This window comes from Petrocella sp., assembly GCF_059865615.1.
In genome coordinates this window covers 1-114,383 of sequence record NZ_JCBCDA010000005.1, presented here as the reverse complement: position 1 = coordinate 114,383, position 114,383 = coordinate 1, and the positions used below count along the sequence as shown (strand labels likewise).

Here is a 114,383-nt window from a genome sequence, read left to right as displayed (position 1 = left end):
TGGCCGACAGAAGATGAACAATATAAAACATATGAAGGTATAGCAAAAAATGTCAATGGCGAGGTCATTATTCGAACATTAGACATTGGTGGGGATAAAACTTTGCCCTATTTCACATTTCCGAAAGAAGAAAACCCATTTTTGGGGCTTAGGGCCATTCGGTTCTGTCTTAAAAATAAGGAAATCTTCAAAACACAACTAAGAGCAATTTTAAAACTCAGTGCTGCCTATCCGGTAAAAATTATGTTTCCTATGATTGGTTCCTTAGAAGAACTATTAGAAGCAAGAAAATGTCTTGATGAAGCAAAGGAATCCTTGAAGGCGGAAAACCAAGCTTATAATGAAGATATCCCAGTAGGAATTATGATAGAAATACCATCAGCGGTATTTGCCATCGACTTATTATCCGACCATGTAGATTTTGTATCGATTGGTACCAACGATTTATGTCAATATACATTAGCGGTCGATCGCTTGAATCCGGAAGTGGCTTATCTATACGATGCTTTTAATATCAGCATCATACGTATGATTGATCATGTGGTACAAGGATGTAAGCCAAAAAGGGTCAAAGTAGGGATTTGTGGGGAAATGGCCAGTGATGTAGAAGCAGCCAAAATTCTTGTAGGACTGGGTGTAGATGAACTATCTGTAAGTCCATCTATGATTCCCTATGTAAAAGAAGTCATAATAAACTCAAACTATGAAGATCTTAAGGTGGATGCACAACGCATCATAAAACGATAGGAGGAAAATTATGTTAATAAATGAAGAACTGATTGTTATACCTGTGCAACAAAAAACAAAAGAAGGTGTTATAGAGGAATTGGCAGAAGTTGCGTTTTCTGTAGGAAGAATTGCTGACAAAGCCAAGTATGTAGCTGCCGTTTTGAAGCGAGAAGAAGAGTATTCAACTGCTGTTGGTTTTCATGTAGCTATACCCCATGGAAAAACAGACGCTGTAACGGAACCTTTCTTAATGTATGGCCGTGTAGATAAAGTAGATTGGAAGGCACTTGATGGAGAACCTGTTGATCATGTGTTCATGATTGGTGTACCGGAAAAAGAAGCAGGTAGTACCCATTTACAGATATTGGCTAAGCTATCTAGAAGGCTTATGAAAGAAGAATTTCGAAGTGAACTGACACAAGCAACAGACGCTCAAGCGATTATTGATGTGTTGAAGAAAAATGAACTGCTATAGGTGAGCTTATGATGCCAGAAGAAAGAAGACAGAAGATTATTGAGATTCTATACGCCAATAAAAGTGCAACTGTTAAAAATCTATGTGATCAACTTATGGCTTCGGAAGCAACGATTCGTAGGGATTTGACGGTACTTGAGGATGAAGAAAAACTTGAAAGGGTACATGGTGGTGCCATTATTCAGTCCAATGTGCCCATTGAAAAAGAAGACACTTATAATGAAAAAGAAGGTGTCTATCTATATGAAAAAAAACAAATCGCAAAAGTAGCTTTTTCTTATTTGCGGGAGAATGACAGCATTTTCTTAGATGGGGGAACAACAACCATTGAGTTGGCCAAATTAATTGGTAGAAGCAGAATAAAAATCAATGTCTTTACCAATGCACCTCATTTTACTCAGTTTATAGCCGGAAACCCTAAGGCAGAGCAATTTATTCTTGGGGGCAGAATTAGAAACAACACACTTGCAGTTGTAGGACAGTTGGCTATTGATACCATACGAAGATTCCGCATAAACAAGGTGTTTATAGGCGTTAATGCCATAAGCCTTGAGTATGGATTAACAACACCTGATTTTGAAGAAGCGGAAATGAAGCGGGCAATATTAGAAAAAGGAAGAGAAAGGTATATTCTTGCAGATGCCAGTAAGTTCAATAAAGTAGCATTGTGTGAAATATTACCAATCAGCGCAGTTGACACCATCATCACTTCATCTCTTGAAGAGGATGAAATCAAAGAGAAGTTTAAGCTTGAAGGTGTCTTATTGGTTGAAGCAACAAAAAAGGAGGCGGGCATGTATGATTACGACGGTGACGCTTAACCCGGCAATTGATAAGATTATCGAAATCAGGGGATTAACAGTGGGTCAAGTGCATAGAGCTCAAAGGCAAGTCGTAACCCTTGGGGGTAAAAGTATTAATGTTGCACGAATTATATCGAGTCTTAGTGAGGCAACAAAAGCCATATGTTTTGCCGGACGGGATAATTTTGAAGGTATTAAGAATCATGCCCAGGCAGATGGCATCCCGATTGATGCAATACTGGTCAGTGGTAGTACTCGAACCAATGTTAAGATTGTTGAACCTGACCAGAATTATAGAACGACGGATATCAACGAAATTGGTTTTAAGGTTACAGACGGTGAACGGGAAGCCATGACTGCAAAAATCTTAGAGGCAGGAAAAAACAGCGAATATGTGGTACTCAGTGGCAGTCTTCCGGAAGGCATATCTAATAGGTATTATAGGGAAATTGCAGAGAAACTAAAAGGCGTTACAAAGGTAATCATTGATGCGGATGACAGAATTTTATTAGAAAGCCTTAAAGGATCACCGTATCTGATTAAGCCGAATATCCATGAACTGGAAGCGGCGCTTGATATGAAGCTTGAGAGTAAGGAGCGTATTGTCCATGCATGCAAAAAAGTAATTGATGATTATGGCGTCAATTATGTACTGGTGTCCATGGGCGAAGAGGGTAGTATTCTGGTCAGTGAAAGGTATGCACTATCGGCAGGCATTTTGCCACTTAAGGTGGTAAGTACAGTCGGCGCAGGTGATGCAATGCTGGCAGGATTCATCTACGGATTGAAAACACATCAAGATTGTGATGAGCTTGATTGTTTGATAAAGGCACTGTCATATGGAGTGGCATCAAGTTCTATCGCCATCAGCACTCAAAGTCATATGCCCATTGAAGCATTAACTTTGACGGTGAGAGCGAAGGAAGTCGCCATTTCAAGGCTATAGCTTTAACAAAAATTGTATAGGAGGAATGAAAATGAGGATTTTAGCAGTAACAGCATGTCCAACGGGTATCGCACACACGTATATGGCAGCAGAGGCCATTGAAGAAGCAGCAAAGAAAAAAGGTTATGAAATCAAAGTAGAAACAAGGGGTTCTGTAGGTGTCGAAAACGAACTAACCAGTGAAGACATTGCAGCAGCCGACGCCATAATCTTAGCCTGTGACACATCTGTGCCTATGGAACGGTTTTCTGGGAAAAAACTGGTATCTGTGGCAGTAAGTGATGCACTTAAGGACGCAAACAAATTAATTGAGGACGCACTAAAAGCACCTGTTTATAAAGCATCAGGTAGCAACCTTGTAGATGACGTTGCTGGTATCAAAGCAAAAAGAAAAGATGAAAGCAAGGGTGCTTATAAACATTTGATGAATGGTGTATCCTTTATGATACCCTTCGTTGTAGCTGGTGGTATTGCCATTGCACTTAGTTTTATGTTTGGTTATGACGCCTTTCAACAAGAAGGTACTTTGGCAGCTTATTTAATGAACATCGGTGGTGGTGCAGGTTTTGCACTTATGATTCCTGTACTAGCCGGTTATATTGCCTATTCTATAGCGGATCGACCCGGTTTGGCTGTAGGTATGATCGGTGGTTCAGTAGCGGTTCAATTGAACGCAGGTTTCCTTGGCGCCATCGTTGCCGGATTTATGGCCGGTTATGTGGTCAACCTGATTAAGAAGTATATTAAATTACCTAAAACACTTCAAGGTATTATGCCGGTATTAATTATACCTGTATTTGGTTCATTGATTGTCGGTTTATCATTTTTCTATATTATAGGCGCACCAGTTGCGGCCATTAACACAGCAATGAATAACTTCCTAACAGGTATGTCGGGTACGAATGCAATTCTTCTAGGATTAATTATCGGATTAATGATGGCCTTTGATATGGGTGGTCCTGTCAACAAAGCGGCCTATGCTTTTGGAACCGGTACGTTGGTTGCAGGAACTGGCTCAGCGATTATGGCGGCTGTTATGGCAGCGGGCATGGTGCCACCACTTGGACTTGCAGTCGCAACATTTATATTTAAGGATAAATTCACCTTAGCAGAAAAAGAAGCCGGAAAAGCGGCTGCAGTGCTTGGCGCTAGTTTTATAACAGAAGGTGCGATTCCTTTTGCAGCAGCAGATCCACTTCGTGTTATTCCTTCCATCATGGCAGGTGCTGCAGTGACTGGTGCCTTATCAATGGCATTTAACGCGACTTTATCGGTGCCTCACGGTGGACTGTTCGTATTTTTTGCAGTTGAAAACGTAGCAATGTATATTGTAGCAATCCTTGCAGGTACAGCTGTAACAGCAATCCTTATAGGTATGCTAAAGAAAAAAACAGAGGTGTAAAACATGATAGAATTCACAACAACAGTAGGCTTTGAAGAAGGCTTACACGCAAGACCGGCGGCCGAACTGGTTAAAGTATGTCAGAAGGCGTTGGCAGATATTAAGATTATAAAAGATGACCTAGAAGTAAACCCCAAAAGCATTCTAGGCATATTGACCCTTGGCGCAGCCCATGGAGATAAGATTAGAATTCTTGTCAATGGATCAGATGAAAATGATGTAGCCAAGAATCTTAAAGCATTCTTCAACAAATAAAACCCAAGATAAAAATAGAACCGATTGGATTGACATCCGAGTCGGTTCTTTTTTATTCTCTAGTAAATGCTTACGATTGCTTTAGCGTTAAGGAAATTATATCGTTAACAATTAAGAGGCAAAACAAGAGTAGACGCTTTGTTTGGAAAAAATCATTATTCTCTTGCCTCTGCTTTTCTCAGTAGTAAATAGAAGCATCCAGCCAGAAATAAACTTAGGATGAAGAAAGTTAATACAGCCATATAGGGGTTCCGTGTTTGCCAACCAAAAATAGTGTCGATGAATGCACCAAAACTAAGTAGCCAGGTTTTTGGTAGAAAGCCGACTAAATTCCTAAGCAATACAAGTAATACTATAGGGGCCACGGAGACAATGATCTTCACAAGATTATTACTTCTGAAATAAACCATCGTAATGACAACACCCAATACAAAGAAAAGCACATATGCGGCAAATTGCCAAATGACTGTAGAAGAAAGTGTGAAAAAAGAATTGCTTTGCTTCCATACATATTCCATCGTATTCCAATCAAACATACCTGTATCACGAAAAGTACCATAAATCATGTCATAATTCGTTGGTGAAGGAACGAAAATATTATAGATACGATTTAGAACGAGGTCAATAATTGACATTAAGAAAGCTATTGGTAAAATGGCAAGTAATAACCCACCAAAAAAAGCTTTTCTTGATAGATTATTGGCTTGAGAGAAGTTGAAGTTTTCTTTGAAGGCATTTAGACCCATAACAAAAAGAAATACAACGGTTGAAAACTCAAGCCCGGAAGAAGAAAAATTCTGACCACTATTTGAATTACTGACAGCCAGGAAAGAAATAACCATAATGAAAATCATGTAGTATATCATAGTGGAAGGTAGCATCATTCTTATATGGAATTTAGCCAACTTTAGAGATTTCATGTTGAACACCTCCTACATTCGTTAGTTTTATGAAGAGTTCTTGTAAACCGACTTTTGCTTGTTCAAGTCCCATTTGCTTCATGAGTTTATGTGAGTCCTCTGTCAGTTCTTCAAGAAGAATGGCTTTACAATAGTTGCCCAAATACTCGAGACCTAGAGCTTTCCTATTCTGTAAAAAGGCTTCAACATCTGATGATTTACCGGTAATAGCATAGACCCGATTCATTAAGGAGGCTACACTTTCATTGATAAGTACTTTTTGGTTGTCAAGAATGACAACCCATTCAAGCAAATCAGCTATTTCTTCTATTATATGTGTGGATAGAATAATGGTTTTTGGTGTTTTGATATAGTGGGCAAGAAGTTCTTTGTAAAAAAGCGTCCTATGATGGGCATCAAGACCTAATATTGGCTCGTCAAAAATCAGCATTTTGGCATTTGAGGCTAAAGCAATAATTAGTTTGGCAATGGTATTGTATCCGGTGGAAAGCGCTTTGAATTTTTTATTAGGATTCAAGTCGAATTTCTCACACAACTCATTGGCATAGGTTAAGTCGAAATTCGAATAAAAAGTCTGAGTCCAACAAAAAATCTCATGAACTTTCATACTGTCAGGATAAAGATTGCTTTCAGTCATGTAGAAGATGCGCTCAAGAAGAGCATCATTTTCTCTAATGGGGAGGTCAGATAGAGTTATGTAGCCCTTAGTCGGAAAAATACGATTTGTTATTAAATTAAGAAGGGTGGTCTTTCCAGCGCCATTACGTCCTAATAAACCATAGATTCTTTTTTCTTCAAAAATTAGAGATACTTCTTGAAGTGCACAATTGGCATTATAGTATTTTGTGATACTTTTAAGTTCAATATTATTCATAATCGGGACCTCCTGTTAACATTTTTATGAGATCTTCCAGCTTGATGCCAAGTTTATCAGCTTCATTTAAGAGGCTTATCACATACTTCTCATAAAAATGTTCTTTTTGCTTTTTAATAAGCGTTTTTTTTGCATCTTTTGCTACAAACATACCAACACCTCTTTTTTTATAAAGTATGCCTTCATCGACGAGAAGGTTAAAGCCCTTAGCAATGGTTGCAGGATTAATGTTATAGTTTATAGAAACTTCTGTTGTTGATGGTATCTGTGTCTCTTCTTCAAAAATATCACGTATGATATCATCTTCAATGGATTGAGATATTTGAAGGTAAATAGGAACTTGACTGCCAAAATCAATTTTCATCAGGCACACACCCCTTCTTATTTGGTTAACTACTTATGTAATTAACTATATAACAAATTTAAAGCCTTGTCAATACTTTTCGTTAGAAGGTGAATAAAGCTTGTGAAATACTATGGCTTACATTATTATATAAGAAGTCACTTTAATACCTATTGTTGACGTGTTTTAAAAAGGAGAATAATTATTATGAGACATGAAGTGAAGAAAATAAGCCGTATGGTCGATGAGCTGACGACCTTATTTCTAAAAGAATATACCAACGAATAAGATTTTAAGATTGTCATTACGAAGGAAAAATGTATCATAAAGATTGTAGAGAAAAAAGATGGTAACATGATGTTAGAACTGACAAGATTGTATACGATATAAAAGTCTAGGAAAGATAATAAGTTGGGTGATGGTATGAATAAGTTTTACGTTAAAACAAGGAAATACTTTTTATTAACCATAGGCACTATAGCGGTTTTTTTGGGTGTGTTAGGTATTTTCTTACCTTTATTACCGACAACCCCTTTTTTACTTTTGGCATCGTATTGTTATTTAAGAAGTTCAAAGAAAATGTATCATTGGATTATGAACCATAAGACATTTGGTAGTTATATCCATAATTATATAGAATACAAGGCGATAAAAAAAAGAACCAGAATAAGTGCCTTACTTTTCCTATGGGGATCATTAGGGTTTTCAATATATCTAGCACCAATTTTTTACGTCAAGATTTTGTTGGTTGCCATAGGTACAGGAGTCACAATTCATCTTATAACACTGAAAACATTGCCAAAGGATGATGAAATCAATCCGGATAGATTCGAATAATAATACGGCTTACGGACATGCTTCAAATGGTGGTGAATTGTTCAGATGAGGTAGAAACGTGTTATAATAGTGTTATGGTTAAGGCGTCAAAACCATATGCAAACAGATGATTATACGTGTCAACAGATTTAAAGGAGGAATGTACAATGGAACAAGTTTATGTGGATTGGGAAACCATTACCGGGTTTGTTAAAGAAGCTTTTATAGGTTATGGCGTACCAGAAGAAGATGCAACTATTTGCACAGATGTTCTTATAGCTTCAGATCGTAAAGGTATTGACTCTCATGGTGTCAATCGCTTCAAACCGATATACTTAGATCGAATAAAAGCCCGGATTCAAAAACCGATCACGGATTTTGAAGTCTTAAGAGAAACGGCTACAACAGCCGTAATAGATGGTCATGATGGTATGGGCCAAGTCATAGGCTATAAAGCCATGTCCATGGCTATAGAAAAAGCAAAAAAATATGGGATGGGTATGGTTGCTGTTAGGAACTCAACACATTACGGTATTGCGGGCTACTATGCAGAAATGGCCACAAAAGCCGGATGTATAGGCATTACAGGAACCAATGCAAGACCTTCTATAGCGCCCACCTTTGGTGTAGAAAATATGTTAGGGACAAACCCATTGACCTTTGGTCTGCCTACTGATGAGCCTTTTCCTTTTATATTAGATTGTGCGACATCTATTACACAAAGAGGCAAAATCGAGTATTTTGCACGTGTTGGAAAAGACACACCGGAAGGCATGGTTATTGGACGAGACGGTAAAGCAATGACGGATTCCGAACAGATTCTTGAAGATTTGGTAAGTGGCAATGCGGCTTTGGCACCTCTTGGCGGTATAGGTGAAACATTGGCAGGGTACAAAGGCTATGGTTATGCGACTGTGGTGGAAGTCTTGTCTGCGGCACTACAACAAGGCAACTTTCTAAGAATGTTAACAGGCATTGGTGAGAAGGGTGAAAAAGTGCCATATCATCTAGGCCATTTTTTTATCGCCATTGATACAGAAGCCTTTATGGGCCTTGAGAGTTTTAAGAAAACAACCGGGGATATACTAAGAGAACTGAGAGCTTCTACTAAAGCGCCTGGTGAAGAGGCAATATTCACAGCGGGAGAAAAAGAATATAATCATGGATTGTTCAGAAAAGATAGAGGTGTACCTGTTAATGAAGCGGTACAAAAAGAATTGCTTGAGATTAGAGATGAGCTGAAATTGGACCATTATAAATTTGAGTTTGAAGGTAATCCTTTTAAGAAAACCTAAGAAAGTCTTAACGGTTATTTAATAAAAGTTTGTTATACTAATTCGGACAGGACTAAACTTAGAGAGTTAAAGATAACGTATTAGCGTTGGTTGAGGTGGTTAAATGAACATTGGTATTTTTACAGATTGCTATTACCCCCAGATTAATGGTGTTGTAACTTCAGTTATGATGCTACAAGAGGAACTTGAAAAAAGAGGGCATAAAGTAACCATAATTACCGTCAAGGTACCCCATCATATTGAAGAAAGTATAAATGTTATTCGAATCAAGTCCATACCAATTATTAGGATGAATGAATTTAGATTAGGTATTCCTTTTAATGTACCTTTAATTAGAATGATTAAGGCTCTAGAACTAGATTTGGTACATACGCATACGGAATTTTCCGTGGGCTTGTTTGGTAAATATATGGCTAAGGTATTGGATATTCCCTTGGTCCATACCTATCATACCATGTATGAAGATTATACCCATTATATCTACAACTTAAAGTACGGTCAAAAAGTGGTAAAAAAAATGGTAACTAAAAGCTGTAAAGTCTATGCGAAGAAATACAGCTGCATTATCGCACCCACAGATAAAACATTGCTATCTCTTAGAAGGTATGGCATCAAGAATGACATTCATATCCTTCCGACGGGTATTGACATAGACAAATTTGCTAAGATTGAAGCGGATAAGTTAGCTATAGCAGCACTTAGGCAAAAACATCATATTAATGAAAGCGACTTTGTGTTGCTATCATTAGGGCGTATAAGCAAAGAAAAAAATATTGAATTTTTACTAGGACAAATGCCTGAACTTACAAAATTGCATAAACAACTTAAGTTAGTAATCGTTGGAGATGGACCGTATTTGAAGCCATTGTTAAAACTATGTGCTGCGCTAAATATTGATAAATATGTTATATTTGTTGGAAGCGTTCCTTATGAAGAAATTGGTCAGTATTATAAAATGGCAGACGTATTTGTGAGTGCGTCATATACAGAAACACAAGGGTTAACCATTATTGAAGCCATGGCATCTGAGCTTGGCGTTGTTGTTTATGACGATACGAATGTCAAAGGGATTGTGATGGAAGGTGAATCGGGACGCTTATTTAAAACAGAATCAGAACTGAAGCATCAAATAACAGATGCTATAAATCATCCGACTAAAACGATGGCAATGCGTGAACGCGGTCTAGAGATTGTAAAATCACTTTCCAAAGAAAGTTATGCTGAAAACGCAGAAAAGATTTACAAATTATTAGTAGAAAAACATACGTAATAGACACATTATAATTAAGATGGTTTACCCTTGAACCATTAGGAAAAAATAAATCAACAAGAAAGGACGAAAGAATGAAATTAAAAAACAAAAAAGTGTTAGCATTTGTTCATACAGATTTTGAGGACCTTGAGTTATGGTATCCTATTTACCGTCTAAGAGAAGAAGGTGCAGAGGTGGTCTTAGCTGGTGAAAAGAAGGGCGAAACCTATATTGGCAAATATGGCGTGCCGGCCACATCGGATATGGATTTTGCAGAGGCTGTAGGTATGGAATTTGATGCATTGTTGGTACCGGGTGGATGGGCACCGGATAAATTGCGTCGTTTTGATGAGGTTTTGACCATAACCAAACGTATGGATCAAGAAAAGAAAGTTATTGGAGAAATTTGCCATGCAGGGTGGGTACTCATATCGGCAGATATATTAAAAGGTAAAAAGGTAACGAGCACACCGGGCATAAAACATGATATGATGAATGCAGGTGCAACGTGGCTGGATGAACCATGTGTGGTGGATGGTCATCTGATTTCTGCTAGAAGACCACCGGATTTACCGGATTATATGCGTGATTATATAAAAGTATTGTCAGAACAATAAAGAAGTAGGCCCATGGGCCTACTTCTTTATTGCATATTCTTGAAAACGGATAAAGAACATGTTATTTGTCCTTTGTGTAGGTGACTTTTACCCTTTAACCAAATTTACTAAATTAAACTAAAAAACCAGCCACACATAAATACGTTGAATAGTTATAAAAAAAAATATATAATGCAAGAAATTGAGCCCGGCATTGATAATTAAATAACGAATAAGTAGATGGAAATCGTTTATTGTATACAATATTGATTGAAAAAATACACGCTATTAAGGCTAGGTATGACCGGTATTGCTTGACTTTTGTGTATATTTATAGTACATTTAGCAACGGTAAGTTCAATAAACACTTGGAGGAAAAAGAATGTCTAAATCGCAAATGAATGATATCTTAATCGACAATCCGATTATTGCAGCGGTCAGTTCAAGAGAACATATGGAAAAAGCCATTAAATCACCATGTAATGTGATTTTTATGCTTTATGGTGATATATTGACATTGAAAGATGATGTGAATTATGCCAAAGCCAACGACAGAAAAGTCTTTATCCACATAGATCTCATTCATGGCTTTTCTCATGATAATTATGCACTTCGTTATATCCAATCCGAGATTAATCCAACAGGTATTGTAACCACCAAATCCAGCCTAACCAAAAAAGCAAAAGAGATGGACATGTTGGTTATTCAACGCTTATTTATGTTGGACTCGAAGTCAATAAATGCCGGTATTGCGACGATTAAAGGTATGAAGCCAGATGCAGTAGAAATCATGCCTGGTATTATTCCTAAGATTACAGCGGTAATGAGCAAAGAGCTATCTGTGCCTATTATTGTTGGCGGGTTGATTGAATATAAACAGGAAGTACTTGAAGCGCTTAAAGCAGGTGCAACTTCGATTTCAACAAGTTGTGAAAAAATATGGTATAGTTAAGGAAAAAACCTAAAATAACAGCAATATTAAGTTAAATATTTAACAAATATGTCGACAGTCATTCTCTTTTCGTCAATGTGCATCAAGAAAAAATGAACTTGACAAATGGTTTGTTGATAATGTATAGTTGTCTTATAAGTTAATAACGATTAGGTCGAGAGTTTGAGAGCCGTGTAGATCAAGAAGTTGGAAATTAGTATTGATTTTCACATTCTTAATGTATCAACTGTGCTTTCTTTTTTTGTGCATCATTACCGGTCAAGTTAAAATGATGTATGATACAAAGGCCTGATCAACACAAAACTTAATTTTATCTTGGGAGGTAAAAACATGAAACATTTAGGTACAATTTTAGGAGCAGCAATTGCCGGTATGTTTGTAATGAGCGTTTGGGGCGCTTTTGCGGGTGCGTACGGAATTGGTGGCGGCTGGTTTGCTGGATTTATTATCATTTCAACAATGTGGTTTATGAATCACTTTATCGGCGTTCATAACAATGACGGCGCTTGGGTTGACATGGCAGTTGGTATTGGCGTAGCTGGTACAGCACGTGGCGCATTTGAAGCAGGAACATTTCAAGTGGTTGTTGATTCGCTACCAACAATGATCATCGTCATTCTAGGTGGTATCACTGGAGCAACAGTTGGCGGTTTACTTCAAAATTCAGCACTCAAGAAAGATTAGGAGGGAAGACAAATGACTCTACAATTAGGATTAGCTACATTTTCAGGAGGATTTATATTTGCCTTTTTAATCAGACTTCTTTGGGGCGAATTAGTTACTAATTTTGGACCAGCAGGTGGTTGGATGGCAGCCGGCTTTATCGTTGGTACAACATGGTCATTAAACCATGGCGTTGGATTAATTTATCAATCAGGCGCAGCGTGGATTGATATGGCTTATGCAGCAGGCTTTGGTTTGTTCGCAGCGAACATTATCGTGGACAAAGCAGATGCAGGAAAAGGCTTCGTAAACTTAGTGTTTGCAATCGTTGGTGGACTTATAGGCGGTTTGTTATTATCCTTTATGGGATAAGTAAGATTAAGTGTTACCAATTTACAATAAAGGTTAAGGCGTCAAAACTATATAGTTGAACTTTCACCTACCATATGTAGTTATGAATGTATCAACGTAATCTACATATGGTAGGCGAATTTAGTGAAACTTAGTTTTGACCCTTTAACCAATAAAAGAGTTATACAATAATTTACAGAAATATATTACGGGTAACTGTATAGAAGGTATATTAATATAATATGGAGGTATTTAGAATATGGCAAAAAAATATGTAATGGCGTTAGACCAAGGTACTACGAGCTGTAGAGCTATTCTTTTTACGCATGATGGACAAATCGCTTCAGTAGCTCAAAAAGAGTTCACTCAAATCTATCCTAATCCGAGTTGGGTAGAGCATGATGCACTTGAAATTTGGGAATCACAAAGAAGTGTTATGATGGAAGCAATGAAAAAAATTAATGCTACAGCTGAAGAAGTTGCTACCATTGGTATTACTAACCAAAGAGAAACAACAGTTGTTTGGGATAAAACAACTGGACAACCTGTTTATAACGCAATTGTATGGCAATCTCGTCAAACAGTTGGTATCTGTGAAGAATTAAAAGCTCAAGGTTTAACTGAATATGTTCATTTAAACACTGGTCTTGTAATTGACGCTTACTTCTCAGGCACAAAAGTAAAATGGATTCTTGACAACGTTGAAGGCGCAAGAGAAAAAGCTAACGAAGGTAAATTGTTGTTCGGTACTATGGACACATGGTTAATCTGGAACTTGACAAAAGGTCAAGCTCACGTTACTGAGTACACAAACGCATCAAGAACATTAATGTACAACATTCGTGACCTTAAGTGGGACGATAAATTATTAGAAGCATTGACAGTACCAACTTCTATGCTTCCAACAGTTAAACAATCAAGTGAAGTTTATGGATACACAGCATTACTTGGTGGCAATACGCCAATATCAGGTGCAGCAGGTGACCAACAAGCAGCATTGTTTGGACAAGCTTGTTTCGAAAAAGGTATGGCTAAAAACACATACGGAACCGGTTGCTTCATGCTTATGAACACTGGCGAAGAAATGATTCCATCAACTAAAGGTCTTTTGACTACAATCGCATGGGGCGTTGACGGTAAAGTTGAATATGCTCTTGAAGGTTCAATCTTTATAGCTGGCGCAGCCATCCAATGGTTAAGAGATGAAGTTAAGATATTAGACAGTGCAAAAGACAGTGAGTACTTTGCAACTCAAGTTAGCAGCACAGACGGCGTTTACGTTGTTCCTGCATTTGCTGGTCTTGGCGCACCTTACTGGGATATGTATGCACGTGGTGCAATCCTTGGATTGACTCGTGGTACTGGTAAAAACCATATTGTTCGTGCAACATTAGAGTCATTAGCATATCAAACAAGAGACGTACTTGACGCGATGCAAGAAGATTCAGGTATTACATTGGCTGCACTTAAAGTAGACGGTGGCGCTTGCGCTAACAACTTCTTAATGCAATTCCAAGCAGATATCGTTAAAGCGCCAGTTGAGCGTCCAGAAGTTATCGAAACAACAGCTCTTGGTGCTGCTTACCTTGCAGGACTTGCAGTTGGATTCTGGGAAAGCAAGCAATCAGTTATTGATTCTTGGAACCTAGATCGTCGTTTTGAGCCTTCTATTGACAATGCAGATGAGCTTTATGCTGGATGGCAAAAAGCTGTTAGCCGCGCACAAGCTTGGATTGACTAAAAAAGATACCGGTATAGAGAGATAATTAAAAAGTAGCAAATGGCATCATATTGAGAGGCCGTACATCTTTTCAGACTTACTGGATATGTGCGGCCTTTTTTATCAATTATTTGATGTGATAAACAGAAGGCTAGGTTTTTCAGATCAAATAATTACAATAGATGGTTAAGGTGTCAAAACTATATAGTTGAACTTTTGCATACAATATATAGTTATGAATGCATCAACGTAATCTATATATTGTATGTAAATTTAGTGAAACTTAGTTTTGACCCTTTAACCATAGATGGAAACATATTTATAACACTTTTAAGGAGGCAATAAAATGTATGATGTAGTAATAATTGGTGCCGGCGTAGCGGGCACGTCTATTGCAAGAGAGTTGTCAAGATATAAGCTGAAAATAGCTGTAATTGACAAAGAAAACGATGTTGCAAATGAAACAACCATGGCAAACAGTGCCATTATTCACGCGGGGTATGACGCAGAGCCCTACAAGAATAAAGGAAAGTTTAATGCAAAGGGTAACGCAATGTATACACAACTCACAGAAGAATTAGATATACCTTTTAAAAGAGTTGGATCACTTGTGCTTGCATTTTCAGAAGCAGACTTGGCAACCATTGAACTTCTTTATGATAGAGGTATTGAAAATGGTGTACCGGATCAAAAATTGTTAACTAAAGAAGAAGTTCTTGAGATGGAACCAAATGTAAATGATACTATTTTTGGTGCTCTTTATGCACCAACAGCCGGCATTATTTCTTCATGGGAAGTGGCTATTGCTTGTATGGAAAATGCAATGGATAATGGTGCTGAGTTGTATTTGAACACCACAGTTGAAGACATCAAAAAAGAGGGAGACGTGTTTATAGTAAAAACTAATCAGCAAGACTTCCAAACGAAATATGTTGTGAATGCTGCAGGAGTATTTTCAGATAAAATCAACAACATGATTGCAGAACCAACTTTTGAGATTCAAGCAAGAAAAGGTCAATATTTCATTATGGACAAAGATATAGGCAGCCTTGTTAATACTGTACTTTTCCAATGTCCTTCAGATGTCGGTAAAGGTATTTTGGTAGCGCCAACGGTGCACGGAAACCTACTTATTGGACCGGATTCAGTGTTTGTTGATGACAAGGAAGATGTTAGCACAACAGCCCCTGAGCTTGCTATGATTCGTGAGGCTGCTGCTTTAACAACCAGTAAAATTGATAATAGAAAAGTCATTCGTTCTTTTTCAGGACTTAGAGCGACTTCAACAACCCATGACTTTGTACTTGGTGAAACACCGGACGTACAAGGCTTTTTCAACGTAGGTGGTTTTGAATCTCCTGGTCTATCTGCAGCACCTGCTGTAGCGGTATATATAGTTGATCAGATTAAAGAAAGAAACGGTGGTTTTGAGCCAAACCCAACATTTAATCCGGTTCGTCGTCCATTCATTCGTTTTGATGAGTTAGATACAGAAGAAAAAGAAGCTTTAGTTAAAGAGAATCCTCTTTATGGTCGTGTTATATGTAGATGTGAAACGGTTACAGAAGGTGAAATCATGGATGCAATCCATCGTAATGTTGGTGCTACCACTGTGAAATCTGTTAAGAAACGTACAAGAGCAGGCATGGGTCGTTGCCAAGGTGGTTTTTGCGAGCCACGTGTTATCGAGATTTTATCTAGAGAGCTTGGTAAGTCGATGAATCAAGTGAGTTACGACTCACCTAAAGCTTATATATTAACCGGCAGAACAAAAAATGTAGAAGAATAAAAGAGAGGACAAAACTATGCAAAATTATGATTTGATTGTTGTCGGTGGTGGACCAGCAGGTTTAGCTGCCGCTATAGAGGCAAAAAAGAATGATGTAGATAGTATTTTGATTATTGAAAGAGACCGTGAGGTTGGCGGTATACTACAACAATGTATCCATAACGGTTTTGGGCTACACATATTTAAGGAACAATTAACAGGACCTGAGTATGCGGAGCGTTTTATAGAAGAGGCAAAATCCATGAACATTGATTATGTAGTAGATACAATGGTACTAGATGTTACACCAGAAAAAGTTGTTCATGTTATTAACCCAAAGACAGGCTATCAGACCTTCCAAGCGAAAGCTGTTATTATGGCTATGGGATGTAGAGAACGTACAAGAGGCGCAATCAACATCCCTGGCTATAGACCTTCTGGTGTCTATTCAGCAGGAACAGCACAAAGATATACTAATATGGAAGGCTTTATGCCAGGCAAGAAAGTATTTATTTTAGGATCAGGTGATATTGGGCTGATCATGGCAAGACGTATGGTTCTTGAAGGCGCAGAAGTATTAGGTGTTGCTGAATTGTTGCCATTTTCTGGTGGATTAAAACGTAATATTGTACAGTGTCTAGATGATTATAATATTCCACTATTATTAAGCCATACAATCATCAAAATAGAAGGTAAGGATCGTCTTGAAAAAGTTATTGTTGCTCAAGTAGATGAGAATTTTAGACCAATTCCAGGAACTGAAAAAGAATATGAAGTAGATACATTATTACTATCTGTTGGATTAATTCCTGAAAATGAGCTTTCTAAAAAAGCGGGTATAGAACTTAATCCCGTTACATCAGGACCATTTGTTAATGAGTCTATGGAAACCAGTGTTGAAGGTATTTTTGCTTGCGGTAACGTTGTTCATGTCCACGACCTTGTTGACTTTGTAACTCAAGAAAGTCGACGTGCAGGCCTTAATGCGGCAAAATACATTAAAAATGAAAAAGCTACAGAAGGTAAAATTGTAGAAGCCAATACTGGTTTTGGTATTACCTATGTTGTGCCAAGTAAAATTTTGGTAGATAACGTTGAGGATGAACTGGTTATGTTTATGCGCGTAAACAATGTATACTCCAATATGCGTTTAGAAGTGAAATCAGGAGATACAGTGATTAAGTCAATTAAACGACGTCATTTGGCGCCGGGTGAAATGGAACAAGTCAAACTAAAACCTTCCGATTTGGCGAAAGCTGAAGGCGAACTGGTATTTTCTATTGTAGGGGAGGATGCATAAGATGGCAGATAACAAAGTAGAATTAGTATGTATTGCATGTCCCGTTGGATGTTTAATGGAAGTTGAGCGAAACGGTGACGAGTTTATAGTAACTGGGAACGCATGTAAACGTGGTCCAGAATATGCAAAAGCAGAGTTAACACATCCAACACGTACATTGTGTACAACTGTGGCAATAAAAAACGGCTTTCTAAATCGTGTACCGGTATTCACAGAGGACGAGATTCCTAAAGGCTTGATTTTTGAAGCGATGGATGAAATCAATAAAATTGTTGTTGAAGCACCCGTTAAAGTAAGACAGATAGTTATAGAGAATTTATTGGGTACAGGTGTTAATGTTGTAACGACAAGAAGTATGAGTAAAAAGAATTCCTAAAAAAACACACAAAAAAGTCATTCCGGGGGGGATGACTTTTTTTGGGCTTTTAATCAAATCTTGAGCTAATCTCTATGTTTATGTAATAATTTCATTCATGAGTATGGGATCACCGTTTATGGCCATGAAGAGTTTTCTTCGAAGCTGTTTTTTGGTGTTGACGAGTTCGGCAGCTAATTTGTCAATAGCTATCGTGGACAATACAGACTGTATATAGCCTTCAATTAGACTATCAAGGCTAAGACCTAACTGGTTAAAGTCTTTTTGATCCACCAACTTAAGTCGACCGGTTTCACTTGCCCATCCATCTATCATTTTAATAGATAAATTGGTACCAAGCATTTGCCATGAGTCTTCTAAAGGGTCTAAATTGGTTATCAGAGGTTTTTCAGCTCTTCTGGCATACATGGCTATAGGCCGATAGCCACTTGGTGTAGATGCAATCATAAACCTTAGATCGGCCACATAGATTTCTTTCTTTTTATTAGGAACCATACCTACATGGTAATACAGATCATCACTACCCTGGGTGCTCCAGTGATAATTACCAATAAGACTCTGTACGATGAAATCTTCATAAGGATGGCTTAAAGACATAAAATAATCCAGTTCTTGTTTACAAGTAATGGTATAAACACCTTGGCCGGCATTGCTATATGGATTTTTTATGACAGCATGTCCGCCAAATCGATCCACCCACAAAGGAATCTCGTTGAGTTTTACATCTTTTATGGTTTCTGGTGTATTTATTTTAAGGCCATAATTCTTAAGATCACCATTATAAAAATCATAAGCTTTGGCGGCCATCCGCTTGTTTCGACCACCTGCAAGACAAGCAATAATAGGATTATAGATTAGTGTTTTGGATTTGACTGGAATGCGGTTCCAGGGTGTTTGAGTCACATAACGAATAGCAGCTTTGATTGGAAACCAGTGTCCATCTTTGTCACGAACCTCCATGATTTCATCCACAAATCGCACACTAGGATTTGGGTCACCATCATAAAAGGAGGCCAAATAGACATCCTCACCTGTGATTTGTGCAAGTGCTGCTGCATAACCGGAAGCCTCCATGTCATTTTTATCGTAGATTACAGCGTAATGACCACTTACAATGCGCTTTTCTTTGACAAGAGGTAAAAAGGAAGTCTCAATAAGACGTTGATAGCCACCCATTTCTTCTTGGTCGAACAATAGTGGCATAGATTTTTGACCGGAGGGTGATGAATTGGTTTCGATGACAACCATCTGTCTTTTTCCGCTAGCGGTGGTTACATGAAAAAGGTCTGTACCTGACCACTGTATATGGTTAGGACGATAAGTAAGAAGTCTTGTGAGACCTTCACTGTCCACTCTAGGATTCAGATGACAGTAACGTTCGATGATTCTTTCTATGTCCATATTAAGGAAAAAAAGTACCAAGGGACTGATTTGAGCATTTACCACCTTATGATAATAATGATTTTCCTGTATAAAAGTACCCGGCCTGATGAGAAGAGCCGGTTCTGCAAAATTTATTTTCATAAAACCTCCTAATTATCTATGCAAACGTGTTTTTATATATTCATATATTTCGTGTGGTACATTAACATTGACACACGATTCCATACCCTTGAACATAGGTGAAGAATTGACTTCACAAATCTTGAAATGATCCCAGTCAAAGAGTAAATCCACACCGGAAATATCAAGTCCTAATACTTTTGTAGATAATTTAACCTTTCATGGATGACCCTTTAATCATCATATCTAAAAAAGAGAATATATTTCTATTATACTTGATTAAATGAGGTTAGCATAATAAAAAATGATGAATAAAAATATATTTAATGATATAATATATTTACAGCAACAAATATGGTTAAAAGATTAAAAACAAGTTTTACTAAGTTCACATACAATAAATAGTTTTGATACCGTAACCAAATATGAAAGTACATTAAAGGAGTACACATGTCAGAGAAAAATCAAGAAATGATGAAAAAAATATTAGAGAAGAAAAAGGCAACACAAAGTAACAAGCAAAAAATGATACCCAACAAAAAAATAGGATCTAGCCAAAAAGGCAAACTTAATCAAAAAGCCGGAGGCTCAAACAACAAGATCTAGTATTGTGTAGATGGATGCTTTTCATTTCATAGCCTCATTTTTGTTGATGTATAACAAGAATGAGGCTTTATAATTTCACAAGAAAGAGGCTTAAAGATAATAATGATAAAAACATATATGAGAATCATAGGGATGCTGTTGGCAATGGTTCTTTCTGTTTATTCGTGGTCATTTGCCACCGTTAATATGGAAGTGGTTAAAGAAGCTGAAAATCAAATCCTACAAATTGATGAAGAAGAAGCTATAATTTTATCGGATTTGTACCGCATTGAGCAAGAAATAATGTTGCTTGAAGCGGATGAAGAGACCTTATCAGAGGATATTGACAGTTATTATACCCAAATACAAGAGCTAGAAAAAAGAATTGTAGATGAGGAAAATGCTTTTAATGAAAACAGGGATATTCTAGAACATATTTTGAGAGCTTATCAGAAAAGAGGCGTTGGTACGTTCTTAGAAATCTTGCTTGACTCAGATCATTTATCTGATTTTTTAAGACGACTGAACATACTTAGAGATTTGACACAAAATACTGGAGCGCTATTGAAGCACTTAGAGGATGTACAACAACGCCTAGGAATAGAAAAAGAGTCATTAGCAGAACAACTGATTAACTTGGAAAAGGAGAAGGATAGACTAGGACAAGTTGTGAGCGAAATAAAAGCAATAAAGGCAGAAAAAGAATCCTATTTAACAAATTTATTAGATAAGAGAGCATTTTTTGAGAATATTCTATACGAGATTAACACGGCGTGGAAAGTACTTAAGCCTATGTTTGTTCAAGCCAGTGAAGGGTTCTCTAAATTAGCTGAAAGTGGTAGTCTACCTGAAGATGCTATGAAGCTTAGGTTATCTATGTCAGGCTTTGATGCCATAATATCTGAAAAGGTTTTTAATGATGCTATTATACAGAATCCGGATATTCCGGAGCTGGAGTTTGAGTTTGAGGAAGGTTATATTCAGTTGTCAGTACCTAGCAAATACTTGAGTGTAAATGGTAATTTTCAAGTTATAGATGGCACTGAACTGGTGTTTACTCCGGAGGCAGGTACCTTCTATGACATGCCGCTGAATACTCAATTGATGAATGAGCTTTTTGAAGACGGCGGTCTAAGGTTGAACCTAAAGCCGATTATTGGTAACAATAAAATCAAGACGGCAAAGTCTAAAGAGAATGACTTAATACTTGCGGTACAAATTAATTTGTTTTAGAAGGAGAAAAAATGATAGAGGCACATGATTTAGAGTTGATTTATAGTGATGGCACAGTAGCCGTTAAACCGTTTAATCTAAATGTAGGCAAAGGAGAGCTGGTTTATATTACTGGTGCTAGCGGATCGGGTAAAACGAGTCTGCTGAAGTTGCTAATTGGAAGTGAATACCCAACAGGTGGTACTTTAAAAATCCTAGGTGAGCCGATTAATAAAGGCAATAGCAAAAGCATTAGTAAAATACGACATAGGATTGGACCGATTTTTCAAGAGTTTAGATTAATAAAAGGAAAAACCTCTATGGATAATGTTAAGCTGGGGATGCGATTTATTGGTATGAAGCCGAGTCAAATAGAGGAAGAAGCTCAATCAGTGTTGATTAAAGTGGGTCTTGAGGACAAATTAAATATTAAGGTGGATTATCTTTCTTGGGGTGAGTGTCAACGAGTGGCCATTGCAAGGGCAGTAGCCAGAAAGCCAGCTCTTATCTTAGCAGATGAGCCTACAGGTAATTTGGATCGGGAAAATGCAATTAAGATGTTAGAGCTTTTAGCATCTTTTAGAACAAAAGACACAGCGGTCATTATGACAACCCATGCAACTCATTTAATAGAAGGTCATGCTCATGCCACGTACATTCATATGGATCGAGGCAGGGTGAATATTGAAAGGCAAGGCAAATCCTATTGAAAACTTATATTTACAACTTTCGTTATTTCATCAAAGAATCAATTGATATTTTCCGCTTAAACTTAATATCCAACATTTTCTCCTTACTTAGTACAGGTTTAATATTTTTTGTATTGACGTTGATTATTGCTGGTTGGAATGTCAGTAGTTCAGTGACAGATGCCATCAAAGGAGAATCAGAAATCAGTGTCTATTTCAAAGAGGGCTTAACAGATGCAGAGATTATAGAATTGACCAATCTAGTCACCAATGTGTTTGGCGTAAAATCAGTCAATCTTGTTAATGAGGATGAGGCTTATGAGCGAATGGAAAGTGTATTAGGCGGTGATGCCCAGGTGTTGTCCTTTTTTGAAGAGAACCCTTTCGATGCCTTTTTGGAAGTGGGTATAGAGCTTAGTGAAATAGATGCCATTGTAAGTCAAATCAATCAAATGGAGAAAGTTGACCTCGTTAGGGATAATAAGGAGGTTTTGAATCGATTAAGTCATATGTCAGATGTTCTTAATTTGGTCAGTTATTTTGCCATAGCTGCAGTAGGTATAACAACATTGGTGATTTTGTCGCATATCATAAGACAAGGTATTTACCACCATAGAGAACAAATCAATACCTTGGAACTATTGGGTGCACCCAAATATTTTATTGCACTTCCATTTTATATAGAAGGTATTGGCATGACTTTAATGGGTGGGTTATTATCACTTATACTAAGCCATTTTGTGTTAAGTGAGATTTATTTACAAGTATCTGGTCCCCTGCCGTTCATTCCTATGCCCGATCAAGGTGGTGTCATGCAAAATCTAATCTGGATGGTTATTGGTCTAAGTTTGATTTTAGGGTACTTAGGTAGTGCTTTTGGGGTCAGTTCATCCAGAAGCAAAAATTAGACAAGCAACATTTTGATTATTCAAGTTATTTGTAGTCTGTAAGTTGTCCATTTTTAATAGCTTTCGATTGAATACAGATATTATTTATCTTTTCAATCTTTTTGATGTCTTGTAATTGACTTAAAGTGATGATGGATATAGCCATACCTTTTTTGCCGGCACGACCGGTACGACCGACGCGGTGAATATATTCATTAAGATCAACAGGAATATCCATATTAATGACATGGGATAGGTTTTGAAGATCGAGTCCTCGTGCTACAAGATCCGAGGCGACAAGTACTTTGGCTTGACCTCTCTTAAACTGATCGATGGCTCTTTTTCGATCTTGCTTTGTTGCATTACCAAAAATAGCAACAGCGTCTATTTTGTGATAATTTAGTCTCTCCATAACATCAATAACAGCTTCATTTTTGTTGATGAAGACAATAGCCTTCGAAGGATTTACAGCATGAATAAGTTTTCTAAGCATATCGATCTTATCCCTTTGTGGGGCTATAACAAAACAGTGTTCAATGGCTGGATTAACCTTGTCAGGCGCAATATTGACGATTGTAGGACTTTTCATTAAGGACACTGCACTTGCTAAGGCGTTTTCGCTGATAGAAGCGGAAAAAGCCAATAATTGACGATCGCGTAGTGTGGTTTTGATGATGCTTTTAACCGTTTGAACATTACTATCACTTAATAACTTATCAGCTTCATCAATAACTAAGGTTTTAATTTGATGGGCTTTTATTTTTTTGAGCTGAATTAATTCCAAAACACGTCCGGGTGTTCCGACAATGATATGTGGCTTTTCTTTCAAATAATCTATCTGGCGTTTAATATTAACATCACCTATGATAGGTGTAGATCTTAAGGGGTGGTTAGAATTTTGAGCCAATGTCTTAATTACATTATGAATCTGTATAACCAGTTCATGGGTAGGCGCTAATATTAAAGTATGCAAATCTTTAGTATCCGTATCAATACGTTGGAAAGATGGCAAAAGATAGGCGAGCGTCTTACCACTGCCGGTTATGGCCTCGGCGATCAAGTCCTTATTATCCAAGATATGCTCAATGGTTTTGCTTTGTATATCAGTAGGATTTGTAATATTATCTTGTTTAAGTCCTGCAATAAAGGTGTCGCTTATTCTCAATTCATTAAAAGTAGCCATAATTTTCTCCTTATATTTTGCTAAGATGTCAAAACCATATAGTTTTGACCCTCTAATCATTTTTTATTATAGGAAAGCGAGAAGTTCATTTAGGAAAACCCTATATGCCTTGATTCTATAGATAGATAACATTTTTGTCAATGAAATGCAATAATATTAACAGTACAGTAAAGTAGGTAGAATAAGAGATATATCTGCTTATTATATTTGTATTGTCTTAAGGTGAAAAAAGCTCGAGTGAAATCGTGTAAATCTATAAAATCTAAGAAAAATATATAGGGTAGTAAAATTTTTTTAATGCCGGAGAAAAACAAATGTCTTTTATGGGAAAACGCTTTACATCGGTTTTGATTTATTATATACTATCCTAGTAAATCAAGGATTCTGTACAGTAAAATTATTTTATAATCTACTAAAATAAAGGCGAATTTGGAAAAAAATATGAACCTTTGACTTGGATAAGATTATAGTCATTAACCGTATGAATATGTCGGTTAGTATAAGAATCATAAATGTCGAAAGGAGCTTTAAAATGAATGGTTATTACGCAAAACGAATTCTCTCAGCGTTGATTACCCTCTTAATTATCACGACACTAACATTTGTGATGATGCGATCTATACCTGGAGGTCCATTTACGAGGGAAAGACCTGTACCGGATGAAATACTAAAAACACTCAATGAAAAGTACAATTTGGACGCTCCTATGTATGAACAGTATTTTGATTATATAAAAGGCTTGGTCACTTTTGATCTTGGACCATCTTATTCAAAAATAGGAACCACCGTTAATGACTTGATTATTTCCGGTTTTCCCGCATCTGCTAGGATTGGGTTGCTTGCGACGATACTTATAGTAATTTTTGGCATTCCCCTTGGTATTATTTCAGCCTTAAAACAAAATAAGCCCATTGATTATCTGGTTATGTTTATGGCAACACTGGGGGTAACCGTTCCTAGTTTTGTTATGGCGACTTTAATCATTTATTTTTTTGCGGGTAAACTGGGAATTCTACCTAGTTTTGGGGTTACATCACCATTGGGTTATGTTGGACCGGTATTGGCTTTATCCGGTTATTCATTATCTTTTGTAGCAAGGCTAACAAGATCAAGTATGCTTGAAGTTTTAAGACAAGACTATATCCGTACAGCAAGAGCAAATGGCCTGAGTGAGTTTAAAGTAATCTATAAGCATGCTATAAAAAATGCTTTGATTCCGGTTGTCACTTATCTGGGTCCCATGATAGCAGCTATATTGACCGGCTCTTTCGTTATTGAGAAGATTTTTGCAGTACCGGGTATGGGCCGATACTTTGTTGAAAGTGTTGGTAACCGAGATTATACGACAATTACCGGTATTACTGTCTTTTATGCAGCATTTTATATTCTTATGGTATTGCTTGTAGATATTGCATATGGGTTTATTGACCCTAGAATAAAACTTGGGAAGGAAAAATAATCATGGCAGATAAAAGATTTGTGTTTATCAAAGATAATAAAGAAGACATAGAAGCATCTCGCCCAAGTTTAACCTACTGGCAAGATGCTTGGCGTAGACTGAAGAAAAACAAACTTGCGATGGTTGGAGCCTTTACGATTGTTATGGTTTTATTGTTTGGTATCTTTGGACCCAGTACGACAGATTATTCTTATTCAGATCAATTAAATAAATTCAAGAATCTACCACCGAGGTTGGAGATTTTTCATGTAGAAGAGAATCTAAACTTCCACTTATCCAATGACTATAATATATTCTTAGTAACGGATAAGGGTGAAGTCTATGACCGTCTTGAACCGGATAAAAATCAGAGAGACATGATTAACAAGATTTATATCTATAAATATGGTACAGAAGATAATTTTGACGAAGTTATTCTTGACTTTTCCTACAATTTGTTACCAACCAAACAAGGCTACGATTATGATTTTACCATTGAGTACGACGGCGTTGTTTATACCCAACCTAGTGATAAGGTTTTTAATCGAACATTTCCTTTTGGAACAGATGATTTAGGTCGTGATATTTTAACCCGTGTTATGTATGGTACGAGAATATCTTTGATGATTGCATTCATTGCAACACTTGTTAACCTTCTAATTGGCGTGGTATATGGAAGTGTTTCCGGCTTTGAAGGCGGTAAGATTGACGAGTTTATGATGCGTATTGTGGATATCATCAATTCTGTACCATTGATTCTATATGTCATTTTATTGATGGTTACTTTTCAAGAAAATGATGGCTTGACCAATATTGTTATTGCTCTTAGTACGGTTTATTGGGTTTCTATGGCAAGGTTGGTTCGTGGACAGATGTTGGCACTAAAAGAACAAGAATTTGTATTGGCAGCCAGCGTTATTGGTGTGCCTAAGTATAAGATTATCTTCAGACATTTAATTCCAAATGCCATGGGTCCCATTATTGTTTCAATGACCATGATGATTCCAAGTGCGGTATTTACGGAGGCATTTTTAAGCTTTATTGGTCTTGGAGTATCTGCACCTCAAGCATCTCTTGGAACACTAGCTAACAATTCCCTGTCAGGACTTTTGACATACCCTTATCAGTTGTTCTTCCCTGCCCTTACAATTGCAATCATTATTCTTGCATTTAACTTCTTAGGGGATGGATTACGAGATGCACTTGATCCACGACTAAGGAAAGGATAGGTTAATATAATGAGTAAAATACTAGAAGTTAAAAATCTGAGTACATCTTTTTATACCCATATGGGAGAAGTACAAGCCGTACGGGGCAATAGCTTTTCTATGGAAAAAGGCGACATTCTTGGTATAGTCGGAGAGTCAGGTAGCGGTAAGAGTGTAACAGCGCTCTCAATAATGGGACTCATCGATCATCCCGGAAAAATAAAAGATGGGGAGATTATCTTTAATGGCGAAGTGATTTCGACTAAGAATAATGAAGAAATGTGCAGGATTCGTGGAAAAGAGATTTCAATGATTTTCCAGGATCCAATGACCTCATTAAACCCCGTGTTTACGATAAAAAACCTTATGGTTGAAGTTATTAGAAGACATCAAAAAGTATCTAAGAAAAAGGCTCTTGAGATAGCTATTGACAAGCTTCATATGGTCGGTATTCCAGAACCGGAGAAAAGAATCCATGCTTATCCTCATGAGTTCTCAGGTGGTATGCGTCAAAGAGCTATGATTGCAACAGCCCTGTCATGTAACCCTAAGCTGTTAATAGCAGATGAACCTACAACAGCCCTTGATGTAACCATACAAGCACAGATTTTGGAAATTATGAAAAAGTTAGCCAGCGAAATTGATACGTCTATTATGATTATTACCCACGATTTAGGCGTGATTGCAGAGACCTGTAAGCACATGATTGTTATGTATGGTGGGATGATTATGGAAAAGGGTACAGTGGACGAGATTTTTCACAGTCCTCAACATCCTTACACAAAAGGACTAATGAATTCAGTACCCCGTATGGATGCAGCAACGAAGGAACGTCTTGTTCCTATACCTGGCTCACCCCCGGATTTACTTAATCCACCGAAAGGTTGTCCTTTCTCATACAGATGCCCCCATGCCATGGAAATCTGTAAAGAAGAAATGGCACCGACATATAAGATTAGTGAAGGACACACATCAGCATGTTGGTTAATTCATATCGATGCGCCAGATGTTGAAGGTTATATAAAAGGATGTGATATAGATGCCGGATAAGAAAGTATTATTAGAGATTAAAGGACTTAAGAAATATTTTACAGTTAAGCACAGTATGGTTGAAAGCAAACGTAAGTATTTAAAAGCAGTTGATGGTATTTCTTTTGTTATTAATAAAGGTGAGACTTTTGGTCTGGTTGGAGAATCCGGTTGTGGTAAATCTACAACAGGAAGAGCTATTGTTAGATTATACGAACCGACCGGTGGCAAAATCATCTATGATGGTGAAGACATTACTAATATATCACCAAAAGAAATGTTGAAATATCGAAAACGTATTCAAATGATTTTTCAAGACCCATACGCATCCTTAAATACACGTATGACCATTGCTGATATTATTGGAGAAGGTCTTGATATACACACCAACATTAAAGGCGAAGCTAGAATGGAACGGATTCATGATTTGTTAACGCGTGTTGGGCTTAAAAAAGAGCATGCCAGTCGATACCCCCATGAGTTTTCCGGTGGGCAACGACAAAGAATTGGAATTGCAAGAGCTATAGCCATTGAACCGGATTTGATTATTTGTGATGAGCCGATTTCTGCTCTAGATGTTTCCATCCAAGCACAAGTGGTCAATATGCTGGAAGATTTGCAAAAAGAGTTGGGTTTAACTTATTTGTTTATTGCCCATGATTTGTCTATGGTTAAGCATATATCCGACCGAATTGGTGTGATGTATTTGGGTCACATGATGGAAATCGCCGAAAGTAATGAATTGTATGAGAAACCATTACATCCATATACCAAGGCTTTGTTATCGTCCATACCGATTCCGGATCCTCGTTCCAAAAAAGAGGGCCGTATTGTTCTTGAAGGTGATGTAAGAAGTCCGATTGATCCCAAAGAAGGTTGCCGCTTTAGTTCCAGATGTCGTTATTGTGAAGAAATCTGTGATGAAGTGACACCGGAGCTTGTGGAAGTTTTACCTGATCATTTTGTTGCTTGTCATTTGGTAAAAAAGATTAATAATCTCTAAAGATGTGGTATAATAAAGAAGTGTGAAAATAATTTTACTGATATTGCTTGTTATGAAGCACATAACAATTGATATAAACAAGGTTAAAGCGTCAAAATTATATAGTTGAACTATTACATACAATATATAGTTATGAATGTATCAACGTATCTATATATTGTATGTAATAGAGAAACTTAAGTTTGAGGCTTTAACCAAATATAGAAAACAATAAAAGGAGGAAGAACATGAAAAAATTACTATCATTATTACTCGTACTTGTAGTATCTGTTTCTTTGTTAGCAGCTTGTGGCAAAACAGAAGAACCAAGTACAACACCAGAAACATCAGAAACACCTGAAGTTACAGAAACAGGAACTGAAAAAATTCTTAATTGGAACGTTGGTGCAGATCCAAAAACCATCGACCCAACTTTAAATGGGGCAAGTGATGGTGGAGATGTAATTAACCAAACTTTCGAAGCCTTAGTTAGAGAAAAAAGCGGAGAAATCTTCCCGGGTATTGCAGAATCATGGGAAATTTCAGAAGATGGTTTGACAGTAACGTTCAATCTTAGAGAGTCCAACTGGTCTGACGGATCGCCACTTACAGCGCATGACTTTGTTTATTCATGGAAGCGCGGTATGGACCCGGCAACAGCATCTGAATACTCATGGATTTGGGAGTATACCAATGTTGTAGGCGCAATGGAAGTTGTTAACGGTGAAGGTTCACTCGATGATGTAGGTGTTACTGCTACGGACGATTATACACTTGAAGTAAAGCTTAATAACCCTACAGATTACATTGTAAGCTTATTGTCCTTCTATCACTTTATGCCTGTTAAACAATCATCTGTAGAAGCAGCAGCAGACGGCGCTTGGGCTAAAGATCCTGCGCTAGCAGTATCAAATGGACCATTTGTTTTAACATCATATAAAATTGGTGAAGGTTTAACCTTAGTTAAGAACCCAGAATATTGGAATGCTGAAAATGTAATGCTTGACGGTATTAAGGGCGTATTTATAGATGAAGAAGCAACTTCTTATCAAGCGTACCAAAATGGTGAGTTACACTTCATACCGACAGTACCGACAGCAGAGACACCACGTCTCATTGCTGAAGATTCAAATTTCTACGTGTTCCCATTACTTGGAACATATTACTATAACTTCAATCTTAATCTAGATATGTGGCAAGACGTTCGTGTTAGAAAAGCCTTTGCTTTAGCCATTGATAGAGAAATGATTGTTGAAACACTAGCAGCAGGTCAAGTACCGGCAGCCGGCTTTGTACCACCAGGGTTCTTAGATGCAGATGGTAATGACTTCTTTGAAACTGCCGGTTCTTACGGCGTACCAACAGATGGTAGCAAAGTGACTGAAGCGCAAGAATTGCTTGCAGAAGCGGGCTATCCTAACGGAGAAGGCTTCCCAGAGTTTACTATTCTATACAATACATCAGAAGGTCATCAAACAGTGGCTGAATTGATTCAAGAAATGTTTAAAACCAATCTTGGTGTCAATACCAAACTTGAAAACCAAGAATGGGCTGTATTCCAAGACACACGTAAAGTTGGAGACTTTGAACTTGCACGTGGTGGTTGGTTGACAGACTTTATGGATCCAATGGGACTTCTTAGTATTTTCACAACTGGAAATGCTTATAACGATCCTAAGTACAGCAACGAAGAATATGATGCATTACTTTCAAAAGCTGCTATAACAAGAGGTAAAGAGCATTTTGACGTTCTTTATGAAGCACAAGAAATGTTTATTGCAGATATGCCTGTAATCCCTGTATACCACTACACAGATGTTATGTTAGTATCTGAAAAGTTACAAGGATGGGATCGTTCCGTACTTGGTACAGTCGATTTCAGTGGCGCTACTTTAGTAGAATAATATAAATCATCATAATAGAGCCAATCAAAAAGCCTGCTTGATTTAAGCAGGCTTTTTTGATTCTTCCCTAGGAAAGTCTATGCCATATTAGTGCATTGAAGCGTCGTATTAACAATTAAGGGAATCTTTCCCGCCAGAACAATTTGCTGCTTCCAAGAAATTCATGGTCAATATCGATAGTGGTATAAAAATTCAGATAGTGAAAAAAACTGGCTTACAACTTTGTGGTAATATGGTATGATGTAAACATAGTACAGAAGACTAAGAATAAATATATTGAACTATTATAAATGAATGCTTTGAGGTAGAATATGTATAAAACAATGAAGTACGTCATCCTGTTGATTACCCTAGTAGGGATTGTTGCCATTAGTATTGGAATTACGATCATTAATAATAAGGCATGGGATGCCTTAGTTGAAGAATATATTGCAGAGAAAACAAGACAGGTTGAGTACTTCATATTAGAGCAAGAACAAAGTCTACTAGATGTTATAGAGACCAATGCCATATGGACAGATTTACTTCTAGCGCTTCATGAGCAAGATGAAGTATGGATGGAAGAAAACGCTACAAAATATATAACGGATAGCGAAACCATGAATATTAATTTGATTTTCATCAGTAATGAAGATCAGAGTTATATACGAAATTATGGTATAGACTTGATGGATGCAATAACAAAATCATCTGCTTATGAAGCGACTTTAAATGATAACACTTCTAATGACTTGCTGCTATGGCATGAGGGGCATATTGTGCTTATTAAATTAACACCTGTCCTAGATAATAATGGGGAGAATCCTGAAGGTGTCTATGGTGCTGGGAGGGTGATGGATGAAGCTCAAGTCACAAAGATGAAATCCGCAATTGGAGAAAATACAATTTCTCAGATTAGTATAACAAAATCCTTGAATTACCATAATTTAGTTAGTGAAAACTATAGTTTGATATCTTGGAGCAAGCCATTTAGATATGGTAACCAGAGTCTATATTTTAATATTGATGCGAATGTTCCTGTTTATCAAATGTTGTTTATCAATCAAAGAGATCATATTTTTGCTATTATCATTTTATTAATTGCCATCGTTACGATTATAGAGCTTAATATTTTAAAAAAGATAGCAAAAAATCTGGAAGTAACAATTGAAAGTGTTCATAAGATTTCCCAAGGAGATTATAAAAGTAAGCTTATGATTCGTGAAAGTAAGTACTTACCTGAAATATCAATGTTATCAGAATCCATAAATAAAATGTCGTCTGAAATTGAGAACAATATAGAGAAGATAGACAGTAAATACATTCAGATGATTGAGATTATCGCCAATGCCATGGAGATTAATGACTCATATACACACCAGCATAACAATCTGGTAGCGGATTATGCACTTTCTTTGGCCAAGGCAATCGGTTACGAAGATACAGAAGCGGTAGAAGTGGCGGGTAAGCTTCATGATATAGGTAAAATAGCCATACCTTATCATATACTTAATAAACCCGGCCATTTGACCAACGAAGAATATGAAATCATTAAAAAGCATCCTGAAGAAGGTTATAGGATTATAAAAGACACAGATTTTGATAAGAGAATAAAAGATGGTATACGGTATCATCACGAATGGTATGATGGAAGCGGATATCCTTTGCGGCTAAAAGGCGATGAGATACCCATGATTGCTCAGATTATAGCCATTGCAGATGTTTTTGACGCATTAACGTCAGATAGACCTTATCGAGATGGCATGAGCAAAGAAGAGGCCATAAACATACTAATAAAAGGCCGTGGTAGCCAATTCAACCCTGAGCTTGTGAATGTATTTATTACTCTTAATCCATGATCGAAGCGTCAAAACTAGGTTTCACTAAATATACATACAATATGAAGATTACGTTAAGAGAGAGGACCATGGCCATGGTTGCTCTCTCTTTTAATGATGACAATACTATGAATATTCCTATCTATAATGATGAACTGGATACCTAGTTTGAATTAATCCAGTAAATTTAGAGAATATCCAGTTTGACACGTCTCATCATTTGCTAAACTATAAGCAAGCTTAGATAAAGAGGTAGATGATGATGGACTCATATTTGGTTGAACTTAGGGATATTGAAAAAGAATTTCCAGGTGTAAAAGCATTGGACCATGTTGAATTAACTTTGAAACATGGCGAAGTTCTTGGTTTGTTAGGTGAAAATGGAGCAGGTAAGTCAACATTAATGAAAATATTATCCGGTGTGTATCAAAAAGATGCCGGGTCCATATGGGTGAATGATGAAGAGGTAGCCTTTGAGACACCAAAAGAGGCAGAAGCAAAAGGTATTGCAATCATTCATCAAGAGCTCAATTTGTGTAAACATCTTACAGTGGCAGAAAACATCTTTTTGACAAGAGAAACAACAAAGTTTGGTTTTTTAGATGAAAAAGATATCAATCAAAAAACACAGGTAATATTGGACTCTTTGAATCTGGATATAAAACCAACAGATTTGGTGAGTAGCTTACAAGTTTCTAAACAGCAGATGGTGGAAATATGTAAAGCTTTATCCATCGATGCGGAGATTATTATAATGGATGAGCCAACCAGCGCATTAACCGAGAAAGAAATCGAAGAGCTTTTTGGTATTATACATCAATTAAAAAAGAGAAATAAAGGCATTATTTACATTTCCCATCGCTTGGAAGAGTTAGCACATATAGTGGATCGTGTCACGATACTCAGGGATGGACAGTATATAACGACCATGGATTACGATGTAACACAATTACAACAAGTCATCAAACATATGGTGGGTCGTGCCATTAAAGATAAATTCCCAAGGATAGAAAGTATTGTAGGAGATGTTATTTTTGAAGTTAATCATATAACGACACCAACAGGCGTTAAAGATGTTAGTTTTAGGGTTCGACAAGGTGAAATCGTTGCCATTGCCGGCCTCATGGGAGCCGGAAGAACAGAACTGGTTAGAGCTGTTTTTGGAGCGGACCCTATAACATCCGGTGAAGTTCGGATTGAGAATCAACTTGTAAAAATCAGATCCCCCAGAGATGCGATTAAGAGTGGTTTGTATTGTGTGCCGGAAGATAGAAAAAAAGATGGTCTTAGCATTAAGATGACCGTTAATGAGAATATGGCTTTGCCCAATTTGGATTTTACAACTGGGCGTTTGATGACCAGCGAGAAAAAAGAAGCAGCCTTGACAAAAAATATGGTTGAAAAACTGAATATTAGGACACCTTCCATTCATCAAAAGGTCAAAAACCTGAGTGGTGGTAATCAACAAAAAATCGTTGTAGGTAAATGGTTGGTAAGAGATGCAAAAGTCATTATATTTGATGAACCGACCAGAGGCATTGATGTGGCCGCCAAAATAGAGATTTATCATTTAATGAATAGGCTAAAAGAAGATGGTATTGCTGTTATTTATGTTTCATCTGAACTACCTGAAGTCCTAGGATTATCAGATCGAGTGCTGGTAATGTGTAATGGAAGGCTTAAAGCAGACTTAAAAACCTTGGATACGAATCAAGAAGAAATACTTCATTTTGCAACACAATATGACGCCTTGGAGGAACAGTAGGATGAGTGAATTAGTGGGTAAAATACAATCAAAAAGTCTATTTGACAGTAAGACCAAGCAGTTTTTTTCAACCATTAGTGGCCTGTTTATACTAATTATCATCTTTAGTTTAAACAATGAGAATTTTCTAACAACAGCGAACCTCTTAAACGTTGCAGTACAGACAACGCCTATACTTCTAATTGCGATGGGGCAGACTTACGTTTTAATAACAGGTGGAATCGATTTGTCTATAGGCTCGAATATTGCACTTGCAGGTGTTACCGCAGCAATCTTTATGAAAGCAGGTATACCTATCCCAATCGCTATGCTATTAGGTTTAGGCGTTACCGCAGGGGTTGGTGTTCTTAACGGAGTTATGATTGCATATGGCAAACTACCGCCATTTATTGTTACTCTAGGAACCATGACAACAGTACGTGGCATTACCCTTACGATGACGCAAGGTATCCCTATTAGTGCTTTACCTGAGGCCTTTAATAATATAGGCATAGCAAAAACTTTGGGTATACCGAATCCAATTTTTATAATGGTAATTTTTGCAGTGATATTTGGCTTAATATTAAGTAAAACACGCACCGGTCGATATACGTATGCACTTGGTAGCAATTTTGAAGCGGCCAGATTGTCAGGTGTGAATGCTCACATGACACTGATTAAAGTCTATATGTTTAGTGGTATTTTAGCCGGTGTTGCAGGATTGGTCATGGCGGCAAGAATCATATCGGCACCGCCTACAGCCGGTATGGGCTATGAGCTGGATGCAGTGGCTTCATCGGTCATCGGTGGCGCCAGTACCATGGGTGGTGAGGGAGCCATTTTTGGAACAGTGGTGGGTGCATTTATCATTGGCGTACTCAGAAATGGTTTAAACCTGATGGGCGTTTCACCATTTATCCAACAGATTGTCATTGGTGTTGTTATTATTGCAGCTGTATTTTTTGACAAATTAAGACACAGCAAGTAATGCTCTAATTCTGAAATAAAAGCATAAGATAAGGCGTTGCAAAAACTTAAATTTAAAAGCATGAACAATAAAGTTGAATCTACTGGGATTACCCATTAGAATAAATGAATGGTCATAAAGACGATTCACCAAAAATAACAGGAGGGTTTAATATGAAAAAGTTATTAGCAATGTTACTGTTTGGGGTATTGGTTATTTCAGTTGTCGGGTGTGCCAAAGAGGCACCGGAAAAGGAAGGATCTGCCGGAGGCGAAGGCGAAAACTATACCATGACACTGATTACAATGGATTCAATGGATGAGCATTGGCTTAAAGTGAAGAACGGTGCTGAGGCTGCAGCGGCTGAACTGGGAAACATTAAAGTCGTTTTTGATGCACCACAAACTAAAGTGGATGCTACCGTACAAGCACAATTGGTTGAAAATGCTATTGTAAACAAATCGGATGCCATATTGTTAGCGGCTCTGGATAAAGAGGCATTAAAGCCGGTTGTTGAAAAAGCAAAAGAAGCAGGCATACCGGTTATACTTGTTGACTCAGGTGTCAGCACAGAAAACTATGATGCATTTTTATCAACGGACAATGCAGCGGCAGCAGAATTAGCAGCAGATAATCTAGCAGAACTTATTGGAAAAACAGGGAAAATAGCGATAATAAATGCGCAAGCCGGTGCTGGAACAACCATGACGAGAGAAAATGCATTTAGAGATCGTATTGAAAGCCAGTACCCAGATATTGAAATCGTAGGTGTACAATACTCTGATGGTGACAAACAAAAGGCACTTAACTATGCCACGGACTATATGACCCAATACCCTGACTTGGTTGGTATTTATGCCTGTAATGAAGGTTCAACCGTCGGTGTTGGAAATGCAGTGGACCAAGCAGGCAAATCCGATAGTATACATGTGGTTGGGTTTGACTTCTCAGCAGATGTAAAAGGGCTGATTGAAAAAGGAGCCATAAAAGCCAGTATGGTTCAAAATCCTTATATAATGGGATATGAAGGTATAAAAGCTGCCAGCACAGTGGTTTCTGGTGGACAAGTATCCGTTAAGGATATTGATACAGGTGTTACAGTAGCAACGAAAGATAATCTAGCAGATATAAAATAGTATAAAAATAGTTGAAACATTAAAATGATATTTCACAAAATCACAAACACAAATGAGCAAAGTCAATGAATGGCTTTGCCAATTTGTGTTTATTGATTATAATGGTAAGAGTAGTATTATTTAAGATTTTTGGGGTGTCGAGGTGAAGCAATGCTAAAGAAGAATATAAGCTCAATCATCATTGTCACATTGATTTTAATCATCATGGGCATGATGTATCAAATACAGATGGCATCTGTTAAAAACAGTGGTAAAGAAGTTGCCGTTATTGACGAAGGGGAAAAATCTAATGCAAAACCGGTGGTGTTAAAAATAGTTGTCATCGGTGATGCATATCCGGATGGCGAAAAAGTGATAAAGGAAGTCAATCAATTGCTTGAAGAAGCCATTGGTGCTCATTTGGAGATTCGCTATATCAACCCAAAAGAAATGGTCTTAACATACCCAAGGTTATTTGCCGGAGGCGCAGACTTTGATATGATTCAAGTTTTACCAATGGGATATACAGATTATGTTTCCAAAAAAGCATATATGAATCTTACAGAAGACATGATTATCAAAACCATGCCTAGGACTTTTGAAGAAGTGGGTGATGGTTTATTAAAAGAACTAGAAGTTAAAGACCGTCTATACATGATACCTTCTACAGGATTTTTAAATAATCATAAGGTTTTGCTTCTTAGGGGAGATTTGATGGGGGCGGCAGGTTTGACGCAAATAACGACGGTGGAAGACCTCCAGGTCTATTTCTTAGGTATTATGAAACAAGAATTACCTCTAATACCTCTTGATTTTGGTGGAGATGCTTTATTAGCCCTAGAGATGTTTTACCTGCAAGAAAAAGAAAAAGTATTGTATGATGCTTATCTTATGTATTTGAATCAGAAGGATACCGGTGTGAACTGGTTGGTGAATGAAACAGGGTTAGATGAGTATAGAAAGCAGATGGTGCAATGGAAAAAACAAGGATTTATAAGGGGTGACAGTTATTTGCGTAGTCAGTCAGAAGAAGCATTGTTTGTTAAAGGAGAAGTCGCTGCCATTATTACATCCGTGTATAGGGCAGAGAATCTTGTCCGTTATCTGTATTTGAAAAAACCGGAATACGCACCACAAATTGTAACCTTGAATCAGAAGGCAAATCATTTTACACAGGCATCACAAATGGGAATAGCCATAAAAAATGGCTCTGTAAATGCAGCCAAATCATTGGAATTCATAGAATTATTACGTTATGATGAAAGGCTCTTTAGGCTACTTAATTATGGTATTTTAGATGAACATTATGCCATTAATGGGAATGGGGAGTATATACCCCTTACCAACAGTATACATTACCCAATCTACAATATTCCTGTGTGGTTTATGACCAACGAATTTGCTTTAGGCTATCGGTTTAGAATAAATGGAATTGCGCCTTTTGCGACGAAGAACCCTTATGAAATTAAGATGGTACAAGACTATAATCCTAGGGCTCATGAGCTTTATAAAAAAAAGACACAAACACTTCTATATCCGGCTCTTATAGGTGATGTGCAATATAACAATCAAATAGAAACCTATCAAGAAGAGTTGTTGGAAGAGGACTTTGGAAACTATATAAAACAGCTGGTAACCGAAGACTAAATCAAGGCGAGGTAGACGATGTTTAAAATACTGATTGTGGATGATGAATATAGAACAAGACAAGGGATTTGTAATCAAGTTGATTTTGTTACATTGGGAATTACTGAAGTTGAAGAAGCGGATGATGGTATTCATGGGTTGGAAAAAGCAATGACCTTTATGCCAGACATTATTTTGTCGGATATAAAAATGCCGAGAATGGATGGTATTAGCTTTGCGTTTGAAGTGCGTAAGGCACTACCACATTGTCGCCTTATTTTCATGAGTGCTTATACAGAGCTAGATTACTATAGGAATGCAATAAAACTCGGTGCGATTAACTATATTGAGAAACCATTGGATTTAGAAGAATTAAAGGCCGCCATAAGAAATGCGATAAGTGATCTAAAACAATATAGAAACATGCAATCACTAAAAGAAGAAGTAGATGTTTTAAGAGAGAACAACCAAAATGTGATGATGCGACAACTATCAGCCGTAATGATCAGCCGGAAAAATAATGAAGCAGAATTAGTGAATAAGTTTAAAGACTTGAATTTGAAGGTTGACCCTAAGAGTACCTATGTTACCTTATTGGTTAAACACATTTATAAAGAGCATTTAGATTCATATGAACAAGAAGAGGTGAAAAATAGAATTGATACATACTTATTTGAAGTACGTGAAACAGTAGATGTAGGTTATGTCTGGCACTACAAGCAAGACCAAGTCATTCTTAACTGTTGGAACAAACTAGGTCATAAGGTTCGAATGAGTGAAAGAAACCTAATGTCATTAGCAAAAAAACTATATCTGTTTTTAAATAATTTTTGTAAGCCCAACATAAGTATTGGCAAAGTAGTGGAGCAGATGAATGAAGTTTATGATTCTTATGCAAGGGCAGTGATTACCAATGAAAAACTTTTTTTCAAATCAGGTGAAATGATTGAAATATATAAGTATGGGGGAGAAAGCAAAGTTTTAAATTTTGATTTAAAGGATTTGATGGTCTTTGCTGGTTTATTGGAGAAGGAGAATAAGACCGGAGCGATTTTATATGCCAAAAGTCTATATGAACAGCTGATGAACCATCAAGATACGCCCATTAATTCGGTTAAAGAAATCTACTATCGACATCGATTAGAAATACTAAAATTTTCTACATCAGGTAATCAGAATGTAAGTGATATGATACTTAATGATTTGAACCCGATGACAAGCCTATCAGCTCTTGATACATATTTATGCCAAAGTATTCATGAATTTTTCCACCAAAGAGATGCTCAAAGTGAAAAGAACAATCTAACAAGATCCGTAGAAAGATACATCAATACGAATTTTAAGGACTGTAATATGACAATTGAAACGATGTCACAGGCCCTTGGTGTTACCAGTTCTTATCTCAATGTTGTTTTCAAGAAAGCCATTGGTATTACCATTAACAAATATCTGACCCAGTATAGACTTAATAAAGCAAAAGAAATGCTAAAAGAAGAGAACCATCATCATCACTCAATAGCACAAATAGCCATGGACGTTGGTTATTATGACCCGGACTATTTTTCTAGAATCTTCAAAAAAGAAGTGGGTTGTACAGCAACAGAATATAGAAAAAAATTCATGATTTAGGGGACCGATTATGTTGAAATTGTTTAGGGGCGTTAATTTGAAAAATCAATTATTAATTAGCTATATTGTACTGATTGCGTTACCTTTACTGCTATTTAGCCAACTTTTTTTTAGGGAAGTTTCATCGTTGCTGGAACAAAAAATAATATATTCAGCTACACAGGCGTTTGATCAAGGTACGGACTATGTGGCCTATAAAATCGATAAAATCATTAAGGTATCTGATCAAATTGCTGTGGATAGCAGAGTGAAAGAAATACTTGAAAGAGACGTTGATGTTACAGAAAAAAGACAACTCTTAGAAGACCACTACGACTTAAAAGAGCGAATTAAGTCGTATGAAGAGGATCAAGATATTAAAGACATTGTTGTGTATATTAATCCTCAGTTACCTCATGATGATATGGAAGAGGAGGTCAATTCAATTGATTACGCAATGAAACAACATTGGTATAGTCAATTACCAGGCGCCGGTTCTAGAGTTTTCATGGTACCGCCACTATTTTATACCAATCCGAATATCAAAGAAGAACCAATACTGTCTTTAGCAAGGAGAATAACCGGCTCAACGGATTATGTGAAAGTCATTGGTTACCTTAGAATAGATTTTGTTCAATCAACCGTAGGATCAATATTGACTTATGCCAATGCCATACATGGTTCATTGACGTATATTCGTAATCGAGATGATAGAATTGTGAGTTCTACCAACATGGAGTTGTTAAGTCAGTATCAACTTTCTCTACAAGAAGTTGAATGGATGGTTGACAAAGTTCAGTGGGAGGTTCTTTTGATTAATAATGAGCCCTGTTATGTAAAAACAAGACTTATTCCGGATACGGACTGGACCATCATAACCATTATACCAAAAACGAAAATTTATGAAGAAGTAGCCGGTTTGGTACGGTTAATGTATATATTTTTACTGCTAATAATACCTGCGGCCATTATTTTTTCAATATTTTTTGCCAACCAAATCACTAAAAGACTTTCAGTTTTGTCAGGGAAAATGAAACTGGTCACTGAGAATATATATGATGAAATTAATTTTGATGATAAGCCCAGTGATGAGCTGAATGAACTGGCAGGTTCATATAATTTTATGGTAAAACGGATTGAGAACCTTGCAAAAAGTCAATATCAGCTTGGTCTTAATATGAAAAGTACAGAACTTGAACTATTACATGCCCAAATCAATCCCCATTTTCTATATAACACCATGGACATGATCAATTGGATGAGTTATGAAAACAAAGGCGAAGAGATTAGAAAGATTACGAAGGCGCTATCAACATTCTATAAGCTGAGTTTATCAAGAGGAGAAAGTCTCATCTCCATCAAGGATGAATTGACCCACGTCGGACTCTATATGGAAATACAGAATCATCGACTTGAAAAGCCTATAGATTATCGAGTGTATTGTCCAAGAGACCTGCAAATGTATTTGATTCCCAAAATAACATTACAGCCAATCGTTGAAAACGCTGTGGTTCATGGCATCTTGAATAAAAAAGACAAAGATGGCATCATCACCATTAGTTGTCAGGACGATAAGGAGCAGATAAAGATTACAATTAAAGACAACGGTGTGGGCATGCCTTTAGAAACCTTGGCTAGCATTTTGTTAGAGAATCATGAAAAAGGATTTGGTCTTCGAAATATACATGCCAGATTATTGCTAACCTATAATGAACGATGCGGCCTGTATATTGAATCTAAAGAGAATGAAGGTACAACTGTAGAAGTACGGTTGATGAAAAGAAGAATGGTTTAGAATATATTCCATAAAGACGCTAAAAAATCATGTGACAAATGGTGAAAATTCTGGTACATTATGGAAGGATAACGTTTATTTTTTTTTGTGATTAGGAGTAAAGATATGTTACATGCATTTTCAAGAACTGAAATGGTCATTGGTACGGAAGGATTAGAAATACTTAAGCATAGTAAAGTAGTTATACTGGGGATTGGCGGTGTTGGATCTTATGTTGCAGAAGGTCTCGCTAGGTCAGGCATGGGTCATTTTATTCTTTGTGATGATGATGAGGTTTGTTTAACCAATATCAACCGTCAGGTCCAAGCCACAAGGCAAACCGTGGGAATGTTAAAAGTAGAAGTTATGAGAGCCAGAATCTTATCTATTAACCCGAAGGCAACGGTAGAAACTCATCCCTATTTGTATAATAAAGAGTCAGCAGATCGGATTATTCCAACAGATGTGGATTACGTTGTGGATGCTATTGATATGGTGAGCGCAAAAATAGATTTGGTTTTACGATGTCAAGATGATAATATACCTTTAATGGCTTCTATGGGGACAGGTAATAAGCTGAATCCTACGATGCTTGAAGTCTCTGATATCTATAAAACCAGTGTTTGTCCTCTTGCTAAGGTCATGAGAAAAGAGTTGCGCAAAAGAGGTGTAAAAAAGCTTAAGGTTGTATATTCAAAAGAAATACCTATAAAGCCTATAGATATCGGTAGTGACTGTACGACGGATTGTATTTGTCCGAACAAGGACAGGACCTGTGATCAGAGACGGTCTATACCCGGAAGTGTTTCTTTTGTTCCATCTGTTGCCGGCATGATTATAGCTTCTGAAGTTATAAAAGACCTGATAAAAACAAAAAAGCATATTTAGGCTTTTTTGCTTATCCTTCTCAAGGAGCGTCATACTCTAGCATTCAGTTTTAAAGCATAGCTGAATGCGTCAAGGTCCTTTCCTTTCGAACCGTTCAGAAATATGAGCAGAGCTCATAACGAAGCAAAGCTTCTTTTCTTGGAATAGTTGATTCTGGATTTGATGATGTCAATGAAGATGCTTTCTAGCCAAGAAAAAAGGTATTGATATAAGTGATATTAAGTAAATATTGAAGAGGTGCTAAGAATCAGATTAATATTGAACAAGATAATGGTCTGATTATTTATCGGTAGAGGTTGCTTATAAGTTGAAAATATGTGAAAATAGTTAATAGATAAAAGGGAAGATTTTTATGAAGAACAAATGGATGATACTGATCTTAATCTTGATTTTTATGAGTGCTATGATTGGATGTAAAAAAGAAGCGATTATAGAAAAAGACATAGCAGAAATGAGTTTTGATGAAATCATTGAAGCAGCACATGGCACCACTGTAACTTTTTATGGTTGGGGTGGCAGTGAAGACATCAATAAATGGTTGGACGAAACCGTTGCAAAAACTTTGATGGATCAATATGGAGTTACTTTAGAACGTGTACCTATGATTCCGGCTGAATATTTACCGAAGTTATTAAATGAGAAGCAGCTAGACAGTGAAGGTACCATAGATGTGCTTTGGATTAATGGTGAGAATTTTTACAGTGCAAAAACCAACGACTTACTTTATGGACCATTTACAGAAAAACTGCCGAATTTCAATACCTATGTAGATGGGACTTCACCGGATGTTTTGTATGATTTCGGTCAACCGGTAGAGGGCTATGAGGCACCTTATGGTAAAGCACAAATGGTTTTTATTGGGGATACAGATCAGTTATTGATTTTACCCAAAGGTCATGAAGAATTACTAGAACTTGCCAAAGACCAACCGGGGAAATTGACTTATATTGATGCAAGTCATTTTACGGGTAGTGCTTTTGTAAGGAACATTATATATGATATTATAGGTTATGAAGTTTTTATAGATCATGTTGCGGACAAAGAAGTCTTAAGAGAGACCATACAACCGGCAATAGACTATTTAAAAGAGTTAAAGCCTTACTTGTGGCGTGAAGGTGTGACTTATCCGGCGGAAGATGCACAGATGGATAATATGTTTGAGGATGGAGAAATCTATATGACCATGACCTACACACCATTTCATGTGGCAGGAAAGATTGCAGATGGTTCTTTTCCAAAGACAGCTCAAGGGTTTTTATTTGACAAAGGCACCATTGGCAATACACATTTTATGGCGATGCCTTTTAATGCACCTAACAAAGCCGCAGCCATGGTCTTAATCAACCATATCTTATCACCAGAAATACAAGTGACCAAATATGACCCTTCCGTATGGGGAGATCTTCCAGTAACGGATCCACTGAAGTTGACAGAAGTGCAGATGGCATTGTTTGATACTGTTGATATTGGACAAGGGACGGTTCCTCAAGAAGAATTGCTGGTTAAGCGTATGCCGGAGATGAGAGCAGACCTCGTACCAATCATAGAGGAAATTTGGCGTGATGAAATACCGGGCAACTAATTTTCGCAGAAAGTTAAAACCATATATCATGCTTACGCCGGTTATGATATTTATCATCGGTATATTTATCACTGGATTAGTATTCGGGTTCTTACAGAGTCTCGGATACTTTCCGGCCTTAGGGCTTTATGAGATTTCATTAGATTATTATAAGAATGTCCTTCAAAATACTGAATTTTTGTCTTCTTTTCAATTTAGTCTATATACTTCATTTGTGTCCACCTTGTTATCGGTCGTGTTAGGTGTTCTTTTATCCTATTTAATTATATACACCAAAAGCAAACGGGTAAAAGGCTTGGTTAATGTTTATAAAGGACCTATTTTGGTGCCTCATACCATAGCTGCATTATTGATTTTTATATTATATATTCAAAGCGGCTTATTGGCTAGATTTTTTTATGGCTTAGGCATCATTAAAAATATGTCGGATTTCCCACCTTTGATTTTTGATGGAGGCGGTATTGGGATTATACTTGCTTATTTATGGAAAGGCCTACCTTTTATAACCTTTATAACCATAGATATACTAAGAAATTTAGATGAAAAATATGCTAAAGTCGCAGCCAATCTGGGTGCTAGTCATATACAAGTTTTCAGGTATGTGCTTTTACCCCAACTGTTTCCGACCATAGCATCAGGTTTTATGATTCTTTTTGCTTTTTCCTTTGGCGCCTATGAGATTCCTCATTTACTGGGTGCTTCAACGCCCAAAGCTTTGCCTGTTCTTGCCTATATATATTATGCGAACATAGAGTTGGCGAATCGCGCCAATGCCATGGTTATAAACATGTGTATTGCTTTCTTTGCTTTTATCGCATTAGGCTTGTATGTTTTAGCCTTAAGGTTACTCAAAAAATATGGAGGTGCATAATGCGAAAACTGTTGAAGTACATGATGCTTCTTATGATACTAATACCCTTTATTGTGATGCTAATCTGGAGTGTAACTAGTAGCTGGCCTTGGCCCCACCTGTTACCCAGGAACTTTTCTCTTAGAGGTTACTTTTATGCAGTTCATCCAACAACCAAAGCCTTTACCATATTGTTACAAAGTATCCTTCTTTCAATAATTGTGACATTGATTACACTAACGATAAGCATACCAGCGGCTAGAGCCATAGCTTTTTATGACTTTAAAGGTAAATCTTTAGTCAAAGTCCTTATTCTTATGCCTGTAATAGTACCTATGTTAAGTGTGGCTATGGGGATTCATTTGACCTTCACAAAGCTTGGTCTTGCCAATAATTATATAGGCGTCATTCTGATTCATGTGGTGCCTGGCATACCGTATGGCGTTAAGATATTGCTTAGTATATTTGAACTTAATGGAAATAAAGTTGAAGCACAAGCAAGGGTGCTTGGCGCGTCCTCTTTACAAACCTTTAGATACATCACTTTGCCCCTGATTATGCCGGGTATGGTTATTGCCGGCTCCATGATTTATACCATATCCTTTAGTCAATATTTTATCACATTTTTAATTGGCGGTGGTCGCGTTGTTACTTATGCCATGTTTTTATTCCCATTTGTGCAGTCCGGTGATAGAACCATGGCATCTGCACTGAGTACTATTTTTATATTATCCATTGCTTTGATTGTTTATATATCAGAAAAATCCGTTGGTCTCTTCTATCAGAAGCGTAGCAAATATTATGTATAGAAATAGGTGGTATAATGTCTAAAATCAGGATAAGTCAATTAAGTAAAGCGTATGATGGAAATCAAGTCATTCATAATATAGATATGGAAGTTGAAGAAGGCGAGCTTGTTGTTTTACTTGGCCCCAGCGGATCCGGGAAAACAACATTGCTTCACGGTATAGCCGGTCTTGTTCATATGGATCAAGGAAGTATTTTTTTTGATGAAGAATGTATTGATCAAGTACCGATTGAGAAAAGAAATGCTGTTTTAGTGGATCAAAGCCTTTTACTCTTTCCTCATATGACCCTCAATCAAAACATTGGTTTTGGTTTGAAAATGCGGGGTGTGCATAAAAAACACATTGATGAAAAAGTAAAACACCTAGTTGAATTATTAGAGCTTGGAGGGCATGAAAATAAACGACCCAATGAGATCTCGGGAGGTCAGATGCAAAGAGTAGCGATAGCAAGAGCGTTGGCTATTGAACCAAGAGTATTGCTATTGGATGAGCCTTTTTCCAAGTTAGACATTGTACTCAGAAAAAATATGCAAAAATTCGTAAGAGATCTTCAGAAGGAATTTGGGATTACTATGATTATGGTCACCCATGATAAAGAAGAGGCACTCTCTATGGCGGATAAAGTGGCTGTTTTGTTAGATGGCACCATTCAACAATTTGATACACCGGACAAAGTCTATGAAAGACCTGCGTCCAGAGCGGTTGCTGATTTTTTTGGTATGAGAAATCATATAGAAGGTTATGTTGAAAATGGACTATTTGTAACAAAAATGGGCGCATTTAGAACCCATCATAAAGAAGGCCTAAAGTTAACCTATGTATTTAGGCCTGAAGAAATATATATGAATCATAAAACATTTGAGGGTACTTTGGGTGTGATAGTAAGCAGAACATATTTAGGGGATAAAATTACTTATGAAATAGCATGTAAAGATCGAATATTACATCATATAACACTACAGCATAAGGGCTTCAAACCTGGTGATACGGTGATGGTTAATTTTGATTTTAAGAACGCTATATACTTTATAACAGCAAGTAAAAACAAGGAGAAATCAACATGTTAGATACAAAAGCACGAAGTATTGTACAGCCTTTTATTAGTAAATGTGCGGAGATGTTTATTAAGTGGGGGCTGTCAGCAAGCCAAGTTACGCTATTGGCCTTGGTGATTGGTTTGATACCGGCCTTTATGATGACCATGGGTTTTTCAAACTTACTTGCGGTCTCTATTTTATGGCTATCAGGATTGTTTGATGCCGTAGACGGCACCATAGCTAGAAAGACAAATACAATGTCTCCCTTTGGTTCTGTCATGGATATTACCTTCGATCGTTTAGTGGAGATTTCATTGCTCATATCCATAGCTTATCGTTATTCCAATATACCTATGGTCTTTGTCGTACTTGCTTCTTCTATTATTCTTTCTATGACAGTATTCCTGACCGTCGGTGCAGCATCAGAAAAAGCAACAGAAAAAAGTTTCTATTATCAACCGGGGCTTGCTGAACGAACGGAAGGGTTCATCCTATTTTCTTTCATGATGATCTTTACTAACTGTGTTGATGTATTGGCTATGATTTTTTCTGGGCTAATCCTTCTAACAGCATGTCAGAGATTCATTGAAGCTTATAAGCATTTAAAGTAGAGAAAGAAAGGCAATTGAAGGGTTGTCATGCGTTTCTTGCAAGTAATGTGGCCTTATGCTACAATACTTTTATGTTTAAAGGGCGCATCATTAATGAAATGGAGTGTGAAAAAATGCAGAAATCTATAATGACGACCATTATGACACTGATTATATTACTAAGCTTGGGATACAACACTGAAGCGGCTATGATGAAACTGGATATTCGCGTAAATGATATGATTATTAAAATGGACAGTAATCCCTACATTAAAGAAGACCGAACAATGGTGCCAATTCGTACTGTAGTTGAAGCTTTAGGTAGCGAGGAAGTGATTTGGAATGAAGAAGATAGAACCGCTACCATTGTATTGGGACCTAAGTCGATTACATTTAAAATAGATAGTGTAGACTACTGGGTAAACAATGAAGAAAAAACGATGGGTGTGGCACCTACTATTGTTAATGGGCGAACGATGCTGCCACTTAGAGTTATAGCTGAAGAACTGGCGTTTGATGTGAACTATAATCCGCTAATTAGAACGGTAGCAATTAATCATCCTTCTGCTGAAGTATCTCAAGAACAGATAGCGGACAACCAATATAATTATGAAGATATTCTATGGCTTGCAAGGATTGTAAGGGTTGAAGCGAATGGTATTGGCTATGAAGCCAAACTTGCTGTAGCAAATGTTGTTTTAAACAGAGTAAAAAGTGGTAGATTTCCTATGTCTATTAAAGAAGTTCTTTTTGATACGAAATACGCTACACAATTTCCCCCGGCCCATCATGAAAGTTTTTTGACATTGGAACCAGATTTGGAGAGCTGGGCTGCGGCTAAAAATGCCTTGGACGGACATAATAATATAGGTCAAAGTTTATTTTTTAATCATAAACCCTTCCCGAATAAATCCAGTGACCTATATAGAATTATTAATGGAGAATATTTTTATTACTAGGATACTAAGATATTGCTAAATAGTAATAGGCTAAGAATCAAAGATTAAGGAGGCACTTATGGAAGACGGATATATTATTATCATGACAACATCAAGAGATTATAGAGAAGCAGATTATATTACTAAAATGCTTCTAGAGGAAAAACTTGCAGCATGTATACATTCATCAACAGAGTATAGCCATTACTACTATAATGACAAGTTGCACCATGATGAAGAAATAAGGTTGATGATTAAGACAAAGAAGCATTTATATGAAGAAGTTGAAAGAATCATTAAAGGCCTACATTCATATGAACTACCTGAGATCATCGTTATACCAATTGAAGGTGGCTCAAAAGAATACTTACATTGGATAGATTTTATCACTAAATAGATTTATAGTGTTAGAAGGATGAGTTGAATGCTTATAATCGATATATAGTTATAATGCATCAACGTAATCTATACAAAAGGCTGCCTTTATCAAAACAAGGGCAGTCTTTTGTGTTGGTTAATATTATAACAAGAGTTGTATTTAAAATATTTATATTATAATTGAATATACTTATATTGAATCTATCAAAATAAGGGTATAGAATAGTATTTAAAGAAATATAAGTTTAATATTTTTATATACTAAGATATTGAGAACTATTAATGTGGAGGTTAATATGGCAAAAGATTATTGGAAAGACTTGAGTATATTAGGTATGAATACTTTAGACCCTCATGGGTCAAGCATACCCTTTGATAGTTTGGAGCAAGCACTGAAAGGTGATAGATTAAAATCCAGTCGTTTTATCTTGTTAAATGGCTTATGGAAGTTTATGTATTACAAACATCCAGCCTATGTACCGGATAATTATTATGTGCCTGAGTATGATGATGCCTTGTGGGATACTTTACCTGTGCCTTCTAATTGGCAACTTCATGGTTATGATAGACCTGTATACACCAATGTGGCTTATCCCATACCTGTGGATCCACCCAATATACCTGAAGAAAACCCTATAGGCTGTTATAGAAAAGTATTTATGGTGGAAAAAGCTTGGGGTGATTTAAAAACTATTTTGCATTTTGGTGGTGTGAGTATTGCATTTACAGTTTATGTCAATGGCAAGGAAGTTGGTTATAGCCAAGGCAGTCATATGCCCTCGGAATTTGACATTACACCTTATGTTCATATTGGGGAGAATCTTTTATCTGTAGAAGTGTATAAGTGGGCAGCGACCAGTTATCTTGAGGATCAAGATTTTTGGCGTATGAGTGGTATTTTTAGAGAAGTCTATTTATATGCCACACATAAAAAGCATATTAAGGATTACTGGGTTCAAAGTTTGCTGGATGCTTCGTATAAAACAGGGGTATTGGACTTAAGCATTGAGACTGAAGGTGTTCAGGATCTAGATGAGATGACAGTAGCGGTGGTTTTATATGAAAAATCTAATCACTGTATCCTAGAGACCTCCTTAAAAGTGATACAAGGCAAAGCAAAGCTAAACCATAAGATAAAAAATGTGAATACTTGGAACGCGGAAACGCCTAATCTCTACCAGTTAGTTATTTCGTTAATAAATAGCAAAGGTGAAGTGACGGATATTAGAAGACAAACCATTGGGTTTAGATCCATTCAAATACAAGATGGGCAGTTTCTAATTAATGGTTTACCCGTTAAGCTTAAAGGTGTGAATCGTCATGATACCCATCCTGAGAGAGGCTATGCTGTAACTAGAGAGGATATGTTAAAGGATATTTTGCTGATGAAGCAACATAACATTAATATGGTTCGTAGTTCTCATTATCCAAATGATCCTTATTGGTATGAATTATGTAATCAATATGGTATGTATTGTATGGATGAAGCAGATTTGGAAACCCATGGTTTTGTTCGAAATGAAGGTATTGCCAATAATGGTATAGGGAAGGTTTTAGGTATTAATCACCTTAAAGAATGGGAAGCAGCCTTTGTAGACCGTGCTAAACGTATGGTTTTGAGAGATAAAAACCAACCTTCGATTCTTTTCTGGTCCCTTGGTAATGAATCTGGATACGGTCCCAATCATGATGCGATGGCAAGCTATATTAGGTCCATAGATACAACACGTCCTATTCATTATGAAAGCGCGGGAGAAGCAGGTGTTGTGGATATGGTTAGCGTGATGTACCCGTCTGTGGATAGAGTAATTACTGAAGGCAAAAGAGAAGATGAAAAACGGCCTTATTTCATTTGTGAGTTTATACATGCCATGGGTAATAGTATGGGAAATCAACAAGAGTATTTTGATGCCATCTACAAATATGACCGTTTGGTTGGTGGTTGTATATGGGAATGGGCAGATCATGGGATTACTCGACAAGATGCAAAAAAGGGAACTTGGTTTGCCTATGGTGGTGATTTTGGAGATGAACCAAACGATCTAAAATTCTGCATAGATGGTATGGTCTATCCGGATAGAAGACCTCATACAGGTTTGTTGGAATTTAAGCAAGTGATTGCGCCTATTAAAGTCACTGAAGTAGATGGGAACAAAGGTATTATAAATATAGAAAATCGTTATGACTTTATAGATTTAAGTCATATAAAAATGAATTGGGAACTGATAGAAGACGGGGCTGTTATTCTGACGGGTTCTATTAATAACTTATCAATTCGTCCCCATACGGATGCGTTGATTCATTTACCATATGATCTTGATGAAATAGGAAAAGATGGTCGCGATTATTACCTTAATACTTATTTTATAAGCAAAGAACCTATGATGTATACCTTAGATTGTCACGAAGTCTACAAACATCAAATCGAAATCAAAACCAGCAACTTAATAACAACTATGCGTCAAAATGGAAAGAATTATTTTTCTTTACAAAAAGAGAATAAACTTGAATTGCTTTTAAAGGGTAAAGAATTTGAAATTGTTTTTGACAAAGTCTATGGTGTTCTAAGTAGCATTAAAATTGAAGGCGTCGAAGTACTTGAAGAAGGTCTAACTGAGAATTTCTTTAGAGCACCAACCGACAATGATGAAAAAGGCTGGGTTGGTCGTGAGGACTGTCCGGCTGGTCTTTGGAGAAAAGTTGGATTGGATAGACTGAGTAGAAATGTCAAATCCGTAGAGATTATAAAAAGTGAGTCTCAAGTCCAGATACAAGTTGAAGCAAACTTCGCCAAAACATCAGAGTATATTGCTTTTGAAACGACGGTCAGTTATGTAATCCAAGGCGATGGGAGTATGGATATAACTATGGCTGTTAGGCCTCAAATAGAAATAGACTTACTTCCAAGAATCGGTATGATGTTTAAGATGAAATCGGGCTTTGATCAACTAAGTTGGTATGGAAGAGGACCACATGAAAGCTACTGTGATAAGAAGGAGAGTGCATTGGTGGGGATTTATCACGGTAGGGTAGAAGAACAATTTGAACCTTATATTATACCTCAGGAAAATGGCAATAAGACAGAAACCAGATGGAACTCTTTGGTGAATGAAGATGGGGTCGGCATTATGATAACAGCGAAAGCGCAGATGGATTTTTCAGTGATGCATTATGACTTGAAAAATCTAACAGAAGCGACCCATACTTATGAACTTAAGCGGATACCCGAAACATTGGTTATGATTGATTATGGACAATCAGGCCTAGGTAATGGTAGTTGTGGGCCGGATCAATTAGAAAAATATAAACTAAAACCCATAAATACTATATTTGAGTTTGTCATATTACCGATTCAAAAAAATAAAAGAAATGAAGTAAGTTTATATAGAAGTTTGTAATGATAGAAGAGGGTGTAAGCTATATCCTTAGTCTTTTACATACAATATATGGTTAAGGCGTCAAAACTATATAGTTGAACTTTTGCATACCATATATAGTTACGAATGCATTAACGTAATCTATATATGGTATGTGAATTTAGTGAAACTTAGTTTTGACCCTTTAACTATATATGTGAATATAGAGAAATATAGCTTTGACACCCTAATCCAATAGAAAATATCCTGTAAGTCCTATAATCTTAAAATGCCTTCACGGCCAAGCAAGGGTCGGTGTTTAAGAATCATGGATCTGTAGGGTGTTTTTTATATTATATTTAAAGCGTCAAAAGACTTGCACTTAGCTGTATTATGTTATATAATACAGCTAATACAGGAGGTGTCTTATGTTTCAAGTGGATATTAGAAGCCGAATTCCGATTTATGAACAAATGTATGAGAATATTAGAAGACTGATTCTGGAAGGCCATATCAAGGAAGATGAGCAGTTGCCGTCGATTAGGGAGCTGGCATCTTTATTGACAGTTAATCCCAACACCATTCAGAAGGCATTTAAGCAGTTAGAACAAGATGGGTATATTTATGCCCTTCAAGGTAGAGGCAATTTTGTAAAAAAACTGGATGTTTTATATAGAAATCAGGAGATTGAAGGGGTCAAGAAAAAGCTAAGAGAAACCATTCTTGAAGCAAAGCTATTGAATGTACCTATTGAATCCCTTATGGATCTTCTGAAGGATACTTATAAGAGAGGTGAAAGTCAATGATTAAAACAGTCGATTTGACAAAATCATATGGGTCATTTAAAGCCCTAGATCAGATTAATATACATGTAAAGAAGGGCTCTGTCTATGGTATGGTTGGGCCAAATGGTGCAGGAAAGACAACCCTATTAAAAATCATGACAGGGGTTTTTAGGCAGAATCAAGGTCAGGTTTTCATTGATGGTCAAGTTGTAGAAGATCATATTAGCTTAAAGCAACGCGTTCGTTTCATTCCGGATGAGCTATACTATTTTCCGATGGCTACCATTAAAGATATGGCGGATTTTTACGAAGAAATGTTTAATGTTTTTGACCGTGATCGTTTTGTTAGAATACAAGCCCTGCTTAAGATTCCCATTCAGAAGAAAATCAGTCAGCTTTCTAAGGGGATGAAAAAGCAAGTGGCCTTCTGGCTAGCCATATGTACCAAGCCGGACGTAATGATTTTGGATGAGCCAGTTGATGGCCTTGATCCGGTTATGCGTCGTCAAATATGGTCGCTCTTGCTGCAGGATGTGGCTGAAAGAAATATGACAGTAGTTGTTTCATCACATAATCTTAGGGAGTTAGAGGATGTATGTGACTATGTGGGTATTTTACATGAAGGTAAGTTACTCCTTGAAAGAGATTTAGATGAAATGAAGTCAGATATTCACAAGATTCAAGTGGCTTTTGAAGCCAGTGAAGTAACACTGAAAAGTTTGAACCCCCTTAAGGAAATGCAAGTGGGATCTGTACATACTATAATTGTAAGAGGTTTAAGGGATGAGATAGAAAGGTCTTTAAGCCCTATGAAACCTGTGCTAGTAGATTTCATACCATTAACGTTAGAAGAAATATTTATTTATGAGATTGGAGGGGAAGGCTATGAAGTTACAAACCTCATTCTATAATAAGGCCATTCTAAAAAACAATATTAAACGATTTGCCTATATTGGGATTTTATACTTTGTTATACACTTCTTAGTGGTTAATTTTGGGATGCTAATGAACACGCTCGGTACAACCCATCATATGGATAATCTGTTATATAAGATTCCAAGTGGATGGGATGTATTTATCTTGTTTTTCCTACCGGTAATCCTTGGTATTGTCCTATTTAGATACATTCAAGATGAAAAAGCTTTGGCAACCATTCATGCATTTCCAGTAAGTCGCAAGACTTTATTCTTTAGTCATATGATATCTTTTGTAATCTTATTTGGAATACCCTTGGCTATAAATACATTAATATCTTATGTCATTCTAGTATCTAAAGGGTATCCAGCTTTAGAGCTTGCCTTACATTTGAGTATCTATTACATCGGGATGTTGCTTAGTGGTATGACTATTTTTTATATAACGGTTATGTTTGGAATGTTGGTAGGTTCATCTGTTTTACAGGCGGTTTTAACCTATGTCATGATGGCCATACCTGTTGCTATCGTAGAGTTTGGTAAGATACTCATTGGTTGGACACTAAAAGGGTTTTCAACTTATTTAGATGATGAGGCGCTACATCTATTGATGACACCTTATTACACCATTGGAAGAATGGTGGATGCACGTAATACTGAATTTCTAACAAAAGGCCTTTTGGTTATTATTATTTATTTATGTTTTTTGGTTATGGCAAGTTATGTCTTGTATAAAAAAAGACATCTTGAAAAGCATCATGATTTAATTGCTTTTGACTTTGCCAAAATCGGCTTCATCGGCTTATTGACGGTGTTAATTACATTGACGTTGGCTAATATGTTAGGGTCGATGTTTTATGAAAACCGTTCACTTGGCGTGTATGTAGGTATATTTTTTGGTGCTCTTATTGGTTATGGCGTCACAAAGATGATAGCTGAAAAGACGGTAAGAATATTTATATATTACAAATCATGGCTCGTGGTGGTTGCCCTGTTTATGTTGGCCCTTATGGTTATAGATTTTGATTTGATTGGTTTTGAATCTCATGTACCGGACATTGAAGATGTGGCTTATGTTGTTTATGGTGAAAATAGCAATCTAAGACAAGGTAGAATGGCGGATAAAACCGTATTGTACGGAAGTGAAGGTAATTTCGAGTTGGTTTTTACTGAACAACCATCTATTCAAGAAGTGATTAATCTTCATGAAACAGCGATGCATGCAGCGCAAGATAGGGGTTATAATAACCGGGTATATAGGTTGGATCTGGTATATGTACTAAAAAATGGCAAAAGAATACGTCGTATGTATGAAAACCCTAAAATGGAAGAAGGCTTTGCTCGTCTACATGAATCAGAAGGTTACAAACGAGGACGTCTTGAAGACATTAAAGCTATTTTAACTCATCCAAAAAAATCTACAATTAACATTTGGGGACGTGGTGGTCAGGAAAGAATTATTAATTTGGAAAAAAGTGGTACCTTATATGAAGCATATCGAAAGGATTTTATGCGATTGTCCTACAAAGAAGAAATCAGTTATGATAGCTGGGGAACCATAGATATAGCAATAACAGTTGGCGATGGTACAAGAGAGGAGAATTATGAAATACTTAACTATCATAGCTTGAATATTTGGCCAAGCTTTGAAAATACAAAAGCATGGTTGAAGGAAAATGGTTATGAAGGCATAGTACCAAATAGAAAAGACATTGTTAGTGCACGTATAACACCTGTATTTGAACCGGATTCGGAAGTTGATATGTCACCTGAGTATGTGAAGGATATGAAATTACAAGGGATGATAGATTCAGTTGGTATTGTGGATGATGATATTATTGATATAATTTATGATTTGACTTATGACTACTCCAAAGACCCAAAAGACAGCTATAGGATTACACTGATCTATAAGGATTATGGTGAGTACTCTTTTAGAGTCGGCGAGCTGCCTGAAATACTAAAATCCTATGTGACTCAATATTAGCAAAGCAAACCAGATAACATGAGCCAGTCCTTCTTCTTGTTAACTTTCCACGAGTTTGTTATAATGAAACGAATATAATTGAAAGTCGGGGGTGTTATCATGTTAAATATTGAAATTATAAAAGCTAAGCAGCTCAAAGATAAACCGGATCCAAATGCTTTAGGTTTTGGTAACTTTTTTACAGACCATATGTTTGTGATGGATTATCATGAAGGTATGGGTTGGCACAAACCAAGAATTAAGCCCTATGAGGATTTGAATTTAGATCCTTCAGCAGTGGTGTTTCACTATGGACAAGAAATGTTCGAAGGTCTTAAAGCTTACCGAAGAAAAGACGGAAAAATTAATCTTTTTAGACCGGACATGAATGGAAAGCGGCTAAATAACACCAATGACCGTATTTGTATGCCTCAAATACCTGTTGAAGATTTTGTCCAAGCGGTTAGAACCTTGGTTCAGATAGACGCATCTTGGGTGCCCAGTGAAGCGGGAACTTCTTTGTATATTCGACCTTTTGTGATTGCTACAGAGCCAACACTCATGGTAAACCCCTCTAAGGACTATATGTTTATGATTATTTTGTCCCCGGTAGGTGCATATTATAAAGAAGGCCTGAACCCGGTTCGAATCTATGTGGAAGACACTTATGTACGAGCCTCTAAAGGTGGCGTGGGTGAGGCTAAAACCGGTGGTAGTTACGCTGCCAGTATGATTGCTCAGAAAAATGCAAAAAACGAAGGTTTTGCCCAAGTATTGTGGTTAGATGCCATAGAGCACCAGTATGTTGAAGAAGTAGGTACCATGAACATTTTTTTTAAAATCCGTGGCAAGGTATATACACCGGCATTGTCCGGTAGCATATTACCCGGCATTACGAGAGATTCTGTAATAACACTTTTAAAATCTTGGAATATGCCTGTTTATGAAGAGCGGATTCCAATAAATGATATCATTGAAGCCTCAAAAAATGGGGATTTAGAAGAAGTGTTTGGCACAGGCACTGCAGCGGTTATATCACCGGTTGGTGGTATCTATTACAAAGGTCTTGATTTTGTGGTTCATGGCAATGAGATTGGTCCTATAACTAGGAGAATATATGACACTTTAACAGGCATGCAATACGGTGATGTGATGGATGACTTTGGATGGATTAAGACAATCTAGAAATGATAATATTACAATAAAAAAGACGTTGCTAAGCAACGCCTTTTTTATTCTCTAGAAAAGTCCTTGTTGACTCTTAAGCATATTCATAATCAACAACTACACGGTCTTTTGTAACGGCTCTTACATATTGACCAACTTCTACATGGGCAGGATGAAGGATATAAGCCTCAAGCCCGGCTTTGTCATCAAAGCTTGTGATTAAGATTATATCTCGTTTAGCCTCTGAAGAATTGTAATTAAAACCAACAGATATCTCCTTTAGACTGTCCACACGGTCTAGCAAAGCTTCTAGTTTTTCTTTCAAGGTTGCCCTTGTAGCATCAAGGTCGAGATCCTCATGAATGTTCCACATAACGATATGTTTAATCATAGTCAACCTCCTTCAATTGTTAAGTTTGATATTTTGATTATATCATGAAGCTTGTAATATTGCATTTTCAATCACTAAGTTATATAATGTACATTAGCTTACACTTATGTTGTTGAATAGAGGCATTATAGAATTAGGAGAGGTAAGGGCTGTTATGGTTAAACAAAAAAATCAGTTGGATGTTAATTTGAAACCGACACAAGTGTTAGTCCTAGGCTTTTTGGTCGTTATTGTACTAGGTGCTTTTTTGCTTAGTTTACCTATATCAAGTAATTCAGGTGTAGGTACAGGATTTATAGATGCTCTTTTTACATCTACGTCGGCAGTATGTGTAACCGGTTTGGTTGTCGTTAATACATCCCTTCATTGGAGCGCCTTTGGAAAAGCAGTTATTTTGATGCTCATTCAAGTTGGTGGCCTGGGATTTATGACCATTGCCAGTACTATTTTTATGATTTTGGGCAGGAAAATTAGTTTGAGAGATCGTATGATGATTCAAGAGTCATTAAATCAGAACACTTTGTCAGGCATGGTACGATTAACAAAAAACATTATTATAGGTACATTAATCATTGAGGCTATCGGGGCTTTGTTTCTATCCTTAAAGTTTGTACCGGAATATGGAGTTAAAGGAATATTTTACAGTATATTTCACGCAATATCAGCATTTTGCAATGCAGGTTTTGATATTATAGGTGATAACAGTCTTACGCCTTATGTCGGTAGCGTTATTATTAATTTTACAGTTATGGCACTCATCGTTATTGGTGGTTTAGGCTTTACTGTTTGGATGGATGTTTTAAAAGTAACAAAAAAAGAGTTGAAATTCGGTTTTAAGATTAAGAGATGGTTCAGACAGTTACGACTTCATACAAAACTGGTTTTAGTGATAAGTACAAGCTTAATTTTTGTTGGTTTTCTTTTCTTTTTCTTCCTAGAAGGATTTAATGATGCAACCCTTGGTAATCTGCCTTTAAAAGATAAATTATTAGGTGCGATGTTCCAATCAGTGACAACGAGAACGGCGGGTTTTAACACGATCACCAATAGTGATATGACCGATGTTTCAAAGTTCATTACCATTCTCTTAATGTTTATAGGTGGATCGCCTGCAGGTACGGCTGGAGGTATTAAAACAGTCACCATAGGCGTCATATTTTTTGAAGTATTATCTGTTGTAAGAGGTAAAGATGACGCTGAGGCATTTGATCGGCGCATCCCCAGAAATACCATTAAAAGAGCCCTAGCAGTTGTTATGATCAGTTTGTCTGTGGTTATGGGTGTGACGATATTGTTAACCATCACGGAATCAGGTGGATTTATGGATATCTTATTTGAGGCGGTATCTGGATTTGCTACGGTAGGACTTTCATTAGGTGAAACTTCAAAGCTTTCTCAAGTAGGAAAACTGATTATGAGTATGACTATGTTTATTGGAAGACTTGGACCCATCACCATGGCTGTCGCGCTTACAATAAGACATGAAAAGAAAAAAATAAACATTAGAAAACCGGAAGAAAAAGTAATGGTAGGATAAAATGGAGGCCCAGTTATGGCAGGTAGAAACGATTTTGTAATTTTCGGATTAGGCAAATTTGGAAGAAGTGTGGCGGAAACTTTAGCTTATAACGGAAAAGAAGTTCTTGCAATTGATATAAAAGAAGAAGTCATTCAGGACGTGGCAGACTTTGTTACCCATGCGGTTCAGGCGGATGTTACAGATGGAGATGCCCTCAAGGCTTTGGGTATAGGTAACTTTGATGTGGCGGTTGTGGCAATCTCTAATAACCTTCAAGCCAGTATTATGGCGACCATACTAGCGAAAGAACTGGGGGTGCCTTATGTACTGGCCAAAGCTCAAAATGAAATCCATAAAAGGGTTCTTGAAAAAGTTGGGGCGGATAAAGTTATTTTTCCGGAAAGAGAAATCGGAACACGAATCGCTAATAATTTAATATCGGAGAATTTCATAGACTACATTGAGTTATCTATCGACCATAGTATCGTGGAAATTGAAGTCATGGATGAATGGGTAGGTAAAACACTAAAGGAACTGAACATGCGTGCCAACTATGGTATAAATGTTATGGCCATCCGAAAAGGCGAAAAAATAGTCATTACTCCAGGTGCGGACTTTGTTCTTCAGTCCTCAGATGTTTTAGTTGTTATCGGTGCCAATGAAGACCTTAGAAAAATCAATGTGATAAAAAAGGATAATTATGATAAGTAGTCAATCTAATCCAAAAGTAAAGGAAATACAAAAACTTCAAAGCAATCAACGGTACCGTCAACAGTCGCAAAAATTTGTAGTAGAAGGCTGGCGTTTGATAAAAGAAATACCCTTTCATCAGATTGAGCGAATTTATATACAAGAAGCTCAATTGGAAAAGTTACAATCGATAGATTCAAGTAGAGAATGGGATGTTGAACAGGTAAGTGATTCAGTAATGAAAGCCATGAGCAAGGAGACGACCTCTCAAGGTATTTTGGCGACAGTTTATATGAAGCCATTTATAGAGGAGACGTCTTTACCGGATAAGCCTTTGATTATTGCCCTTGAAAATGTTCAAGATCCAGGCAATCTAGGGACTATTCTAAGAACAGCAGATGCAGCAGGGGTTGATTTGGTGTTGTTATCAAAGGGTACTGTAGACTTGTATAACCCTAAAGTTGTTAAAGCCACCATGGGTGCAATTTTTAGAATGAATATCCTAAAAGATGTGGATTTAAACAGCTATATAAAAAACCTAAAAGAAAAAGATGTTTATGTATTTGCTGCCCACTTAGAGGGTGTAAAAAACCACTATGAAGGTAATTATATTGAAGGAACATGCTTTTTAATGGGAAATGAAGGTGATGGACTTAGTAAGGACTTATCTAGTCTTGCAACGGATTATATTAAGATTCCCATGCGGCCTGAAGCAGAAAGCCTTAATGTCGCAGTAGCTACAAGTATACTTATATATGAGGCCGTAAGACAAAGGGGTATAGATTAATTCGAAGGCTAAAGGATCAAAACAAAGTTTTGACGCCTTAACCATTTTAATAATGAATAAAGCCATTTTCGTCATGATTTTATGACGAGAATGGCTTTTAATTAAGTATCTTATATTTTAAAAGTTAGGAAAGTGTGGTTTTTAAATGTTTAATTGCCCTATCAATCATCTCATAACTAATGGTACTTAAGCCATCAAGGTAACAACTTTTAGCTTTTTCGAGATAGTTAAGTGCTTTTGTGTTGTTGTTCTCCAACTGAGAGATTAATCCCATATGATATAAAGTATCGGGTGCATTTTCATCTAATTCTAAGGCCTTCTCAAAGTATTTTTTAGCTTGAGTTAGATCGTCTTGTTTAAATGCGATTAGACCTAGATTATCATAGGCTCCGGCATAATCATCATTTTTATTCAAAGCAGCCTTCGTAAAAAAAGTTGCTTTGACATAATCTTCCTTTAAGACAAACAGATAACCCAAAGTGGTGAAGTCTTGAGGGAAATAATAAGGATTATCCTTTACCACAGCGTTGATAGTTTCATCTGTATAAGTATGATCTGTTAAAAACCCTTGATTTTCAGCACCATATTTATCAAAAAAATCATAATAGATTTGTATGGCTTTGTCTAAGTGTCCCAGCTTCCAATAACAAATGGCTTTATTGCCCATTAAAGTCTTAGTGGTGAGGAAATAACTGTTCGCTTCAAGGCCTTTATCAAAACACTTAAGCGCTTGTTCTACCTCATTATTCCGAAGGAGTAAAAGGCCGTAGGTGGCTAATATGGTGGTGTTTTGTGTACCTAGCTTATAGGCTAACTTATAAAAAGGTAATGTTTTTTGGTTGTCCTTGGTAAAAGTTTGAATAAGAACACCAAGTACGCCGACAAACGTTCCGAGAAAGAGTAGCACCAGTATAAGAAAATAAATGCCAAAGCCAATTAAGAAATATGAGATAGGTTGTTGGTTTATGACGACGATTACAAAGTAACTGACCAGAAGATAGCCAATAGTGATAGAACGCCATTTGGATTTGAGTTTTGCCATGAAAACCTCCTAGTATTATTGGTTGTTAGGGGAGTAAACCTTTAATCGTTTTAGAAAGGCTGTTTTGTTTGGTTTTAATAATCATGTTTTTCTGTGTGTAGGTTAATAAATGCTTTCTGTATTTTTCATTATAAGACAAAATAGATTGGTCCATTTTGTCTACAAACCTATTTAAAGTACCAGTTGAACAGTTTGGGAAAAAAAGGATGAAGGTATCGCCACTTATACGGCAAGGTATCTCATACTGGCTTGCAGCTGATTTTAAGTCCTTAGCAATTTCCATAAGAAGTTGGTCTGAATTTGTGTGCCCAAGTTTTTTGTTGAGTTGTTTTAGTCCTTGTACCGTCAGAACATAAACACCAAGAGGTAGGTAACCATGTTGATCCAGTTCTTTTAGCTTTAATTCAAACTGATTGTGGTTGTGAAAGCCGGTTAGAGGATCAAAGTTATTCAAGTATTCTAGAGTGGATGACATCGTATTCAAATCGGATACGTCTTTTATGTGGCATAGTGTTAAACCATCACCGACCTTATGTAAAGTTGTATCTAAGACTTGAATGGACTGTCCCAAATCATGTTGGTATTGAAAATAAAGCTTGATTTTTTCACCTGTATGTTGCACCCGATCCATAATTTCCTTTGCATAATCATAAGGGAAAGCTTCGAAAATACTTTCATCATAAATGGTTCTTAAGGTTTGACCAAAGAGCTTAAGGTTATTTTGGGGGACATCCACAATATAACCAGCTTGATTAACTAAAAACATGGGCGTTTCTATATGTTTGAAATAAACAGCAACTTTTGTTCGAAAACTTTGATTATCTGTTTCATTTTTTATGCGTTCCGTTTGGTCGGTAAATTTTAATAGTAAAAGGGATGACTTTTGGAATTTTACAATTTGATGGTTTAAGATGAGTTTGGCGATTAAACCGCTTGGATAAGTCAGTAGGAAAATCTTATTTTCATATTTTGTATCAAGGGGTAATTGACTTAAATTAAGTAGATTGGAGAAAGCCTTCTCGTACTTATCCAGCATAAAAAGCTTTGAGAATTTTTTGTTTCGGTATTCAATATGACCAAAATGGTTAATAAGGACAATGCCCTTTTCATCATGTTCATACAATTCTTCTATTAATGTAAAATCTTGATGGCTGATGTGATTAGAATTCTTCTCTTTTTGATTGTTGGTCAAAACATCAATATGGCTCTTAATTAGAAGCTCGACACTGTTTTGTAAGTCAGACATAAAAACCTCCACCCATCGATTCTTCAAAATCATGGTTTTTTACTGTAGCTATTATATCATAAATCTATACAAATCACATCACAGAATAAAAGTTAACTTAGTATTTAATAGAACATTACATAATCCATTAAGATAATATGGTATAATTATAGGATATGGTTATAGTGTCATTTAATTAAAAAGCTAGGAGATGTTAAATATGCCAAAAAACCTTATAGCGGCAATAGATGTGGGTTCTCATGCCATAAGAATGAAAATAGGTGAAATTAATAAAGCGGGTGATTTTAGATTGCTTGAAAAATTTCGGAAAATAGCGGTACTGGGCCATGATACTTTTGCTAACGAAAAGGTCAGCTTTGAGTCCGTAGATAAGACCTGTGAAATACTCAAGAATTTCAGAATGACAATGGACGACTATGGTGTAAAAAGGTATGTTATGATGGCAACCAGCGCAATTAGGGAAGCATCTAATAAAGATTATATAATGGACCAGATTAAGCTTAAGACAGGCCTCGATATACGTATTATTGACAATTCTCAAGAACAGTATTTGACTCTAAAGGCATTAAAACACAAACTGCTTGATTACAACACAATAACTTCGGAAGGTGCAGTTGTTATTGTTATCGGTGCAGGCAGTATCCAGATTACTACCTTTAAGAATGGTGAGCTTAAATCCAGCCAAAATGTAAAAATGGGTGCGCTTAGAATCAAAGAAATATTAGGCGCACTTGAAAATCAAACCACAAAATATTATAAAGTGCTTAGAGAATACATTGAAGCCAATTTAGAAGATTTGGATTTTTTAAAAGATCAAGATGCTTATAAACACTTAGTCGTAATCGGTGGTGAAATCGGTGTCATTCAAAGTATGATGGATGATGAAGCAAGAGAAGCAATATACAGTATGAAGAAAAAGGATTTTAAAGCGATATCGGATGAAATCATGTCGAAGACAACAGATGAAATAAGAAGAGATTATGAAATAAAAAAAGAAAGAGCAGAAATTATTGTACCTTCTCTGATGCTCATTAACATGTTTATTAACAAAACCACAGCAGGAGAAATCATCATACCTAACATATCATTAGCGGATGGTATCATTCGTTTCATTTATGAGGATATCTATAATCTCCATACGAATGACATATCCATTCAAGACATCATAACAAGTGCAACCGTAGTAGCCAAAAAATTCAACTACGATGAAACCCATTGTAATCATGTTGAGGCACATGCACTATTGCTTTTTGATAAATTAAGAAAGATTCATGGTATGAAAGAAGAGCGGATCTTGCTTCGTGTAGCGACCATTTTACATGATATAGGAAAATTTATAAGTCTTGATCACCATAGTGAGCATTCTTATAATCTTATTAAGTCCTTGGAATTGTTTGGGATGTCTACATTGGAAGTGGAAATAGTGGCAAATATAGCTAGATACCACGGTATAGTTGTCTCGAAAGATCAAGATCAAAATCTAGCGGCATTGCCCACAAAAGAAAGAATAATTGTAGCAAAGCTTATTGGAATCCTAAGAATGGCAGACGCTCTTGATCGAAGTCACAAACAAAAAATCAAGATTGAGTCGGTTAGAATTAAAGACAAAGAATTGATCATTAGAGGTAAATCGGTAAAGAATACCACATTAGAAGAATGGAATTTTTCAAAGAAATCTGAATTTTTCAAAGAAGTGTTTGGGATTAAGCCAATCCTGATTATTACACGTGATTTATAGGGGGCTATAAAATGAATGTAGATTTAAAAGATTGTCAATTATATGAAAACCGAGAGCTGTCATGGTTAAGCTTTAATAGAAGGGTACTTGAAGAGGCACAGAATCCGGAAAACCCACTTTTTGAGCGAATTAAGTTTCTTTCAATTGTGAGTTCCAACTTAGATGAGTTCTTTATGGTACGGGTAGCTTCTTTAAAGGAACAGGTTAATGTAGGTTATGAAAAACCGGATTTCTCGGGTATGAATGCAAGTAAACAGTTAGAGGCCATAACCGCCTATACTCATGAAATGGTTCAAGAAAGGGGTAATCTATATAAAAGGGCCATCATACCGGGGTTGAAAAAAGTAGGTATTCATTTTTTGTCTCCAAAAGAGTTGAATCAGGATCAGAATGATTATCTTGATGAATATTTTGAAGACTTCATCTATCCCGTATTAACGCCTATGGGTGTGGATGCCAGTCGGCCTTTCCCTCTGATTTTGAATAATAGCCTTAATGTAGCTGTTATCCTTAAAAAGGATGATGAAGAGGTCTTTGCCACAATACAAGTGCCTTCAGTGTTGCCTAGATTTGTTAAAGTTCTAAGTGAAAATAAAGAAGAGAAAACCTTCGTTTTACTTGAAGATATCATCATGGATAATATTGATAAGATTTTTGTGGGCTATCATGTTAAGTGTTCAAGTGCCTATCGATTAACCCGAAATTCAGACTTATCTATAGATGAAGAGGAAGCTCAGGACTTATTGATTGAAATCGAAAAATCCATCAAAAAAAGAAAATGGGGTGAGGGGATAAGGCTTGAGGTTCAAAGCCATATAGACCCTAAACTTTTAAAAAAATTGAAGAAATCTGTTGATATTCATTCCAAGGATATATATTACATTATAGGTGCGGTTGATTTGACATTTTTAATGAAATTGTATGGTCTCAAAGGTTATGATCACCTTAAGTTTAGAGATTTTGATCCCTGTGAACCTAAAGATCTCTTAGGTGAAACAGACCTATTTGAAGCGATTCAAAAGAAGGATATTTTTCTTTCCCACCCTTTTGAAAAATTCGATGCCGTCGTAGAACTTATAACGTCTTCTGCAAAAGACGATAAGGTCCTGGCTATTAAACAGACGCTCTACAGAGTCAGTGGTCAATCGCCGATTATTAAAGCACTAGCTGCGGCGGCTGAAGCAGGTAAACAAGTGACGGTTTTGGTGGAGCTAAAGGCTAGATTTGATGAAGAAAATAACATACAGTGGGCCAAAAGTCTTGAAAAATCCGGGTGCCATGTTATTTACGGTCTTGTAGGGTTAAAAACACACAGTAAAGTCACATTGATTGTTAGAAGTGAGGCTTCCGGCATAAGGCGTTATGTTCATCTAGGAACAGGAAATTATAATGATATAACTGCAAGGTTTTATACAGACCTAGGTTTGCTAACTTGCAATGAAAAAATAGGTGCAGATGTATCTGCTATTTTCAATGCTATTTCGGGCTATTCAGATACACCCAAATTATTAAAAATAGCTATGGCACCGACAGGGCTTAGAGGTAAGTTTGTTGATCTGATTCATCGCGAAATACAACATGTCCTTCAAGGTAAAAAAGGAAAAATCATTGCAAAAATGAATTCATTATGTGATCAAGAAATAATTGAGGAACTTTATAAAGCTTCAATAGCCGGTGTTGAGATTGAATTAATCGTCAGAGGTGTATGTTCATTAATTCCGGGTATTGAAGGCATAAGTCATAACATCACGGTTCGAAGTATTATTGGAAAATACTTAGAGCATAGCCGAATTTACTACTTTGCTAATGATGAAAATGAAGAAATCTATCTTTCAAGTGCGGATCTAATGCCAAGAAACCTCGACCGCCGGGTAGAGTTGTTCTTTCCTGTTGAAGATGAGAACATTAAAGCTAGAGTAAAAACACTCCTAGAAATTCAGTTGATGGATGTAGTAAAGGGTAAAATTAAAGACAATAAATGTAGGTACAACCGAATCGATCGCCGTGGCAAAATGGTTATAAATTCTCAAGAGTATTTTGAGGATGAAGCAATAAATAATGAAAAAGAGTATGCTATAGAAATTGAAAGAGAGGTTTTTAGGCCCTTAAGCTCAGATGCTGTAGAAGCGTCATTTAGTTTCAGTCAAAAGGATAATCCTTGACAGGCAGTAAGAATTGATATATTATAAATATAAGTTTTTATGAATAATAATACAGAGGTGATGATGTGGCAGTAAATTTAAAAGGTAGAAGTCTTCTGACGTTGAAAGATTTTTCCAAAGCAGAACTTGAATACTTGCTTGAATTATCTAAGGACTTGAAGCAGAAGAAACGTATGGGAATTAAAGGAGAAATGCTTGCCGGCAAGAACGTAGCACTGATTTTTGAAAAGCCATCAACAAGAACAAGATGTGCTTTTACCGTAGGATGTGTCGATGAAGGTGGCCATCCTGAGTATCTAGGGAAAAATGATATTCAGCTGGGGCACAAAGAATCCGTAGAAGATACCGCTAGGGTTCTTGGCAGATTATTTGATGGCATACAGTTTCGAGGCTTTAAGCAAGACGTAGTTGAAAAATTAGCTAAGTACAGTGGTGTACCGGTATGGAACGGTTTAACGGATGAATATCATCCAACACAGATTCTGGCGGATTTATTAACCATAAAAGAACAGTTTGGTGAGTTGAAAGGTTTGAATTTTGTCTACATAGGCGATGGAAGAAACAATATGGGTAACAGTCTTATGATCGGAATGACAAAGATGGGTATTAATTTTAAAGTCATTGCCCCTAAAAGTTTGTGGCCTCAACCAGACTTGATTAAGGTTTGTCAAAAATACGCTTTAGAATCAGGCGCTGAAATTGTGTGTACAGAAGAGATTACTCAAGTAAAAGACGCAGATGTGATTTATACCGATGTTTGGGTATCCATGGGTGAAGAAGCAGAGGCAGAAGAAAGACTTGAAATATTAAAGCCTTATCAAGTCAACCAAAGATTACTGGAAATGACGTGTAAGGCTGAGACCATTGTGATGCACTGTTTGCCGGCTGTAAAAGGTTATGAAATTACAGAAGATGTTTTTGAAAAACATGCTCAAATTATTTTTGATGAGGCAGAAAACCGGATGCATACAATTAAAGCGGTTATGGTTGCAACAATATAGACAAAGCAGGAAGCAAAATAATTAAAAAAGCCAGTCGAAAATCTTTCGTCTGGCTTTAGTATTGCCCATATAGCAGATTATAGACCCCCATCAACGGTGATGATTTGTCCGGTAATATAGGCGGAAGCATCAGAGGCGAGAAATAATACCATATTGGCAATATCTTGAGGTGTACCCATACGTCCAAGACCAATATCTGATATGAGGTTTTCTTTTTCAGAAGAGGACAGCCATGCATTCATTTGTGTGTCAATCACACCACAAGCAATAGCATTTACACGGATATTTGAAGGTGCCAGTTCTTTGGCTAATGCTTTGGTGAAGGTATTAACACCCCCTTTTGAAGCAGAATAGGCTACTTCACAGGAGGCACCAGAAGCACCCCAAATAGAAGAGATATTAAGAATCACCCCCTTTTTTTTGGCAACCATCATGGGTATAGCAAATTTACTGGTATGGAATAAACCGGTAAGATTTGTATTAAGAATATGGTGCCATGTTTCGAGGGACATATCTGTCAACAAGCCCACATAAGAACAAGCGGCATTGTTAACCATTAGATCTAGATGATTTGTATAATCTGCGATACGCTCAAAAAGTCTTTGGGTATCTTCATACGAGCTAACATCCGAGGTCATCCACAAACAGCGTACACCAAGCTTCTCAATTTTCAGGGCGATATTTTCTAAGGCAAGTTGACTTTTGCTGGAAGTTATAATCAAATCATAACCGTTTTTTGCTAAGGTTATAGCAATGGCTTCTCCAATACCTCTTGAGGCTCCGGTAACGAATGCTACAGGGTTATTAATCATTTTGATCCCTTCTTTCTTTAAAAAATTGACTAACTATACTATACAAGAATTAGGGAATATATCCAACCTTTAAATAAGTGTTACAAAGCTTTTATTTTATGAAAAATATGTTATTATATAGGAAGTGAAGATGGAGGGTAACATGAATGGATAAATTTTCGAACCATATGGGCTTATTGTTGGGCATAACTTTGGGTATTATAGCTATGTCCTTAATTGCTGTTATAGAAATGAAGGGTGAAGAAAGAATTGCTGAGGAAGAAGCAAGAATAGAATTAGAAGCACAAAAAATGAGGGATCAAGAGCAACTGGATGCTGAACGGGAAGCTGAAAAAGCAGAAAATACTATACCGGAATCGATTAATGGCCTTTTTATTGGCTTTGACACATCCGGTGGTTTGACAGATGTTCTTATGGTTGGTCACATTGACCCGAAGGAGAATAAGGTACAACTTATTTCCATACCTAGAGACTTAGAAATCTACTTTGATGAAGAACCTTTCAAAACCATCAAAAAAAACAATCCCAAAAACAGGATAATCCATGCTAAGCTCACTGAAATATATTCCCTAATAGGATGGGATGAGAGAGCGCTTGAAGATATACGGCTGATTGTTGAAGGCATAACAGGCTTGAAGATTGATTATATCATGACCATTGATTCATCAGGTTTACGTGAAGTGGTGGATGCAGTAGGCGGCGTTGAATTTGATGTGCCCCAAAGAATGTATTATTCAGACCCTGTACAAGATTTGTATATAGATTTACAACCTGGTCCCCAACTGCTGGATGGGGATAAAGCCGAGCAGTTGGTTAGATACCGTAAGTACAGAATGGGTGATTTGCAAAGAATTCAAGTCCAGCAAGCGTTCATTGCTGCTATGGTGGATCAAGTCTTAGGTTCTGGAGATTTCAATCAGATTAGCCAGCTGATTTCAAAAGGCTATAAGTATATTGATACAGATTTTGGCATGGTTGTTATGTTAAAGTACGCCGAATTTTTTTTCAATCTAGAGTTAGAACATGTGTTGTCACCGGAGAACATGATGACCATACCTTCATATGGAGAGATGGTCGATGAAAGATGGTTTCAGTACTATGATCTGGAAGAAGCAAGAGACGCTGTAGATGCACTGATTCATAATTCAACAACCGCAGATGATTTATAAGTGCTTGACCAGCTACCTAGCCTAATCCATCATTAAGAAACGAGATAAGTGGAAAGTAGAATTCATAGATTTTAATTTGAATAAGCTAAGGATTAATGGTATAAAAAGAATTCATAAGGATGTATAAAGATCGTATATAGGAGGCTTCATTGTGTCTAAAAAAAAGCAAAAAAAACAGTTGATTAATAAATTCATACAAATATTTTTATCAACCTTTGCGTTGCTCATGGCAGTCGTCGGTATTGGTACAGTAATTTATGTTGTTGTTATGGGCAATAGTATTGGAGGTATGTTAGATTTATCTAAATATAATTTAACAGAGTATGGGGCTGCAAATGCGGCGGATCCCGATGGAAAAGATATTTTCGGTGACAAAAAGTTGACCACTTTTGCTGTTTTTGGAGTGGATGAAGATAGCTATCGGACAGATGTAACTATGGTTGTGTTTTTTCATCATGAAAGTGGTAAAATAGACATACTTTCGGTTCCGAGAGACACAAGGATAAAAATACCTGACGATATGTACAGTAAAATCAAAGAACGAAGAAATGATGTGAACCAGGTTGTCAAAATCAATGCCATACCAGCTTATGTGAAGGAAAATCGAAATGAGGCTTCTGTAGAAGTTCTTGAGAGTAACCTTGGTATTCCTATTGATTATTATGTGAACATCAAATTAGACGTATTTAGGTATATCGTTGACACGATTGGTGAAATCAAGATAGATATACCCGTGGATATGAAATACAGTGACCCATTGCAGAATTTATACATTAATTTAAAAAAGGGTGAACAATATATTAACGGTGCACAAGCCGAACAATTGGTCAGATTTAGATCGGGTTATGCCAGTGGTGATGTAGGCCGTGTTGAGATGCAACAAGTATTTATGAAAGCTTTTGTAGAACAGTTGCTGAATACAAAAAACAGACTGAATATGGTGAATGTGGTCGGTGCTGTTTTGGTTAAGGTGGATACTAATTTTGAGCAGGCAGTGGATTATTTAATATTCCTTGATCGAATCAAGCCGGAGAACTTTGTTATGCACATGTTGCCAAGAGACCCCAGTGATAAGGGTGGTTCTTACTATATCTATGATTATGATGCAACTAAAGAACTCTTGGATAAAATCATCAATGAACCATATCTAGCTTCAGACAGTATTGATGAAGCGGTTATAGATGTGTCACCAGAGGAGATTATTGATATAAAAACCTTGACCATATCTGTGCAAAATGGTACTAATATTAAAGGGCTTGCAGGTAAAACAAGAGATAAATTAAAGGAACAAGGCTATGATCCTATTGAAGCAGTAGATTATGAAAATAAGCCTGTAGAAAAGACAAAAATATATGTCCCTATACCTGAGGCATATACAGAAATAAAAACATTTTTTAAGGATTCTGAAATGATTATTCAACCGGAATTGATGAATCAGACGCATCAGATTATCATAGTTCTAGGAAATACAGAAGAATAAAGAATGAGGTGGCTTAAGATGAAGAAAAAAATAAGTGTTATAATTGCTTTATTATATCTGGTTATTATGGTCACTTGGGTTGTTGGCATTAGTACAGAGGCGGGATCTACAGAACCGGGTACGGTAAATGACCCATTAGTAACAAAATCTTATGTGGACCAGAAAAACAATGAACTCATGACAACCCTATTGGCTAAAATAAACCCAAATGGGTCAACAGAGGAATCAGAAAAAATAGATATGAAGGCCGTCTATGCTTACATAGATCAACAGATTGCTGGCCAGTCAGGCAACAGTTTTATTGTTGTGGAGGCCGAAGTAGGAGATACGATTTTGTGTGGTGGCGGAACAGAGCTTATTTTACGAGCAGGAAAAGCAACAGTTATTCAAGGGAAAAATGGAGATGGGTTGGCGGATCTGACACAAGGCGTCGACCTTAAAGGGGGAACTTTTGTACCTATGCAGCATCATCTCTTAATCGCTAGAGATGATGGAAGAGGGATAAAGATTACTGAAAAAGCCTTTGTTATGATTAAGGGGGCGTACACATTAAAATGATAGCAAATAGAAGGACCATTAATATATTAGGTACGAAGTTTCATCATGTCACAAGATCAGAAGCTGCAGCCTTCATTGTAAAATGTTTACAAGAACGGAAGAAAGCTTCTGTTTTTACGCCAAATCCAGAAATTGTTATGGAGGCCTATCATGACTCTAAGTTACAAGCTGTACTTAATGATAGTGAACTGGTAGTTCCGGATGGAATAGGTGTTGTCATTGCTTCAAAAATACTAGGTCAACCATTACCAGAAAGAGTGGCAGGCTATGATTTGGTTCAAGAGGTTTTCAGACAGATTGAAAATAAAGGAATAAGCGTATATTTTTTGGGTGCCGGCCAAGGCGTAGCTGAACTGGCTAAGGAAAAAATGCTGGATAAATATTCCAACTTAAAGATTGTAGGTGTACACAATGGATTCTTCGATCACGATCACGATCAGGATATAGTTGAACGTATCAATGCTACAGACCCGGATTTTCTTCTCGTTGGACTTGGTGCGCCAAAGCAAGAATACTGGATCAAAAACAATAGAGACAGATTAAAAGCAAGTGTACTAATGGGTGTTGGAGGATCTTTTGATGGAATGTCAGGGAAGGTTAGACGGGCACCGAAGCTTTTCATAAAACTAGGATTGGAATGGTTCTACCGTTTGATTACACAACCCACGCGTGCTAAAAGAATGCTTAAACTCCCTATATTTTTGTTTAAGGTTATAGTCGAAGGTAAAAAATACCTATAGGAGACGGATGATGGAATTAATTAGAACACGAAAAGCTTGGGTGGATTATCTGTACATCATCGTTGGTGTTACCATATTGGCCAGTGCAATTAATGCTTTTTTTGAGCCCTTAGATATGGTCACAGGGGGTGTTACAGGTATAGCTATTATTGTTAAGGGATTAACTTTAAATATTGTAAAAGAGGGTATACCTCTTTGGCTGACCAATATGGTCATCAATATACCTTTATTTATTTTGGCGATTATTGTCAAAGGCAAGGATTTTGGAAGACGGAGTCTATTTGCAACCTTTTTTTTATCCTTTGCTCTTTTTTATACGCAGTGGGTACCGGTTTTGACGAAAGATATTCTTCTTGCCAGTGTTTTCGGCGGCGTATTAGCAGGTGCTGGTTTAGGCTTGGTCTTTTCGGCTTTTTCAACTACAGGAGGTACAGATCTTGCTGCCAGTCTAATCCAACATGTCATTAAGCATATATCTGTGGCTAGAATCATGATGATTTTGGATTCAATCATTATTTTTTCAGGCGTCTTACTTTTTGGAGCGGAAGCAACATTGTATGCGGTAATTTCGGTTTTTATTTCTGTGAAAGTTATTGATGCTATTTTAGATGGTTTGCATTTTTCAAAAGCTGCATTCATCATTTCAGATCATCATAAAACCATAGCTGAAAACATAATGTCGGAACTTGACCGAGGTGTAACCGGTTTAACGGGAGAAGGTATGTTTACAGCTTCAGCTAAGCATGTACTTTTTTGCGTTGTTTCGAAAAGACAAATCGTCAAGCTAAAAGAAATTGTTAAAATATCAGACCCAAGAGCATTTGTTATTGTTACAGATGTTCGAGAAGTACTTGGAGAAGGGTTTAAAGAGTATGAGCATTATGAGTTTTAGAAGATTTACTATAGAAACCCGATTTTCTTCCTTGAAAAATGGGCATTATGTTAAGAAATATGTAAACGGTAAAAAAAATAAAATCAAATCGAAGAATTCGGCTTCATAAGTTGTCGAAAAAAGTAAGCCAACTTCAGTGAAGTTGCCTATAGACGGCATAGAATAATGATAAAGCTGTTATAAAACTTCGTTATAATCTCTATAAATAATCAAAGGATGTGTTCAATAATACATGAAAGAATAAGCCGTATGCAATATGAACAAATTGTGTTTAAGCCTTTTGTTGAATTAACCAGTGGTTTTAAGCAATCAGATATAGTATAGTTATTTTCATGAGTAACAGCAGTATCTAACAGTTGCAAAAACAATGCACTTATAATCACAACTATTCGCAAGGGGGCACGCGTAATTATGGCAAGTTTATCTTTAAAAGGTATTAAAAAAGTATATCCTGGCAATGTAACAGCGGTACAGGATTTCAGTCTTGATGTTGAAGACAAGGAGTTCATCATCTTTGTTGGACCATCTGGATGCGGCAAGTCTACAACACTAAGGATGATTGCTGGTCTTGAAGACATCAGTGAAGGCGAACTTTATATTGGTGATAAAAGGGTTAATGATGTAGAACCCAAAGATAGGGACATTGCTATGGTTTTCCAAAACTATGCTTTGTACCCACACATGACCGTGTATGATAACATGGCTTTTGGGCTAAAATTACGTAAAACACCAAAGGCGGAAATAGACAGACGCGTTCAAGAAGCAGCAAAGATTCTCGGCATAGAAGTATTATTAGATCGCAAACCGAAGGCTTTATCAGGTGGTCAAAGACAACGTGTTGCCATGGGACGTGCAATTGTAAGAGAACCTAAGGTGTTCCTTATGGACGAACCTTTATCCAACTTAGATGCTAAATTAAGGGTTCAGATGCGTGTTGAGATTTCTAAGCTACACAGAAGACTTCAAACAACAATTATTTATGTTACCCATGACCAAGTTGAGGCTATGACCCTAGGTACAAGAATTGTCGTTATGAAAGATGGAATAATTCAGCAATGTGATTCTCCTTCAAATTTATATGAAAGACCTAATAATGTATTTGTTGCTGGTTTTATTGGTTCACCACAAATGAACTTTATAGAAGCAAAGGTGGAAAAAAACGATAATGAAGTGGCACTACTTTTTGGTAAAAACTCAGTTATATTGATTGAAGAAAAAGCACAAAAACTCATTGATGGCGGCTATGTTGGTAAAGAAATTATTTTAGGCATTCGTCCAGAGGATATTCATGACGAAGACGCTTTTATATCATCTCACCCAGGTGCTTTGGTTAATTTCGAAGTTAATGTTACAGAAATGCTTGGCGCAGAGATTATATTGATTGGCTCAGTTGATAATTATGATTGCACAGCTCGAGTAGGTCCAAGATCAAAAGCTAAACCAGGTGAAACTGTAACAGTAGCATTTGATTTGAAAAGACTACATATATTTGATAAAGAAACAGAGCAAGTCATTACAAACTAGATTAAACCAAATTAAATGAGAGGGAATGCACAAAAATGTGTATTTCCTCTTTTAATTTTGAATAATATGCTATAGAATAGAGTTAGGTTTAGCTCGAAATGAATTGTAGCTATACGAGTAGCTCAATATTGAGTATAAGGAGACTATCATATGATATCTAATCAAATATTGCAAACGACCATTGACGGACTTAAAACCATAACAAGAATTGAACTCAGTGTTATGGATGCAGAAGGTAAAGTAATAGCCGCAACAGAAGAAGATAAAATGGATGAATACAATTTTGCTGTTCCTGATTTTGTAAACTCTCAGGCAGAAAGTCAGTTGGTTCAAGGATACCAGTTTTTCAAAGTCTTTGATGACAATACAGTTGAGTATGTTGTATCAGCAAGAGGTGAGGCAGAAGATGTCTATAAAATTGGAAAGATTGCATCCTTTCAGATCCAAAATTTGCTAGTGGCTTACAAAGAACGTTTTGATAAAGACAACTTTGTTAAGAATCTTTTACTGGACAATTTATTGCTGGTCGACATTTATAATCGTTCCAAAAAACTTCATATTGACACGGATATTAAACGTGTTGCTTTTATTATTGAAACAAAAATGGAAAAAGACAATAACGCTCTTGAAGTGGTTAGAAATATATTCCCATCTAAGACCAAGGAATTCATAACAGCTGTAGACGAGAAAAATATCATACTAGTTAAGGAACTAAAAGAGTCTGATGGCCAAGAGGAAATAGACAGTATTGCAAAAATGATTCTGGACACCTTAAATGCTGAAGCTATGAGTTCGGTTTTTATAGCCATCGGTACAGCAGTACGGGATATTAAGGATGTATCAAGGTCTTATAAAGAAGCAAAGATGGCATTAGAAGTTGGCAAGATTTTTTATACAGAAACCCATATTATGGCTTATAGCCGTTTGGGTATTGGACGTCTAATCTATCAACTGCCTATTCCTTTATGTAAGATGTTTATTTCTGAAATATTCCAAGATAAATCACCGGATGATTTTGATGAAGAAACATTATCCACTATTAATAAGTTTTTTGAAAACAGTCTTAATGTTTCAGAAACGTCTAGACAGCTTTATATCCATAGAAACACTTTAGTGTATCGTTTAGATAAGCTACAAAAAAACACTGGATTGGATTTGAGAGTTTTTGAAGATGCAATAACTTTCAAGATTGCTTTAATGGTCGTAAAATACATGAAATACATGGTTGAATCTGATTATTAGGATTAAAGATTCAAAAAGTTATTCGGTTTTGATTCTCTTAGAACATGGAAAGCAAGTTTGGTGTTGATAACCAAGTTTGCTTTTTCTAAGACACATACTTTTATAGTTTTGACAAATCGGCCAAAGACTAGAAAGATTCACATAAGTGACTTAACATAACTTGTTAGAAGAATGAATGCATTTTTTTAAAGAAGTTCAGTTGGCTTAAAGGCGCTGGGAGGCTTAAAATGATTCGATTAGAAAATGTGACAAAAGTGTATCCGAATGGTGTAAAAGCTTTGGATGACGTGTCATTTGAGATAGAAAAAGGAGCCTTTGTATTTATTGTCGGAAGTTCAGGCTCTGGGAAATCAACACTTATTAAAATGCTAATGAAGGAAATCAATCCAACAAGTGGTAAGCTCTATATTGAAGAAAAAGATATTACCAAGTTAAGAAGAAGTAAGATACCAAAATTAAGAAGAAGTATTGGTGTTGTATTTCAGGATTTTAGATTGTTGGAAAAAATGACGATATATAATAATGTAGCTTTTACTTTAAAGGTGACTGAAGCACCAATAAGAACCATACGACGGAATGTACCGATGGTGCTCTCCCTTGTGGGGTTGTCACAAAAAGCAAATATGCATCCGAAACAGCTTTCAGGTGGTGAGCAGCAAAGAGCAGCCTTAGCAAGAGCGATTGTCAACAATCCTCCGATTTTACTTGCAGATGAACCAACGGGAAACCTAGATCCAAAAACATCTTGGGAGATCATGAAGTTGCTCTTGGACATCAATCTAAGAGGGACAACCGTTGTAGTGGTAACTCATGACAAGGAAGTTGTAAACTCGATGAAAAAGCGCGTCATAACCCTTAGAGAAGGTCGTGTCATCAGAGACATGCAAAAGGGGGATTATGGCTATGAAAATTAGAACGATTTTTTATTTAATGGGCCAAGGTTTTATGAACATCATTAAGAATCAGCTCATGTCCTTCGCTTCTATTACGACCATATCAGCCTGTATATTTATGGTTGGCATTTTTTATACGGTGAGTGTCAATATGGATTATATGTTAGAGGCGATAGAAACAACTATGGGGATGACAGTGTTTTTTGATGAAGGTACAAGCGAAGAGCAAATTATCGAAATTAAGAACCTTTTAGAAGCAAGAAATGAAGTCCATAAAGTGAATTATATATCACCAGAGGAAGCTTGGACGAGTTTTAAGAATGAATATTTTTCAGGAAAAGAGGATCAACTGGCAGGTTTTGAAGGTGAAAATCCATTAAAAGACTCAGCATCTTTAGAAGTTTATTTTGCTAGACTAGAGACTCAAAGGGATTTGGTTGCATACATTGAAGCACTGCCGAATGTCAGAAATATTAGGCAAGCAGAGCAGGTTGTTGAAATCATGCAAAGTTTCAATACATTGGTGCGCTATGCTAGCCTTGTTTTAGTAGCCATTTTACTAATTATTTCTATATTCTTGATATCCAATACCATACGACTTGGTATATCAACAAGGCAAAAAGAAATCGAAATCATGAAGTATATTGGAGCAAAAGATGCTTTTATAAAAGGTCCATTTATTATAGAAGGTGGCATTATTGGCATCATAGGAACAGTAATTCCATTATCCATTATTTATGTATTCTATGAAAAAGTCATTGAACTTGTAACGACTGAGTTTGTGCTAATCAGTAATTATTTAATCTTTATGAACATTTTTGACATATACAAAAACTTAATACCAATGGCGGCATTATTTGGAATTATGATTGGACTCATTGGAAGTCGCGTAACAATCCACAAATATTTAAAAGTATAGGAGGCGGCGTAATTTGAAGAAAAAATTTCTAGTATTAGCCTTGCTGATGATGAGCCTAATACTTGGAACCCATGTCCATGGCTCTAAGATGGAAGAGTTAGAAAAGAAAAAAGAAAACATAGAAAAAGAGTTTGAGACAGTTCAAAAGAATTTGGCAAACACAAAGACAGAGCTAAAAGTGGCTCTTCAGTCTATAGAAAAGATTGAAGTGGATATATTGGATACTGAATTCCTTCTGAATGATCTTAATCGTCAGATAGAGACCAAACATATAGAAATAGAAGATACACTGATTGAACTCAATAATATCAAGAAGGAAAAAGACATACTCAATGAACAGGCTAAAGATAGAATCAAGGTTATGTATGAGTATGGCAATTCAGGTTATTTAGAAGTTTTATTTGCTTCTAAAGATATGGTGGACTTTTTTAACCGATTAGAGTACATCAATCGATTGTTGGAGTTTGACAATAAACTATTTAAAAATCTAGAGAATATTGAAGCAACAATAACAGAGAAAGAAGCTAAACTTAAGGCAGAAGAAGTTCAACTTAGCCATATGTCTGCTGAAACAAACCTTAAGAAAATTCAGCTTGAGGACAAGATTCTTACAAAGAATCAAGAAGTTGCCAATTACTCAGAAGACCAAAAAGTCTATGAAAATATGATGATTGAGTTAGAGAAAGCTGAAAAAGCTGTTGATGAAGAAATAAAAGAGCTCATTAGGCGTAGTACCTTAGTCTACAAGGGTGGGAAAATGGAATGGCCTGTTCCAGGTTGGTATAGAATATCTTCACCCTTTGGGCCTAGGGTTCATCCGATTTTCAAAACGACAAGAACGCATAACGGAATAGATATTGCCGCACCCGGTGGCATACCCATAACAGCAGCTGAAAAAGGTGTGGTCATACTGTCTAAGTACAGTAGTTCTTATGGCAACTATATTATTATTGACCATGGTAGTGGTTATGCCACCATATATGCCCATTGTTCTAAGCTTCTAGTAACAACAGGACAGGCGGTTACAAGAGGTGAGAAGATTGCCGAGATAGGTTCAACAGGTTGGTCAACAGGCAATCATCTACATTTTGGTATACAGATACATGGGGAATGGGTGGATCCCATGCTTTATGTAAAGTGATAAAAATCGAGAAAGACCATCTCATTTGAAGATGGTCTTTCTATTTATAATTTTGATTTTGAATTGACATAAACAGATGCTATAATACATAACATAAGATAAATAGGTGAATTAAGGAGACAGAAATGAAAAGTAAAAAAAGTTTTTGGATTGGATTGGGCACTGGTATTAGCATTTCACTACTAGTAGGTGCTCTATACTTTGGCGTGCAGTCGCTACTTGATTTTACAAAATCAGCAGGATTAGGCTTAATTGAAAGTGAATATAAAAGTCAAGATGAAAAGTTTGAAGACATCTTAGAAAAATTAAATATGTATTATTATGAGGATATAGACCCTGATATTATGTTTAAAGAGGCCTATAAAGGTTTTGTCGATGGTGTCGGTGATCCTTATACTGTATATTTTTCTAAAGATGAGTTCAAGAGTTTTACAGAAGGTATTGATGGGACCTATGAGGGCATAGGCGCCTATGTAGGCTTTGGTGAAACAAAAGAGGAGCTATTAATTATTGCTCCAATGGTAGGTTCTCCAAGTGAAAAGGCGGGCCTTAAAGCCATGGACCGTTTTATTTCTGTTGATGGTGTGGACGTGTCCGGTATGACAACAGAAGAATTAGTCAAATTGATAAAAGGTGAAAAGGGAACAACGGTTATTATTAAGGTGAGGAGAAATGATAAAGTATTAGAATATTCAGTAGTCAGAGATGAGATTGTTGTCCCAACAGTTAGTCATGAAATGTTGGAAAATAATATCGGTTATTTAAGAATAGGTGGATTTGATAGGGTCACAGAAGCACAATTTATGGAAGCATTTTTTGAATTAGAAGCTCAGAATCAAGAAGGAATGATTATTGATTTAAGGTACAACGGTGGTGGGTTAACCCATGTGGTAGCGGCTATTGCGGATGAACTTTTACCAAAAGGTGTAATCTATTATACTGAAGATAAAGAGGGAAACAAAGCAACGGTATATTCAGATGAGGAAAGACAGTTTAAAAAGCCACTGGTAGTCTTAGTCAATCAGTCTAGTGCTAGCGCTTCAGAAATTCTAGCTGGTGCAATCAAAGATCATGAGAGAGGTGTCATCGTAGGTACAACCACTTTTGGGAAAGGATTGGTACAACAACCGGTCATTCTTAGTGATGGATCTGTATTAAAAGTGACGGTTGCCAAATACTTCACAGCAGACGGTCATTACATCCAAGGCGTGGGGATTGAACCGGACGTAGTAGCGGAAATCCCTGAATTAGAAGAAAATGCAAGGGTGCCGGACGATTGGGACCCCCAGCTGGATGCGGCAATTGATACAATTATGGACATGATACAAGAATAGAACAATCTCCCACGTAACAGAACATACGTTTGCATCCTGAAATTTATATGATATAATATTTGTGTAAAAGGTCAAAACGATATCGTTGAAGGATTAGTAAATGCGGAATGAAATATATATTGAAACGAGGTATCACTATGGCGAGATTTGATTTGGTTTCTGACTTTCAACCTACAGGAGATCAGCCGGATGCCATTGAAGCTCTTGTAAAAGGGTTCGAAAAAAACAACAAATTTGAAACATTACTTGGGGTGACAGGTTCCGGAAAAACCTTTACGATGGCCAATGTTATTCAAAAAATAGGAAAGCCTACGTTAATCATGGCCCATAATAAGACCCTAGCTGCCCAACTTTACAGTGAGTTTAAAGAGTTTTTCCCGCATAATGCAGTAGAATATTTTGTAAGCTATTATGACTATTATCAACCGGAAGCCTATGTTGCACATACAGATACATTTATTGAAAAAGACAGTTCAATTAATGAAGAAATTGATAGATTACGGCATTCTGCAACGGCAGCTTTAGCAGAAAGAGATGATGTCATCATTATTGCAAGTGTATCGTGTATATATGGACTTGGAAGTCCTATAGATTATGGAAAGATGGTTATATCACTAAGAAAAGGCATGTTGAAGGAAAGAGATGACATCCTAAAAAAACTTATTGAGATTCAATACGATCGCAATGATATAGACTTTCAAAGAGGCACATTTAGAGTAAGAGGCGATGTGGTAGAAGTTATTCCGGCAGCCATAACAGATCTTGCTTTAAGAATTGAATTCTTTGGAGATGAGATTGATCGACTACTCGAAATCAATGTTTTAACAGGTGAAGTACTTAGGGAGTTAGAACATTTACTTATTTTTCCTGCATCTCATTATGTAATTGGCGAAGAAAAACTAAATACAGCCATTGAAGCAATAAAGAAAGAAATGCTAGAAGTTGTGCAAGCTTTTAAAGAAGAGGATAAGCTTCTAGAAGCTCAACGAATAGCTCAGAGAACCAACTTTGATATAGAGATGATGAAAGAAACTGGATTCTGTTCAGGTATTGAGAATTATTCAAGACATTTAACTGGGCTTAAAGAAGGCGAGCCACCACATACATTAATAGATTATTTTCCTAAAGACTTTCTATTGATGATAGATGAGTCCCACATGACAATCCCTCAAATCCGAGGTATGTATGCAGGTGACCAAGCAAGGAAAAGTACATTAGTAGAATATGGCTTTAGACTTCCTTCAGCAAAAGACAACCGACCATTAAATTTCACTGAATTCGAGTCAAAAATAAATCAAGTTCTCTTTGTTTCTGCAACACCGGGGCCGTATGAAAAAGAGGTTCAACAATCATACGCTGAGCAGATTATACGACCCACAGGTTTATTAGATCCGGTGGTTGAGATACGTCCAGTAAAAGGCCAAATTGATAATCTAATTCATGAAGTCCATAAGGTGACGGAAGCTAAAGGTAAGGTTTTGGTGACCACTTTAACTAAAAAGATGTCGGAAAATCTGACGAACTACATGAAAGAAATGGGCGTAAAAGTAAGATACCTCCATAGTGACATAAAAACACTAGAACGCATGGAGATTATAAGAGACTTACGCTTAGATGTTTTTGATGTGCTTATCGGAATCAATCTCCTAAGGGAAGGTCTAGACATACCGGAAGTTTCCCTTGTAGCAATCGTAGATGCAGATAAAGAAGGGTTTCTTAGATCTGAGACCGCATTGGTTCAGACGATTGGACGTGCAGCTCGTAACGCTGAAGGACGGGTAATCATGTATGCAGATAAAATAACCCGTTCAATGTCCTCAGCTATAGACGAAACCAATCGAAGGCGTGGCATACAAAAAGCATATAATGAAGCGCATGATATCACACCTGAATCTATTATAAAAGCAGTCAGGGATATTATTAGAATATCAAAGGCTGCCGAAGAAAAAGGCAGTTATACATTAAAAAAAGATCCAGAATCTATGGACCGCTTTGAACTTGATGTATTGATAACAAAGTTATCAAAAGAGATGAAGATAGCTGCAGCAGACCTTCAATTTGAAAAGGCGGCATTGCTTAGAGATGAACTACTTATACTAAAAAAACAACTACATGTTAGAGAATAATCGCAGAGGTGAGACCATGTCAAGTCATAATATAATTATTAAAGGTGCACGTGAACACAACTTAAAAAATGTTAATTTAACCATTCCAAGAGATAAAATGATTGTTTTTACAGGTCTTAGCGGCTCCGGTAAATCTTCTCTAGCATTTGATACTCTGTATGCAGAAGGTCAAAGGCGCTACATGGAGTCATTGTCATCTTATGCGAGACAATTTTTAGGACAGATGGAAAAACCAGACGTAGATAGCATAGAAGGGTTATCACCCGCGATATCCATTGACCAAAAAACAACTAGTAGAAACCCTAGGTCCACGGTAGGTACAGTAACTGAGATATATGATTACTTCAGATTATTATTTGCACGTATCGGTATTCCATATTGTCCAACCTGTGGCAAAGAAATAAAAAAGCAAACCATTGATCAGATCGTAGATCAGATTCTACAATTGGAAGAAGGCAAAAAAATCCAACTCTTAGCACCTGTAGTAAGAGGAAAAAAAGGACAACATCAAAAAATATTGGATCAAGCTAGAAAAAGTGGTTATGTTAGGGTGCTTGTTGATGGTAATCTTTACAATTTGTCAGAAGAAATAGCACTGGACAAGAATAAAAAACATGATGTCGATGTTGTAGTAGACAGATTAGTTGTTAAACCTACCATAGGTAAACGATTGACAGATTCTATTGAAACAGTTATGCATATTACAGGTGGAAGCTTGCGTATAGACGTCATTGGTGAAGAAGCCATTAATTTCAATCAGAACTTTGCTTGCCCTGATGGGCATATTAGCTTTGATGAAATTGAACCAAGAATGTTTTCTTTTAATAATCCATATGGAGCCTGCCCGGAGTGTCATGGGTTAGGTTTTACGATGGAATTTGATAAAGATCTTGTTATACCGAATGGAAGCCTTTCGATTGATGAAGGCGCCATTAAAGCACCTGGGTGGTCATCAGCCTCTAATGAAGACAGTCATGTGAGCAGCATATTTAGAGCCCTATCCTTAAAGTATAGATTTAGTTTAAAGACACCCTTTGAGGCTTTAGATAAAAAAATCCAGGATATTATTCTATACGGTACCGGAAATGAAAAAGTACGTGTTGTTTATGCCCATAGTCATGGTGAAGGCGCATACGATACTGCTTTCGAAGGAATCCTAAACAGTTTGGAGCGTCGTTATAAGGAAACAACATCAGAATATATGCGTCAAGAGTATCAAAGCCTTATGACCAATAATGATTGTCCAAGTTGTCATGGTGCAAGATTGAGACCGGCTTCTTTGGCGGTCAAGTTAGGGAAACTAAATATATCGGAAGTAACTGAAATGTCCATCAATGATGTTAAAGCGTTTATGGAAAATCTCCCTTTGGCAGAGCGACAACATATAATAGGTAATCAGATTTTGAAAGAAATTGGAGCGCGTATAAAATTCCTGATGGATGTCGGTTTAGATTATCTCTCCTTGTCCAGAATGGCAGGTACTTTATCAGGAGGTGAAGCTCAACGTATTCGATTAGCGACCCAAATAGGATCAGGATTAGTCGGTGTTGTTTATATTCTTGACGAGCCGTCTATTGGCCTTCATCAAAGAGACAATGTTAGATTACTGTCTACATTAAAACATCTAAGAGATATGGGAAACACTTTAATTGTTGTAGAGCATGATGAAGATACAATGTTTGAAGCGGATTGTGTTGTAGATATTGGCCCTAAAGCCGGTGTCCATGGTGGAGAAATTGTTGCTGTTGGAACTGCTGAGGAGATAATGGCACACAAAGAATCAATAACGGGTGCTTACTTAAGTGGGAGAAGAAGAATAGCTGTTCCTAAAAAAAGACGTCCGGTCGGTGTTGATTGGCTAGTAGTGAAGGGCGCATCTGAAAATAATCTGAAAAATATTGATGTTAGCATACCTCTTGGTGTTTTGACGGCAGTAACAGGCGTCTCCGGTTCGGGTAAAAGCTCCTTGATTAATGAAATTCTCTATAAGAGATTAGCAAGAGATCTAAATAGAGCTAAAATGAAGCCGGGTAGGCATGAAGATATTCAAGGTCTTGAATACCTTGATAAAGTCATTGATATTGATCAATCTCCAATTGGAAGAACGCCTAGGTCTAATCCGGCAACTTATACAGGACTATTTGATCCAATTCGAGATATCTTTGCAAAAACCGTGGATGCCAAAATGAAAGGTTATCAAAAAGGTAGGTTTAGTTTCAATGTGAAGGGTGGACGTTGTGAAGCTTGTCGGGGTGACGGTATCAATAAGATAGAAATGCATTTTCTTCCAGATATTTATGTTCCTTGTGAAGTGTGTCATGGTAAAAGATACAATAGAGAAACCTTAGAAATCAAATATAAAGGGAAAAACATCTCAGAAGTCTTAGATATGACGGTTGAAGATGCGATACATTTTTTCGAACATATACCCAAAGTCAGAAGAAAATTAGACTGCCTTAATGATGTAGGATTATCCTATATTAAATTAGGTCAACCCTCTACAACTCTATCCGGTGGAGAAGCTCAAAGAGTAAAATTAGCAACAGAGTTGAGTAAAAGAAGTACAGGTAAAACAGTCTATATATTAGATGAACCAACAACAGGATTACATTTTGCAGATGTCCACAAACTTATTAAAATCCTTCAATCTTTAGTAGATTCCGGTAATACGGTGATTGTCATAGAACATAATTTGGAGGTAATTAAAACAACAGATTATGTTATTGACCTAGGGCCGGAAGGCGGCGATCGAGGAGGAAGCATTGTTGCCATTGGAACACCGGAAGAAGTTGCTGACATTGATTTGTCATACACGGGACAATTTTTAAAAAAGGTTTTAAAAAAGCATATAGATTTTGAGAAAAAATGAATACGATCTAAGTAAGATAAGTTTGATCCTAAATGATAATAAAAATCAGTCCCATTTTAATGAGTGAAACCTTGATTTATAAGGGTTTTATTCATTAAAAAAAGATAAATTTGTTTACAGTATATACATAATCTGCTATAATTAACTATGTTGTGCTTAAATTGACAATAATTTAACGAAAAGTGAGAGGTCTTATGAAAATTTCTTATGATTTACATATTCATACGGCGTTATCACCCTGTGGTCATGAAGACATGACACCAAATAATATCGTTAATATGTCAAAGCTATGTGGTGTAGATGTAATAGCTATAACAGATCATAATACCTGTGAAAATGTGGAAGCTGTTATGAAGGTTGCATTAAAATCTGATTTGATTGTCATACCTGGCATGGAGATAGAATCAAGAGAGGAAGTCCATCTTGTCTGTCTTTTTCCAACACTTGAGCAAGCAAATAAGGTACAAGATATTGTATATAACCACTTACCCAATAGGCCGAATAATCGTAAAATATTCGGTGAACAAATACTGTTTAATGATGAGGACGATCCGATAGGAACCAACAATCGATTGCTTTCGTTTGCATGTGATTTATCCCTTGAACAAGTGGTGGAGGTATGTCTTGATCATGACGGGGTGTGCATTCCGGCCCATATAGACCGACCAAGCTATAGTATTATCTCAAACTTAGGTATGATACCTGAGAACATTGATTTTCCGACTTTAGAGATTTCTAGACATAATGCAATAGATTTCTATATAAAAGAATATCCAAATCATCAAGTTATACAGAACTCAGATGCACATGATTTAGGCTATATAGGTAGTTGCAAAAAGACCATCGATGTATCAGAAAAAACACTTAAAGCGATACTGACAAAACTAAAATCCCCTAATTGAACTATTATTTGAAGTAAACCTTCAAAATAATATAGAGACATAATCTGCATTTTTCGCTATCAAGATTGTTAATGATTTAACTATATTGTAAAAAGCAGATTTAGTTTAAATGTAGTGTAACACAGATAACTTTATTTAATATTATACTTAAGGAGGTAAATTATGGCTGTTAACACTGAATTAACTGTTGAAAAATTTAATGAATTAGAACAGTATATTGATTCAATGCCTTCTACAAAAGGCGAACTTATTCGTGTCTTACACAAGGCACAAAGTATTTTCGGATTTTTACCGGAGGAAGTACAGAAATTCATAGCTAAAAAGTTGGACTTATCAACGGCTAAGGTTTTTGGCGTCGTAAGTTTCTATTCATACTTCACGATGGAACCAAAAGGGGAAAATCCAATCGCTATTTGTATGGGAACTGCTTGTTATGTAAGAGGGGCAGAAAAGGTACAAGATGCATTTATGAAAGAGTTGGGTATAAAGATAGGCGAAACCACTGCAGACGGTAAGTTTTCACTTGACGCTTTACGTTGTGTGGGTGCTTGTGGACTTGCGCCGGTTGTATTGGTAGGCGAAAAAGTATATGGTCGTGTAACTGTGGAAGACGTTAAAAAAATCATCAGCAACTACTAAATCATAAAGGAGGCATTCAGATGGCGAAAATAAAATCATTTGCAGATCTAAAAAAGATCAAAGAGGATGTTCAATCTCAAGTAGCCTTAAGAGAAAAAGGTGAAAATAGTGATAACCTGGTAAAAGTGAGAGTAGCCATGGCTACTTGCGGTATTGCTTCAGGAGCAAGAGAAATCATGACCTATATCATAGATGAGTGTGCGGCAAAAGGCGTAGAAAATGTTGTTGTCACGCAAACAGGATGTATGGGTTATTGTTATGCAGAGCCAACAATAGAAGTCGTTCAACCGGGTCAAGACGGTGTGGTCTATGGTAATGTTGATCAAAAAAAGGCACTGGAAATCATAGAAAAGCATATAGTTGAAGGCACTTTAGTAGACGGAATCATACCACAAACCCATAAAACAATTGAATAAAATAGGTTAGGAGGTTAAAAAATGGCTAACTATAAAATACAAGTACTGGTTTGCGGTGGTACAGGATGTAAATCTGCCGAAGCGGACGGTATTGTAACGAATCTTGAAAAAGCTATTGTAGCAAACAATCTTAGTGATGATGTACAAGTTTTGACAACCGGTTGTTTTGGTTTCTGCGAAAAAGGACCTGTCGTTAAAATATTACCTGACAATACATTTTACGTTCAAGTTAAACCGGAAGACGCAGAAGAAATGATTACTGAACATTGTGTCAAAGGAAGAAAAGTTGAAAGGTTGCTTTATGTCAACCCTGATACAAAAGAAACTATATTTGATTCTAAGGATATGGACTTCTATAAGAAGCAAATGCGTATTGCCCTTAGAAACTGTGGTTTAATTGATCCTGATGTTATTGATGATTATATAGCAAGAGATGGGTATCAAGCTATAGGTAAAGCATTGACAGAAATGACACCGGAAGATGTTATCGAATTAATCAAAGACTCCGGTTTACGTGGCCGTGGGGGTGGAGGATTCCCTACCGGTCTTAAATGGCAATTTGCAGCAGGTTATGATGCAGACCAAAAATATGTTATCTGTAATGCGGATGAAGGTGATCCAGGTGCTTTTATGGACCGTTCAATTCTTGAAGGTGACCCACATTCAGTTATTGAAGCAATGGCAATATGTGGTTATGCAATAGGTGCAACACAAGGTCGTGTCTATATTCGAGCGGAGTACCCTTTAGCAATTAAACGTCTTGAAAAAGCCATTAGTGATGCAAGAGATTATGGTCTTCTAGGACAAGACATCATGGGAACAGGCTTTGAATTTGACATTGAATTGACTTACGGCGCAGGAGCATTCGTATGTGGAGAAGAAACAGCATTGATTCACTCAATGGAAGGTGAACGTGGAGAACCAACTACAAAACCACCATTCCCAGCTGAATCCGGTTACTGGGGTAAACCAACGAATGTAAATAACGTTGAAACCTTTGCTAACGTGCCGGTCATTTTATTAAAAGGTGCAGATTGGTATTCAAAAATCGGAACAGAGCGATCTACTGGTACTAAGGTGTTTGCTTTAGCCGGTAAAATCAACAATGTTGGATTAATTGAAGTTCCAATGGGGACAACCCTACGTGAAGTCATTTATGATATCGGTGGCGGCATAAAAGGTGGCAAAAAGTTTAAAGCGGTTCAAACGGGTGGACCATCCGGTGGCTGTTTAACTGAAAAAGATCTGGATACACCAATCGACTTTGATAATCTTATTGCTGCAGGTTCTATGATGGGATCTGGTGGGATGATTGTCATGGATGAAGATGACTGTATGCCGGCAATTGCCAAATTCTATCTTGAATTTACTGTAGAAGAGTCTTGTGGAAAATGTACGCCTTGTCGTATAGGTACAAAACGTTTACATGAGCTTCTTGAAGTTATTGTTGATGGTAAAGGCGAAATGAAACATATTGACGAACTAAAAAGATTAAGCCGTACAATAAAGAGTGCTTCATTATGCGGTCTAGGTCAAACAGCGCCTAATCCGATTTTATCAACTTTGGATGCATTCTATGATGAGTATTTGGCTCATATTAATGACAAAAAGTGCCCAGCAGGTCAATGTACATCCCTGTTAAGTTACCATATTCTTGAAGAAAAGTGTATCGGCTGTACAGCATGTGCCCGTGTATGCCCAGTAAACTGTATTTCTGGCGAGGTTAAGAAATTACATGTTATTGATCAAGAAAAATGTATTAAATGTGGTGCTTGTTACGATACTTGTAAGTTTGCTGCGATTGAAAAACGATAATTGAGAGAAGGAGGCAAAACCAAATGTCAGATATTAGAATAGTCATTGACGGGAAAGAAGTTTTTGTTCCAAAAGGCAGTACCATATTGGATGGTGCTAAAAAGCTTGGAATAACCATTCCCACTTTATGTCATTTAGATTTACATGATACAAAAATGGTCAATCAAACGGCATCATGTCGTGTTTGTGTGGTTGAAGTAGAAGGTAGGGGCAATTTAGCGCCTTCATGTGCAACACCTGCACTTGATGGTATGGTGGTTCGTACAAATACCATGCGTGTTCTTGAAACAAGAAAGACAGTAACAGAATTGATCCTGTCTGATCATCCAAAAGATTGCTTAACTTGCTCTCAATCAGGTGAGTGCGAATTACAAGACTTATCTGAAATGATTGGTATAAGAGAAATTAACATTACAGGTAAGGAAATGTCAACGTATAAGAAGGATTTCTCAACTTCCATTATTCGCGACATGGATAAATGTATCATGTGTAGAAGATGTGAAACAATGTGCAACAATGTTCAAGAAGTTGGCGCATTATCCGGTATCAATAGAGGCTTTAATGCAGTCATTTCTCCTGCTTTTGAACTGCCGTTGACAGAAACAGTATGTACCCACTGCGGTCAGTGTGTGGCTGTATGTCCGGTTGGCGCATTATCTGAACATGACCATACCTGGAAAGTTGTTGAAGCATTAGCAAATCCTGAAAAGACCGTTATTGTACAGGTGGCACCAGCTGTAAGGGTGGCTCTAGGTGAAGAATTTGGTCATGAACCAGGTACAATCGTTACGGGTAAAATGGTAACAGCTCTAAAGCAAATCGGTTTTGATCAAGTATTTGATACTGATTTTGCAGCAGACTTAACCATAATGGAAGAAGGTACTGAACTTCTTGGACGTCTGGGACGTTTTCTAGCCGGCGAAAAAGATGTTCCACTTCCAATATTGACATCATGCTGTCCTGCATGGGTTAACTTTGTAGAAAGTCAGTTCCCGGATTTAATTGATATTCCATCCTCTGCAAAATCACCACAACAAATGTTTGGTGCAGTAGCAAAATCCTATTATGCAGATATCCTTAAGATTGACCGTAAAGACTTGGTGGTTGTATCTGTGATGCCTTGTTTAGCTAAAAAATATGAGGCAGATAGAATAGAATTTAGTGTGGATGGTAATCCGGATGTAGACCTTGTTATTTCAACAAGAGAGCTTGCGCATTTAATTGAACAAGTTAATATTAATCTTGATGAACTTGAAGATTCAGAGTTTGATAAACCTCTAGGTGTTTCAACGGGTGCAGGTGTCATCTTTGGTTCTACAGGTGGTGTTATTGAAGCAGCACTTAGAACAGCTTATGAAGTACATGTTAAAAAACCTTTACCCAAAATTGATTTTGAGCAATTAAGAGGTTTTGACGGTGTACGTGCAGCAGAAGTTGATTTTGATGGTTTGAAGCTTAATATTGGTATCGCTCACGGTCTAGGAAATGCGAAAGCGTTGCTTACTGAGATCCGTAACGGTAATCCTAGAAATTTCCATGCTATTGAAGTTATGGCTTGCCCTGGCGGTTGTATAGGTGGTGGCGGACAACCTTACCATCATGGTGATTCCTCCATTATTAAAAAGCGTATGGATGCTATTTATCAAATTGATCAAGATATGCCAATTAGAAAATCTCATGAAAATGAAGCGGTTATGGAGTTGTATGAAAAATATCTTGGAGAGCCAATGTCACACAAGGCTCATGATTTATTGCATACACATTATAGCCAAAAAGATAAAGCATAATGTTTTAGATAATGTTTAGAAAGAAGTAGTAGCCATGGATGCAAATCTAAGGTTACTACTTTTTTTGATACTATTTCAATTTGTCCTATGAAAACCCTTCCTTATACCTTAAGGTTATGCACAGTATTATAAATTGATGATTATTTAAGTTCGATGAGGATATGTAAATACGAGGCAAGACATATGAAGTCGTGTAAGAACAAGAAGTCATAAAGTCGATATGTCCTGTTCAAATATTGATATATCTGTAACATATGTCCGATTAGTATGTTGACATAATATAGTGAACCCAAAAGCATTATCCACACAAAAAACTTGAAAAATGCTTGAAAAATGGGGTTGTACACAGAATTGAACACACTATCCACAAGTAAAAGCGGTTAAAATAATAATAAAAACCAAGTTATCCACAAGCGTGTTCAATAAGGTCTCATAATATTCTGACATTTTTTAAACAAGTCAAAAGGAAAAAAGAACTAATAAAAAGAAGGATATCTCTAATAAATATAGAATATTAATATTATAGCAAAAGCTATAATATTGTAAAAACACGTTATCGTGTTTGAAAGGAGTTGTTCGTATGCGTTATACAATAAGTGGGAAAAATATCGAGATAACCAACGCATTAAGGGAAGTGGCAACTAATAAACTCAGTAAATTGGAAAAGTACTTTTCAGAAGACACTGAAGTACAAGTTACCTTGAGTGTTTTAAAGAAAAATCATATAATTGAAGTCACCTTGCCATTAAAGGGCACCATCATTAGAGCCGAAGAAGAAGCTGAAAACATGTATGCAGCTATTGATCTCGTAATAGATGTGCTAGAGCGACAATTGCTTAGGCATAAGAAAAAATTAATTAATCGTCATCGCCATCATGGAACCTTTAGAACGGCATTTGCAGAAGTTGATTATGAAGATGATGAAGGTATGAAAATTGTTAGAAGCAAAAAATTCCCTATAAAGCCCATGGATGCAGAAGAAGCTTGTATGGAAATGGAACTTTTAGGACATAGTTTCTTTGTTTTTAGAGATCGAGACACAGAAGAACTTGCAGTGGTATATAAAAGAAAAGATGGACAATTTGGTTTAATATCAGCAGAATAAAGGATTTAAAGTCTTCCGGATTAATCCGGAAGACTTTTTTTAAAACTATAGGATAGGATAAGTTCATAATGAGAACTAAATGAATTATTCAACACAATAGGTTGAATAACCGAAAGGTTAATGGTAAAATTGTGTAATGCAATAATATAGAAGTTCAGATAAAAAAACACGATAGTTAAGCTTGGAAGGTGAAAAAATGTCACTAATTAGAAAAATATTTAAAACACATAGTGAAAGAGAATTAAAAAGAATCATGCCCCTTGTGGATCAAATTGATAATATGGATTCAACTTATGCAAGTATGTCGGATGATGCTTTGAAAGGCATGACAGAGATATTAAAGAAGCGATTGGATAATGGGGAAACATTGGATGATATCTTGCCCGAGGCTTTTGCAACGGTTCGAGAAGTCGGATATAGAGTACTTGGCTTAAAAGCCTTTAGAACTCAGATTATCGGTGGCATTATTTTTCATCAAGGTCGAATTGGTGAGATGAAAACAGGTGAAGGTAAAACGCTGGCAGCTACTTTACCGGCCTACCTAAATGCTTTGTCCCAAAAAGGTGTTCATATTGTTACCGTAAATGATTATCTAGCAGCACGTGATGCTGAGGAAATGGGTAAAATCTTTAATTTTTTAGGTCTTACAGTTGGTGTTTTAATTAACGGTATTACCAATGAAGAGCGACATGCGGCTTATCAAGCTGACATAACTTATGGAACAAACAATGAATTTGGATTTGATTACTTAAGAGACAATATGGTTATATACAAAAAAGATATGGTTCAAAGAGAGTTAAACTATGCTATCATTGATGAAGTTGACTCCATATTAATTGATGAAGCAAGAACACCATTGATCATATCAGGAAGCAGTAGTAAATCGACACATCTTTATCAACAGGCAAATATGTTATCAAAAAGACTAAGAAAAGGAGAAATCATAGGTGAAGTCTCAAAACTAAGCGCCATACTGAATGAAGAAGTTGAAGAGACCGGTGATTTTGTTTTAGATGAAAAAGAAAAAAATGTCACTTTGACAGCAGAAGGCGTAAAAAAAGTTGAAGCATATTTTCAAATAGAGAATCTCTCTGATCCTGAGAATATGGAGATGTTACACCATATTAACTTGGCACTTAGAGCCAATTATACCATGTTTAAAGATAAGAATTACGTGATAAAAGAAGGTGAAATCGTTATTGTTGATGAATTTACCGGTCGATTAATGCCTGGTAGACGCTATTCTAACGGATTGCATCAAGCCATAGAAGCTAAAGAAGATGTAGATGTTAGACGTGAAAGCAAGACCCTAGCAACTATAACCTTCCAAAATTATTTTAATCGTTATAAAAAAAGATCGGGTATGACAGGTACTGCATTAACGGAAGAAGAAGAATTTAGAGAAATTTATGGCATGGATGTTATTGTTATCCCTACGAATAGACCTATAGTTCGTATAGACCATGCAGATGAAGTTTATAGATCCCATGAAGAAAAAATCAAAGCTATCGTAAGTGATGTAGAAGCATCCTATGAGAAGGGGCAACCGGTACTTGTAGGTACAGTCACCATTGATTCTTCCGAAGAATTAAGCCGTGAGTTAAAGAAGGCAGGCATAAGACATAATGTCTTGAATGCAAAGTTTCATGAGCGTGAGGCAGAGATAGTAGCCAATGCCGGGCAATATCAAGCGGTTACCATTGCAACCAATATGGCCGGTCGTGGTACGGATATTAAATTGGGTCAAGGTGTTATTGAAGCAGGCGGTCTCAAAATTATTGGTACAGAGCGCCATGAATCAAGACGAATCGACAATCAGTTAAGAGGCCGTTCAGGACGTCAAGGTGATCCTGGTGAGTCTAAGTTCTATTTATCACTGGATGATGACCTCATGCGTCTGTTTGGGTCAGACCGTTTTAAAAATACCATTAGCCGACTAGGTTTACCGGAAGGTGAGCCAATTGCTGCGGGTATCTTGTCCAACGCTATTGAAAACGCCCAGAAAAAAGTTGAGGGCAATAACTTTGGTATAAGAAAGCATTTGCTTGATTATGACCAAGTCATGAATGAGCAAAGAGAAATCATCTATGAAGAACGTAGTAAGGTTCTAGATGGTCAGAACATGCGTGAAGTTATTATGAACATGATTGCAGATAATATTAAAAGAATCGTCAATGGGTTCTCAAATGGCATGGATCATCCAGATGAATGGGATTTACCAGGTATGATGGAGCAAATGCATAATATTATTCCTATACATCATGTTCAGATGACGGATGATGAAAAAGATGGTATGAATCGTGTGAAGTTCATTGAATTTATTACGAATAAGGCTTATGAATTATATAAAGCAAAAGAAGATGAATTTGAAGATATTGAAATACTAAGAGAAGCAGAAAGGGTTGTTTTGCTACGATCGATTGATCAGAAGTGGATGGATCATATCGATAGTATGGATCAAATGCGCCAAGGAATTGGTTTGAGAGCTTATGGCCAAAGAGACCCTTTGGTAGAGTACAAATTTGTCGGTTTTGAGATGTTTGATGATATGATAGAAAGCATTCAAGAAAGTACCGTTAGAGCCATGTATTCTATTAGAGCCAAAGTTAAGATAGAACGTGAGCAGGTGGCGAAAATTACAGGTACCAATAAAGGTGAACGCTCGAAACCGGCGCCCATTAAAAGAGCTGAAAAAAAAGTGGGACGAAATGAACCATGTCCATGTGGTAGCGGTAAAAAATACAAACAATGTCATGGCAGGTAAGATGAGCCATAATAAAATAAAAGAGGTGTTAAAATGATTGAGTTGAATCAAATTCGGCAACAATTGAAAGGGTATGAAAGTAAACTTGAAGAACTGAGGGCTTCTCTTTGACATCCCTGGCGCGGAGAATAAAAGACAAGAGTTAGAAGCACAGTCAAGTGCACAAGACTTCTGGAATCATCCGGAAGAATCCCAAGAAATCCTGAAAAGCATTAAGGTTCTAAACGACAAGATTGATGATTATAAGAAAATATTGCAAGACTATGAAGAACTTGATATACTTATAGATATGGCAGAAGAAGAATCAGATGAGGACCTTTTAAATGAAATAAAGGAACTCGTTGCGACGTTCATAAATGATTACGACGCTATGGTAATAGCAACACTATTAAAAGGGCCCTATGATAACAATAATGCGATTATATCTCTTCATGCAGGGGCAGGTGGCACTGAATCATGTGATTGGGTTGAAATGCTCTATAGGATGTATACAAGATGGTCTAATCAGAAGAACTATAGCCTGGAAGTGATTGATTATCTTGCAGGTGATGAAGCTGGTATAAAATCCATAACCTTCGAAGTCGGCGGTGAAAACGCATATGGCTATTTAAAAGCTGAAAAAGGTGTCCATAGATTGGTTAGAATATCACCTTTTGATAGTTCCGGAAGACGTCATACATCTTTTGCGTCTTGTGATGTGATACCTGATATTGAAGAGGAAATAGATGTGGAAATTAACTCGGATGATATTAGGATTGATACATTCAGAGCAAGTGGCGCAGGTGGTCAGCATATCAATAAGACGGACTCAGCCATTCGGATTACCCATATGCCAACAGGTATTGTAGTACAGTGCCAAAATGAAAGATCACAGCATAAGAACAAAGATAAAGCCTTACAAATGCTAAAGATTAAATTATTTGAAGTTGAAAGACAAAAGCAACTTGAAAAGATGATGGATATTCGTGGCGAAACCAAAGAAATTGGATGGGGCAGTCAAATAAGATCTTATGTTATGCATCCTTATAATATGGTTAAAGACCATCGTACCAATCAAGAAACGGGTAATGTCGGTGCGGTGATGGATGGACAGCTAGATGATTTTATAAATACATATTTGAAGTGGATGGCAGTGAAAACCATTTAACTAAGGAGGAAAACTTATGGCTACGTTACAACAAGTTGTATTTAAATTGGACAAAGAAGAATATGGCTTAAATATTATGATGGTAAATGGGATTGAAAAGTACCAAGAGGTTGTTAAAGTACCGAATGCACCGGAGTACATAGAAGGCATGATTAACCTAAGGGGTGAAGTACTTCCTATTTTCAGTTTGAGGAAAAAATTCAATTTAGCAGACAAACCTCATGATGATGAAACAAAAATAATTGTTGTCAACACAAATGGTATTAAAGTAGGATTCGTAGTAGATTCTGTGGAAGAGATTCTTCAGATTGAAGAAGAAGTCATTGAGGTTGCTCCAACCATCGTTGCAGGAATTAATAGGAAATATATTAAATCAGTAGCAAAAGTTGACCAACGTATGATTGTTCTCATTGATATTGATCTTGTGGTAACGGATGAAGAAAAAATATCCTTAGGTGAAGTTATAGCTGAAGTATAGATAGAAGAGTTGTTCCATAAAATGGAGCAACTTTTTTTTTGAAAAGTACACTCATAACTATATATTGTATGTAAAAGTTCAACTATAGAGTTTTGACACTTTAATCAAATATATACATATTTAGTGTTGAAACTCAAGTTGAATTATGGTATTATCTTTCTATGAAAAACAAATGTATTTCCAGTAAGAACATAATTGGATGAAGTGAGGTGTATCATGCCAGATCAAGCTAATTTTTATATTATACAAAGGAAGGCTTTACCGGAAGTGTTTTTAAAGGTCGTACAAGCAAAGAAATATTTAGAAAAGGAAAAAGCTATGACAGTTCAAGAAGCAGTTGAAGCTGTAGGGATTAGTAGAAGTTCTTTTTATAAGTATAAAGATACCATTTTTCCTTTTTATGAGAACTCAAGGGGCAGAGCTATAACTCTAGGAATGAGGATAGACGACGAGCCCGGTCTTTTGTCCTTGCTACTAAATTGCATAGCTAAGTATCAAGCAAATATACTTACAATACATCAAACAATACCAATCAATGGAGTTGCGGATATTACATTTAGCATAGAGGTGTTACCGACAACGGGAGATGTTCAAGATATGGTCAATCATTTGATTGAGACAGAAGGTGTACATCAAGTTAAGATATTAGCTAGGGAGTGATAGAATGGCAAAAATAGCGATTTTGGGATATGGAACAGTTGGATCAGGCGTAGTTGAAGTGCTTAAGACCAACCAAATCAGTATTAATAGAAGAGCAGAAACAGAGATAGAGTTAAAATATGTTTTGGATTTAAGAGAATTTCCAGGTTCATCTATAGAGCATGTGCTAACCCATAACTATATGGACATATTACAAGATGATGAAGTGGATATCGTTGTAGAAGTTATGGGTGGTATAGATCCGGCGTATACATTTGTTAAGCAGGCCCTTGAAAAAGGAAAAAGTGTAGTAACGTCAAACAAAGAGTTAGTCGCAAAACATGGTCCTCATTTGCTTGAGATTGCGAAAAAATATCATGTAAATTTTCTTTTTGAAGCCAGCGTAGGTGGCGGAATACCTATTATACGCCCTTTGAATCAATCATTAACAGCCGATGAAATCTATGAAATAGAAGGCATTTTAAACGGAACAACCAATTATATTTTATCTAAGATGAAAGATGAAGGCCTTGATTTTGATGTAGCATTAAAAGAAGCTCAAGATTTAGGTTTTGCAGAGCGTAATCCAGAATCTGACATTGAGGGGCATGATACCTGTAGAAAAATAGCTATTTTATCCTCTCTGGCTTTTGGGTGGCACGTGGACTATGAAAATATCTATACAGAAGGTATTACTAAAATCACTCAAAAGGATATGCTTTATGCGAAGGCTATGGGCATGGACATCAAGCTTTTAGGTAGATGTAAAAAAGAAGGAGATCGAGTGTGCCTTGCCGTTATTCCTATGTTAATCGGGGCTAATCATCCTTTAAATAATGTACATGGGGTGTTTAATGCGATATTAATCAAAGGCAATGTTATTGGTGAGGTGATGTTTTATGGAGCAGGCGCAGGTAAATTGCCAACAGCCAGTGCGGTTGTTGCAGATATCATAGATGCTTCAAAACATAAAGGGAAAAATATCATCGTCCAATGGAGTATGAAAAAAATGAAGCTTATGCCAATGACAGATGGGCACTTCAATTATTTCATTAGAGTAAAAATGCATCAAGAAAAAGAAGGAAGGACCTATATTGAAAAGATTTTTAATCATGTTGAATGGGTACAAGTCCAGGAAGATCCAAATTCAATAGGGTTTATTACAGAGAGCATAAGGGAAGGCGATATTGCCTTGAATATAGAAAAAATAAAGAACAATGAAGCCATCATATCAGTTGAAAGTATGATACGATTAGAAAGGTAGGTATAAGGATGAAGTATGTAGTCATTCTAGGAGATGGTATGGCAGATCGCCCTATAGAAAGATTAGGGAACAAAACACCCCTACAAGTAGCAAAAAAGCCAAACATTGATGCTTTAGCCATGAAAAGCGAGGTTGCCCTTGTAGATACAATTCCAAAAGGAATGGCACCTGGAAGTGATACTGCAAATTTATCGGTAATGGGCTATAACCCTGAAATATACTATACAGGCAGATCCCCTCTTGAAGCAGTTAGCATGGGGATTAGTATGGAAGATGACGACATCTGTTTCAGATGTAATCTTGTCACCTTATCTGAACAAGAATCTTATGAAGATAAAATCATGCTGGATCATAGTGCTTCAGAAATTACAACAGAAGAGGCAGGAGAACTCATTGCTGCAATTGATCATGTTTTCTCAGATACCATTAGAAAATTCTATCCCGGTATATCTTATAGGCATGCACTTATTTGGAAAAAGGGTTCTTTAAATGTGGAACTAGAACCACCTCATAACATTTTAGAAAATCGAATTAAGGATTATTTACCAAAAGGCGATTTTAGCGATATCATTTTAGAGATGCAGAAAAAAAGCTATGCAATATTAAACGACCATCCCATTAATGTAGATAGAGCTAAAAGAAAGCTTAATAAGGCCAATAGTATCTGGATATGGGGGGAGGGTACAAAGCCCAGTTTGACATCTTTTAAGGAAAAGTATGGGAAAAAAGGTGCCATGGTTTCAGCGGTTGACTTACTTAAAGGGATTGCCATTGCCAGTGAAATGACATCCATAGATGTGGAAGGGGCAGACGGTAGCTTACATACAAATTATGATGGAAAAGTCAATGCATCTTTAAAGGCACTTAAGACAGGTCATGATTTTGTATATTTACATATTGAAGCGCCGGATGAATGTGGTCATAGAGGTGAACTAGAAAACAAAATACTGGCGATCGAGCTGATTGATGAAAAAGTTGTCAAACCAATTGTTAAGGGTTTGACAGAGTTGAAAGAACCATATAGAATATTAATTATGCCTGATCATCCTACACCGGTGGAAATAAGGACACATACAACAGATCCTGTTCCTTATGTTCTCTACGACAGTCGTAGGATATTAGAGGATCATCTGACATACGATGAGATTATAGCAGAAAAAAACGGTGTTCGTTTTGAAAAAGGGCATGAGCTTATGGGCTATTTTTTATCGGAAGAGTAAGTTTGGAAGACACATATAGGAGGATATAAAAGTGCTAATTGTAAAAAAATTTGGCGGCAGTTCTGTAGCAAATCGGGATCGTGTGTTTAATGTTGCTAAAAGGATTATTGAAGATTACGATCAAGGACATGAAGTGGTTGTTGTATTATCGGCTCAAGGAGATACAACAGATGAATTACTATCCAAGGCAAAAACCTATTGCAACTCGCCTTCAAAAAGAGAAATGGACATGTTGCTTACAACAGGCGAACAGATATCTGTTTCACTAATGGCATTGGCACTTCAAGAGCTAGGTTATAGTGCAGTTTCTTTAAATGCAACCCAAGCAGGGATGTATACATCATCTTCTTACGGGAATGCAAGGCTTAAAAATATAACAGGTGAACGGATTATTGAAGAACTGGAGAGAAAGAACATCGTTATTGTGACCGGTTTTCAAGGGGTCAATCGACATGATGATATTACGACTCTTGGTCGAGGTGGTTCTGATACAACGGCAGTGGCACTTGCAGCAGCCTTAAATGCTGACAAATGTGAGATTTATACGGATGTTGATGGTGTTTACACAGCAGATCCACGGGTCGTGAAAACCGCTAAAAAATTACAGGAAATAACCTATGACGAGATGCTGGAATTGGCATCCCTTGGTGCAAAAGTTTTACATAACAGATCAGTAGAAATGGCAAAAAAATATGGTGTTGAACTGGTGGTGCGATCCAGTTTAACAAGAGAAGAAGGAACTGTTGTTAAGGAGGAATGTACAGTGGAAAAGATGTTGGTAAGTGGGGTAGCAGCAGATAAAAACATTGCCAGAATAGCGGTAGTCGGTATAGAAGACGAACCTGGAAAGGCATTTAAGTTGTTTAGAATCATGGCAAAGGAGAATATTAATGTTGACATTATTCTTCAATCCATAGGGCGAAACAATACGAAAGATATTTCTTTTACCGTAGACATTAATGATGCCTACCATGCCAAAGAAGCTATAGAAGCCCATCAAGAAGCATTGAATTTTGAATCGGTTTCGGTCGATGAACATGTTGCAAAAGTATCATTAGTAGGTGCAGGCATGCAATCAAACACTGGCGTGGCAAGCAAAATGTTTGAAGCCTTATATGACGCAGGCATTAACATTAAGATGATTTCAACTTCAGAAATCAAGATTTCACTATTGATTGACGAGCGTTATACAGATGAGGCAGTAAATGCTATTCATGAAGAATTTAGCTTAGGTCAGTAACTCACCTTCCCATATATAAACTTCTTTGTGATGATTTAGGCAACTTGTTTGCCAAGAACTTAGAAATCCTTTGGGAAGCTGCGTCAATAACTATATAATGGTTAAGGCGTCAAAACTATATAGTTGAACTTTCACCTACCATATGTAGTTATGAATGTATCAACGTAATCTACATATGGTAGGCGAATTTAGTGAAACTTAGTTTTGACCCTTTAACCCTATAATAATAAGACCATCTCGAATTTGAGATGGTCTTATTATTATAGGATCAAACGCGTCCCCCTTCTTGTCATACTTAGCGAGATATGCTATAGTATTTATGCTTGATTAGAGGTCAAAACGGATAAGACAAATCCTGATTGCTTGGTAAAATGAATAATATGGATTATTTGGAATAAGGAGAAATGGATGGATATTTATAAGGCATTGCAGAAAGAATTTTCAATACAGAGTTGGCAGGTGGAAAACACAGTCAAGTTAATTGATGAAGGCAACACCATACCATTTATTGCAAGATATAGGAAAGAAATAACAGGATCATTGACCGATGAACTATTGAGAGATTTATTTGATCGTTTGTCCTATTTAAGAAATTTGGAGCAGAAGAAGGATCAAGTCATTGCCACGATTCAGGAACAAGGCCAACTGACAGATGCCCTTAAGATGAAAATAAATCAAGCACAAACCTTAGTAGAAATTGAAGATATTTATAGACCATATAGACCCAAAAAGAAAACAAGAGCCACTGTTGCAAAAAGTAAGGGATTAGAACCCTTTGCGATGTTTATCTTATTACAGCAGGAAAATATATCCATAGATGAAGAAGCAAAAAAATATGTGGATTCAGAAAAAGAAGTGCTAACAATTGAAGAAGCCATAGCCGGTGCCAAAGATATTATTGCAGAAAGTATAGCGGATGATGCTGACTATAGGAAATACATAAGAAATCAAAGCTTTGAACTAGGTATGATTCAATCTAAAGCAAAAAAGAATCAAGCGGCATCTGTTTTTGAGATGTATTACGATTATGAAGAAAGCATAAAGAAAGTAGCGCCACATAGGATTCTTGCCATAAATCGAGGTGAGAAAGAAAAGATACTGAATGTTAAAGTTATCGTACCGGAAGAACGGTTTGTTCAGTACTTGTGCCAAAAAGTGATAAAAAACTTAAACGGCACATACGCTGCCCCCTTAAGAGAAGCAATAAGTGATGCATATAAACGATTGATTGCGCCCTCAATAGAAAGAGATATTCGAAATGAGTTGAGTGAAAAAGCTGAAGAAGGTGCCATTGATGTTTTTGGGAAAAATCTTACCCAATTGCTTATGCAAGCACCTATATCCGGGAAAGTGGTTTTAGCACTGGACCCTGCCTTTAGAACAGGTTGTAAGTTTGCTATCATCACGGGAAACGGTAAGGTACTTGAAACCGGTGTTGTTTATCCAACAGAACCTCATAACAAAGTAGAAGAAGCAAAAATAAAATTAAAACCCTTGATAGAAAAACATAAAGTACAATTAATTGCCATAGGTAATGGTACTGCGTCTAGAGAAACAGAGCTTTTTGTGGCAAATATGTTAAAAGAAATTAAGGCAAACCTTCAATATATCATAGTTAACGAAGCAGGGGCATCAGTTTACTCAGCGTCAAAACTTGGAACAGAAGAGTTTCCAGAATTTGATGTGGCGCTTAGAAGTGCGGTATCCATTGGTAGAAGGCTTCAAGATCCTTTGGCCGAGCTGGTAAAAATCGATCCTCAAAGTATAGGTGTTGGGCAATACCAACATGATATGAATCAAAAAAGATTGGCCGAGGCATTGACAGGCGTGGTAGAAGATTGTGTTAACAAAGTAGGTATAGACTTGAATACAGCATCGCCATCACTACTTGCATATATATCCGGTATAAGCAAACCTTTGGCAAAAAACATTGTAGCTTATAGGGAAAAAGTAGGCGTCTTCAAAAACCGAAAAGAGCTATTAAAAGTACCTAAGTTAGGTCCAAAAGCCTATGAGCAATGTGCAGGTTTCTTGAGGATTCAGGGCAGTAAGAACATACTCGATCAAACAGGTGTTCATCCGGAAAGCTATGATGTGGTGACTAAGCTACTAGAAAAACTTGGCTTATCTTTACTGGACATCCATGAAAGAAAAGTCCAAATCAGTAAAAAAGTAAGTAATTTTGAAGTTTATGCAAAGGCGCTTGAGGTAGGGATTCCCACACTGACAGACATAGTCAAAGAATTAGATAAGCCAGGGCGTGACCCGAGAGATGAGATGCCATCTCCGATTCTACGTGTTGATGTATTGGAAATGAAAGACCTTAAAGAAGGTATGATATTAAAAGGCACTGTGCGAAATGTTATTGATTTTGGTGTTTTTGTTGATATTGGGGTACATCAAGATGGTTTGGTACATATCTCTCAAATGACGGACCGTTATATTAAACATCCTTTAGAAGTAGTATCCGTTGGGGACGTGGTTGAAGTACAGGTCATGAAAATCGAGATAGAGAAAAAACGTATAGGTTTAACCATGAAAATCAACAATGGTAAATCATAGAAGATGAGTAGGTGAATCATAGGAATAGTATAGGAGGTTGTTATGGCAAAAGAAATAAAGGTATCAGGGAAACTGATTGTAAAAGACGTGGTTACTTTCATGTTTTATCATAATTACAGCAGATGGGGTGGGCGCTTAACGGCACTGCTAGGTGTGGCTGGGCTTATATTGGCACCGATATTTTTAATCAATAAGGACATATTAAGTGCATTAATATTTGCCTTTTTAGCCTTAGCATATATTGTTGTAACACCTTTAGACTTCTATGCGAAAGCGAGACGTCAAATTCACATGAATCCTGTTTTTAAAAATAAAATGACTTTTATCTTTGATGAAGACATGTTGAAAGTAAAGCTTTATACTGGGGCATCACAAATTGCATGGCGAGATGTTATCAAGGTTGTTATGCTTAAAGAAATAATATTTGTTTATTTACAAGATAATCATGCTTTAATTGTTCCGAAAAGAAATTTCTTGAAAAAAGAGGATTATGATACAATTAGAAAACTTATAGAAGATAAAAAACTGTCTATACACAAGGATAAAAGAACGGAAGAAAAATTAAATGACCAAGATAATCTATGAATCAAAAACAGAAGCAGAAACCCAAGTTGTTGGGGAGACCTTAGGGAAGGCAGCAAAATCGGGTGAGGTATATTGTTTAGATGGAGAACTGGGTGTTGGCAAAACTGTTTTTACAAAAGGTTTTGCGAGAGGTCTACAAATCTATGATCATGTGACAAGTCCGACATTCACCATTTTGAATATATATGAAAATGGACGTTTGGATTTTCACCATTTTGACGTTTATAGAATAACAGATCTCTATGAGTTGGATGAAATTGGATATGAAGATTACTTCTATGGACAAGGTGTAACCATGATTGAATGGGCATCACGTATAGATGAACTCATTCCAAAAAAGGCCAAATACATTACCATTAAAAAGGACTTAAGCAAAGGCCTCGATTATAGAACTATTACCATAGAAGAAGGTGATTAAATGAAAGTGTTGGCAATAGAGAGTTCGGCGATGGTTGCAGGTGTAGCGATTATAGAAAACACTAAGATTATTGGCGAGTTTATTCTGAACAACAAAAAAAATCATGCACAAACGATTATGCCAATGTTAAACTCTCTTAAGAAACAGTTGAATTTGGATTTATCAACCTTGGACGCTATTGCAGTCTCAAATGGACCGGGATCTTATACCGGTCTTAGAATTGGTAGTGCCACAGCGAAAGGATTAGCACATGTGCTGGGGGTTCCAATCATTGGAATATCCACTATAGAGAGTATGGCTCATAACATTCAAGTAACAGATAGCATCATTTGTCCCATGTTGGATGCCAGAAGACAGCATGTTTTTTCGGGTGCTTTTGCATATGAGGATAATATATTGAAAAATATAATAACCATAGATCAAATGAGTGTGTTGGATATATTAGAAAAAATTAGTACGTACAATAACCCCATCCTATTTTTGGGAGATGGATTTGAAGCACATGAAAGTATTATTCGTAGCTATCTTTTGGAAGATAGAATTAGAGTTGCAAGGGCCATTGAGTTTTTACCAAGGGCAAGTACATTAGGTTTTTTAGCTATAGAAAAATATAAAAAAGGTGAATGGGAGGATTATTTGACCCATCAACCCAATTATTATAGATTGTCTCAAGCAGAACGAGAATATGAGGAAAAGATGAATGGAAATTCGTAAAATACTTGAAAAAGATGTAGAGCAGATACATGCTATAGAGTTGGAAGCTTTTTCATCGCCTTGGACAAGAGAATCTATTCTGATGGAAGTCATCAGTCCGAGAAGTCATTATCTTGTTATGGAGAATGAGGACGAAATAATTGGTTATGCAGGTTTGTGGAAAATATTTGACGAAGGACATATCACCAACATCGCAGTTAAAAAGGGTTTTCGAAACAAGGGATTAGGATTGCTCCTAATGGAAAAGCTTATGGACCATGCAGAAGAAAATCAAATCAAAAAACTGACACTTGAAGTAAGATGTAGTAATTTTCAAGCATTGAAGCTATATAAAAAGCTTGGTTTTGCTGAAGCGGGACGTCGGAAAGGTTTTTATGACCTTCCCAAAGAAGATGCCATTATTATGTGGAAAGAGCAACTTAAATAATATGAACAGTTTTTCACTTGAATTCCAAAAGAATTGTGATACAATGCTAGTGGAAGATGCTCAGAGTAGGAACTGACCATACATATCAAGGAGGTAATTATGAAGGAAATAGATACATTATTGATTAACAGTATTCGTATTTTGTCAGCTGAAGCTGTGCAAAAAGCGAATTCAGGACACCCGGGACTCCCTATGGGCGCAGCAGCCATGGCTTACGAATTGTGGGCTAACCACATGAACCATAATGGAAAAGATCCAAACTGGATTAATAGAGACCGTTTTGTCTTATCTGCCGGACATGGATCCATGTTGCTTTACTCATTATTACATTTGTTTGACTATGGACTGACCATAGATGATATTAAGTCATTTAGACAATGGGACAGTAAAACACCTGGGCATCCGGAATTCGGACACACAGTTGGTGTTGAGACAACAACAGGTCCGCTTGGTGCAGGATTTACAAATGCGGTTGGTATGGCCATGGCAGAAGCGAATCTTGCGGTCAGATTCAACAAAGATCAATTAGAGGTAATTAACCATTACACTTATACAATAGTTGGTGACGGTTGCTTAATGGAAGGCATTACCTCAGAAGCGGCATCCCTTGCCGGTACACTCAAACTTGGTAAACTTATTACATTATATGATTCAAACAGTATCACCATCGAAGGTAGCACGGACTTAGCTTTTACAGAAGATGTTGGCGCACGTTTTAGAGCTTATGATTGGGAAGTCTTTGAAGTTGAAGATGGAAATGACCCAGTAGCTATAGGCTTAGCGATAGAAAAAGCGAAGCAAAATCTTAACCAACCATCACTCATTATTATAAAAACATTAATCGGTCATGGATGCCCTGCTAAAGAAGGTAAGCACAGCGCCCATGGAGAGCCATTAGGCGATGATAACATTGCTGCAACTAAAAAGAATTTGGGTTGGACTGAGGCAGAGAACTTTACCTTGCCGAAAGAAGTCTATGAACACATGACAAGCATTAACAAAAAAGGTATTATAGCTCAAAAAGAATGGCAAAATAAGTATGAAGAATACAAGGGAAAATATCCGAAACTTGCTCTTGAACTTGAAAGCCAGCTAAACGATGAACAAGATTTAAGTGCTTTGGACGATGATGCCTTTTGGACATTTGATGAAAAACCAAATGCAACGAGATCTATTTCAGGAGAAGTCATACAAAAACTTGTCAAAATTATTCCAAACTTATTTGGAGGTGCAGCAGACTTAGCACCTTCAACCAAAACATATATGAATGGACAAGGCGATTTTTCGGCGGATCACTATGAAGGTATGAATATTCATTTTGGGGTTCGTGAATTGGCAATGGCAGGTATAGGCAATGGCATAAGTATTCACGGTGGCTTTAAAGCTTTTGTTTCTACTTTTTTTGTCTTTAGCGATTATATGAAGCCAATGGCAAGACTATCAGCAATCATGAACCAACCATTAACCTATGTTTTAACCCATGATAGTATTGGTGTAGGAGAAGATGGTCCAACCCATCAGCCAATAGAGCAGTTATCTATGCTAAGGACAGTACCAAATTTTACAACATTTAGACCGGCAGATGCTAAAGAAGTAGCAGCGGCTTGGTACTATGCTGTTACGAATAAGAATAGACCTACAGCTATTGTACTTACCAGACAGAATGTTCCTTATTATAAAGAAACAGGAAAAGAAGCTTTAAAAGGCGGCTATATCTTATCTGATTCTAATCAGTCAATCCCAGACTTGATTCTCATGAGTTCAGGCTCAGAAGTGGAGTATGTTTATGAGGCGGCAAAAAAACTAAGGTCAGAGGGTATGGATGTTAGGGTAGTCAGTATGCCGGCAATGAATCTTTTTGATGAACAATCAGCAGCCTATAAAGAAGCTGTATTACCAAAAGAATGTCGAAGGAGAATTGCCATTGAAGCAGGTGCAACAGCTATTTGGTATAAGTATGTCGGTTTAGATGGTAAAGTGCTTGGTATAGACACTTTTGGAGCTTCAGCACCAGGTTCGAAAGTATACGAAGCTTACGGTATTACAACAGATGCTGTATATAAAGCAGCAAAAGAACTATAAAACATTATAATAGCTGCCCTCCGGTTGATTGGTTCAACAAGAGAGGCAGCTTTTTTATAATTTTGATGCGCTAGAACCTTAGAGATATTTATGTTATAATATTGACACTAAAACCAATAGTAAATAAAATCGTTAAAGTTTCAAAACTAAGATTCTCTTAACAGTTCTGGCACTTTAACCAAGATTAGAGAGAGAAATAAAACTATGTTAGATTTATGTTTATTAGGAACAGGCGGAATGATGCCATTGCCCAATCGATGGTTAACATCCCTGATGACTAGATACAATGGTAGTAATTTATTAATTGATTGTGGTGAAGGCACCCAAATCACTTTAAAACAAAAAGGGTGGAGTTTTAAGGCAATTGATACCATTTGTTTTACACATTTTCATGGCGACCATACAAGTGGTTTACCTGGTTTACTCTTAACTATGGGGAATTCAGATCGAAAAGAATCTTTGAAAATCATCGGGCCTAAAGGTGTAAAAAGAGTTGTTAACGGACTTAGAGTGATCGCGCCTGAATTACCTTTTGAGATAGAGTTTGTTGAGCTTGAAGAGGATTTTAACCTTATTAATTATAAAGGTTATCAGATTGAAGCATACAAGTTAAACCATAAAGTGACCTGCTATGGTTATAATATAATTATCAATAGAACCGGAAAATTTGACATGGATAAGGCCAAAGCGGCAGATATACCAATCAAATATTGGTCAGTATTACAAAAGGGTGATTCAGTCCTTCATGAAGAGCGGTTATTAACGCCGAATATGGTATTAGGTGAAGAAAGAAAAGGCATTAAAGTAAGTTATTGTACAGATACAAGGCCAGTAGACAACATGGTCACACACATAAAGGAGGCGGATTTATTCATATGTGAAGGTATGTATGGTGATCCGGGTGAAGAAAACAAAGCAAAAGAATATAAGCATATGACCTTTTGGGAGGCAGCGGAACTGGCAAAATCGGCGCATGTAAAAATGATGTGGCTGACCCATTTTAGTCCGGCTCTTGTAAAGCCAAAAGATTTTGAACATGTGGCACAAAAAATATTTCCAAAAAGTTATGTGGCAAAAGATCGACAATCTATGACTTTAAAGTTCGAAGACTAGTTTCTTGACTCATATTTTACGCCGTTTTTCCGATATATTTATTGAAGGCTTAAAAGGCTAAGCCCCGCATATAAATGAAGTTGTTGTACAAGGAGGATATCTATGAGAAAGATTATTGCCGTGCTGATCCTAATAGGATTAGGTGCTTTATTGATTTTAAATCCAAGCATATACAACAAGAACAAGGAAGAAGAAGCCAAGCGACTATTTGATGATGTCATTGAAGAAAAAGAAATATTACCTTTGGCAAAAGCCAACACAGGTATATTGACATTTAATGTTGAAAAGCTTCAAAAGAGTCCTTATGAGATTATTAAATTTAACACGATGTTGATGAAAGTTATGTATTCAGGAAAGTTAACAGAAGAAGAAATCATATTACTTGCAAAAGTTCAACGGACTTATTATGCAGAAGCTTTATTAGAACTTAATCCAGAAGAAAAACATATGGCGAATATTGTTGAAGAGGTTCGAAGAGCCAATGAAGGTAATGATCACATTGTGGACTATAGAATTTTGTTGCCGGAGTATAGTCCAACAAATAATACATTAGCGTTTGTAAAAGTTGTGTTTATACCAAACAGCGTGGGGAAAAGTGAAAATATTCAACAACAATATGTATTGGAAAAATCGGATGGGCTTTGGTTTATTAAAGGTTGGGTCCCGGTTGACGATGCGATTACGATAGAATAGTAGGGAACAATAATGAAAGAAGAAAAAGAAATGATTATATTGGCCATTGAAACTTCATGTGATGAAACATCCGCAGCGGTAGTAAAAAATGGCAAAGAAATACTTAGTAATGCCATATCTTCACAAATAGAATTGCATGCAAAATTTGGTGGTGTGGTTCCGGAAGTGGCATCTCGTAAGCATGTTGAAAAAATGAATCCGATTATTGATGAAGCCCTGAACGCAGCAGGGATCATCTTTGCAGATCTAGATGGGGTGGCGGTCACCCATGGCCCTGGATTGATTGGTGCATTGTTGGTGGGCGTGGCTGAGGCAAAGGCGATTGCCTTTGCCCTTGATATACCCTTAATAGGCGTACATCATATTGAAGGTCATATATCTGCAAATTATATTGAGCATGATTTAAAACCACCTTTTTTATGTATGGTGGTCTCAGGTGGCCATACGCATTTAGTAGAAGTCAAAGATTATGGAAGTTATAGGATTATCGGACGAACCCGGGATGATGCCGTTGGTGAAGCCTATGATAAAGTAGCGAGAAGTATTGGGTTGGGTTATCCTGGTGGTCCCAAAATGGATTTATTAGCAAAAACGGGTAATGGGAAGGCAATAAACTTCCCAAGAACCTATTTAGAGCAAGGGTCTTACGACTTTAGTTTTAGTGGTATTAAATCGGCCGTCTTAAACTATTTAAATCAAATGAAAATGAAAAATGAGGCCATTAACACATCCGATGTGGCTGCATCTTTTCAAGAGGCGGTTATAGAAGTGATTACGAATAAGACAATGATGGCAGCGAAGAATCTAGGCATGAATAAAATAGCCTTAGCGGGTGGTGTCGCATCGAATAGCCGGCTTCGAGAAGAAATGCAACGGAAGGCGAAAGAAAATGGCTATGACCTCTATTATCCTTCACCAATTTATTGTACGGATAATGCAGCTATGATTGGTGTGGCAGCCTATTATGACTATAAAAACGGTATTCACCATGATATGTCACTTAATGCTTCATCCAATATTCAGTTTGGTTGAGATGACGATAGAAAAATCAACATGTTTAGTTTGCATGCCCGGAGATCATGAATAAGAGGGTAGTGCAGGTTTTAGGTAGACTCCGGCACGCGTTATTCTAACAGATTTTTTCTTACCAGCAGATTCGTTATTGCCGGGAGTTAGACCAGCCCAACAACACAAACGTTTAGAAGAAGAAAATTGAGACATATCTGTACCGATTTCAGAGATTATAGTAATAGCACTGCTACGTTTTACCCCTGGAATGGTACACAGTAACTGGACAGTATTTTCATAAGGAGCAATCAAAAAATCCAATTTAGTGTCTATATCGTTAATCGTAGATGTGATATAATCTAAATGTGTTCGGATAAGGTGCATGCGATATTTTTGAGAATCAGTCATCTGATACCCTTCGATAGAATCAATGACACTATCAGACTTTTTCTTAAGTGAACGAAAGAGTCTGGAAGAAATTAGTTTGTAGCGGTACCTAGTATATTCACGTAAAATACAAATGGATTTACAAGGAACAAAGCTACCAGGAACTAATCCTAATCGAAATAAATCCCCAATCCACTTAGAATCTTTGGTATCGTCCTTGTTACCTTTAACAGCTTTGACCCATTTGGGGTTGGCAATGGTGACGTTGATTCGTCTTCCAAGAGGTTAAAAACAGGGACCCAATATTTACCAGTAGATTCCATGCAAACATCGAAGCATTGATTTTCAATCAACCAATCTTGGTTAAAGGGTCAAAACTAAGTTTCACTAAATTCGCCTACCATATGTAGATTACGTTGATACATTCATAACTACATATGGTAGGTGAAAGTTCAACTATATAGTTTTGACGCCTTAACCAATCTTTGAATTGTAAAATAGAATTGTTGAATATGGAAAAACGTTTCTTTTGATAAGAAGGTGTAATGCCTGAAGTGGTTTTGATAATAGTAGCCACAAAAAAGCTTTGTGAACATCAATACCGCAACAGGTTTGATGAACAACTTTCATAAAAAAACTCCTTTCGTAAAAGATAAAGAAGCCATTGACTGCTTCGCCACACATTTAACTAGGTGTTAAAACAATTCTTAGTGTACGGTCTTATAGAGCCACTTATTTGTGCCGCCGCTTGGCGGCGGAATGGAGATTATTATGGAAATAAATGTAGTAATTCTAGCAGCAGGTATGGGAAGACGAATGCAACATCATCAAAACAAACAGTTTATTCAAATGGCAGGTTATCCGATATTGTATCATACGTTGATGATCTTTCAAAAAATAAAAGTAATTCACAACATTCTTCTTGTCGTGAGGGAAGATGAAATGTCCTATGTGGAAAAAAACATACTTACTCTAAATGATTTTTCAAAAGTCAAAAAAATGGTAAAAGGCGGCAAAGAAAGAGTGGATTCAGTTTACAATGCTTTAAGTTCTATTAAAGGTGAAGGACTGGTATTGATTCATGACGGTGCAAGACCGTTTGTCAAAGAAGAAGATATATTAAGACTCATTCAAATGACACTTAAGTGTAACGCTGCAGTTTTGGGTGTACCGGTAAAAGACACAATAAAAAGCGTTGATATAAATCATTGGGTTATAAAAACCCTGGATCGAAGACTATTATGGGCTGTACAGACCCCTCAAGCTTTTGAGCTGAATCTTATTAAACAAGCTTATGAAAGACGACATGATCATGCTAAGGATTTTTGGGATGACGCCATGTTAGTAGAAGAATTGATGAATCATGAAGTGAAAATGGTGGAAGGTTCCTATGATAATATTAAAATTACCACACCATCTGACTTAGCATATGGGGAATGGATTGCAAAGAACTTAACAAAAACTTAATTCTGGAGGATATTATGCCAAAAAGAAAGGAACAGGAAGCGTTGGACAAAGATGAGCGTATCAAAAAACATGTTAGGAGTCATCCAAGTCAAAATGAAAAAGGACTTTCACGGCTAAGTAGGATAGAGCCAAAACATAAACCCATGAAGAAAAAAAATATCAATCTTCTGGACACTTACGAAAAACATGGTGATGATTTCGAAGGCTATGAAGAGTGAATATTTTCATACATAGCACACTAGCTCGGAGTTATCTGACAACAAGAAATAGTAGTAGCATTTATAAGGTAATTATAGAAAAAAGAAGCGCTATAAGTCTTTATAAGAGCGGCTTTTAGATATTTTGCACTAAAAAAATGTTATAATTTGGTTTAATAAAAAAAAGAAGAAAAGTGTTGACACCATTAATGAGATATGATAAATTAATTAAGCGCCAGTCAGTGCGCAAGGATACATTTGGAGAGGTGTCCGAGTGGCTTAAGGAGCTGGTCTTGAAAACCAGTGATCCCGAAAGGGACCGTGGGTTCAAATCCCACCTTCTCCGCTGAAATCTTAATCATTAGATTTCAATAAATATAAGAAGTGCAACGTGTGTTTATTCAACGTTTGGAGAAGTACCCAAGCGGCTGAAGGGGCTCCCCTGGAAAGGGAGTAGGTCGTTAACGCGGCGCGAGGGTTCAAATCCCTCTTTCTCCGTTTAGTAACTTAAAAAAATGTTGAAATAGCATTGACTTAGCAAAATGGTTATGATATAATACTTTTCGCTGACCTAAACGGTTTGCAAGGTATAATTCAAGATTGAACATTGAAAACTGAACAGTAAACCAACCTATCAAAAAGTAATTTAAAACGGACGCTATGTAATTCATTATGTAGCAAAAGCAAGCTTGGTTTTTTAGTAACAAGAGCGCAAGCTCAAGTCAAAAAAAGACCAGCGAGTATTCTATAGCAAGAGATTAAACATGAGAGTTTGATCCTGGCTCAGGATGAACGCTGGCGGCGTGCCTAACACATGCAAGTCGAGCGAGAAGTCATGGCGTAATTCTTCGGAAGAGCAAAGTGACAGACAGCGGCGGACGGGTGAGTAACGCGTGGGTAACCTGCCTTATACTGGGGGATAACATTCTGAAAAGGATGCTAATACCGCATAAGCGCACAGCATCGCATGATGCCGTGTGAAAAACTCCGGTGGTATAAGATGGACCCGCGTCTGATTAGCTAGTTGGTGAGATAATAGCTCACCAAGGCAACGATCAGTAGCCGACCTGAGAGGGTGATCGGCCACATTGGGACTGAGACACGGCCCAAACTCCTACGGGAGGCAGCAGTGGGGAATATTGCACAATGGGGGAAACCCTGATGCAGCGACGCCGCGTGAAGGATGAAGGTTTTCGGATCGTAAACTTCTATCAGCAGGGAAGAAAATGACTGTACCTGACTAAGAAGCCCCGGCTAACTACGTGCCAGCAGCCGCGGTAATACGTAGGGGGCAAGCGTTATCCGGAATTACTGGGTGTAAAGGGTGCGTAGGCGGTAAAGTAAGTTAGGTGTGAAAGCCCGGGGCTCAACCTCGGGACTGCACTTAAAACTGCTTTACTAGAATACAGGAGAGGTAAGTGGAATTCCTAGTGTAGCGGTGAAATGCGTAGATATTAGGAGGAACACCAGTGGCGAAGGCGACTTACTGGACTGTGATTGACGCTGAGGCACGAAAGCGTGGGGAGCGAACAGGATTAGATACCCTGGTAGTCCACGCCGTAAACGATGAATGCTAGGTGTCGGGGGTCGAACCTCGGTGCCGCAGCTAACGCATTAAGCATTCCACCTGGGGAGTACGATCGCAAGATTGAAACTCAAAGGAATTGACGGGGGCCCGCACAAGCGGTGGAGCATGTGGTTTAATTCGAAGCAACGCGAAGAACCTTACCAGGTCTTGACATCCCTTTGACCGAACCTTAACCGGTTCTTTCCTTCGGGACAAAGGTGACAGGTGGTGCATGGTTGTCGTCAGCTCGTGTCGTGAGATGTTGGGTTAAGTCCCGCAACGAGCGCAACCCTTATCTTTAGTAGCCAGCACGTTAAGGTGGGGACTCTAGAGAGACTGCCGAGGATAACTCGGAGGAAGGTGGGGATGACGTCAAATCATCATGCCCCTTATGATCTGGGCTACACACGTGCTACAATGGTGGTAACAAAGGGAAGCGAAGCCGCGAGGTGAAGCAAACCCCATAAAAGCCATCCCAGTTCGGATTGTAGTCTGCAACTCGACTACATGAAGTTGGAATCGCTAGTAATCGCGAATCAGAATGTCGCGGTGAATACGTTCCCGGGCCTTGTACACACCGCCCGTCACACCACGGGAGTCGGAAGCACCCAACGTCAGTGACCCAACTCGTAAGAGAGGGAGCTGCCTAAGGTGAAATCGATGACTGGGGTGAAGTCGTAACAAGGTAGCCGTATCGGAAGGTGCGGCTGGATCACCTCCTTTCTAAGGAAGAAAGTGGAAGAAATTTATTTCTGAAGCTAAAAGTGAGCAAAGCTCACATGATGGAGATCAAAAACCTCACCGTGATAGATGAAAGCGATAGATTGGTTTGCTGTTGAGTGATTAACGTTTGGTCATATACGAAGACTAGGAAGAACAAGCTGCGAAGAAAACGCAGCTTGGAAAGCCGTAGTCGTAGTAAATGAATTAACGTAGGAATCTAAAAATTCTGGTGGCGATGCGACATATGGAAACACCCGTTCCCATACCGAACACGATGGTTAAGCATATATCGGCCGATGATACTTGGTTGGAGACGACCTGGGAAAGTAGGTGGCTGCCAGATTTAAAAAACAAAGAACTCTAGAGGCAACTTTGGAGTATT

At 37.0% G+C, this 114,383-nt stretch carries 98 protein-coding genes, 2 tRNA genes, 2 rRNA genes and 3 pseudogenes; 93 read left to right on the top strand and 12 right to left on the bottom strand.

The features are described 5' to 3' along the window. The 6 genes from AC6F8J_RS01080 to AC6F8J_RS01055 all read left to right on the top strand — a co-directional run. A partial coding sequence (locus tag AC6F8J_RS01080; RefSeq protein ID WP_500720402.1) for a putative PEP-binding protein occupies window positions 1–747 on the top strand: 747 nt, incomplete at its 5' end. A gap of 10 nt (window positions 748–757) precedes the next feature. Further along, window positions 758–1,204, top strand: a complete 447-nt coding sequence (locus AC6F8J_RS01075; RefSeq protein WP_275840676.1) for a PTS sugar transporter subunit IIA — start codon at window positions 758–760, stop codon at window positions 1,202–1,204. Between the two features lie 11 nt (window positions 1,205–1,215). After that, window positions 1,216–2,025: a DeoR family transcriptional regulator gene (locus AC6F8J_RS01070; RefSeq protein WP_500720401.1), complete on the top strand. Its 810-nt coding sequence runs from the start codon at window positions 1,216–1,218 to the stop codon at window positions 2,023–2,025. Then, complete coding sequence (locus AC6F8J_RS01065; RefSeq protein ID WP_275840677.1) at window positions 2,003–2,953, top strand: 1-phosphofructokinase family hexose kinase; 951 nt, start codon at window positions 2,003–2,005, stop codon at window positions 2,951–2,953. Before AC6F8J_RS01070 ends, AC6F8J_RS01065 begins: the two co-directional genes overlap by 23 nt. Window positions 2,954–2,984: 31 nt before the next feature. Then, on the top strand, window positions 2,985–4,355 hold the full coding sequence (locus AC6F8J_RS01060; protein ID WP_330683916.1) for a PTS fructose transporter subunit IIC: 1,371 nt from the start codon (window positions 2,985–2,987) through the stop codon (window positions 4,353–4,355). A 3-nt stretch (window positions 4,356–4,358) separates the two neighbouring features. Then, entirely contained in the window at window positions 4,359–4,610 is a 252-nt protein-coding gene (locus tag AC6F8J_RS01055; protein ID WP_500720400.1) for an HPr family phosphocarrier protein, read from the top strand. Window positions 4,611–4,765: 155 nt separating this feature from the next. Here AC6F8J_RS01055 and AC6F8J_RS01050 read toward each other — a convergent pair whose 3' ends face one another. The 3 genes from AC6F8J_RS01050 to AC6F8J_RS01040 are packed head-to-tail and all read right to left on the bottom strand — an operon-like array spanning window position 4,766 to window position 6,768. Further along, window positions 4,766–5,530 carry a hypothetical protein gene (locus tag AC6F8J_RS01050; RefSeq protein ID WP_500720399.1) on the bottom strand — a complete coding sequence of 255 codons (765 nt, stop codon included), beginning with the start codon at window positions 5,528–5,530 and terminating at the stop codon, window positions 4,766–4,768. Next, a complete protein-coding gene (locus tag AC6F8J_RS01045) occupies window positions 5,508–6,404 on the bottom strand; it encodes an ATP-binding cassette domain-containing protein (RefSeq protein ID WP_500720398.1) in 897 nt (298 codons plus the stop codon). The genes AC6F8J_RS01050 and AC6F8J_RS01045 overlap by 23 nt, the downstream gene beginning before the upstream one ends. Further along, window positions 6,397–6,768 (bottom strand): GntR family transcriptional regulator, encoded by a 372-nt coding sequence (locus AC6F8J_RS01040; RefSeq protein ID WP_500720397.1) that lies wholly within the window; start codon window positions 6,766–6,768, stop codon window positions 6,397–6,399. Before AC6F8J_RS01040 ends, AC6F8J_RS01045 begins: the two co-directional genes overlap by 8 nt. A gap of 402 nt (window positions 6,769–7,170) precedes the next feature. On the opposite strand from AC6F8J_RS01040, the gene AC6F8J_RS01035 reads away from it, so the two are divergent. The 11 genes from AC6F8J_RS01035 to AC6F8J_RS00985 all read left to right on the top strand — a co-directional run bounded on the left by AC6F8J_RS01035 (window position 7,171) and on the right by AC6F8J_RS00985 (window position 17,836). Next, window positions 7,171–7,584, top strand: coding sequence for a DUF454 family protein (locus AC6F8J_RS01035; RefSeq protein WP_500720396.1), 414 nt, complete (start codon window positions 7,171–7,173; stop codon window positions 7,582–7,584). Window positions 7,585–7,730: 146 nt separating this feature from the next. Further along, on the top strand, window positions 7,731–8,858 hold the full coding sequence (locus tag AC6F8J_RS01030; protein ID WP_500720395.1) for an Ldh family oxidoreductase: 1,128 nt from the start codon (window positions 7,731–7,733) through the stop codon (window positions 8,856–8,858). Window positions 8,859–8,961: 103 nt separating this feature from the next. Then, window positions 8,962–10,128, top strand: a complete 1,167-nt coding sequence (locus AC6F8J_RS01025; RefSeq protein WP_500720394.1) for a glycosyltransferase — start codon at window positions 8,962–8,964, stop codon at window positions 10,126–10,128. A 74-nt stretch (window positions 10,129–10,202) separates the two neighbouring features. Continuing rightward, window positions 10,203–10,727, top strand: coding sequence for a DJ-1/PfpI/YhbO family deglycase/protease (locus AC6F8J_RS01020; protein ID WP_500720393.1), 525 nt, complete (start codon window positions 10,203–10,205; stop codon window positions 10,725–10,727). Between the two features lie 361 nt (window positions 10,728–11,088). Further along, the gene (locus AC6F8J_RS01015) at window positions 11,089–11,658 is read left to right on the top strand and encodes a glycerol-3-phosphate responsive antiterminator (protein WP_500720392.1); all 570 of its coding nucleotides are present in this window, start codon (window positions 11,089–11,091) and stop codon (window positions 11,656–11,658) included. Between the two features lie 330 nt (window positions 11,659–11,988). Beyond that, complete coding sequence (locus AC6F8J_RS01010; protein WP_500720391.1) at window positions 11,989–12,342, top strand: Lin0368 family putative glycerol transporter subunit; 354 nt, start codon at window positions 11,989–11,991, stop codon at window positions 12,340–12,342. Between the two features lie 12 nt (window positions 12,343–12,354). Further along, complete coding sequence (locus AC6F8J_RS01005; protein WP_500720390.1) at window positions 12,355–12,693, top strand: Lin0368 family putative glycerol transporter subunit; 339 nt, start codon at window positions 12,355–12,357, stop codon at window positions 12,691–12,693. Between the two features lie 256 nt (window positions 12,694–12,949). Next, window positions 12,950–14,413, top strand: coding sequence for a glycerol kinase GlpK (gene glpK, locus AC6F8J_RS01000; RefSeq protein ID WP_500720389.1), 1,464 nt, complete (start codon window positions 12,950–12,952; stop codon window positions 14,411–14,413). Between the two features lie 325 nt (window positions 14,414–14,738). Then, window positions 14,739–16,181: an FAD-dependent oxidoreductase gene (locus AC6F8J_RS00995; protein WP_500720388.1), complete on the top strand. Its 1,443-nt coding sequence runs from the start codon at window positions 14,739–14,741 to the stop codon at window positions 16,179–16,181. 16 nt (window positions 16,182–16,197) lie between these two features. Continuing rightward, window positions 16,198–17,460 (top strand): FAD-dependent oxidoreductase, encoded by a 1,263-nt coding sequence (locus AC6F8J_RS00990; RefSeq protein ID WP_500720387.1) that lies wholly within the window; start codon window positions 16,198–16,200, stop codon window positions 17,458–17,460. 1 nt (window position 17,461) lies between these two features. Further along, a complete protein-coding gene (locus tag AC6F8J_RS00985; RefSeq protein ID WP_500720386.1) occupies window positions 17,462–17,836 on the top strand; it encodes a DUF1667 domain-containing protein in 375 nt (124 codons plus the stop codon). A gap of 78 nt (window positions 17,837–17,914) precedes the next feature. On the opposite strand, the gene AC6F8J_RS00980 is transcribed toward AC6F8J_RS00985, so the two are convergent. Both AC6F8J_RS00980 and AC6F8J_RS00975 read right to left on the bottom strand, forming a co-directional pair. Continuing rightward, window positions 17,915–19,360: a hypothetical protein gene (locus AC6F8J_RS00980; protein WP_500720385.1), complete on the bottom strand. Its 1,446-nt coding sequence runs from the start codon at window positions 19,358–19,360 to the stop codon at window positions 17,915–17,917. A 12-nt stretch (window positions 19,361–19,372) separates the two neighbouring features. Beyond that, window positions 19,373–19,531: pseudogene (locus AC6F8J_RS00975) on the bottom strand (hypothetical protein); the annotation flags it as partial. 258 nt (window positions 19,532–19,789) lie between these two features. On the opposite strand from AC6F8J_RS00975, the gene AC6F8J_RS00970 reads away from it, so the two are divergent. From AC6F8J_RS00970 to AC6F8J_RS00955, 4 genes are all read left to right on the top strand, one after another. Further along, window positions 19,790–19,945, top strand: a complete 156-nt coding sequence (locus AC6F8J_RS00970) for a hypothetical protein (RefSeq protein ID WP_500720384.1) — start codon at window positions 19,790–19,792, stop codon at window positions 19,943–19,945. A 117-nt stretch (window positions 19,946–20,062) separates the two neighbouring features. Continuing rightward, entirely contained in the window at window positions 20,063–21,157 is a 1,095-nt protein-coding gene (locus tag AC6F8J_RS00965) for a PcsB-like coiled-coil domain-containing protein (protein ID WP_500720383.1), read from the top strand. Between the two features lie 11 nt (window positions 21,158–21,168). Beyond that, window positions 21,169–21,846, top strand: coding sequence for an ATP-binding cassette domain-containing protein (locus AC6F8J_RS00960; RefSeq protein ID WP_500720382.1), 678 nt, complete (start codon window positions 21,169–21,171; stop codon window positions 21,844–21,846). 119 nt (window positions 21,847–21,965) lie between these two features. Next, window positions 21,966–22,733 (top strand): permease-like cell division protein FtsX, encoded by a 768-nt coding sequence (locus AC6F8J_RS00955; protein WP_500720380.1) that lies wholly within the window; start codon window positions 21,966–21,968, stop codon window positions 22,731–22,733. Window positions 22,734–22,758: 25 nt separating this feature from the next. Here the strand turns inward: AC6F8J_RS00955 and AC6F8J_RS00950 are convergent, their stop codons facing one another. Beyond that, window positions 22,759–23,895, bottom strand: a complete 1,137-nt coding sequence (locus AC6F8J_RS00950; RefSeq protein WP_500720379.1) for a DEAD/DEAH box helicase — start codon at window positions 23,893–23,895, stop codon at window positions 22,759–22,761. A gap of 532 nt (window positions 23,896–24,427) precedes the next feature. On the opposite strand from AC6F8J_RS00950, the gene AC6F8J_RS00945 reads away from it, so the two are divergent. The 25 genes from AC6F8J_RS00945 (at window position 24,428) to AC6F8J_RS00825 (ending at window position 56,385) form a co-directional block, all read left to right on the top strand. Next, entirely contained in the window at window positions 24,428–25,354 is a 927-nt protein-coding gene (locus tag AC6F8J_RS00945; protein WP_500720378.1) for an ABC transporter permease subunit, read from the top strand. 2 nt (window positions 25,355–25,356) lie between these two features. Beyond that, window positions 25,357–26,562 carry an ABC transporter permease subunit gene (locus tag AC6F8J_RS00940; protein WP_500720377.1) on the top strand — a complete coding sequence of 402 codons (1,206 nt, stop codon included), beginning with the start codon at window positions 25,357–25,359 and terminating at the stop codon, window positions 26,560–26,562. A 9-nt stretch (window positions 26,563–26,571) separates the two neighbouring features. Beyond that, window positions 26,572–27,591, top strand: a complete 1,020-nt coding sequence (locus tag AC6F8J_RS00935) for an oligopeptide/dipeptide ABC transporter ATP-binding protein (RefSeq protein ID WP_500720375.1) — start codon at window positions 26,572–26,574, stop codon at window positions 27,589–27,591. After that, on the top strand, window positions 27,581–28,573 hold the full coding sequence (locus tag AC6F8J_RS00930; RefSeq protein WP_275840708.1) for an ABC transporter ATP-binding protein: 993 nt from the start codon (window positions 27,581–27,583) through the stop codon (window positions 28,571–28,573). The genes AC6F8J_RS00935 and AC6F8J_RS00930 overlap by 11 nt, the downstream gene beginning before the upstream one ends. A gap of 227 nt (window positions 28,574–28,800) precedes the next feature. Then, window positions 28,801–30,456, top strand: coding sequence for an ABC transporter substrate-binding protein (locus tag AC6F8J_RS00925; RefSeq protein WP_500720374.1), 1,656 nt, complete (start codon window positions 28,801–28,803; stop codon window positions 30,454–30,456). 311 nt (window positions 30,457–30,767) lie between these two features. Continuing rightward, complete coding sequence (locus AC6F8J_RS00920; RefSeq protein WP_500720372.1) at window positions 30,768–32,294, top strand: HD domain-containing phosphohydrolase; 1,527 nt, start codon at window positions 30,768–30,770, stop codon at window positions 32,292–32,294. A 238-nt stretch (window positions 32,295–32,532) separates the two neighbouring features. Next, window positions 32,533–34,038: an ATP-binding cassette domain-containing protein gene (locus AC6F8J_RS00915; protein ID WP_500720371.1), complete on the top strand. Its 1,506-nt coding sequence runs from the start codon at window positions 32,533–32,535 to the stop codon at window positions 34,036–34,038. A 1-nt stretch (window position 34,039) separates the two neighbouring features. Next, entirely contained in the window at window positions 34,040–35,005 is a 966-nt protein-coding gene (locus tag AC6F8J_RS00910; RefSeq protein WP_500720370.1) for an ABC transporter permease subunit, read from the top strand. A 152-nt stretch (window positions 35,006–35,157) separates the two neighbouring features. Further along, window positions 35,158–36,120 carry a substrate-binding domain-containing protein gene (locus tag AC6F8J_RS00905; protein ID WP_500720369.1) on the top strand — a complete coding sequence of 321 codons (963 nt, stop codon included), beginning with the start codon at window positions 35,158–35,160 and terminating at the stop codon, window positions 36,118–36,120. Between the two features lie 150 nt (window positions 36,121–36,270). Next, window positions 36,271–37,746, top strand: a complete 1,476-nt coding sequence (locus AC6F8J_RS00900) for a hypothetical protein (protein ID WP_500720368.1) — start codon at window positions 36,271–36,273, stop codon at window positions 37,744–37,746. An 18-nt stretch (window positions 37,747–37,764) separates the two neighbouring features. Continuing rightward, on the top strand, window positions 37,765–39,354 hold the full coding sequence (locus AC6F8J_RS00895; protein WP_500720367.1) for a response regulator: 1,590 nt from the start codon (window positions 37,765–37,767) through the stop codon (window positions 39,352–39,354). Between the two features lie 10 nt (window positions 39,355–39,364). Further along, window positions 39,365–41,128 (top strand): histidine kinase, encoded by a 1,764-nt coding sequence (locus AC6F8J_RS00890; protein WP_500720366.1) that lies wholly within the window; start codon window positions 39,365–39,367, stop codon window positions 41,126–41,128. 105 nt (window positions 41,129–41,233) lie between these two features. Beyond that, a complete protein-coding gene (locus AC6F8J_RS00885) occupies window positions 41,234–41,995 on the top strand; it encodes a ThiF family adenylyltransferase (RefSeq protein WP_500720365.1) in 762 nt (253 codons plus the stop codon). Window positions 41,996–42,347: 352 nt separating this feature from the next. Further along, window positions 42,348–43,577 (top strand): ABC transporter substrate-binding protein, encoded by a 1,230-nt coding sequence (locus AC6F8J_RS00880; RefSeq protein ID WP_500720364.1) that lies wholly within the window; start codon window positions 42,348–42,350, stop codon window positions 43,575–43,577. Further along, the gene (locus AC6F8J_RS00875) at window positions 43,558–44,448 is read left to right on the top strand and encodes an ABC transporter permease subunit (RefSeq protein WP_500720363.1); all 891 of its coding nucleotides are present in this window, start codon (window positions 43,558–43,560) and stop codon (window positions 44,446–44,448) included. Before AC6F8J_RS00880 ends, AC6F8J_RS00875 begins: the two co-directional genes overlap by 20 nt. Then, a complete protein-coding gene (locus AC6F8J_RS00870; protein WP_500720361.1) occupies window positions 44,448–45,236 on the top strand; it encodes an ABC transporter permease subunit in 789 nt (262 codons plus the stop codon). The genes AC6F8J_RS00875 and AC6F8J_RS00870 overlap by 1 nt, the downstream gene beginning before the upstream one ends. Window positions 45,237–45,250: 14 nt before the next feature. Beyond that, window positions 45,251–46,303 carry an ATP-binding cassette domain-containing protein gene (locus AC6F8J_RS00865; protein WP_500720360.1) on the top strand — a complete coding sequence of 351 codons (1,053 nt, stop codon included), beginning with the start codon at window positions 45,251–45,253 and terminating at the stop codon, window positions 46,301–46,303. Beyond that, window positions 46,297–46,884: a CDP-alcohol phosphatidyltransferase family protein gene (locus AC6F8J_RS00860; protein WP_500720359.1), complete on the top strand. Its 588-nt coding sequence runs from the start codon at window positions 46,297–46,299 to the stop codon at window positions 46,882–46,884. Before AC6F8J_RS00865 ends, AC6F8J_RS00860 begins: the two co-directional genes overlap by 7 nt. A gap of 113 nt (window positions 46,885–46,997) precedes the next feature. After that, on the top strand, window positions 46,998–47,822 hold the full coding sequence (locus AC6F8J_RS00855; protein ID WP_500720358.1) for a stalk domain-containing protein: 825 nt from the start codon (window positions 46,998–47,000) through the stop codon (window positions 47,820–47,822). A gap of 58 nt (window positions 47,823–47,880) precedes the next feature. After that, complete coding sequence (cutA, locus tag AC6F8J_RS00850) at window positions 47,881–48,198, top strand: divalent cation tolerance protein CutA (protein ID WP_500720357.1); 318 nt, start codon at window positions 47,881–47,883, stop codon at window positions 48,196–48,198. Between the two features lie 277 nt (window positions 48,199–48,475). Next, window positions 48,476–51,577, top strand: a complete 3,102-nt coding sequence (locus AC6F8J_RS00845) for a glycoside hydrolase family 2 TIM barrel-domain containing protein (protein WP_500720356.1) — start codon at window positions 48,476–48,478, stop codon at window positions 51,575–51,577. A gap of 386 nt (window positions 51,578–51,963) precedes the next feature. Further along, window positions 51,964–52,341 (top strand): GntR family transcriptional regulator, encoded by a 378-nt coding sequence (locus tag AC6F8J_RS00840; protein WP_500720355.1) that lies wholly within the window; start codon window positions 51,964–51,966, stop codon window positions 52,339–52,341. Beyond that, window positions 52,338–53,231, top strand: coding sequence for an ATP-binding cassette domain-containing protein (locus AC6F8J_RS00835; RefSeq protein WP_500720354.1), 894 nt, complete (start codon window positions 52,338–52,340; stop codon window positions 53,229–53,231). Before AC6F8J_RS00840 ends, AC6F8J_RS00835 begins: the two co-directional genes overlap by 4 nt. Next, window positions 53,206–55,221, top strand: a complete 2,016-nt coding sequence (locus AC6F8J_RS00830; RefSeq protein WP_500720353.1) for a hypothetical protein — start codon at window positions 53,206–53,208, stop codon at window positions 55,219–55,221. The genes AC6F8J_RS00835 and AC6F8J_RS00830 overlap by 26 nt, the downstream gene beginning before the upstream one ends. 99 nt (window positions 55,222–55,320) lie before the next feature. Beyond that, window positions 55,321–56,385: a branched-chain amino acid aminotransferase gene (locus tag AC6F8J_RS00825; RefSeq protein WP_500720352.1), complete on the top strand. Its 1,065-nt coding sequence runs from the start codon at window positions 55,321–55,323 to the stop codon at window positions 56,383–56,385. Between the two features lie 76 nt (window positions 56,386–56,461). On the opposite strand, the gene AC6F8J_RS00820 is transcribed toward AC6F8J_RS00825, so the two are convergent. Continuing rightward, entirely contained in the window at window positions 56,462–56,758 is a 297-nt protein-coding gene (locus AC6F8J_RS00820; protein WP_500720351.1) for a Dabb family protein, read from the bottom strand. A gap of 154 nt (window positions 56,759–56,912) precedes the next feature. Between AC6F8J_RS00820 and AC6F8J_RS00815 the strand changes: the two genes are divergently transcribed. From AC6F8J_RS00815 to AC6F8J_RS00805, 3 genes are read left to right on the top strand one after another with little or no spacing between them, the layout of a single operon-like run. Continuing rightward, entirely contained in the window at window positions 56,913–58,295 is a 1,383-nt protein-coding gene (locus tag AC6F8J_RS00815) for a TrkH family potassium uptake protein (protein WP_500720350.1), read from the top strand. A 15-nt stretch (window positions 58,296–58,310) separates the two neighbouring features. After that, window positions 58,311–58,988: a potassium channel family protein gene (locus AC6F8J_RS00810; protein WP_275840748.1), complete on the top strand. Its 678-nt coding sequence runs from the start codon at window positions 58,311–58,313 to the stop codon at window positions 58,986–58,988. Next, window positions 58,978–59,754: a TrmH family RNA methyltransferase gene (locus AC6F8J_RS00805; protein ID WP_500720348.1), complete on the top strand. Its 777-nt coding sequence runs from the start codon at window positions 58,978–58,980 to the stop codon at window positions 59,752–59,754. The genes AC6F8J_RS00810 and AC6F8J_RS00805 overlap by 11 nt, the downstream gene beginning before the upstream one ends. Window positions 59,755–59,878: 124 nt before the next feature. Here the strand turns inward: AC6F8J_RS00805 and AC6F8J_RS00800 are convergent, their stop codons facing one another. Together AC6F8J_RS00800 and AC6F8J_RS00795 are read right to left on the bottom strand one after the other, a co-directional pair. Next, entirely contained in the window at window positions 59,879–60,796 is a 918-nt protein-coding gene (locus AC6F8J_RS00800) for a tetratricopeptide repeat protein (RefSeq protein WP_500720346.1), read from the bottom strand. A 25-nt stretch (window positions 60,797–60,821) separates the two neighbouring features. Continuing rightward, a complete protein-coding gene (locus AC6F8J_RS00795) occupies window positions 60,822–62,042 on the bottom strand; it encodes a diguanylate cyclase domain-containing protein (protein WP_500720345.1) in 1,221 nt (406 codons plus the stop codon). Between the two features lie 199 nt (window positions 62,043–62,241). On the opposite strand from AC6F8J_RS00795, the gene AC6F8J_RS00790 reads away from it, so the two are divergent. The 3 genes from AC6F8J_RS00790 (at window position 62,242) to argF (ending at window position 66,943) form a co-directional block, all read left to right on the top strand. Continuing rightward, window positions 62,242–63,780 carry a Ppx/GppA phosphatase family protein gene (locus AC6F8J_RS00790; RefSeq protein WP_500720344.1) on the top strand — a complete coding sequence of 513 codons (1,539 nt, stop codon included), beginning with the start codon at window positions 62,242–62,244 and terminating at the stop codon, window positions 63,778–63,780. 11 nt (window positions 63,781–63,791) lie between these two features. Beyond that, on the top strand, window positions 63,792–65,942 hold the full coding sequence (locus AC6F8J_RS00785; protein ID WP_500720343.1) for an RNA degradosome polyphosphate kinase: 2,151 nt from the start codon (window positions 63,792–63,794) through the stop codon (window positions 65,940–65,942). A gap of 65 nt (window positions 65,943–66,007) precedes the next feature. Then, on the top strand, window positions 66,008–66,943 hold the full coding sequence (argF, locus tag AC6F8J_RS00780; protein ID WP_500720341.1) for an ornithine carbamoyltransferase: 936 nt from the start codon (window positions 66,008–66,010) through the stop codon (window positions 66,941–66,943). Between the two features lie 77 nt (window positions 66,944–67,020). Here the strand turns inward: argF and ymfI are convergent, their stop codons facing one another. Further along, on the bottom strand, window positions 67,021–67,752 hold the full coding sequence (gene ymfI / locus AC6F8J_RS00775) for an elongation factor P 5-aminopentanone reductase (protein WP_500720403.1): 732 nt from the start codon (window positions 67,750–67,752) through the stop codon (window positions 67,021–67,023). A 149-nt stretch (window positions 67,753–67,901) separates the two neighbouring features. On the opposite strand from ymfI, the gene AC6F8J_RS00770 reads away from it, so the two are divergent. The 35 genes from AC6F8J_RS00770 (at window position 67,902) to tsaD (ending at window position 109,684) form a co-directional block, all read left to right on the top strand. Beyond that, complete coding sequence (locus AC6F8J_RS00770; protein WP_500720340.1) at window positions 67,902–68,924, top strand: LCP family glycopolymer transferase; 1,023 nt, start codon at window positions 67,902–67,904, stop codon at window positions 68,922–68,924. Window positions 68,925–69,075: 151 nt separating this feature from the next. Next, window positions 69,076–70,404, top strand: coding sequence for an LCP family glycopolymer transferase (locus tag AC6F8J_RS00765; RefSeq protein ID WP_500720339.1), 1,329 nt, complete (start codon window positions 69,076–69,078; stop codon window positions 70,402–70,404). 18 nt (window positions 70,405–70,422) lie between these two features. Then, a complete protein-coding gene (locus AC6F8J_RS00760; protein ID WP_500720338.1) occupies window positions 70,423–70,962 on the top strand; it encodes a hypothetical protein in 540 nt (179 codons plus the stop codon). Further along, on the top strand, window positions 70,959–71,702 hold the full coding sequence (locus AC6F8J_RS00755) for a WecB/TagA/CpsF family glycosyltransferase (RefSeq protein ID WP_500720337.1): 744 nt from the start codon (window positions 70,959–70,961) through the stop codon (window positions 71,700–71,702). Before AC6F8J_RS00760 ends, AC6F8J_RS00755 begins: the two co-directional genes overlap by 4 nt. 10 nt (window positions 71,703–71,712) lie before the next feature. Continuing rightward, window positions 71,713–72,594 (top strand): YitT family protein, encoded by an 882-nt coding sequence (locus tag AC6F8J_RS00750; RefSeq protein WP_500720336.1) that lies wholly within the window; start codon window positions 71,713–71,715, stop codon window positions 72,592–72,594. A gap of 411 nt (window positions 72,595–73,005) precedes the next feature. After that, window positions 73,006–74,118, top strand: a complete 1,113-nt coding sequence (locus AC6F8J_RS00745; RefSeq protein ID WP_500720335.1) for a sn-glycerol-3-phosphate ABC transporter ATP-binding protein UgpC — start codon at window positions 73,006–73,008, stop codon at window positions 74,116–74,118. Window positions 74,119–74,268: 150 nt separating this feature from the next. After that, window positions 74,269–75,360: a helix-turn-helix domain-containing protein gene (locus tag AC6F8J_RS00740; protein ID WP_500720334.1), complete on the top strand. Its 1,092-nt coding sequence runs from the start codon at window positions 74,269–74,271 to the stop codon at window positions 75,358–75,360. 227 nt (window positions 75,361–75,587) lie between these two features. After that, window positions 75,588–76,274 (top strand): cell division ATP-binding protein FtsE, encoded by a 687-nt coding sequence (gene ftsE / locus AC6F8J_RS00735; protein WP_500720333.1) that lies wholly within the window; start codon window positions 75,588–75,590, stop codon window positions 76,272–76,274. Beyond that, complete coding sequence (gene ftsX / locus AC6F8J_RS00730; protein WP_500720332.1) at window positions 76,264–77,172, top strand: permease-like cell division protein FtsX; 909 nt, start codon at window positions 76,264–76,266, stop codon at window positions 77,170–77,172. The genes ftsE and ftsX overlap by 11 nt, the downstream gene beginning before the upstream one ends. 13 nt (window positions 77,173–77,185) lie before the next feature. Beyond that, on the top strand, window positions 77,186–78,313 hold the full coding sequence (locus AC6F8J_RS00725) for a peptidoglycan DD-metalloendopeptidase family protein (protein ID WP_500720331.1): 1,128 nt from the start codon (window positions 77,186–77,188) through the stop codon (window positions 78,311–78,313). A 125-nt stretch (window positions 78,314–78,438) separates the two neighbouring features. Then, window positions 78,439–79,647 carry a S41 family peptidase gene (locus tag AC6F8J_RS00720; protein WP_500720330.1) on the top strand — a complete coding sequence of 403 codons (1,209 nt, stop codon included), beginning with the start codon at window positions 78,439–78,441 and terminating at the stop codon, window positions 79,645–79,647. A 137-nt stretch (window positions 79,648–79,784) separates the two neighbouring features. Further along, a complete protein-coding gene (uvrB, locus tag AC6F8J_RS00715) occupies window positions 79,785–81,773 on the top strand; it encodes an excinuclease ABC subunit UvrB (protein ID WP_500720329.1) in 1,989 nt (662 codons plus the stop codon). After that, complete coding sequence (uvrA, locus tag AC6F8J_RS00710; protein WP_500720328.1) at window positions 81,760–84,642, top strand: excinuclease ABC subunit UvrA; 2,883 nt, start codon at window positions 81,760–81,762, stop codon at window positions 84,640–84,642. Before uvrB ends, uvrA begins: the two co-directional genes overlap by 14 nt. 194 nt (window positions 84,643–84,836) lie before the next feature. Continuing rightward, window positions 84,837–85,544 carry a PHP domain-containing protein gene (locus tag AC6F8J_RS00705; RefSeq protein WP_500720327.1) on the top strand — a complete coding sequence of 236 codons (708 nt, stop codon included), beginning with the start codon at window positions 84,837–84,839 and terminating at the stop codon, window positions 85,542–85,544. Between the two features lie 162 nt (window positions 85,545–85,706). Further along, complete coding sequence (locus AC6F8J_RS00700) at window positions 85,707–86,183, top strand: NAD(P)H-dependent oxidoreductase subunit E (protein ID WP_500720326.1); 477 nt, start codon at window positions 85,707–85,709, stop codon at window positions 86,181–86,183. Window positions 86,184–86,203: 20 nt separating this feature from the next. Then, complete coding sequence (locus AC6F8J_RS00695; RefSeq protein WP_500720325.1) at window positions 86,204–86,599, top strand: (2Fe-2S) ferredoxin domain-containing protein; 396 nt, start codon at window positions 86,204–86,206, stop codon at window positions 86,597–86,599. A 21-nt stretch (window positions 86,600–86,620) separates the two neighbouring features. Then, the gene (locus AC6F8J_RS00690; protein ID WP_500720324.1) at window positions 86,621–88,414 is read left to right on the top strand and encodes an NADH-ubiquinone oxidoreductase-F iron-sulfur binding region domain-containing protein; all 1,794 of its coding nucleotides are present in this window, start codon (window positions 86,621–86,623) and stop codon (window positions 88,412–88,414) included. Between the two features lie 23 nt (window positions 88,415–88,437). After that, entirely contained in the window at window positions 88,438–90,201 is a 1,764-nt protein-coding gene (locus tag AC6F8J_RS00685) for an NADH-dependent [FeFe] hydrogenase, group A6 (protein ID WP_500720323.1), read from the top strand. A gap of 580 nt (window positions 90,202–90,781) precedes the next feature. Beyond that, on the top strand, window positions 90,782–91,306 hold the full coding sequence (gene hpf / locus AC6F8J_RS00680; RefSeq protein WP_500720322.1) for a ribosome hibernation-promoting factor, HPF/YfiA family: 525 nt from the start codon (window positions 90,782–90,784) through the stop codon (window positions 91,304–91,306). A 196-nt stretch (window positions 91,307–91,502) separates the two neighbouring features. After that, window positions 91,503–94,070, top strand: coding sequence for a preprotein translocase subunit SecA (gene secA, locus AC6F8J_RS00675; RefSeq protein WP_500720321.1), 2,568 nt, complete (start codon window positions 91,503–91,505; stop codon window positions 94,068–94,070). A gap of 33 nt (window positions 94,071–94,103) precedes the next feature. Next, a protein-coding gene (gene prfB / locus AC6F8J_RS00670; protein WP_500720320.1) for a peptide chain release factor 2 occupies window positions 94,104–95,217 on the top strand; the annotation gives its coding sequence in 2 pieces (ribosomal slippage) (window positions 94,104–94,178 and window positions 94,180–95,217; 1,113 coding nt in all). Between the two features lie 16 nt (window positions 95,218–95,233). Next, a complete protein-coding gene (locus AC6F8J_RS00665) occupies window positions 95,234–95,695 on the top strand; it encodes a chemotaxis protein CheW (RefSeq protein WP_275840780.1) in 462 nt (153 codons plus the stop codon). A 216-nt stretch (window positions 95,696–95,911) separates the two neighbouring features. Further along, window positions 95,912–96,355, top strand: coding sequence for an ACT domain-containing protein (locus AC6F8J_RS00660; RefSeq protein WP_275840782.1), 444 nt, complete (start codon window positions 95,912–95,914; stop codon window positions 96,353–96,355). A 4-nt stretch (window positions 96,356–96,359) separates the two neighbouring features. Next, window positions 96,360–97,598 carry a homoserine dehydrogenase gene (locus AC6F8J_RS00655; RefSeq protein WP_500720319.1) on the top strand — a complete coding sequence of 413 codons (1,239 nt, stop codon included), beginning with the start codon at window positions 96,360–96,362 and terminating at the stop codon, window positions 97,596–97,598. Between the two features lie 8 nt (window positions 97,599–97,606). Then, window positions 97,607–98,818 carry a cofactor-independent phosphoglycerate mutase gene (locus AC6F8J_RS00650; RefSeq protein WP_500720318.1) on the top strand — a complete coding sequence of 404 codons (1,212 nt, stop codon included), beginning with the start codon at window positions 97,607–97,609 and terminating at the stop codon, window positions 98,816–98,818. Window positions 98,819–98,849: 31 nt separating this feature from the next. Next, a complete protein-coding gene (locus AC6F8J_RS00645; protein WP_500720317.1) occupies window positions 98,850–100,058 on the top strand; it encodes an aspartate kinase in 1,209 nt (402 codons plus the stop codon). A gap of 408 nt (window positions 100,059–100,466) precedes the next feature. Next, a complete protein-coding gene (locus AC6F8J_RS00640) occupies window positions 100,467–102,620 on the top strand; it encodes a helix-hairpin-helix domain-containing protein (RefSeq protein WP_500720316.1) in 2,154 nt (717 codons plus the stop codon). A gap of 42 nt (window positions 102,621–102,662) precedes the next feature. Continuing rightward, window positions 102,663–103,205 carry a YcxB family protein gene (locus AC6F8J_RS00635; RefSeq protein WP_500720315.1) on the top strand — a complete coding sequence of 181 codons (543 nt, stop codon included), beginning with the start codon at window positions 102,663–102,665 and terminating at the stop codon, window positions 103,203–103,205. Then, window positions 103,186–103,623, top strand: coding sequence for a tRNA (adenosine(37)-N6)-threonylcarbamoyltransferase complex ATPase subunit type 1 TsaE (tsaE, locus tag AC6F8J_RS00630; RefSeq protein ID WP_500720314.1), 438 nt, complete (start codon window positions 103,186–103,188; stop codon window positions 103,621–103,623). Before AC6F8J_RS00635 ends, tsaE begins: the two co-directional genes overlap by 20 nt. Continuing rightward, entirely contained in the window at window positions 103,624–104,337 is a 714-nt protein-coding gene (tsaB, locus tag AC6F8J_RS00625) for a tRNA (adenosine(37)-N6)-threonylcarbamoyltransferase complex dimerization subunit type 1 TsaB (protein ID WP_500720313.1), read from the top strand. It abuts the gene before it with no gap. Beyond that, entirely contained in the window at window positions 104,324–104,764 is a 441-nt protein-coding gene (gene rimI / locus AC6F8J_RS00620) for a ribosomal protein S18-alanine N-acetyltransferase (RefSeq protein ID WP_500720312.1), read from the top strand. The genes tsaB and rimI overlap by 14 nt, the downstream gene beginning before the upstream one ends. Window positions 104,765–104,863: 99 nt before the next feature. Continuing rightward, window positions 104,864–106,846 carry a transketolase gene (gene tkt / locus AC6F8J_RS00615; RefSeq protein WP_500720311.1) on the top strand — a complete coding sequence of 661 codons (1,983 nt, stop codon included), beginning with the start codon at window positions 104,864–104,866 and terminating at the stop codon, window positions 106,844–106,846. A 204-nt stretch (window positions 106,847–107,050) separates the two neighbouring features. Then, window positions 107,051–107,959: a ribonuclease Z gene (locus tag AC6F8J_RS00610; protein WP_500720310.1), complete on the top strand. Its 909-nt coding sequence runs from the start codon at window positions 107,051–107,053 to the stop codon at window positions 107,957–107,959. A gap of 102 nt (window positions 107,960–108,061) precedes the next feature. Continuing rightward, complete coding sequence (locus tag AC6F8J_RS00605; protein WP_500720309.1) at window positions 108,062–108,652, top strand: DUF6715 family protein; 591 nt, start codon at window positions 108,062–108,064, stop codon at window positions 108,650–108,652. Window positions 108,653–108,664: 12 nt separating this feature from the next. After that, window positions 108,665–109,684, top strand: coding sequence for a tRNA (adenosine(37)-N6)-threonylcarbamoyltransferase complex transferase subunit TsaD (tsaD, locus tag AC6F8J_RS00600; RefSeq protein ID WP_500720308.1), 1,020 nt, complete (start codon window positions 108,665–108,667; stop codon window positions 109,682–109,684). Window positions 109,685–109,744: 60 nt separating this feature from the next. On the opposite strand, the pseudogene AC6F8J_RS00595 reads toward tsaD, so the two are convergent. Both AC6F8J_RS00595 and AC6F8J_RS00590 read right to left on the bottom strand, forming a co-directional pair. Further along, window positions 109,745–110,408, bottom strand: a pseudogene (locus AC6F8J_RS00595) (transposase); the annotation flags it as partial. 123 nt (window positions 110,409–110,531) lie between these two features. Beyond that, window positions 110,532–110,677 (bottom strand): annotated as a pseudogene (locus tag AC6F8J_RS00590) (IS110 family RNA-guided transposase); the annotation flags it as partial. 141 nt (window positions 110,678–110,818) lie between these two features. Here AC6F8J_RS00590 and ispD point away from each other — a divergent pair. From ispD to rrf, 6 genes are all read left to right on the top strand, one after another. Then, window positions 110,819–111,514, top strand: a complete 696-nt coding sequence (ispD, locus tag AC6F8J_RS00585; RefSeq protein WP_500720307.1) for a 2-C-methyl-D-erythritol 4-phosphate cytidylyltransferase — start codon at window positions 110,819–110,821, stop codon at window positions 111,512–111,514. A 14-nt stretch (window positions 111,515–111,528) separates the two neighbouring features. Then, on the top strand, window positions 111,529–111,732 hold the full coding sequence (locus AC6F8J_RS00580) for a hypothetical protein (protein ID WP_500720306.1): 204 nt from the start codon (window positions 111,529–111,531) through the stop codon (window positions 111,730–111,732). Window positions 111,733–111,971: 239 nt separating this feature from the next. Further along, a tRNA-Ser gene (locus tag AC6F8J_RS00575) sits at window positions 111,972–112,057 on the top strand. Between the two features lie 64 nt (window positions 112,058–112,121). Then, window positions 112,122–112,209, top strand: a tRNA-Ser gene (locus AC6F8J_RS00570). A gap of 262 nt (window positions 112,210–112,471) precedes the next feature. Further along, window positions 112,472–114,001 (top strand): 16S ribosomal RNA (locus AC6F8J_RS00565). Between the two features lie 225 nt (window positions 114,002–114,226). Further along, window positions 114,227–114,344, top strand: a 5S ribosomal RNA gene (rrf, locus tag AC6F8J_RS00560). Window positions 114,345–114,383 lie beyond the last annotated feature (39 nt).

Excerpts from the sequence above, each read along its gene's own strand:
- AC6F8J_RS01075 (WP_275840676.1), top strand. The coding sequence starts at position 758 with ATGTTAATAAATGAAGAACTGATTGTTATACCTGTGCAACAAAAAACA.
- AC6F8J_RS01070 (WP_500720401.1), top strand. The coding sequence starts at position 1,216 with ATGCCAGAAGAAAGAAGACAGAAGATTATTGAGATTCTATACGCCAAT.
- AC6F8J_RS01065 (WP_275840677.1), top strand. The coding sequence starts at position 2,003 with ATGATTACGACGGTGACGCTTAACCCGGCAATTGATAAGATTATCGAA.
- AC6F8J_RS01060 (WP_330683916.1), top strand. The coding sequence starts at position 2,985 with ATGAGGATTTTAGCAGTAACAGCATGTCCAACGGGTATCGCACACACG.
- AC6F8J_RS01055 (WP_500720400.1), top strand. The coding sequence starts at position 4,359 with ATGATAGAATTCACAACAACAGTAGGCTTTGAAGAAGGCTTACACGCA.
- AC6F8J_RS01050 (WP_500720399.1), bottom strand. The coding sequence starts at position 5,530 with ATGAAATCTCTAAAGTTGGCTAAATTCCATATAAGAATGATGCTACCT.
- AC6F8J_RS01045 (WP_500720398.1), bottom strand. The coding sequence starts at position 6,404 with ATGAATAATATTGAACTTAAAAGTATCACAAAATACTATAATGCCAAT.
- AC6F8J_RS01040 (WP_500720397.1), bottom strand. The coding sequence starts at position 6,768 with ATGAAAATTGATTTTGGCAGTCAAGTTCCTATTTACCTTCAAATATCT.
- AC6F8J_RS01035 (WP_500720396.1), top strand. The coding sequence starts at position 7,171 with ATGAATAAGTTTTACGTTAAAACAAGGAAATACTTTTTATTAACCATA.
- AC6F8J_RS01030 (WP_500720395.1), top strand. The coding sequence starts at position 7,731 with ATGGAACAAGTTTATGTGGATTGGGAAACCATTACCGGGTTTGTTAAA.
- AC6F8J_RS01025 (WP_500720394.1), top strand. The coding sequence starts at position 8,962 with ATGAACATTGGTATTTTTACAGATTGCTATTACCCCCAGATTAATGGT.
- AC6F8J_RS01020 (WP_500720393.1), top strand. The coding sequence starts at position 10,203 with ATGAAATTAAAAAACAAAAAAGTGTTAGCATTTGTTCATACAGATTTT.
- AC6F8J_RS01015 (WP_500720392.1), top strand. The coding sequence starts at position 11,089 with ATGTCTAAATCGCAAATGAATGATATCTTAATCGACAATCCGATTATT.
- AC6F8J_RS01010 (WP_500720391.1), top strand. The coding sequence starts at position 11,989 with ATGAAACATTTAGGTACAATTTTAGGAGCAGCAATTGCCGGTATGTTT.
- AC6F8J_RS01005 (WP_500720390.1), top strand. The coding sequence starts at position 12,355 with ATGACTCTACAATTAGGATTAGCTACATTTTCAGGAGGATTTATATTT.
- glpK (WP_500720389.1), top strand. The coding sequence starts at position 12,950 with ATGGCGTTAGACCAAGGTACTACGAGCTGTAGAGCTATTCTTTTTACG.
- AC6F8J_RS00995 (WP_500720388.1), top strand. The coding sequence starts at position 14,739 with ATGTATGATGTAGTAATAATTGGTGCCGGCGTAGCGGGCACGTCTATT.
- AC6F8J_RS00990 (WP_500720387.1), top strand. The coding sequence starts at position 16,198 with ATGCAAAATTATGATTTGATTGTTGTCGGTGGTGGACCAGCAGGTTTA.
- AC6F8J_RS00985 (WP_500720386.1), top strand. The coding sequence starts at position 17,462 with ATGGCAGATAACAAAGTAGAATTAGTATGTATTGCATGTCCCGTTGGA.
- AC6F8J_RS00980 (WP_500720385.1), bottom strand. The coding sequence starts at position 19,360 with ATGAAAATAAATTTTGCAGAACCGGCTCTTCTCATCAGGCCGGGTACT.
- AC6F8J_RS00970 (WP_500720384.1), top strand. The coding sequence starts at position 19,790 with ATGTCAGAGAAAAATCAAGAAATGATGAAAAAAATATTAGAGAAGAAA.
- AC6F8J_RS00965 (WP_500720383.1), top strand. The coding sequence starts at position 20,063 with ATGAGAATCATAGGGATGCTGTTGGCAATGGTTCTTTCTGTTTATTCG.
- AC6F8J_RS00960 (WP_500720382.1), top strand. The coding sequence starts at position 21,169 with ATGATAGAGGCACATGATTTAGAGTTGATTTATAGTGATGGCACAGTA.
- AC6F8J_RS00950 (WP_500720379.1), bottom strand. The coding sequence starts at position 23,895 with ATGGCTACTTTTAATGAATTGAGAATAAGCGACACCTTTATTGCAGGA.
- AC6F8J_RS00945 (WP_500720378.1), top strand. The coding sequence starts at position 24,428 with ATGAATGGTTATTACGCAAAACGAATTCTCTCAGCGTTGATTACCCTC.
- AC6F8J_RS00940 (WP_500720377.1), top strand. The coding sequence starts at position 25,357 with ATGGCAGATAAAAGATTTGTGTTTATCAAAGATAATAAAGAAGACATA.
- AC6F8J_RS00935 (WP_500720375.1), top strand. The coding sequence starts at position 26,572 with ATGAGTAAAATACTAGAAGTTAAAAATCTGAGTACATCTTTTTATACC.
- AC6F8J_RS00930 (WP_275840708.1), top strand. The coding sequence starts at position 27,581 with ATGCCGGATAAGAAAGTATTATTAGAGATTAAAGGACTTAAGAAATAT.
- AC6F8J_RS00925 (WP_500720374.1), top strand. The coding sequence starts at position 28,801 with ATGAAAAAATTACTATCATTATTACTCGTACTTGTAGTATCTGTTTCT.
- AC6F8J_RS00920 (WP_500720372.1), top strand. The coding sequence starts at position 30,768 with ATGTATAAAACAATGAAGTACGTCATCCTGTTGATTACCCTAGTAGGG.
- AC6F8J_RS00915 (WP_500720371.1), top strand. The coding sequence starts at position 32,533 with ATGATGGACTCATATTTGGTTGAACTTAGGGATATTGAAAAAGAATTT.
- AC6F8J_RS00910 (WP_500720370.1), top strand. The coding sequence starts at position 34,040 with ATGAGTGAATTAGTGGGTAAAATACAATCAAAAAGTCTATTTGACAGT.
- AC6F8J_RS00905 (WP_500720369.1), top strand. The coding sequence starts at position 35,158 with ATGAAAAAGTTATTAGCAATGTTACTGTTTGGGGTATTGGTTATTTCA.
- AC6F8J_RS00900 (WP_500720368.1), top strand. The coding sequence starts at position 36,271 with ATGCTAAAGAAGAATATAAGCTCAATCATCATTGTCACATTGATTTTA.
- AC6F8J_RS00895 (WP_500720367.1), top strand. The coding sequence starts at position 37,765 with ATGTTTAAAATACTGATTGTGGATGATGAATATAGAACAAGACAAGGG.
- AC6F8J_RS00890 (WP_500720366.1), top strand. The coding sequence starts at position 39,365 with ATGTTGAAATTGTTTAGGGGCGTTAATTTGAAAAATCAATTATTAATT.
- AC6F8J_RS00885 (WP_500720365.1), top strand. The coding sequence starts at position 41,234 with ATGTTACATGCATTTTCAAGAACTGAAATGGTCATTGGTACGGAAGGA.
- AC6F8J_RS00880 (WP_500720364.1), top strand. The coding sequence starts at position 42,348 with ATGAAGAACAAATGGATGATACTGATCTTAATCTTGATTTTTATGAGT.
- AC6F8J_RS00875 (WP_500720363.1), top strand. The coding sequence starts at position 43,558 with ATGAAATACCGGGCAACTAATTTTCGCAGAAAGTTAAAACCATATATC.
- AC6F8J_RS00870 (WP_500720361.1), top strand. The coding sequence starts at position 44,448 with ATGCGAAAACTGTTGAAGTACATGATGCTTCTTATGATACTAATACCC.
- AC6F8J_RS00865 (WP_500720360.1), top strand. The coding sequence starts at position 45,251 with ATGTCTAAAATCAGGATAAGTCAATTAAGTAAAGCGTATGATGGAAAT.
- AC6F8J_RS00860 (WP_500720359.1), top strand. The coding sequence starts at position 46,297 with ATGTTAGATACAAAAGCACGAAGTATTGTACAGCCTTTTATTAGTAAA.
- AC6F8J_RS00855 (WP_500720358.1), top strand. The coding sequence starts at position 46,998 with ATGCAGAAATCTATAATGACGACCATTATGACACTGATTATATTACTA.
- cutA (WP_500720357.1), top strand. The coding sequence starts at position 47,881 with ATGGAAGACGGATATATTATTATCATGACAACATCAAGAGATTATAGA.
- AC6F8J_RS00845 (WP_500720356.1), top strand. The coding sequence starts at position 48,476 with ATGGCAAAAGATTATTGGAAAGACTTGAGTATATTAGGTATGAATACT.
- AC6F8J_RS00840 (WP_500720355.1), top strand. The coding sequence starts at position 51,964 with ATGTTTCAAGTGGATATTAGAAGCCGAATTCCGATTTATGAACAAATG.
- AC6F8J_RS00835 (WP_500720354.1), top strand. The coding sequence starts at position 52,338 with ATGATTAAAACAGTCGATTTGACAAAATCATATGGGTCATTTAAAGCC.
- AC6F8J_RS00830 (WP_500720353.1), top strand. The coding sequence starts at position 53,206 with ATGAAGTTACAAACCTCATTCTATAATAAGGCCATTCTAAAAAACAAT.
- AC6F8J_RS00825 (WP_500720352.1), top strand. The coding sequence starts at position 55,321 with ATGTTAAATATTGAAATTATAAAAGCTAAGCAGCTCAAAGATAAACCG.
- AC6F8J_RS00820 (WP_500720351.1), bottom strand. The coding sequence starts at position 56,758 with ATGATTAAACATATCGTTATGTGGAACATTCATGAGGATCTCGACCTT.
- AC6F8J_RS00815 (WP_500720350.1), top strand. The coding sequence starts at position 56,913 with ATGGTTAAACAAAAAAATCAGTTGGATGTTAATTTGAAACCGACACAA.
- AC6F8J_RS00810 (WP_275840748.1), top strand. The coding sequence starts at position 58,311 with ATGGCAGGTAGAAACGATTTTGTAATTTTCGGATTAGGCAAATTTGGA.
- AC6F8J_RS00805 (WP_500720348.1), top strand. The coding sequence starts at position 58,978 with ATGATAAGTAGTCAATCTAATCCAAAAGTAAAGGAAATACAAAAACTT.
- AC6F8J_RS00800 (WP_500720346.1), bottom strand. The coding sequence starts at position 60,796 with ATGGCAAAACTCAAATCCAAATGGCGTTCTATCACTATTGGCTATCTT.
- AC6F8J_RS00795 (WP_500720345.1), bottom strand. The coding sequence starts at position 62,042 with ATGTCTGACTTACAAAACAGTGTCGAGCTTCTAATTAAGAGCCATATT.
- AC6F8J_RS00790 (WP_500720344.1), top strand. The coding sequence starts at position 62,242 with ATGCCAAAAAACCTTATAGCGGCAATAGATGTGGGTTCTCATGCCATA.
- AC6F8J_RS00785 (WP_500720343.1), top strand. The coding sequence starts at position 63,792 with ATGAATGTAGATTTAAAAGATTGTCAATTATATGAAAACCGAGAGCTG.
- AC6F8J_RS00770 (WP_500720340.1), top strand. The coding sequence starts at position 67,902 with ATGGATAAATTTTCGAACCATATGGGCTTATTGTTGGGCATAACTTTG.
- AC6F8J_RS00760 (WP_500720338.1), top strand. The coding sequence starts at position 70,423 with ATGAAGAAAAAAATAAGTGTTATAATTGCTTTATTATATCTGGTTATT.
- AC6F8J_RS00755 (WP_500720337.1), top strand. The coding sequence starts at position 70,959 with ATGATAGCAAATAGAAGGACCATTAATATATTAGGTACGAAGTTTCAT.
- AC6F8J_RS00750 (WP_500720336.1), top strand. The coding sequence starts at position 71,713 with ATGGAATTAATTAGAACACGAAAAGCTTGGGTGGATTATCTGTACATC.
- AC6F8J_RS00745 (WP_500720335.1), top strand. The coding sequence starts at position 73,006 with ATGGCAAGTTTATCTTTAAAAGGTATTAAAAAAGTATATCCTGGCAAT.
- AC6F8J_RS00740 (WP_500720334.1), top strand. The coding sequence starts at position 74,269 with ATGATATCTAATCAAATATTGCAAACGACCATTGACGGACTTAAAACC.
- ftsE (WP_500720333.1), top strand. The coding sequence starts at position 75,588 with ATGATTCGATTAGAAAATGTGACAAAAGTGTATCCGAATGGTGTAAAA.
- ftsX (WP_500720332.1), top strand. The coding sequence starts at position 76,264 with ATGAAAATTAGAACGATTTTTTATTTAATGGGCCAAGGTTTTATGAAC.
- AC6F8J_RS00720 (WP_500720330.1), top strand. The coding sequence starts at position 78,439 with ATGAAAAGTAAAAAAAGTTTTTGGATTGGATTGGGCACTGGTATTAGC.
- uvrB (WP_500720329.1), top strand. The coding sequence starts at position 79,785 with ATGGCGAGATTTGATTTGGTTTCTGACTTTCAACCTACAGGAGATCAG.
- uvrA (WP_500720328.1), top strand. The coding sequence starts at position 81,760 with ATGTTAGAGAATAATCGCAGAGGTGAGACCATGTCAAGTCATAATATA.
- AC6F8J_RS00705 (WP_500720327.1), top strand. The coding sequence starts at position 84,837 with ATGAAAATTTCTTATGATTTACATATTCATACGGCGTTATCACCCTGT.
- AC6F8J_RS00700 (WP_500720326.1), top strand. The coding sequence starts at position 85,707 with ATGGCTGTTAACACTGAATTAACTGTTGAAAAATTTAATGAATTAGAA.
- AC6F8J_RS00695 (WP_500720325.1), top strand. The coding sequence starts at position 86,204 with ATGGCGAAAATAAAATCATTTGCAGATCTAAAAAAGATCAAAGAGGAT.
- AC6F8J_RS00690 (WP_500720324.1), top strand. The coding sequence starts at position 86,621 with ATGGCTAACTATAAAATACAAGTACTGGTTTGCGGTGGTACAGGATGT.
- AC6F8J_RS00685 (WP_500720323.1), top strand. The coding sequence starts at position 88,438 with ATGTCAGATATTAGAATAGTCATTGACGGGAAAGAAGTTTTTGTTCCA.
- hpf (WP_500720322.1), top strand. The coding sequence starts at position 90,782 with ATGCGTTATACAATAAGTGGGAAAAATATCGAGATAACCAACGCATTA.
- secA (WP_500720321.1), top strand. The coding sequence starts at position 91,503 with ATGTCACTAATTAGAAAAATATTTAAAACACATAGTGAAAGAGAATTA.
- AC6F8J_RS00665 (WP_275840780.1), top strand. The coding sequence starts at position 95,234 with ATGGCTACGTTACAACAAGTTGTATTTAAATTGGACAAAGAAGAATAT.
- AC6F8J_RS00660 (WP_275840782.1), top strand. The coding sequence starts at position 95,912 with ATGCCAGATCAAGCTAATTTTTATATTATACAAAGGAAGGCTTTACCG.
- AC6F8J_RS00655 (WP_500720319.1), top strand. The coding sequence starts at position 96,360 with ATGGCAAAAATAGCGATTTTGGGATATGGAACAGTTGGATCAGGCGTA.
- AC6F8J_RS00650 (WP_500720318.1), top strand. The coding sequence starts at position 97,607 with ATGAAGTATGTAGTCATTCTAGGAGATGGTATGGCAGATCGCCCTATA.
- AC6F8J_RS00640 (WP_500720316.1), top strand. The coding sequence starts at position 100,467 with ATGGATATTTATAAGGCATTGCAGAAAGAATTTTCAATACAGAGTTGG.
- AC6F8J_RS00635 (WP_500720315.1), top strand. The coding sequence starts at position 102,663 with ATGGCAAAAGAAATAAAGGTATCAGGGAAACTGATTGTAAAAGACGTG.
- tsaE (WP_500720314.1), top strand. The coding sequence starts at position 103,186 with ATGACCAAGATAATCTATGAATCAAAAACAGAAGCAGAAACCCAAGTT.
- tsaB (WP_500720313.1), top strand. The coding sequence starts at position 103,624 with ATGAAAGTGTTGGCAATAGAGAGTTCGGCGATGGTTGCAGGTGTAGCG.
- rimI (WP_500720312.1), top strand. The coding sequence starts at position 104,324 with ATGGAAATTCGTAAAATACTTGAAAAAGATGTAGAGCAGATACATGCT.
- tkt (WP_500720311.1), top strand. The coding sequence starts at position 104,864 with ATGAAGGAAATAGATACATTATTGATTAACAGTATTCGTATTTTGTCA.
- AC6F8J_RS00610 (WP_500720310.1), top strand. The coding sequence starts at position 107,051 with ATGTTAGATTTATGTTTATTAGGAACAGGCGGAATGATGCCATTGCCC.
- AC6F8J_RS00605 (WP_500720309.1), top strand. The coding sequence starts at position 108,062 with ATGAGAAAGATTATTGCCGTGCTGATCCTAATAGGATTAGGTGCTTTA.
- tsaD (WP_500720308.1), top strand. The coding sequence starts at position 108,665 with ATGAAAGAAGAAAAAGAAATGATTATATTGGCCATTGAAACTTCATGT.
- ispD (WP_500720307.1), top strand. The coding sequence starts at position 110,819 with ATGGAAATAAATGTAGTAATTCTAGCAGCAGGTATGGGAAGACGAATG.
- AC6F8J_RS00580 (WP_500720306.1), top strand. The coding sequence starts at position 111,529 with ATGCCAAAAAGAAAGGAACAGGAAGCGTTGGACAAAGATGAGCGTATC.